The sequence below is a fragment of the Dysgonomonas sp. PF1-14 genome (genome assembly GCF_029892965.1).
In the GTDB taxonomy this organism is placed as follows: Bacteria; Bacteroidota; Bacteroidia; order Bacteroidales; family Dysgonomonadaceae; genus Dysgonomonas.
Genome location: NZ_JARXWN010000002.1, coordinates 1 through 115,343, shown reverse-complemented (window position 1 = coordinate 115,343; position 115,343 = coordinate 1). Strand labels below are relative to the sequence as shown.

General features: G+C 41.0%; 90 protein-coding genes and 1 pseudogene (1 of these 91 running past the window's edge). 50 read left to right on the top strand and 41 right to left on the bottom strand.

The annotated features are described in order from the left end of the window. Positions 1-715 carry the 5' portion of a histidine kinase gene (locus M2448_RS02770; RefSeq protein ID WP_280644754.1) on the bottom strand. 281 nt of this gene lie to the left of the window's left edge, so the window shows 715 of its 996 coding nt (coding positions 1-715); the start codon lies at positions 713-715; the stop codon falls past the left edge of the window. A gap of 10 nt (positions 716-725) precedes the next feature. Next, positions 726-1,484: a LytTR family DNA-binding domain-containing protein gene (locus tag M2448_RS02765; protein ID WP_280644753.1), complete on the bottom strand. Its 759-nt coding sequence runs from the start codon at positions 1,482-1,484 to the stop codon at positions 726-728. A 264-nt stretch (positions 1,485-1,748) separates the two neighbouring features. On the opposite strand from M2448_RS02765, the gene feoB reads away from it, so the two are divergent. The 7 genes from feoB (at position 1,749) to serB (ending at position 13,876) form a co-directional block, all read left to right on the top strand. Further along, on the top strand, positions 1,749-4,238 hold the full coding sequence (feoB, locus tag M2448_RS02760) for a ferrous iron transport protein B (RefSeq protein WP_280644752.1): 2,490 nt from the start codon (positions 1,749-1,751) through the stop codon (positions 4,236-4,238). A 449-nt stretch (positions 4,239-4,687) separates the two neighbouring features. Beyond that, entirely contained in the window at positions 4,688-7,915 is a 3,228-nt protein-coding gene (locus M2448_RS02755) for a SusC/RagA family TonB-linked outer membrane protein (RefSeq protein WP_280644751.1), read from the top strand. 16 nt (positions 7,916-7,931) lie between these two features. After that, a complete protein-coding gene (locus M2448_RS02750) occupies positions 7,932-9,494 on the top strand; it encodes a RagB/SusD family nutrient uptake outer membrane protein (protein ID WP_280644750.1) in 1,563 nt (520 codons plus the stop codon). A gap of 695 nt (positions 9,495-10,189) precedes the next feature. Next, positions 10,190-10,819 carry an orotate phosphoribosyltransferase gene (gene pyrE, locus M2448_RS02745; protein ID WP_280644749.1) on the top strand — a complete coding sequence of 210 codons (630 nt, stop codon included), beginning with the start codon at positions 10,190-10,192 and terminating at the stop codon, positions 10,817-10,819. A gap of 15 nt (positions 10,820-10,834) precedes the next feature. Then, positions 10,835-11,275: an SRPBCC family protein gene (locus M2448_RS02740; RefSeq protein WP_280644748.1), complete on the top strand. Its 441-nt coding sequence runs from the start codon at positions 10,835-10,837 to the stop codon at positions 11,273-11,275. A gap of 7 nt (positions 11,276-11,282) precedes the next feature. Further along, positions 11,283-12,623, top strand: a complete 1,341-nt coding sequence (gene argH / locus M2448_RS02735; protein ID WP_280644747.1) for an argininosuccinate lyase — start codon at positions 11,283-11,285, stop codon at positions 12,621-12,623. Between the two features lie 32 nt (positions 12,624-12,655). Beyond that, positions 12,656-13,876: a phosphoserine phosphatase SerB gene (serB, locus tag M2448_RS02730; protein WP_280644746.1), complete on the top strand. Its 1,221-nt coding sequence runs from the start codon at positions 12,656-12,658 to the stop codon at positions 13,874-13,876. A gap of 747 nt (positions 13,877-14,623) precedes the next feature. Here the strand turns inward: serB and M2448_RS02725 are convergent. Together M2448_RS02725 and M2448_RS02720 are read right to left on the bottom strand one after the other, a co-directional pair. Continuing rightward, a complete protein-coding gene (locus tag M2448_RS02725) occupies positions 14,624-16,237 on the bottom strand; it encodes an ATP-binding cassette domain-containing protein (protein ID WP_280644745.1) in 1,614 nt (537 codons plus the stop codon). 409 nt (positions 16,238-16,646) lie between these two features. Beyond that, positions 16,647-18,086 carry a DUF4136 domain-containing protein gene (locus M2448_RS02720; protein WP_280644744.1) on the bottom strand — a complete coding sequence of 480 codons (1,440 nt, stop codon included), beginning with the start codon at positions 18,084-18,086 and terminating at the stop codon, positions 16,647-16,649. A gap of 441 nt (positions 18,087-18,527) precedes the next feature. On the opposite strand from M2448_RS02720, the gene M2448_RS02715 reads away from it, so the two are divergent. The 13 genes from M2448_RS02715 to M2448_RS02655 all read left to right on the top strand — a co-directional run bounded on the left by M2448_RS02715 (position 18,528) and on the right by M2448_RS02655 (position 29,619). After that, the gene (locus M2448_RS02715) at positions 18,528-19,271 is read left to right on the top strand and encodes a phosphodiester glycosidase family protein (RefSeq protein WP_280644743.1); all 744 of its coding nucleotides are present in this window, start codon (positions 18,528-18,530) and stop codon (positions 19,269-19,271) included. Between the two features lie 17 nt (positions 19,272-19,288). After that, entirely contained in the window at positions 19,289-19,924 is a 636-nt protein-coding gene (locus M2448_RS02710) for a hypothetical protein (RefSeq protein ID WP_280644742.1), read from the top strand. A gap of 28 nt (positions 19,925-19,952) precedes the next feature. Then, positions 19,953-20,633 carry a hypothetical protein gene (locus M2448_RS02705; protein ID WP_280644741.1) on the top strand — a complete coding sequence of 227 codons (681 nt, stop codon included), beginning with the start codon at positions 19,953-19,955 and terminating at the stop codon, positions 20,631-20,633. A 251-nt stretch (positions 20,634-20,884) separates the two neighbouring features. Next, entirely contained in the window at positions 20,885-21,484 is a 600-nt protein-coding gene (locus M2448_RS02700; protein ID WP_280644740.1) for a riboflavin synthase, read from the top strand. 2 nt (positions 21,485-21,486) lie between these two features. After that, the gene (locus tag M2448_RS02695; RefSeq protein WP_280644739.1) at positions 21,487-22,041 is read left to right on the top strand and encodes a nitroreductase family protein; all 555 of its coding nucleotides are present in this window, start codon (positions 21,487-21,489) and stop codon (positions 22,039-22,041) included. 17 nt (positions 22,042-22,058) lie between these two features. Then, entirely contained in the window at positions 22,059-22,664 is a 606-nt protein-coding gene (locus M2448_RS02690; protein WP_280644738.1) for a DUF2238 domain-containing protein, read from the top strand. 61 nt (positions 22,665-22,725) lie between these two features. Next, positions 22,726-23,664, top strand: coding sequence for a DMT family transporter (locus M2448_RS02685; protein ID WP_280644737.1), 939 nt, complete (start codon positions 22,726-22,728; stop codon positions 23,662-23,664). A 102-nt stretch (positions 23,665-23,766) separates the two neighbouring features. Next, positions 23,767-24,276, top strand: coding sequence for a hypothetical protein (locus M2448_RS02680; RefSeq protein WP_280644736.1), 510 nt, complete (start codon positions 23,767-23,769; stop codon positions 24,274-24,276). Between the two features lie 10 nt (positions 24,277-24,286). Next, the gene (locus M2448_RS02675; protein ID WP_280644735.1) at positions 24,287-24,778 is read left to right on the top strand and encodes a hypothetical protein; all 492 of its coding nucleotides are present in this window, start codon (positions 24,287-24,289) and stop codon (positions 24,776-24,778) included. Between the two features lie 44 nt (positions 24,779-24,822). Further along, on the top strand, positions 24,823-25,896 hold the full coding sequence (gene mnmA, locus M2448_RS02670) for a tRNA 2-thiouridine(34) synthase MnmA (RefSeq protein ID WP_280644734.1): 1,074 nt from the start codon (positions 24,823-24,825) through the stop codon (positions 25,894-25,896). Positions 25,897-25,973: 77 nt separating this feature from the next. Then, the gene (locus tag M2448_RS02665) at positions 25,974-26,609 is read left to right on the top strand and encodes a trimeric intracellular cation channel family protein (protein ID WP_280644733.1); all 636 of its coding nucleotides are present in this window, start codon (positions 25,974-25,976) and stop codon (positions 26,607-26,609) included. Between the two features lie 127 nt (positions 26,610-26,736). Continuing rightward, positions 26,737-28,722, top strand: coding sequence for an OmpA family protein (locus M2448_RS02660; protein ID WP_280644732.1), 1,986 nt, complete (start codon positions 26,737-26,739; stop codon positions 28,720-28,722). Next, a complete protein-coding gene (locus tag M2448_RS02655; RefSeq protein ID WP_280644731.1) occupies positions 28,723-29,619 on the top strand; it encodes a DUF4835 family protein in 897 nt (298 codons plus the stop codon). It abuts the gene before it with no gap. 162 nt (positions 29,620-29,781) lie between these two features. On the opposite strand, the gene M2448_RS02650 is transcribed toward M2448_RS02655, so the two are convergent. The 3 genes from M2448_RS02650 to M2448_RS02640 form a co-directional block, all read right to left on the bottom strand. Beyond that, positions 29,782-30,603 carry a tetratricopeptide repeat protein gene (locus M2448_RS02650; RefSeq protein WP_280644730.1) on the bottom strand — a complete coding sequence of 274 codons (822 nt, stop codon included), beginning with the start codon at positions 30,601-30,603 and terminating at the stop codon, positions 29,782-29,784. Positions 30,604-30,795: 192 nt separating this feature from the next. Continuing rightward, positions 30,796-32,370 carry an outer membrane protein transport protein gene (locus M2448_RS02645; RefSeq protein WP_280644729.1) on the bottom strand — a complete coding sequence of 525 codons (1,575 nt, stop codon included), beginning with the start codon at positions 32,368-32,370 and terminating at the stop codon, positions 30,796-30,798. 96 nt (positions 32,371-32,466) lie between these two features. Beyond that, the gene (locus M2448_RS02640; RefSeq protein ID WP_280697048.1) at positions 32,467-33,963 is read right to left on the bottom strand and encodes a hypothetical protein; all 1,497 of its coding nucleotides are present in this window, start codon (positions 33,961-33,963) and stop codon (positions 32,467-32,469) included. A gap of 545 nt (positions 33,964-34,508) precedes the next feature. Between M2448_RS02640 and M2448_RS02635 the strand changes: the two genes are divergently transcribed. Next, positions 34,509-35,702, top strand: coding sequence for a DUF6348 family protein (locus M2448_RS02635; protein WP_280644727.1), 1,194 nt, complete (start codon positions 34,509-34,511; stop codon positions 35,700-35,702). Between the two features lie 223 nt (positions 35,703-35,925). Here M2448_RS02635 and M2448_RS02630 read toward each other — a convergent pair whose 3' ends face one another. Together M2448_RS02630 and M2448_RS02625 are read right to left on the bottom strand one after the other, a co-directional pair. Beyond that, entirely contained in the window at positions 35,926-38,274 is a 2,349-nt protein-coding gene (locus tag M2448_RS02630) for a UvrD-helicase domain-containing protein (RefSeq protein WP_280644726.1), read from the bottom strand. Between the two features lie 114 nt (positions 38,275-38,388). Beyond that, the gene (locus tag M2448_RS02625; protein WP_280644725.1) at positions 38,389-38,985 is read right to left on the bottom strand and encodes an acetate uptake transporter; all 597 of its coding nucleotides are present in this window, start codon (positions 38,983-38,985) and stop codon (positions 38,389-38,391) included. Between the two features lie 709 nt (positions 38,986-39,694). On the opposite strand from M2448_RS02625, the pseudogene M2448_RS02620 reads away from it, so the two are divergent. Further along, positions 39,695-40,648 (top strand): annotated as a pseudogene (locus M2448_RS02620) (aldo/keto reductase). Positions 40,649-40,753: 105 nt separating this feature from the next. On the opposite strand, the gene M2448_RS02615 reads toward M2448_RS02620, so the two are convergent. Further along, positions 40,754-41,344 carry a sigma-70 family RNA polymerase sigma factor gene (locus tag M2448_RS02615; protein WP_280644724.1) on the bottom strand — a complete coding sequence of 197 codons (591 nt, stop codon included), beginning with the start codon at positions 41,342-41,344 and terminating at the stop codon, positions 40,754-40,756. 278 nt (positions 41,345-41,622) lie between these two features. Then, positions 41,623-42,324, bottom strand: a complete 702-nt coding sequence (locus M2448_RS02610) for an MIP family channel protein (RefSeq protein ID WP_280644723.1) — start codon at positions 42,322-42,324, stop codon at positions 41,623-41,625. 596 nt (positions 42,325-42,920) lie between these two features. Here M2448_RS02610 and M2448_RS02605 point away from each other — a divergent pair. Together M2448_RS02605 and aspS are read left to right on the top strand one after the other, a co-directional pair. Next, positions 42,921-43,211 carry a putative quinol monooxygenase gene (locus M2448_RS02605; RefSeq protein WP_280644722.1) on the top strand — a complete coding sequence of 97 codons (291 nt, stop codon included), beginning with the start codon at positions 42,921-42,923 and terminating at the stop codon, positions 43,209-43,211. A gap of 104 nt (positions 43,212-43,315) precedes the next feature. After that, complete coding sequence (gene aspS, locus M2448_RS02600; protein ID WP_280644721.1) at positions 43,316-45,070, top strand: aspartate--tRNA ligase; 1,755 nt, start codon at positions 43,316-43,318, stop codon at positions 45,068-45,070. An 84-nt stretch (positions 45,071-45,154) separates the two neighbouring features. On the opposite strand, the gene M2448_RS02595 is transcribed toward aspS, so the two are convergent. The 5 genes from M2448_RS02595 to crcB all read right to left on the bottom strand — a co-directional run bounded on the left by M2448_RS02595 (position 45,155) and on the right by crcB (position 53,576). Continuing rightward, entirely contained in the window at positions 45,155-45,922 is a 768-nt protein-coding gene (locus M2448_RS02595; protein WP_280644720.1) for a M15 family metallopeptidase, read from the bottom strand. Between the two features lie 83 nt (positions 45,923-46,005). Next, positions 46,006-46,395, bottom strand: a complete 390-nt coding sequence (locus M2448_RS02590) for a DUF1573 domain-containing protein (protein WP_280644719.1) — start codon at positions 46,393-46,395, stop codon at positions 46,006-46,008. Positions 46,396-46,543: 148 nt separating this feature from the next. Beyond that, a complete protein-coding gene (locus M2448_RS02585) occupies positions 46,544-47,185 on the bottom strand; it encodes a murein L,D-transpeptidase catalytic domain-containing protein (RefSeq protein ID WP_280644718.1) in 642 nt (213 codons plus the stop codon). A gap of 7 nt (positions 47,186-47,192) precedes the next feature. Continuing rightward, positions 47,193-53,126 carry an alpha-2-macroglobulin family protein gene (locus M2448_RS02580; RefSeq protein ID WP_280644717.1) on the bottom strand — a complete coding sequence of 1,978 codons (5,934 nt, stop codon included), beginning with the start codon at positions 53,124-53,126 and terminating at the stop codon, positions 47,193-47,195. A gap of 93 nt (positions 53,127-53,219) precedes the next feature. Continuing rightward, positions 53,220-53,576 carry a fluoride efflux transporter CrcB gene (gene crcB, locus M2448_RS02575; protein ID WP_280644716.1) on the bottom strand — a complete coding sequence of 119 codons (357 nt, stop codon included), beginning with the start codon at positions 53,574-53,576 and terminating at the stop codon, positions 53,220-53,222. A 142-nt stretch (positions 53,577-53,718) separates the two neighbouring features. Here crcB and M2448_RS02570 point away from each other — a divergent pair, with 142 nt between their 5' ends. The 7 genes from M2448_RS02570 (at position 53,719) to M2448_RS02540 (ending at position 62,555) form a co-directional block, all read left to right on the top strand. After that, on the top strand, positions 53,719-54,549 hold the full coding sequence (locus tag M2448_RS02570; RefSeq protein ID WP_280644715.1) for a helix-turn-helix transcriptional regulator: 831 nt from the start codon (positions 53,719-53,721) through the stop codon (positions 54,547-54,549). Positions 54,550-54,634: 85 nt separating this feature from the next. Beyond that, the gene (locus M2448_RS02565; protein ID WP_280644714.1) at positions 54,635-55,846 is read left to right on the top strand and encodes a multidrug effflux MFS transporter; all 1,212 of its coding nucleotides are present in this window, start codon (positions 54,635-54,637) and stop codon (positions 55,844-55,846) included. A 154-nt stretch (positions 55,847-56,000) separates the two neighbouring features. Next, positions 56,001-56,897 carry a GLPGLI family protein gene (locus M2448_RS02560; RefSeq protein ID WP_280644713.1) on the top strand — a complete coding sequence of 299 codons (897 nt, stop codon included), beginning with the start codon at positions 56,001-56,003 and terminating at the stop codon, positions 56,895-56,897. A gap of 9 nt (positions 56,898-56,906) precedes the next feature. Then, positions 56,907-59,537, top strand: coding sequence for a carboxypeptidase-like regulatory domain-containing protein (locus M2448_RS02555; RefSeq protein ID WP_280644712.1), 2,631 nt, complete (start codon positions 56,907-56,909; stop codon positions 59,535-59,537). A 97-nt stretch (positions 59,538-59,634) separates the two neighbouring features. Next, entirely contained in the window at positions 59,635-61,116 is a 1,482-nt protein-coding gene (locus tag M2448_RS02550; RefSeq protein WP_280644711.1) for a DUF3943 domain-containing protein, read from the top strand. Positions 61,117-61,120: 4 nt separating this feature from the next. Beyond that, positions 61,121-61,537: a GNAT family N-acetyltransferase gene (locus M2448_RS02545; RefSeq protein ID WP_280644710.1), complete on the top strand. Its 417-nt coding sequence runs from the start codon at positions 61,121-61,123 to the stop codon at positions 61,535-61,537. Positions 61,538-61,610: 73 nt separating this feature from the next. Next, positions 61,611-62,555 carry an aldo/keto reductase gene (locus M2448_RS02540; RefSeq protein ID WP_280644709.1) on the top strand — a complete coding sequence of 315 codons (945 nt, stop codon included), beginning with the start codon at positions 61,611-61,613 and terminating at the stop codon, positions 62,553-62,555. A 77-nt stretch (positions 62,556-62,632) separates the two neighbouring features. Here M2448_RS02540 and M2448_RS02535 read toward each other — a convergent pair whose 3' ends face one another. Beyond that, on the bottom strand, positions 62,633-63,388 hold the full coding sequence (locus M2448_RS02535; RefSeq protein WP_280644708.1) for a Bax inhibitor-1/YccA family protein: 756 nt from the start codon (positions 63,386-63,388) through the stop codon (positions 62,633-62,635). Between the two features lie 282 nt (positions 63,389-63,670). Between M2448_RS02535 and M2448_RS02530 the strand changes: the two genes are divergently transcribed. Then, positions 63,671-65,113, top strand: a complete 1,443-nt coding sequence (locus tag M2448_RS02530) for an alpha-amylase (protein WP_280644707.1) — start codon at positions 63,671-63,673, stop codon at positions 65,111-65,113. 79 nt (positions 65,114-65,192) lie between these two features. Here M2448_RS02530 and M2448_RS02525 read toward each other — a convergent pair whose 3' ends face one another. Further along, positions 65,193-65,810 carry an FKBP-type peptidyl-prolyl cis-trans isomerase gene (locus tag M2448_RS02525; RefSeq protein WP_280644706.1) on the bottom strand — a complete coding sequence of 206 codons (618 nt, stop codon included), beginning with the start codon at positions 65,808-65,810 and terminating at the stop codon, positions 65,193-65,195. 99 nt (positions 65,811-65,909) lie between these two features. Further along, positions 65,910-67,097: a PatB family C-S lyase gene (locus M2448_RS02520; protein ID WP_280644705.1), complete on the bottom strand. Its 1,188-nt coding sequence runs from the start codon at positions 67,095-67,097 to the stop codon at positions 65,910-65,912. Positions 67,098-67,432: 335 nt separating this feature from the next. On the opposite strand from M2448_RS02520, the gene M2448_RS02515 reads away from it, so the two are divergent. Both M2448_RS02515 and M2448_RS02510 read left to right on the top strand, forming a co-directional pair. Continuing rightward, positions 67,433-68,068 (top strand): peroxiredoxin, encoded by a 636-nt coding sequence (locus tag M2448_RS02515; protein ID WP_280644704.1) that lies wholly within the window; start codon positions 67,433-67,435, stop codon positions 68,066-68,068. A 749-nt stretch (positions 68,069-68,817) separates the two neighbouring features. Further along, positions 68,818-70,002, top strand: coding sequence for a hypothetical protein (locus tag M2448_RS02510; protein WP_280644703.1), 1,185 nt, complete (start codon positions 68,818-68,820; stop codon positions 70,000-70,002). Between the two features lie 7 nt (positions 70,003-70,009). Here the strand turns inward: M2448_RS02510 and M2448_RS02505 are convergent, their stop codons facing one another. Further along, a complete protein-coding gene (locus M2448_RS02505; protein WP_280644702.1) occupies positions 70,010-70,762 on the bottom strand; it encodes an RNA methyltransferase in 753 nt (250 codons plus the stop codon). A gap of 6 nt (positions 70,763-70,768) precedes the next feature. Next, on the bottom strand, positions 70,769-71,161 hold the full coding sequence (locus M2448_RS02500) for a VOC family protein (protein ID WP_280644701.1): 393 nt from the start codon (positions 71,159-71,161) through the stop codon (positions 70,769-70,771). 192 nt (positions 71,162-71,353) lie between these two features. On the opposite strand from M2448_RS02500, the gene M2448_RS02495 reads away from it, so the two are divergent. Then, entirely contained in the window at positions 71,354-73,762 is a 2,409-nt protein-coding gene (locus M2448_RS02495; protein ID WP_280644700.1) for a BamA/TamA family outer membrane protein, read from the top strand. Between the two features lie 47 nt (positions 73,763-73,809). On the opposite strand, the gene M2448_RS02490 is transcribed toward M2448_RS02495, so the two are convergent. The 8 genes from M2448_RS02490 to M2448_RS02455 form a co-directional block, all read right to left on the bottom strand. Further along, on the bottom strand, positions 73,810-74,763 hold the full coding sequence (locus tag M2448_RS02490) for an N-acetylornithine carbamoyltransferase (RefSeq protein ID WP_280644699.1): 954 nt from the start codon (positions 74,761-74,763) through the stop codon (positions 73,810-73,812). Beyond that, positions 74,763-75,671 (bottom strand): acyltransferase, encoded by a 909-nt coding sequence (locus M2448_RS02485; RefSeq protein ID WP_280644698.1) that lies wholly within the window; start codon positions 75,669-75,671, stop codon positions 74,763-74,765. The genes M2448_RS02490 and M2448_RS02485 overlap by 1 nt, the downstream gene beginning before the upstream one ends. After that, positions 75,664-75,849 carry a hypothetical protein gene (locus M2448_RS02480; protein WP_280644697.1) on the bottom strand — a complete coding sequence of 62 codons (186 nt, stop codon included), beginning with the start codon at positions 75,847-75,849 and terminating at the stop codon, positions 75,664-75,666. Before M2448_RS02480 ends, M2448_RS02485 begins: the two co-directional genes overlap by 8 nt. A gap of 96 nt (positions 75,850-75,945) precedes the next feature. Continuing rightward, positions 75,946-77,199: a glutamate-5-semialdehyde dehydrogenase gene (locus M2448_RS02475; RefSeq protein WP_280644696.1), complete on the bottom strand. Its 1,254-nt coding sequence runs from the start codon at positions 77,197-77,199 to the stop codon at positions 75,946-75,948. A gap of 2 nt (positions 77,200-77,201) precedes the next feature. Further along, complete coding sequence (gene proB / locus M2448_RS02470; RefSeq protein ID WP_280644695.1) at positions 77,202-78,278, bottom strand: glutamate 5-kinase; 1,077 nt, start codon at positions 78,276-78,278, stop codon at positions 77,202-77,204. A 715-nt stretch (positions 78,279-78,993) separates the two neighbouring features. Continuing rightward, entirely contained in the window at positions 78,994-79,512 is a 519-nt protein-coding gene (gene rimM / locus M2448_RS02465) for a ribosome maturation factor RimM (protein ID WP_280644694.1), read from the bottom strand. Positions 79,513-79,527: 15 nt separating this feature from the next. After that, complete coding sequence (locus M2448_RS02460) at positions 79,528-80,142, bottom strand: DUF4290 domain-containing protein (protein ID WP_280644693.1); 615 nt, start codon at positions 80,140-80,142, stop codon at positions 79,528-79,530. Between the two features lie 257 nt (positions 80,143-80,399). Then, positions 80,400-82,142 carry a S41 family peptidase gene (locus M2448_RS02455; protein WP_280644692.1) on the bottom strand — a complete coding sequence of 581 codons (1,743 nt, stop codon included), beginning with the start codon at positions 82,140-82,142 and terminating at the stop codon, positions 80,400-80,402. A 252-nt stretch (positions 82,143-82,394) separates the two neighbouring features. Here M2448_RS02455 and rfbA point away from each other — a divergent pair, with 252 nt between their 5' ends. The 5 genes from rfbA (at position 82,395) to M2448_RS02430 (ending at position 88,212) form a co-directional block, all read left to right on the top strand. Next, a complete protein-coding gene (gene rfbA, locus M2448_RS02450) occupies positions 82,395-83,258 on the top strand; it encodes a glucose-1-phosphate thymidylyltransferase RfbA (RefSeq protein ID WP_280644691.1) in 864 nt (287 codons plus the stop codon). A gap of 3 nt (positions 83,259-83,261) precedes the next feature. Next, positions 83,262-83,810, top strand: coding sequence for a dTDP-4-dehydrorhamnose 3,5-epimerase (gene rfbC / locus M2448_RS02445; RefSeq protein WP_280644690.1), 549 nt, complete (start codon positions 83,262-83,264; stop codon positions 83,808-83,810). A 9-nt stretch (positions 83,811-83,819) separates the two neighbouring features. Then, the gene (locus M2448_RS02440) at positions 83,820-84,611 is read left to right on the top strand and encodes a GH25 family lysozyme (RefSeq protein WP_280644689.1); all 792 of its coding nucleotides are present in this window, start codon (positions 83,820-83,822) and stop codon (positions 84,609-84,611) included. Positions 84,612-84,743: 132 nt separating this feature from the next. Then, on the top strand, positions 84,744-85,745 hold the full coding sequence (locus M2448_RS02435; RefSeq protein ID WP_280644688.1) for a S41 family peptidase: 1,002 nt from the start codon (positions 84,744-84,746) through the stop codon (positions 85,743-85,745). Between the two features lie 184 nt (positions 85,746-85,929). Next, entirely contained in the window at positions 85,930-88,212 is a 2,283-nt protein-coding gene (locus M2448_RS02430; protein ID WP_280644687.1) for an NADP-dependent malic enzyme, read from the top strand. Positions 88,213-88,270: 58 nt separating this feature from the next. Here the strand turns inward: M2448_RS02430 and M2448_RS02425 are convergent, their stop codons facing one another. From M2448_RS02425 to M2448_RS02400, 6 genes are read right to left on the bottom strand one after another with little or no spacing between them, the layout of a single operon-like run. Further along, complete coding sequence (locus M2448_RS02425) at positions 88,271-89,638, bottom strand: DUF58 domain-containing protein (protein WP_280644686.1); 1,368 nt, start codon at positions 89,636-89,638, stop codon at positions 88,271-88,273. Beyond that, positions 89,602-90,576: a MoxR family ATPase gene (locus M2448_RS02420; protein ID WP_280644685.1), complete on the bottom strand. Its 975-nt coding sequence runs from the start codon at positions 90,574-90,576 to the stop codon at positions 89,602-89,604. The genes M2448_RS02425 and M2448_RS02420 overlap by 37 nt, the downstream gene beginning before the upstream one ends. Positions 90,577-90,588: 12 nt before the next feature. Beyond that, positions 90,589-91,980 (bottom strand): DUF4350 domain-containing protein, encoded by a 1,392-nt coding sequence (locus M2448_RS02415; protein WP_280644684.1) that lies wholly within the window; start codon positions 91,978-91,980, stop codon positions 90,589-90,591. Next, entirely contained in the window at positions 91,970-92,716 is a 747-nt protein-coding gene (locus M2448_RS02410) for a hypothetical protein (protein WP_280644683.1), read from the bottom strand. The genes M2448_RS02415 and M2448_RS02410 overlap by 11 nt, the downstream gene beginning before the upstream one ends. 9 nt (positions 92,717-92,725) lie before the next feature. Further along, a complete protein-coding gene (locus M2448_RS02405; RefSeq protein WP_280644682.1) occupies positions 92,726-93,601 on the bottom strand; it encodes a hypothetical protein in 876 nt (291 codons plus the stop codon). Beyond that, positions 93,579-94,550, bottom strand: coding sequence for a stage II sporulation protein M (locus M2448_RS02400; RefSeq protein WP_280644681.1), 972 nt, complete (start codon positions 94,548-94,550; stop codon positions 93,579-93,581). Before M2448_RS02400 ends, M2448_RS02405 begins: the two co-directional genes overlap by 23 nt. Before the next feature lie 125 nt (positions 94,551-94,675). Between M2448_RS02400 and M2448_RS02395 the strand changes: the two genes are divergently transcribed. Beyond that, positions 94,676-95,428, top strand: coding sequence for an RDD family protein (locus M2448_RS02395; protein ID WP_280644680.1), 753 nt, complete (start codon positions 94,676-94,678; stop codon positions 95,426-95,428). Positions 95,429-95,844: 416 nt separating this feature from the next. Here the strand turns inward: M2448_RS02395 and M2448_RS02390 are convergent, their stop codons facing one another. Continuing rightward, a complete protein-coding gene (locus M2448_RS02390) occupies positions 95,845-97,047 on the bottom strand; it encodes an FprA family A-type flavoprotein (protein WP_280644679.1) in 1,203 nt (400 codons plus the stop codon). Between the two features lie 18 nt (positions 97,048-97,065). Further along, the gene (gene lgt, locus M2448_RS02385; protein WP_280644678.1) at positions 97,066-98,112 is read right to left on the bottom strand and encodes a prolipoprotein diacylglyceryl transferase; all 1,047 of its coding nucleotides are present in this window, start codon (positions 98,110-98,112) and stop codon (positions 97,066-97,068) included. A gap of 1,200 nt (positions 98,113-99,312) precedes the next feature. Between lgt and M2448_RS02380 the strand changes: the two genes are divergently transcribed. From M2448_RS02380 to M2448_RS02370, 3 genes are all read left to right on the top strand, one after another. Further along, positions 99,313-101,280: a glycogen debranching enzyme N-terminal domain-containing protein gene (locus M2448_RS02380; RefSeq protein ID WP_280644677.1), complete on the top strand. Its 1,968-nt coding sequence runs from the start codon at positions 99,313-99,315 to the stop codon at positions 101,278-101,280. Positions 101,281-101,395: 115 nt separating this feature from the next. Continuing rightward, entirely contained in the window at positions 101,396-102,655 is a 1,260-nt protein-coding gene (locus M2448_RS02375; protein WP_280644676.1) for a glycosyltransferase, read from the top strand. Positions 102,656-102,668: 13 nt separating this feature from the next. Then, a complete protein-coding gene (locus tag M2448_RS02370; protein WP_280644675.1) occupies positions 102,669-104,186 on the top strand; it encodes a polysaccharide deacetylase family protein in 1,518 nt (505 codons plus the stop codon). A 74-nt stretch (positions 104,187-104,260) separates the two neighbouring features. Here M2448_RS02370 and M2448_RS02365 read toward each other — a convergent pair whose 3' ends face one another. Together M2448_RS02365 and M2448_RS02360 are read right to left on the bottom strand one after the other, a co-directional pair. Next, positions 104,261-104,710, bottom strand: a complete 450-nt coding sequence (locus tag M2448_RS02365; protein WP_280644674.1) for a hypothetical protein — start codon at positions 104,708-104,710, stop codon at positions 104,261-104,263. A gap of 10 nt (positions 104,711-104,720) precedes the next feature. Continuing rightward, entirely contained in the window at positions 104,721-106,352 is a 1,632-nt protein-coding gene (locus M2448_RS02360; RefSeq protein WP_280644673.1) for a sulfatase-like hydrolase/transferase, read from the bottom strand. 121 nt (positions 106,353-106,473) lie between these two features. Here M2448_RS02360 and M2448_RS02355 point away from each other — a divergent pair, with 121 nt between their 5' ends. Together M2448_RS02355 and M2448_RS02350 are read left to right on the top strand one after the other, a co-directional pair. Then, positions 106,474-107,559, top strand: coding sequence for a CorA family divalent cation transporter (locus M2448_RS02355; protein ID WP_280644672.1), 1,086 nt, complete (start codon positions 106,474-106,476; stop codon positions 107,557-107,559). An 89-nt stretch (positions 107,560-107,648) separates the two neighbouring features. Continuing rightward, positions 107,649-108,806 carry a tetratricopeptide repeat protein gene (locus tag M2448_RS02350; protein ID WP_280644671.1) on the top strand — a complete coding sequence of 386 codons (1,158 nt, stop codon included), beginning with the start codon at positions 107,649-107,651 and terminating at the stop codon, positions 108,804-108,806. Positions 108,807-108,939: 133 nt separating this feature from the next. Here M2448_RS02350 and M2448_RS02345 read toward each other — a convergent pair whose 3' ends face one another. After that, on the bottom strand, positions 108,940-110,355 hold the full coding sequence (locus tag M2448_RS02345; RefSeq protein ID WP_280644670.1) for a DHA2 family efflux MFS transporter permease subunit: 1,416 nt from the start codon (positions 110,353-110,355) through the stop codon (positions 108,940-108,942). A 149-nt stretch (positions 110,356-110,504) separates the two neighbouring features. Between M2448_RS02345 and M2448_RS02340 the strand changes: the two genes are divergently transcribed. The 4 genes from M2448_RS02340 to M2448_RS02325 all read left to right on the top strand — a co-directional run bounded on the left by M2448_RS02340 (position 110,505) and on the right by M2448_RS02325 (position 114,731). Beyond that, positions 110,505-110,921, top strand: a complete 417-nt coding sequence (locus M2448_RS02340; RefSeq protein WP_280644669.1) for a hypothetical protein — start codon at positions 110,505-110,507, stop codon at positions 110,919-110,921. A gap of 206 nt (positions 110,922-111,127) precedes the next feature. Beyond that, complete coding sequence (locus tag M2448_RS02335; RefSeq protein ID WP_280644668.1) at positions 111,128-111,691, top strand: transposase; 564 nt, start codon at positions 111,128-111,130, stop codon at positions 111,689-111,691. A 693-nt stretch (positions 111,692-112,384) separates the two neighbouring features. Continuing rightward, on the top strand, positions 112,385-113,368 hold the full coding sequence (locus tag M2448_RS02330) for a hypothetical protein (protein ID WP_280644667.1): 984 nt from the start codon (positions 112,385-112,387) through the stop codon (positions 113,366-113,368). A gap of 34 nt (positions 113,369-113,402) precedes the next feature. Next, entirely contained in the window at positions 113,403-114,731 is a 1,329-nt protein-coding gene (locus tag M2448_RS02325) for a deoxyguanosinetriphosphate triphosphohydrolase (protein ID WP_280644666.1), read from the top strand. A gap of 64 nt (positions 114,732-114,795) precedes the next feature. Here the strand turns inward: M2448_RS02325 and rpiB are convergent, their stop codons facing one another. Further along, positions 114,796-115,242 (bottom strand): ribose 5-phosphate isomerase B, encoded by a 447-nt coding sequence (gene rpiB, locus M2448_RS02320; RefSeq protein ID WP_280644665.1) that lies wholly within the window; start codon positions 115,240-115,242, stop codon positions 114,796-114,798. Positions 115,243-115,343: the final 101 nt, after the last annotated feature.

The following is a 115,343-nucleotide window of genomic DNA, read 5'->3' as shown; positions in this document are numbered from 1 at the left end:
TTGAGTTGTCATCTTTAATTATTTCGATATGAAGCGCATCTTCGAAACGTACCTGTTCCAGAAATATATATGATTCCAGAAACGAGAGTTCTTCTTTTAGGGTAACTATAGGTTTGTCATTGGTTAATAACAGATAGCGGTAAACACCGGACATCTTTTTAGCAAAGAGATTTGTTTTGTCGGGGCTTTCGTATGCCAGTGATGAAAGTACATTCAGACTGTTGAACAGGAAATGAGGATTAACCTGAGCCTTTAGTGTCTCGTATTGGTATTGTATTTTTTCTTTTTCGGCTATTGCCAGCCTTTTTTCGGTGTCGGCTTGCCTCTGGTTGTAGAAAAATATCTCGATGAGTAAGACCATGATAGTATTCCAAACTATCAGGGAGAGCGCAAGTCTGGTAATATAATCGAATATATTCAATGGCGAAAGAATATAGTTCCCGATAATAGCAAAGGCTATAACGAACAAAGATGTTATTACCAGATCGGTCAGAACGCGGATAGCATTGTCTTTCAACCTCAGTCTCTTATAGACGGTGTTAATGATAAGGAAATCTATCGCTCCTATAAAAATGGACGCAGGGAGGTTTATCAGATATTGAAACAAGAAATCTTGTTTAGTATAGTCCGCATTCAATAACATAAACGCAGCCTGACACATTAGTTGGATTAGTGCGGTTATCAGAATAAACAGGAGTATATGTTTTTTATTCATTGCAAAGTGTTTAGATAATGCCATCTACCCATTTCAGAAAATCGGAAACTCGTTCGCGGCTGATTAATATTTCGTGCGGGCACTCCGGCTGGAAGCTTAGCTTCAGACGACTATTAAAGTATTTGGAGATCTTTCTGATGGAACTAATATTAGCTATGCAATTGCGCGATACTCTGAAAAATGTTTTGTTATCCAGCTGGCCTTCTATTTGGGTTAATGTATAGTCTATAATATATCGTTTGTCAGCAAATGTGTGCAGGAATGTGACTTTATCTTCACTGTAAAAGAATGCGATTTCATTTATACCGATATGGTGGTATGTATCACCTATTTGAGTCAGGAAACGATTCCTTTTGTAATTACCTATCAGTGTTTCTTGCAGTCTCTTATAGTCGGTATCGGGTTGCTTGGCAGAGTGTAGTTGCTCGTATTTGTTCAGTGCCGCAAGTAAATCTGCCTCTTCGATAGGTTTCAGAAGATAATCGATGCTGTTGACCTTAAATGCTTGGATGGCATGTTCATCATAGGCTGTAGTGAATATTATAGGAGTTGAAACTTCGATTTGTTCAAATATTTCGAAGCAGCTGCCATCTGCCAGATGGATATCCAATATGATCAGATCGGGGGTATTGGTTTTCAGGAATTGGATGGTTTCGCGGACTGTTTCAGTTCGGGCTGTAAGTTGATAGCCGGGGCGTAAGCGCCCTGTCATTCGCTGTATTTCTTCATAGGCGAAACGTTCGTCTTCTACTATCAGATATTTTATCATTAGATATATGATTTGTATAGTGTACAAAAATACGGATAAACAAGATGGGAATACGAATATAATCAGATGAACTTTAAGATTGATGGGATGAAGTTTATGTTTGTGAGCTTACTTTATTGTTGTTGGATGATGAACTCTCCATTTTTCCTCTGGAAAACTAAAGCGTTCTTTTTTATATTCGTTCTAAATAATAGGGAGTGTTTGTTGTGTGTATGTGGCAAAAATTGCGCATCTTTGTACCCTGAATTAAAGAGAATCTTAGGTATGCTTTTATCCGATCTGAAAACGGGAGAAAGGGGTATTATAGTCCGCGTTAACGGTAGCGGGGCATTTCGCAAACGTATCCTTGAAATGGGGTTTATAAAAGGGAAAACGATAAAGGTAATCCTGAATGCACCATTAAAGGATCCCATCAAATATAAAATAATGGACTACGAGGTCTCACTTCGCCGTAGCGAAGCGAGGCTGATAGAAGTTGTATATCCCGACTTGTCGAAGAAGGCTGAAGTTGCCTCATTGCATCATAGTTTCGATTCTGAGGCGAACGAAATGTTAGTTGAAGATATCAGGAAGTCGCAACCGGTGAAATCTCAGGATGAGGGGAAGAAAGTTATTACAGTCGCATTAGTTGGTAATCCCAATGCAGGGAAGACGTCTCTGTTTAATATCGCCTCCGGCGCACACGAGCATGTCGGAAATTATGGAGGGGTGACAGTCGATTCTAAAGAAGGTAAGTTTAAGCATGGCGGCTACACTTTCAGGATTGTGGACTTACCCGGTACATACTCCCTTTCGGCATATACCCCCGAAGAATTGTTTGTGAGAAGCCACATTGTAGATGACAAACCCGACGTGGTGATCAATATAGTTGCAGCATCCAATCTCGAACGAAATCTGTATCTGACAACGGAACTGATCGATATGGAAGTACCTGTTGTTATCGCCCTTAATATGTATGACGAACTGCTCGGAAGCGGCAGTGAGTTCAACTATAAGAAGTTGTCGAAGATGATAGGGATACCGATGGTGCCCACTGTGGCAAAATCGGGAGTCGGTATAAATGAATTGTTTGATTCTGTTATACGTATTTATGAAGATAAGGAGCCTATTGTCCGTCGTGTACATATATATTATGGTAATACCATAGAGAACTCTATCAGCAAGTTGAATATACAACTGGAGAAAAGTAAAGCTGACAAGCTGGTTTTCCCGCGTCGTTATATTTCGGTTAAGTTATTAGAAAAGGATAGGGATATCGAGTCTTATGTTTCCTCCTTGTCTAACAGTAAAGGAATATTTGATGTAAGGGATACTGAGGTAAAATATGTAGAGGAAACTCTCAAAGAAGATACTGAGTCGGCTCTGACCAATGCCCGTTACGGGTTTATTGCCGGAGGATTGAAGGAGACTCTGAAGGAAAAGACGAACGAATCGGAGCGTACACGTATAATCGATTCCATCGTAACTAATAAGTATCTGGGTTTCCCTCTGTTTTTCTTCTTTATGTGGGTCATGTTCGAATGCACTTTCCGGTTGGGTGGCTATCCAATGGAATGGATAGAGAACGGAGTGGCTTTGCTCGGGAACTTTATCAGAGGTATAATGCCGGAAGGCATGCTCAAAGATCTGATTGTAGACGGTGTGATAGGCGGGGTAGGAGGTGTTATCGTATTTCTGCCTAATATATTGATATTGTATGCATTTATTTCCTTTATGGAAGATTCGGGCTATATGGCCCGAGCTGCATTTATAATGGATAAAGTAATGCACAAGATGGGACTGCATGGTAAATCTTTCATACCATTGGTAATGGGATTCGGGTGTAATGTGCCGGCTATTCTGGCAACAAGGACTATTGAGAGCCGCAATAGCCGTATGATAACAATGCTGATCAATCCGTTTATGTCGTGCAGTGCGCGATTGCCGGTTTATCTGTTATTTGTCGGTGTATTCTTTAAGTCATATGCCAGTTTTGTGCTGTTCGGGCTTTATTTTACAGGTATATTGATTGCTGTCGTTTCGGCACGAGTATTCAAGCGCTTCCTTTTCCCAAAAGAAGATACGCCGTTTGTTATGGAATTGCCGCCTTATCGTATGCCTACTGTACGTGCGGTTTTGATTCATATGTGGGATAAGTCGCGACAGTACCTTCGCAAGATGGGAGGGGTGATACTTATAGCTTCTATTATTATCTGGTTTCTGGGATATTTTCCGCGAAACGAGGTTAGAGAGGCCGCTTTCGATGATCAGATAGCAATGATAGAAGCCCATTTCGATACTAAGCAGATAGATGAAACAGCTAAACAAGAACAGATAGAAGGTGTTGAGGATCATCGAAATATAGCTCATCAGGAAGAGTCATATATCGGTCGCATCGGTAAAACCATAGAACCTGTAATGCGTCCGCTCGGATTTGACTGGAAGATCAGTGTCAGCCTGCTATCGGGTATGGCAGCTAAAGAGGTTGTGGTGAGTACATTGGGTGTTCTGTATACCGGAGATCCGGAAAATCAGGAGTCTCTTGAGGTTCGTTTACTTAGTGATACGAAGGTTGATGGTACTCCTGCCTTTACGCCTTTGGTTGTTGTCAGTTTGCTACTATTTGTGCTTATTTACTTTCCTTGTGTCGCAACTATCGCTGCAATAAAAGAGGAATCCGGTTCATGGAAATGGGGTATTTTTAGTATTATCTATACAACGTTGTTAGCTTGGATTGTATCATTCTTGGTCTATCAAATTGGAAGTTTGTTGTAGTTTGTTGCATTTTTGTGTTCATATGTAATTGATGTGTTGATCTTTGTTGTTTGATATTGTGAAAATATCAATAAATAGTGTCTTTTCTTTTGTTTGATGTATGTGAGAGAGAAAAGTGTTAAATCTTGACCCTTTTAAGACGAATTGTATGCTATGTGTTTTGACTTTTAATCCTAAAAAATGCCATAAGCCTTTCAATGTGATCTTTAATTAACACATTTGGGCTTTAATTAACATATATAATGATTGTAATACCCTTTCTGGCTTTCAAAATGTCAAAATTTATATAATTTAATCTAAGGTTTGTTTTTTCGTGAAAAATGTATAAATTTGCATATTGGAAAGCAAAGTGATGCTAAAAGTCACTATAAAACAACAAAGTGTAATCAGAGAATAATCATAATATTAATATATTGAAGTTGTTTTAATTTTAATAAAGTAGTGTTTGTATGAATAAAAGAGTGATGTTAATTCTCTCCTGCTTATTATTGAGCGTGGGATTTATCGTAGCGCAGACAACAAGGGTTAGTGGTACTGTTGTAGACAGTAACCAAGAGCCTGTTATTAGCGCTTCGGTTGTAGTGAAAGGAACTACTGTTGGTACCGTAACGGATCTTGATGGTAATTTTTCGATAAATGTGCCGGATGGGCGTAATACGTTGGTATTTACTCTGGTTGGTATGAAAACCGTAGAAGCCAGAGCTACACAGGGTATGAAAGTAATAATGGCCAATGATGACCAAATTTTGGATGAAGTGGTTGTTGTTGCTTATGGTGTATCGAAGAAGGAAGCATTGACCGGATCTGTATCAGCTATTTCTGCATCTGATATTGTGAAACGTCCGGTTTCGAATGTTGGATCGGCTCTCGAAGGTATGGGTACAGGTATACAGGTAAGCAGCTCTTTCGGAGAGCCGGGACAAGCTCCAACTATTCGTATACGTGGTTTCTCCTCGCTGGTTGGTGCTAATGATCCACTTATTATACTAGATGGATCTACCTACACAGGAAATATTGCTAATATCAATCCTGATGATATCGAAAATATCTCAGTGTTGAAAGATGCGGCTTCTACAGCATTATACGGTAGTCGTGGTGCTAATGGGGTTATTTTGATAACAACAAAAAGAGCGAAGGCCGGATCGAAGGGGTCAATGACGGTTTCTATTCGTCAGGGTATTACTAATAAAGCAATGCCAGAATATGATCGTATGGGAGCTGATCAATTTATGCAGGCATCTTGGACTAGCTACCGTAATGGTTTAATGACTAGCCGCCCGAATTTATCAATGGAGGAGGCAAATGCTTTAGCTAATACCGGTATTATCTCAAGTATTTTACGTTATAATATATATGATGTTCCAAATGATGAACTATTTGACGAAGATGGTATTTTTAATCCTAATGCAAAAATATTACCGGGTATTGCAGGTGACTTAGATTGGTTTAAGGATATGGAAAGAACAGGCTATCGTCAAGACTATAATTTAAGTGGTTCTGTGGCTACAGATAAATTAAGCTTGTTTTATTCTTTTGGTTACCTTAATGAAAAAGGATATGTGAAAACATCAGACTATGAGCGTCTTACTGGTCGAATTAATGCATCTTATTCTCCTCGTAAGTGGTTGAAAACGGGATTGACATTATCAGGGACCTATGAAAAACGTCACAGGACCGTTGGTGATGGAGGTAATTCTTATGTAAATGTATTCTATAACGCTCGGACTATGTCTCCTATATATCCTGTGCATTTGCATAATATGGAAACAGGGGATTATATATTGGATGTCGATGGCAATAAGCAATATGATACTGGAGAAGCAAACAGAAGACCTCAATATACGGCAAGACATGCTATCTGGGAAAACCAACTGAATAAGTATGAGGTAAAAACCAATAGAACAACGATTGAGCCATTTATGGAATTTTCGTTCCTTAATGATTTTAAATTCTTGGTAAAAGGAAATATGTCAATAAGGACATCGGCAGACACACGATATGGTAACTCTATAATTGGTGATGGTGCCGGAGTAGGAAGATCTTATCTGTATGATTATGATTTTAAGGAATATACCACTTCTCAGCAATTGAGTTGGGCAAGAACTTTCAAAGATGTACATAACCTTGATGCTGTATTGGTTCATGAATATAATAGCTGGTTTCGTGATTATAAATATCTATTTAAACAAGGAGAAAGTTTACCTAATCTTACCGATTTCGTAAATTTCTCAACTACTAATGCATTAGACTCATACAGAGCAAGGTATAATCTCGAAAGTTATTTGGGACGTATACGTTATAATTATGATGAAAAATATTTCGTAGAAGGGTCGTATCGTCGCGATGGTACTTCTATGTTCCATAAAGATACTCGTTGGGGTGGATTTTGGTCGGCCGGAGCCAGTTGGATTATTTCAAGAGAGGCATTTATGTCTGATTTGAGATGGGTTAATATGCTGAAAACCAGAATATCCTATGGTGAGGTAGGTAATACAGGTTTCGACCCTTCAATAAATGGAAACTATCAGATGTATCAAGATCAATATTCATTAGATTTTAATGGGGGTACAGGTGCTGTATTTAGATCTTTGATTTCAGAGCCAACGCTCACATGGGAGGCGATGAAGAGTTTTTCTGTAGGTTTGGATACTCGATTATTTAATCGTATAAACTTCTCGTTTGATTATTTTAGTAAGGTTAATGAAGATTTGTTGCTTGATGTTGTAAAACCGTTGTCTTCAGGATCTGTTACAAGCTCTACACCAGCATCACCTGTTGTAAGAATGAATGCCGGAACGATGAAAAACTATGGATTTGAATTGGCATTAGATGGAGATGTTATAAAAAATAGAGATTGGACATGGAATCTGGGAGCAGATGTGACATTCTTGAAAAATAAGATTACCAAACTTACTGACCAGATGTCTAAAAATGGACAAATCAACGGATGGAGTAGATGGAAAGAAGGCCTAAGCCGCTATGATCTTTATTTGTACCAATGGGCAGGAGTAGACCAAATGACAGGAGAATCTTTATATTATCTTGATCCTGCACAGGAAAAAGCAGCGATAAACGCAAAGCGTTATGTGGAAATACAAGGGAAGAAATACACTACGCAGGCTAGTTATGCATTACGTGAGAATTCTGGGTCAGCAATTCCTGATGCATATGGTAGTATAAAGACTTCATTAGCATATAAAGATTTCAGCTTATCTGTACTATGTACTTATGGTATAGGAGGGAAGGCTGTGGATGGAAATTACGCAGATTATATGTCAATGGGTGCGACTCCAAGTGCTGTACATAAGGATCTGGCAAAAGCGTGGACAGGAGTGCCTGTTGGACTGACAGAAACTTCATCAAATAGGATAGATAAAAATGGGGTTCCGGCTCTTAATAATACAAAGAATGCTTATAACCATTCCGCTATATCTACTCGTTTTCTGACTAATGCTTCATACTTTTATTTTAAAAATGTGAGTCTAAGTTATAACTTCCCTAAATTTATTACTAATAAGCTTGATTTGAACGGTTTGACTATTGGGGCGAATATCGAAAATCTTGCCTATTTTACGAAGCGTAAAGGGTTTGATCCACAGCGTTCGTTTAATGGGGAATCTGATTATCAGTTTGTGCCAGCTAGAACATTCTCCTTCTCATTAAATATTACCCTATAATAAAAATACTGAGAATATGAAAAAATATATATACATAATACTTGTTGTATGTGTTGGGTTATTATACCCTTCGTGTAATAATTCGTTAAATACAGACCCATATGATACAGTCGCTAAAGAAGTTGTATTCAGTACAACAGAATACGCATACTTTGCCGTAAATGGTTTGAATTTGCTGACAGCTAAGCAGTATCTTGGTAGTCAGGGGCTTAACGGTGAGGGTACTATAAAACTTTGGTATGGAGAATATCCTGGGAACAACTTTGTGAAAGATCTTCCAGGATGGGCTGCAATCATTAATCAACAGTACATGACCAATCTTACCAGTATTTATTTGTACTATCCATGGTATTATTATTATCGCCTGATCGGAGATGCAAATACAATATTGGATTATGTGGATGCTGCAGAAGGTTCGGAAGAGGATAAGAAAGAGATAAAAGCCAGAGCCTTAACGTATAGAGCATATAGTTATTTTATGCTTTCGCAACTATATTGTAAGCGTTGGAGTGATAGTAATGGAGGAACCTCTCAAGGAATGATTCTTCGCTTAGAGTCTGTTACAGAGAATGATATGCCGTTCTCTACACTAAAAGAAACGTATGATCGAGTGTACAAAGATTTGGATCAGGCGATAATCTATTTTGGTGAATCAAAAAAAGGAAGTAGTGAGTTTTATGACATGACTATTAATGCAGCTCGTGCGATTTACGCTCGTGCGGCTTTGACGCGCGAAGATTTTGCAACAGCAGCTACGATGGCTGCTGCGGCGAGAGCAGACTACCCTTTAATGAGTAATGGAGAGATGCTGGCTGGTTTCTCAGACCCTACAAGCGAATGGATATGGGGATCTTATGGCGGTTCAGAACAGAATCTCTACTATTATTCTTATCAGTCATATATAGCTTATAATTCATCTGGTTCCATAGTAAGGCTTTATCCAATGTGTATTCCTAAAGAATTATATGCCCAAATACCTGAGACTGACGTGAGACGCAACTGGTGGTATTATCCGGGGGATGCGACAACTCCTCCAAGTGAAATCAATGTGAAAACAGAAGCAGGGAAAGTTGTAGATGCAAAGATCAGATCTGCATATTCAAAACTTCCGTCAAATGCCATAACATATAATTATATGCATTTTAAGATTCAGGCGAATGACTTACCGGGTGTAGGTAATACCTGTCACTTCAGATCTTCTGAGATGTATCTGATAGAAGCCGAAGCACTCGTTCGTCAGAATCCATCTAAAGATGCAGATGCTCAAAAGCTGATGATCGCATTGAACAAAACAAGTGGTCGTGATCCAAATTATAATACGACTAACACCGGACAGGATTTGTTAGAAGAGATATGGAAATATCGTACTATTGAACTTTGGGGGGAAGGATTCGATTGGTTTGATTTGAAAAGGACGAATCGTCCTGTCTCCAGAGCCGATAGAGCGACTGGCGGTAGCTTTATTTCAGATTTGGCTGTTAAGATAGCAACAGATGCAAATAACGGATGGGTTTGGAGTACTCCACGACTTGAAACAGACTATAATACGTTATCAGTATTGCCGCAACCATCTAATTAATAGAGAATATATCTATATTAACCAAAAGCCTCCAAATCCTGAATTTGGAGGCTTTTTATTTCTTTTAACCCTTCATTAACGCCCTTTTTCGATATAATTGCATAACTTTGATCTCAGTAAAAAGAAAGGAAATAAAGATGTTTCAAGAAATAATAGTTGCATTAGTAGGACTATCGGTGGCGCTGATAGTTATTTATAAAATATACGGTTTTTTCTTCTCCAAAACTGAACAAAAAGGCAGTTGCGGATGTTCAAAATGCGGATGCAGCACAAAACAAAAGTCTATAAAATATTGATCCTATATTTGCATAGTTCGATAGTTTTGCGTAAATTTGATATAAAGAAATAAAAAGCTAGTTCTAAGTCGTGTTGGTCGATTGGGAAGCTCATCAATTAATAAAATATCCGAGACAAGCTTTTGATTCTAATGGCGGGCCACACCTCCGGGTTGCATAGCACAGTGGATTACAAAGGGATCGAAGCGCTCAAATCCTGTTTTACGGAGTTTCGGCTATATCCACCAATACGACTTTTCTATACAAAGGGATTTGTCTATCATAAGACAAATCCCTTTGCCTTATATACCTCCAGCAAAAAAACACATTTTCTTTCTGCTATAATTTCTTTTATTCTGCCTATTAATTGTATATTTGTAGGCAAATAATATTGATTGTTGTTATTTAGAATAGATAAATATGAGCACTTTAGAAAAACTGACTGCCGAAAAGCTTCTTAGTATCAGGGCCATCAAATTGCAGCCCTCTAACCCTTTTACATGGGCTTCGGGTTGGAAATCGCCTATTTATTGTGATAATAGAAAGTTGATATCTTATCCTAAGATACGCACTTTTATTAAGATAGAACTCTCCAGGCTTATTATAGAGCACTTCCCCGCAGTAGATGCTATCGCAGGGGTCGCTACAGGGGCTATAGCTCCCGGTGCATTGGTCGCAGATGCTTTAGGATTACCCTTCGTATATATACGTGCTACTCCGAAAGATCATGGTCTCGAAAACCTGATCGAAGGAGAATTGAAGCCGGGAAGCAAAGTAGTTGTTGTTGAAGACCTTGTTTCTACAGGCTCTAGTAGCCTGAAAGCAGTAGACGCTATTCGCCGCGACAGTTCGGAGGTCATAGGAATGGTGGCGAATTTCACCTATGGTTTTCCTATAGCTACCGAGAAGTTTAGCCAAGCCGGAGTAGAACTACTGACGTTAACAAACTACGATGCAGTATTAGAAGAGGCTTTACGTATAGATTATATAGCCGAGTCCGATCTTGAGACATTGCAAGAGTGGAGAAAAGCTCCTGCCGATTGGAAATAAGCGGATAAAGATATTATGACAGAATTTTTTAGTGAAGTAAAAACTATACCGTATACCGATACGGATGTATATGCAGTGCTTTCAGACCTGAATAATCTGGAACTGGCAAAAGAAAGAATCCCACAAGATAAAATCAAAGACTTTAGTTTCGATTCGGATTCCTGTACAGTGACAGTAGATCCTATCGGGAAAATAAGGTTTGTAGTTGTAGAAAGAGAGCCTAATAAGACAATCAAGTTTCAGGCAGAGCAGCTGCCTTTTGGAGTAAATATGTGGATTCAGCTTTTACCGGATAATAACGGAGAAACAAAGATGAAACTTACCGTACATGCCGATCTGAATCCTTTCTTGAAACCAATGGTGTCGAAGCCATTGCAGGCCGGGTTGGATAAAGTGGCGGACAGCCTTGCTGCGTTACCTTACAATAAGATATTAGATAAAGGAACAATCGGATAATAGCTAAATGAAACTTTGGGAAAAGAGTGTTCAGGTAAATAAAGATGTTGAATCTTATACAGTAGGACGCGACAGGGACATGGATGTATATCTTGCCCCTTATGACGTTTTGGGCTCTATGGCACACATAACAATGTTAGAGTCTATAGGCTTGCTCACTAAGGATGAATTGTCCATATTGTTGAAGGAGCTGAAAGCTATATATCAGATAGCAGTTGAAGGGAAATTCTTTATCGAAGAAGGTATAGAAGACGTTCACTCTCAGGTAGAGCTTATACTTACCCGCAAGCTGGGAGATGTGGGGAAAAAGATACATAGCGGCCGTTCGAGAAACGACCAAGTATTGGTCGATCTAAAGCTGTTTACCCGCGACCAGATACAGATGCTTACCGATAGCGTATCCAAACTAATAGATACATTGCTTCTCCAGAGTGAGAAATATAAAGATGTACTTATTCCCGGATATACACATTTGCAGATAGCTATGCCGTCATCCTTCGGTCTGTGGTTCGGCGCTTATGCCGAGAGTCTTGTAGATGACTTGCAACTGCTTTTAGCTGCGTATAAGATTTGCAATCGAAACCCCTTAGGTTCGGCAGCCGGATATGGCTCTTCTTTTCCATTGAACAGGCAAATGACAACCGATCTGCTCGGTTTCGACTCGATGGACTACAATGTAGTCTATGCCCAAATGGGGCGGGGAAAGACTGAGCGTATAGTTTCTTTTGCTATCGCTTCTATTGCCGGAACGTTATCTAAATTGTCTTATGATGCTTGTCTGTACAATAGCCAGAACTTTGGGTTTATAAAGCTTCCGGACGAATATACTACAGGTTCCAGCATCATGCCTCATAAGAAAAATCCGGATGTATTTGAGCTTACACGCGCTAAGTGTAATAAGTTACAGGCTTTGCCTAACGATATAACGCTGATTATCAACAATCTTCCTTCCGGTTATTTTCGTGACCTACAGGTAATAAAGGAACAATTTATCCCGTCATTCGAAGAGATGAACGATTGCCTGCAAATGGTAAATAGGATGATGAGCGAAGTGAAGATTAACGAAAATATACTCGATGATCCTAAGTACTTGCTTATATTCAGTGTAGAAGAAGTAAACCGCCTGGTATTGCAGGGAGTTCCTTTCAGGGATGCTTACAAGCAGGTCGGTCTGGAGATAGAGAAGGGGAACTTCGCCCATGATAAAAAAGTGCAGCATACGCACGAAGGAAGTATCGGCAACTTATGCAATGATCAGATAGATATCTTGAAGCAACAAATTATAAATCAGTTTGGATTCGATAGAGTGTCATCTGCAGAGAAGGCCTTGTTGGATTCCGTCAATTAAACTACCATATATTATAACTACATTGTCTTGTTATGGAAGATTCAGAAATAATATTAGCTAGTCTGTCCGGAGAGGACAAGCCGGGCGTTACGGCTGCCCTGACAGCAGTATTGGCTGCTCACGATGCTAATATATTAGATATAGGTCAGGCGAATATACATCACTCATTATCATTAGCCATAATGTTTGAGGCAGAGAATGCCGGAGAGGTTATAAAAGCCCTGCTGTTTAAGGCCACAGATCTAGGTGTGATCATACGCTTTTCCCCTATCAGTAAGGAAGAATATACCCGTTGGGTATGTATGCAGGGAACCAAAAACCGCTATATAGTCACCATGCTGGGACGTAAACTGACCCCTACGCAGATATCAGCAGTGGCTCGTATTAGTCAGAAATATAAGCTCAACATAGAAAAAATAACCCGTCTTACAGGACGTGTCCCATTAGAATCGGAAAACCGTCCGAGCCGTTCATGTATCGAAATGGCTATCAGAGGTATGGTTGATGATGTGCAGTTATTGAAGCACGACTTCATGCAACTTGCCGATGAGCATGGTATAGATATTGCCTTTCAGGTAGAGAGCATGTATCGCCGTATGCGCCGTCTTGTATGTTTCGATATGGATTCTACCCTGATACAAACCGAAGTGATCGACGAACTGGCCGAGCGCGCAGGGGTAGGGGACGAAGTGAAAGCAATCACAGAATCAGCAATGCGTGGGGAAATTGACTTTTCAGAGAGTTTCAAAAAGCGTGTAAGCCTGCTGAAAGGATTGGACGAGTCGGTGATGAAAGAAATTGCCGAGAGCCTTCCTATAACCGAAGGTATGACCCGCCTTATCCGTATATTGAAGAAGGGGGGCTATAAGCTCGCCATATTGTCCGGAGGATTTACCTATTTTGGTAATTATCTCAAAGATAAATACGGATTCGATTACGTATATGCCAATGAGCTTGAAATAGAGAACGGTAAGCTGACCGGAAATTATCTGGGCGACATTGTTGATGGCAAACGCAAAGCCGAATTGCTGCGTCTGTTGGCTCAGGTAGAGAAAGTAGATATGCGCCAGACGGTGGCAGTAGGAGATGGAGCCAACGATTTGCCGATGCTTGGTATTGCCGGTCTTGGTATTGCATTCCATGCTAAACCGAAAGTGAAAGAGAATGCAAAACAATCCCTGTCGACTGTGGGGCTCGATGGTATTCTGTACTTTTTAGGATACAGAGACTCGATGCTTGTGGGAGAAGAATAAGCTGATCGGTATTTACTATTTTTAGAATGACTGGGTATAATATCTCGGAGGAGCTATGTCCAAAAACCAGATGAATCAAGATTAACTTTCACAAGCAAATTTATGAATTTGTAAGATTAGTAAAAAGTCTGAACCTTACTTGGTGATTGGAGGTTTTTAATGCCCAGAACACCTTTGAATAACTCCTCCTTGATATATTCTTTGCTGAAAAAGTAATATATATTTTTTGAAATGTTTTTTTATTTGTTTGAGTCTGCTCGTATTGTGTAAATATAACACATTTTTCGTTTCGTGTTGCAAATATATATATAGATAATGTAATAATTAAAAATTATTATGTTAAAATTAATCCTGTAGCGGGATTTTTGTGTATTCTACTAATAAGTACTGAGATAATCAATTTTATGATAATATGGCGGAAGTATCTGTAATCTGATTTGCTTGATCTCGTCGATAGATATACTTATTGTTTATTTTAACTTTTACTTCGCAGGTTTAGCGTGCTAAACCAAGAGTGGAAAGTAGAAAATAGAGAAGAAAGAATAAAAATAAGAGCCAAAGAATAATAAGAAATAGTTATATGAGATTTTTTCGCTCAAATTTAAACAGTTACTAAATATATCCTTGCCAGATCTGATCTGATGCAAACTATAGATAAACCAGTCTTGAAATAATGCAGATATGCCTATAAAAAGAATAAGGACTTTACCAGTCCTCATTCTTTTATGTATATAAATTTAGTCGTTATCAGCTGTACATCTTCTCTCTCAGTGCTTTTATATCATCTGATGTAATATAATCATCATAATCCATGATCTTATCAATTGTCCCTTTTGGTGTCAGTTCTATTACACGATTACATACTGTTTGAATAAATTCGTGGTCGTGCGACGACATCAGCACATTCCCTTTGAGTTGTATCAATGTATTATTGAATGCCTGTATCGATTCCAGATCGAGATGGTTGGTAGGTGAATCCAGTACCAGGCAGTTGGCGCTCTTCATCATCATGCGGGCTATCATACAGCGCATTTTTTCGCCCCCTGAGAGCACTTTTGTATTTTTGAGTACCTCTTCCCCGGAAAATAACATTCTACCCAAGAATCCTTTTATATAGATCTCACTGGTGTCGTCAGAGAACTGTGACAACCAGTCGATCAGGTTAAGATCATCTTTAAAATAATCACTGTTATCCAAAGGCAGGTAGGCCGGTGTTATTGTTTGTCCCCAGCTATATGTTCCGTTATCCGGTTTTTGATATTCGTTTATTATTTCAAAGAACGCAGTCATGGCACGCGGGTCGCGTGACAGGAAAACTACTTTATCATCTTTTTCTATATTAAAGCTTACATTGTCGAACAATACTTTACCTTCAACCGATTTGCTGAGGTTGTTCACTTCCAGTATTTTATTGCCCGGTTCGCGGTCGGGAGTGAAGATAATGCCCGGATATTTACGTGATGATGGTTTGATCTCTTCAATATTAAGTTTCTCCAACATTTTTTTGCGGCTTGTAGTCTGTTTCGATTTAGCTACATTGGCGCTAAAGCGGCGGATAAACTCTTCCAACTCCTTCTTCTTCTCTTCGGCCTTTTTGTTCTGTTGTTGTTGCTGGCGCAGGGCTAATTGGCTCGATTCGTACCAGAAACTGTAGTTCCCGGCAAACATGGCTACCCGCCCGAAGTCGATATCTACAGTGTGTGTACATACCGAATCCAGAAAGTGGCGGTCGTGCGATACGATCAGTATTGTATTTTCTGCATTGGCAAGATAATTTTCGAGCCACATTACAGTTTCTATATCGAGGTCGTTGGTAGGCTCATCGAGCAAGAGGTTATCCGGATTTCCGAACAATGCCCGAGCCAATAATATACGCACCTTTTGTTTACCGCTTATATCACCCATCATCTGGTAATGCATGTCTTCGGCAATACCTAGCCCGCTTAGCAGCATGGCAGCATCGCTTTCGGCATTCCAGCCTTCCAACTCGGCAAACTTTTCTTCCAGTTCAGATGCCCTGATACCATCGGCATCAGTAAAATCTTCTTTTGCATACAGGGTATCTTTTTCCTGCATGATATCCCAGAGGACAGAGTGTCCCTGCAATACTGTATTCATTACCGTCTGGCTATCGAATGCAAAGTGATCCTGCGAAAGTACAGAGAGGCGTTCGCCCGGCCCCAGTGAAAAAGTTCCGCTTGTAGCATCTTTTTCGCCGCTGAGTATTTTTAGAAAAGTTGATTTTCCGGCGCCATTTGCACCGATTATACCATAGCAATTACCACTTGTAAACTTCAGATTCACATCTTGAAACAATACGCGTTTGCCAAACTGAATACCTAAATTTGAAACTGTTATCATTATTATTGTTTTATATACTAAGTTGATCGCAAAGGGAATAAAAGATAACCGTTCCCGCAATGCGAAATATGAAATCGGGCGCAAAGGTACGAATTTTTTGCCTGATTCTGTAATAGATACCGGAATAAACTGACAGATATTTGAAAGTCCCACAGAGAGCAGGGTTGTTAAGTTCTTGTTTCTCTTCAATCAATTGCCCCCACTTTCGAGTGGAGGAACAAGTCTGATAATCGTGAAATGGCTTTAGCCGAATTAGCTCCGCTGAACGTTGTTTCAAAGAATCTAAAGAGTCAAACAGTTTTGACTAAAGTCTTCTTAGCGGTTACTTCAAACCCACGCCTTAAAAGGCGTGGCAACTCATAAAGCTTAACAGCCCTGCTCTCTGTGGGACAGAGAAACTATGTCAGGTTTATAAGGCTTTTACTGCGATTGATTTACGTATCTGTGGGGTAATGGTGAAGCGGCGAAGCTGCATACCGGTCCATGCTTCAATTTCTATTTTGTTGTCATTTTTGCTATTTATATACTTTTCGAAGTCGTACAGATATGAAAAGTGAGTCTGATAATCTGACTTGTTGAATGCCTTGTTTATGTCGCTATAGTATGCAGTATTCCAGAACATGCAATCTGCATATCCGTCGGCATTAGTAAACAGGGTAGCCTGATCGCGGTACACCATTGTTTCCGATATAAAACGCTTATAAGCATCGGACAGGCTTTCCTTCGTATGTTCGAACTTTTTGTTATTCAGTTTTTTTATTACATATCCCGGACGTATTCCGGCACGAAAGGCTGGAGAGTCCATATCCACGTCTTTTACGGTAGTCAGGTCGTCAGCATCAAAATGCATCCCTGTATAATTGTACTTATTGAGGTCGACTCTGTAGGTCGCCTCACTTTTGGCTATGGCGAACGGAAACTGTTTCAGCATAAGCGGGGTATGCAGCCTTATATATTCGTCCAATGTATATTGAGAAGACATGTAGTCTTTTATATTACAATCCCATATCTGGGTCAGCTTGTTGGTGTCGATGTATTTGCGATCATAAAAACTGAATCCGAATTCCACGATAAACTGTCCGGCCTTTTCTTTATTCCGTTCCTTCGGGTCGAAAATAGGCAGCAGTACGAGTTGTTGTTTCTGGCTGTCGTAGCGCCATGTGCCCGGAGCATAGTTTGGGTTGTCCAATCCTGTGAATTTAGGATTAGGTCCGTAGCTGTAATATACCTGTACTACAATGTCGGGATCGGAGGTGTCGCGCACCAATCCTTTCGCTATCAGGTCTTGTTCCAGTAGGGCAGTTATTTCCGTATCTATTGCCGGAACGGGATTCCCATCGGTATAGAAATCGAAAGAATGATAATCTGTATAGTCTACATCCTTGTTAGGTTCTACTTCCAAAGGCAGTGAGAATGTACGGCGATTCGTGTTTTCGAGGCTGTAGAATGAAAATATTTCCGATAGTTGCCTTTCATTCACCGAGTTAGTTGCAATACATTCACGCGTCAGCGTATATTCCTTAAAATAAGTATTCATGTTTCTGATAGTGAAGTTTACCGTAGGAACATACATATTATCGAATAGCCAGTGTGCAATTGTCTGGTTGTCTCTCAGGTATGTGGCTTTACTGTCTATTTCCATAATGATGTCGCCGACTTTTATACCTGTCTTTTCGGCAGGAGAGTATGGCTCTATTTCGGTTATTACCAGTTCACCGTATCCCCAGTTGGGATTTTTGCTAACTTCAAACGTAAATCCGAAATAGCAGTTTTTGTCATACACCTGCGATTGTATATAGTTGATGGAGGAAAAGCAAAGAATGAGACACGTACACAGTATTTTCTTCATTTTACAGTTTTGTTAGGAAATCAGGTGGCAAAGATATGATTTTTTTTGAATTTCTCCCCTTACAATAAGAGTATTAGCCATCTGTTTGCAACTGATTTTATGAGCCATTAATATCAAAAAGGTAACAAAGGTAACCCTTTTGCATTATTCTTCTGTTACTTTTCTTAATTGCCACGACTTTTAAGTCGTGGGGTGTAAACTATGTAAAAAAGACTTTAGTCAAACCTTTTTTGGCTAAAGCCATGTAACAAATTAGCCTTTATACCTCCAGCTAAAGCAGGAGGCAATAGGAAAAGGTAACAAAAGTAACTCACATTGGTTCTAATTTTTTGATTGTAACTTTTTTGCTTCACTTTTTATTTATATGAATAGTTTCGTTACCTTTATTTTCTTTATAGATAAACAAAGCTGAATCTGATAATAGAATATTTGTGATATAAAATGAATCTTAACAATAAGCTCTCTCTTTCTTTAATAATACTCATTTTATCGATAGTCGGTTTTGTAAGTTGCTCTGCAAATAGGAATCCGGCAGACGACCGTATCATAAGCTATGTAGCCGATCCTTGTTCGCAGGACTTGGCATTCTATTGGCGCGATGATAGCGGAAAGATAATCCGTAGCATACAGAATCTGAAGACCTATGCAGAGACAAAGGATAAGAAACTTATTTTTGCGATGAACGGAGGAATGTTTGATTCGCTCTATACACCGCAGGGGCTTTATATAGAAGATTGTCTACAGTTGATCCCATTAGATACAGCTTCGGGAAGTGGAAACTTTTATATGAAACCCAATGGTGTATTCTATATTACAACTGAGAATAAAGCTGCTGTGTGCAAAACGGAAAACTTTGAGAACGGCGGACAAGTGAAATATGCCACACAGTCGGGGCCTATGTTGCTCACCGGCGGGCAGATTCATCCGCAGTTCAAAGAAGGTTCGTCCAATGTGCATATCCGCAATGGGGTAGGAGTATTACCCGATGGTAAAGTTCTATTTGCCATATCCGTTACAAAGGTTAATCTTTATGACTTTGCCGCTTATTTCAGGTCTCAGGGGTGTACAGATGCGCTGTATCTCGATGGCTTTGTTTCCCGTATGTATCTGCCCGAAAAGAACAGGATGCAGATAGATGGCAAATTCGGAGTGATAATAGCAGTAACAGAAGATATTAAGAAGTAATATTTATATATTAGTTTATGAAACGATTTTTCACAATAAGCCTGTTGCTTTTATTTGTATATCAGGCATACTCGCAGATTGATTTTCGTAACGATCCTGCATCAGTCAATGATAAGCATACAAATTATCAGGATATGAACCGCAGGGCAGATCAAAAACTAGGGCTAACGAATGATTTCGATTTTGAGCTTCGCTTGTGGACGAATGAAGGCCTTGCCAATTTTTATTCTTTATTCATACTGAGGTTAAAAAATGATGTGTGGAGTGCCAGATATATAGAATATGACGGTATAAGTAAGACATGGGAAGCATCGGGAGTCGACCAGCAAGGACTCGATAGATTATGGTATGCCCTCGAACGGCAGAAGGTATTGACACTACCTACTCAGGATTCTATTCGCGATAAGATGAAAATATATGCAGCTGATACCACCGCCGTCTTTTATTCGCAGGCCGATGTGTATAAGACAGCTACTATTACCGACGGTATCGGTTATCGGTATGAACTGAAAAATAAGACGAAACAGCGTGTGTATAATTACCATTCTCCAAAAGGATATCTGGAGCCATTCCCCAATGTAGAAGAATTTTACAGGGCTTATGCTATCGTTGCTTTGATAAGGCGTCAGCTCGGGCAGCGTATAGATGAGTGAAAGAATAATGATTTTTAATATAAGGTCTATGAAAAAGATACTGATTCTGATTATAGGAATTTTGTTTACTGATCTTTCTTATTCGCAGATAGATTTTAAAGATGAACCGAAAAGTTTCAAGGAGAAAAACAAAAAATGGTATAATTTCGGGAGAAGAAACAAAGAAATAAATACAGAATTTAAACTTAAAAACGACTATGACTTCGAACTCCGTTTATGGACGGATCCTGCTCCTGTGTTAGGACCGTCGGTATTCGTTATGCAACAGAAAGATAATAAATGGACAGCACAATATTATGCCCAAGCTATTCGTAAAGAGGGTGATAAATATATCCCTTATTGGAAAAAGAAAGATTTGGACAGTGAAAAACTGAACGAGTTATGGGCGAAACTGGTAGAAAATCAAGTACTTACTTTACCTACGCAGGATTCTATAAGAGACAGGATGAGGATTTATTCAACCGATACTCTTGCTGTATTCTATCCGCCTAATCAGTTAGCTGGGTGGCCATATTATGCTCCTGCAATACTCGATGGTATGATATACAGAGTGGAGCTAAGAACGAAAAAAAAGAAAAGAACTTATACTTATCACTGTCCCAAAGGGTATCTCGAAAATTGTCCTAATGTAGAAGAACTATATAGAGCATATGCTATTATTGTACTTATAAGGAAATATGCAGGATTAAACCTTTCTGCTATCTGCTGAAAATTATTAATAGAGTATGAAATTCTCTTGATTTTTTGTCTTTTATTCTTTTTGTCATATTGAGGAGCGAACTGAAAATCGACAGAACGTGGTGTCGTCAGGCATCTCTTTTTCAGAAAGAAGATTTTCTTCATTACGTTCATGATAACAAAGAGCGAAACACTTTGATGGCATATTTTACTTTTGATATGCTCTCTTTTAATTTAATAAATGCGTACCTTTGTACTGCAAAAAAATAAAATATAAATAATATGTTTTCAGGCATAGTAGAAGAAGCAGCTACAGTAGTTTCGTTGCGCAAAGAAGCAGAAAATCTGCATCTGACAATGAAGTGTTCATTCACTCATGAGTTGAAAATAGATCAAAGCGTATCTCATAACGGAGTATGCCTTACAGTAGTAAATCTTGATGGCGATACATACACCGTAACCGCTATAAAAGAAACGCTCGAACGTTCCAATCTGGGGCTGTTGCAGGTAGGAGACAAAGTAAACCTCGAACGCAGTATGCTGATGAACGGCCGCCTCGACGGACACATCGTACAAGGACATGTAGACCAGACAGCCCGCTGTGTAGAGATCCGCGAAGCTGATGGTAGCTGGTATTTCAAATTTGAATACGATTTCGACCGAGAAATGGCTAAAAAAGGTTATCTGACTGTAGATAAAGGTTCGGTAACGGTAAACGGAGTAAGTCTGACAGTCGTAGCCCCTACTAACAATACATTTGAAGTAGCTATCATTCCATATACATACGAATATACGAATTTCCACCAGTTTAAGGTTGGCAGTGTAGTAAATATTGAATTCGATATTATCGGTAAATATATAAGCCGCATCACACAGCTTTAATTATGGAGGCTACAGACTTCTACGAACTGGTAAAACACCGTCAAAGTACACGTGCATTCGATACTTCGCGTACAGTAGATCGTGAGACGATTGGACGCATACTCGAAGCAGGGCGTTTGTCACCTTCTGCCTGCAATGCGCAGCCATGGCATTTCATTGTAGTAGACGAGCCCGAATTGAAGAACAAGGTTGCTGATGCAGCGTCTGCCCGTTTATTGGGTATGAATCACTTTACAAAGCAAGCCCCTGTTCATATCATCGTTGTCGAAGAAAAAGTCAATCTCAGTTCGGGTATAGGAGGTATGGTAAAAGATAAGCACTTTGCCTTTCTCGATATAGGTATTGCCACAGCGCATATTTGTCTGGCAGCCGAAGCCGAAGGACTAGGCAGTTGCATTCTCGGATGGTTTGCCGAAGCTAAAATGAAGAAGCTACTAAACATTCCCGAAAATAGACGTGTAGTGCTCGATATTGTAATCGGCTATCCGGCTCAACCCTTACGTGAGAAAAAACGGAAGTCGACAGAAGAGATAATCTCCTATAACACATATAAATAGAACAAACTTACAGAGCGATGGAAAAGAAATATATTGTATTTCTGGCTATCTTTTTTGCAGTAGCCATTTGGTCGGGTATCGGAGCTTACGAAACAGGTCTTTGGTTTCTCGAGGCCGGTATGTGTCTGGTCGGAGTGGCTATTCTGGCACTGACTTTCAAGCGGTTTAAGTTTACAGATATGACCTATTTCTTTATCCTTGTTCATTTGATTATTCTTTTCATAGGAGCACACTATTCTTATGCCAGAGTACCATTGTTTGATTGGATAAAGGAAGTATTTGACCAGAGCCGTAATAATTACGATAAAGTAGGGCACTTTGCACAGGGATTTATTCCTGCCATGATAGCTCGCGAACTGATAATCCGCCTCGATGTGGTAAAGAAAAAAAGCTGGATTCCATTCTTTGTAGTTTGCATCTGTATGGCGATAAGTGCATTCTACGAGCTTATAGAATGGTGGGTTGCCGTATTGTCCGGTGACGGAGCCGACGATTTTCTCGGCATGCAGGGCTACGAATGGGACACCCAGTCGGATATGCTCTGTGCTACGATAGGTGCGATCTGTATGCTTATTCTCTTCTCCAAATTGCAGGATAAGCAAATAAAAAAAATGACAGAATAAATATGCCAATTCTGTGGATTCATAATTTATAATTCATCATTCATCATTCATAATTACTTTTATGGCTCTTTCTCAAAAACAGCAGGGAAATCTTATAATGCTGGTCGTTATACTGATTTTCGGGTTGAATATCCCTATCAATAAATATCTGTTTGCAGAAGGTCTGCTTACACCGATGGCAATGACAGCCCTGCGTATGTCATTTGCTGCCATCGCATTTTGGTTGGTATCGCTTTTCCTGCCTCGCGAAAAGATAGAGAAAAAAGATATGTTGCTGCTGCTTGCCGGCGGACTTTGCGGAATGGTATTCAATCAGGGACTGTTTGCCTATGGGCTGGGACAGACCTCACCTGTAGATGCATCCATCATTACTACCAGTAGCCCGTTGTTTGCCATGATTATAGCTGCTATTGTTCTCAAAGAACCCATCACATGGATGAAAGCCGGAGGGGTGCTTGTCGGTGCGGCAGGAGCTATTTTTCTTGTTTACTCGAGCCATAGCGGAGATACAGGGCAGGATGCAAGTATGGCAGGCAATATGGCAATAGCAGGAGCACAGTTTTTCTATGCATTCTATCTGGTTATAACCCGTCCGTTGTCCGAGAAATATTCTTCGGTAACTATGATGAAATGGATGTTCCTCTTTGCCTGTATCACAGCTTTGCCATTCAGTTACGGAGAGGTATTGAAAGCACCGCTTTTTCATCAGTCGGATGCTACACCATTCCTGTTGCTTTCATTTACACTGATAGGTGCTACATTCCTTACCTATCTACTGATTCCTTTTGCTCAACGCCGCATACGCCCTACAACTATATCTATGTACAATAACATGCAGCCGCTCATAGCTTCGGGTGTCGCCATTTATATGGGGATGGATCATTTCACAGTAGAGAAACTGATAGCCGCTGTCTTTATTTTCGGAGGGGTATATCTGGTAACGAAGAGTAAGTCGCGTGCCGATGTGGAAAAAGAAGAAGTGGTTGCCGAAGCCAAATGATAGGAGTTTAAACACTTGTTTGTAGTGATTATATAAGATAATCAGGCTTATAAATTGAGAAATAAAGTGTAATTTTGCAACTCAAATGAGAAATAGCAGCACATGAAAACTATAAAGATAATTGCTTTACTTCTGTTATTGCCTCTGGCCTGTTCCGCACAGCTGATAGGAATAGGAGCGCAGTATGCAGATGCAAAAGGGAAAGGAAATGCTATACAATTTGCGGCAAATGCTTCATTTCCTGTATGGCACAAGAAGAATCCGTTGAACTCATATATATCAAGTGGGATAGACTATACAGGAGGAAGCTCTCCAGTAGCAGGGCTTAACATCAAACCTATACAGTTTACGTCATTTATCAGCGAATCATTGTTTAACGATCATCCATTTACTATACTGGTGGGTTGCGATGCCGGATATCTGTTCAATTTCCGTCATGGGAAAGATGGTGTAGTCATTACGCCCAATGCCTATTTTGATTATAAAGGAGTTTTCGTAAAGACCGGATATGATTTTAATGTAACAGGAGGAAAACAACAGTTTTTTGTACGTCTCGGATTTAATTTCGGAATAGGTACGTTTAAGAATTTTGTGAAGACTAAAATCTGGTAAAGCACATCTTATGAAAAAGTGTATTCTTCTATTCATTTCATTATTTCCGATATTAGCATTCGGACAATATATTGGAGTCGGATATCAATATGCTGATTTCAAGAAACACCAGTTTGTTGCCACAGTAGCATATCCATGGCTGATTCCTGAAAAGAACGGTTCTGTATTCCTAACCAGCGGGTTAGAATATTCAACCAAAGCAGGTGATATATCCGGATTGAATCTCAAAGCAGCGTCTTTTTCTGTGCCTTACGTGCTGGATGAAAGTAAATTACCTTTTATTGTGCAACCGGGACTCGACGCTGGCTATCTCTTTGGGTTGAACCATGCAAAAGATGGAGTAGTATTGACCCCAAATCTGCATTTTGAATATGGCTTAGGCTTACATTTGCGTGTCGGATACGACTATAATGTAAGAGCTAAAGATGGACAATTCTTTGTGCGTATTGCTGTTGGTATTGGAGCAGGAGTAGCAATGGTGATGAAAGGCTGGACAAAGTAGAGAAAATATAACAAATTTAGTTCTCTAAGGAGGAGAATTGAAAAATGAAAATAGCAGCATTGGTATCAGGAGGAGTAGACAGTTCGGTAGTTGTACATCAACTGAAAGAACAGGGCTACGATCCTACGATATTTTATATACGGATAGGTATGGAAGATGAGCAGGGCTATATCGATTGTCCTGCCGAAGAAGATATTGAGATAACAACCTATATAGCAAAAAAATATGGTTGTAAGATGGAAATTGTTTCATTACACGAAGAATATTGGGAAAATGTAGTAAGCTATACAATAGAAGCCGTAAAGCGCGGGCTTACCCCTAACCCCGATATGATGTGTAATAAGATGATCAAATTCGGGTGCTTCGAACAGAAATGGGGTCACGAATTCGATAAGATCGCTACAGGACATTATGCCACAACTACAGAACTGGACGGTAAGACGTGGCTATCTACAGCAAAAGACCATGTGAAAGATCAGACATACTTTCTCGGGCAGATAGACTATATGCAAGTCTCAAAACTGATGTTCCCGATTGGAGATTTACTGAAAAGTGAAGTGCGTGCTATTGCCGCACAGCAGGCTTTGCCTTCTGCTCAACGTAAGGACAGTCAGGGGATCTGTTTTCTGGGAAAGATCAATTACAATGATTTCATCCGCCGTTATCTGGGAGAGCGTACAGGAAAGATTGTAGAACTCGAGACAGGGAAAGTACTAGGTAAACACGATGGTTACTGGTTTCATACTATCGGACAGCGTAAAGGTCTGGGACTGAGTGGTGGCCCTTGGTTTGTGATCAAAAAAGACACTAAGCGTAATATTATTTATGTTTCCAATGGTTACGACCCTGCTACCCAATATGGCGATGTTGTAAATCTGGCCGGATTCTCGTTTATAACAGAAGATATCTGGGGCGACTTTGAAGGCACAAAAGATATTACCTTTAAAATACGTCATACACCTGAGTTTACACATGGGCGTATAGAGAAGATAGGTGATCTTTACCGTATCAGCTCCAATGATAAGATACAGGGTATAGCTGCCGGACAATTTGGAGTGGTATATGATGCAGACTCTAAGCTATGTATCGGTAGTGGTATGATCGCCAACGAGGAATAGAGATAATTAGTAAATTAGCAAATGCTTCTGCCTGATTAACTCATAATTTATAACTCATAATTTATAATTTAGATTAAATGTTTCTCTTCAATGATCTCGCCCAGATAGAGCTTGTCGATATAATCGAATTTCTGGGAACTATCGCATTTGCCATCAGTGGTATTCGTCTGGCATCGGCTAAGCGGTTCGATTGGTTCGGGGCTGTTGTTATCGGTTTCGTAACAGCGGTAGGCGGTGGTACGCTTCGCGACCTTTTGCTTGATGTTCCTGTTTTTTGGATGCAGGCAAGCCGTTATATCTGGTGTACATTATTTGCCTTTGTGGTGGTGCTTTGTTTCCGTAAATATCTGGTTCATCTTAATAACACTATATTCTGGTTCGACTGTATCGGCTTGGGATTGTTCGTTGTTGTAGGTTACGAAAAAGCAATGGCACTCGATTATCCGATCTGGGTATGTGTATCTATGGCAACCATTACAGGTATAGTGGGAGGGATAATCCGCGATATACTGATCAATGAAATACCTATTATATTCACACAGGAGCTATATGCGGTAGCTTGTATATTAGGGGGTATTTTGTTTAGTATATTGAGCTATCTGAATGTAGACCTTATCATAATAGAGGTTTCGACAGCATTTTTTGTCGTTCTTATACGGGTACTGGCTACAAAATACCATCTTAAACTACCGGTATTGAAAGGCGAAGAATGATGTTGTATGCGAGGTTTCTAGCTCCTTATTGCAATATTCTGCGTCGAAATGAGTTATATTTGTGTATTAATTATCTATTTACACTTGACAAAGTAAAAAAGGTCTGATACTTTAACAAAGCCACATATTGAAAAAATATACTTACTACATATCTGCTATAATTATATTATTGACAGCTTTCGTTTCATGTAAATCGGTGAAACTTGAAGATGCCGATAAGAAGTTTGCACAGGGTGAATACTTTGTTGCAGCCGATATGTACCGTAAAATCTATCGTAAAACATCGGCGAAGAAAAGAGAGCTCAGAGGAGAAGTTGCCCTGCGCATGGCTGAGAGTTATCGCCTGATAAACTATCCTGCACGCGCGAACGGAGCTTATGCCAATGCTATCCGGTATAAAGCCAGTGACAGTACTGTTACCCTGCAATATGCACGTTCTTTGCATAAAACAGGAGAGTATAAACAGGCTGCCAAATACTATGACGAATTTCTGAAACTCTTCCCTGATAATAAGTTTGCCCTGAATGGGTTGGAAGGTACGAAAGTTGCTCCTCAATGGAGGGCTAAACCTACAAAATATGTTGTGAAGCGGATGGAACTGTTTAATTCCAACAGAGGGGAATTCGGCCCTGCATTACTACCTCCCGACTATGACCAGATATATTTTGCATCGAACAGGAAGGAAGCTACAGGCGATACTATCAGCGGCATAACGGGAGCAAAGCTGAACGATATATTCATGGCTCGGAAAGACGAAGCAGGCAACTGGATGAAGCCCGAAGTGGTGGAGTCTGTCATCAATACCCCATCGGACGAAGGTGGTATATCTTTTAGTGTTGCCGGAACATCTATGTACTATACTCATACGCGGGTAGCCGATTCGATGGAAGTTTCATTTCCGGCTATCTATGTATCACAGCGCGGAGGTGGATCGTGGGGTGAAAGTACGAAGATCGAGGTAAATAAGAGAGATACATTGAGCGTATACGCACATCCGGCTATCAACTCTACAGGAGATTATATGTACTTCGTTTCCGATATGAAAGGCGGCTACGGAGGCAAGGATATATGGCGGGCTTCTATGGTCGGCGATCTGGTCGAATACATCGAAAATCTGGGGCCGGATATAAATACGGCAGGCGATGAAATGTTTCCTGTGTTGAGGAACGATTCTACGCTGTATTTCTCTTCCGATGGGCATATCGGAATGGGCGGACTGGATATCTATAAAGCTTCGTATGACTTCAAGACAAAACGCTGGGTTGTTGAAAATATGAAATATCCGATCAACTCTCAGGCCGATGATTTTGGTATCACCTTTGCCGGAGAAAAGGAATCGGGGTTCTTTAGTTCCAACAGGGGAGATGGAAAAGGATTCGACCATATTTACAGTTTCGACTATCCTGTGATAAAGACAATGGCAGAAGGCTACATTGTGGATACCGATGATGAGTTTGTTACCGATGCTACCATACGTGTAGTCGGGCGCGATGGAACGAATAAGAAGTTTCCCGGAAAAATTGATGGTACATATACGCTCGATCTTAATCAGGGTGTGAGTTATGTGTTTCTGGCCAGTGGCGAAAATTTTCTGAATACAAGGATGTCGCTGAGTACGGTAGAGATGGAGAAAGATTCCATTTATCCGCTCGACTTTGTACTGACTCCGATAAACAGGCCGGTTGTGCTTGAGAATATTTTCTATGATTTCGACAAAGCGACTCTCCGCCCCGAATCGAAAGAGGAACTAGACGGATTGATAGACCTATTGAATGTGAATCCGAATGTTACGATAGAATTATCGGCACATACCGACCGCAAAGGTTCGGCAGAGTACAACATCGGCTTGTCGCAACGCAGGGCGGAATCGGTAGTTACGTATCTGATAGCAGCCGGAATTGCTCCCGATCGTCTTACTGCAGTAGGAAAGGGGAAAACCGAGCCGAAAACAGTGACTAAGGCGGTGAAAAAGAAATACGATTTTCTTGAAGAGGGGCAGGTGCTGACCGAAGAGTTTATACAGGAACTACCTCCTGAACAACAGGATATGGCCGATCAGGTAAATCGCCGTACAGAATTTAAAGTATTGAGTGTAACTTATAATCTGGAATAAATGATGAGATTCGTTGCATGTTTGTTTATCTTTTTTTCCTTGTGCTGTGCAGTACAGGCTCAGGAGTTGAATGCCCGCCTGACGATAAACACACAGAAATTATCTACGCCTAATAAGGAGCTTTTCTCGTCATTGGAGACAAATATAAACCAACTGCTGAATGAGCAGAAGTGGACAGACCTTACATATGGTAAGAACGAGCGTATAGACTGTTCGGTTGCCATTATTGTGAATGAAATGACCGATCAGAATAGCTTTTCGGCAGAGATACAGGTAGCTTCGCGGCGTCCTGTTTATAATTCTTCATATATTACATCCTTACTGAATTTCAGAGATACTCAGTTTGCTTTCAGTTATATACAGGGACAATCGCTATACTATAACAGTATGAATATAGATAACAATATTGTAGCTGTTATAGCATTTTATGCTTATGTGATAATAGGACTCGATGCCGATTCGTTTTCTCCCAACGGAGGACGCCCTTATTTTGCTAAGGCTATGGAAATAGCGAATATGGCACAGTCGTTGAATACAAAAGGGTGGGAGCCTTTCTCGGGTAAGAACAATAACCGCTACGATCTGGCAATGGGGCTTACCGAAGAGAGTTCAGCAAGTTTTCATTCTTTTTGGTACAACTATCATCGCATGGGATTGGACGAAATGGCAGCAAATCCGTCAAGAGGCAGAATTCGTATAATAGAATCGCTTAGTGATTTGCAGAAACTACACGAAGCTCGTCCATCCTCTATTGTAACAGCAGTTGTAGGTGAAAGTAAAGTAGATGAATTGATGAAAATCTGCGTTCAGGCAACTGATGAGGAAAAAAATGGAGTGAAGAAGCTATTATCACAGGTATTCCCTACCAAGAACTATATCATCAATCAATTAAAATAGCGTTGTGTTAAGCATATAACAATGGCTTCGGGGCTTGCAGTAGGGGCGGATTATCATCCGCCCGCTTTTAGAAACATTATTCTCGCATTCGGGCGGATGATAATCCGCCCCTACAAGTAATCGATATTTCACTCTTAACATAACAATAGATTGAAGGCTGTTCTATTTACATAATAACAAAAAATCCTCGATAGCAGCTTCGTCAGTACCGAGTTCCTTTGCTTTCAGGAAATCTTCTCTGGCTGATCGTTTCTCGTATTGTGCCAGTTTCAGTTGTCCCCTCAATACATAGATAGGTGCTCCATCGTAGCCCAGCTCTATTGCTTTGTTAATATCTTCCTGTGCGCGCCCCAGCCTGTTTAGGCGGAGATAGCATTCAGCTCTGTTGAAGTACAGGTCTGCATTTGTTTTGTTCTCATAGATGAGGTCGCTATACTGCTGTTCGGCCTCTTTCCATTCGCTGCGACGCTTGGCTATCTGTACAATTCCCATTTTTGCATTCAGGTTTTTAGGCTCTATTTCCAGTATCTTCTCGAAATTCTCTTCGGCACGAAACAGGTCTTTTTCACTTAAATATATAAGCCCTCTGCGATACAGGGCCTCCGTATCTTTTTCGTCTGTAAGCAGTATGGTATTGTAGTCCTTCAGTGCATCGTCGAACCTGTTCATTTCACAGAAAAGAGCCGCCCTGTTGTGGCGGATAAAGGTTGTATTCGGATATTTTTCGAGTGCTACATTATATGATATCAGCGCCTCTTCCAATTCCCCGAGATTCCGTTGTATAGTACCCAGATTTACCATAAGCATGGCATTGTTCGGATTACCGGGTTCTTTGCGTAATGCCGCTTTCAGTGCTTGTTCTGCTGCTGCATAGTCATTCATTTCCACATAATCCATCGAGCGGCTTATCATATCCTCATAAGTCTGAGAAAATGAGGAAATTGTAAAAAACAGGAATATGAGTATAACTGGTATTTTTTTCATTGTCTGTAAAATAATAAATAAGATAGATTATATACCTCTCTCTCAATACAAGGCAAATGTACATGTAATTAACTTATTCCTTTAAATCATATTGCCTAAAAAGATTTAAAAAAGGCTATAATAATGTTAGTTATAAATGAAAAAAGCGTATCCCGCAAAGAGATACGCTTTCCTTCTATAATAATGTATTTATTACAATGTTCTGAATTTGAAACCTAATGTAAGCAGTCCTTGAAATGTATTGTCTTTCCATGTTGCTTTTTCAGAATGGTCGAATGAGTACAGGTCTGCTTTCTGATTCCTCATTACGAATGCTACGTCTGCATATACGTATGGTGAAAATCTGTAACCCAATCCGTATGTATAATAATGAGTGTCACCGTCGAGCGTGAAGTGAGGCACAGAGCCTACTGTCATCACTTCTCTTTCGTTATTCTTAAATTCTTTGTTCAGCGGACTTTGTTTCCACGAATAACCCGCACGCATAGAGAATTGATTTGTAAAACGAACTTCGGCACCTACACGTACGGTAGAAGCACCTTTAAAGTCTTCTTTAATATCCACGTTCGGATCATGGTTCATCCTGTCTCCGTTATCTTCAAACAATTTCATATTGTTTTTGTAATTGGTATATTCGTAATCTGCACTCAGGCTTACTTTAGGAAACAATCCTTCACCTTTGTCGAGAAGAATTGCAGCTAAACTAAGAGTATATCTGTCCGGTGTGCGCAGTCTGTAGTCGTAGCGGAATACACCTGTCTCTATCGTTGCATTATTGCCTTCAAGATTAGGAATAAGACCTCTCAGGTCATATCTTAATCCGGCGCTGGCATAATCGGTCATATCATACCATGTAGGTGAATGATAAGCTAAACCAATGCGTAAGGCATCTATCGGCTTGAATATAAGACCGAGACTAAACTGATATCCTGTACCATCGGTTTCCAGATCGTTCATCAATGTCATGTTGGCATTCGATATACCGTTATAATCTTCGTCGTAGTCAGACGACAGGCGATAACTGATATCAGTAATAGACAATGTAAGGCCGGCACTTACTACATCTGCAAAGGTTGTTCCTACATTGAAGTCATAGGTGCTTATAGATCCTTTTTCTCTTACTGATAAGTAATTGTTGGTTGCATTATCTCTGATACTACCTAAATAGCCATACTTTCCGGGTTCATCCAACTCGTCTATCATCCAGCTATTGTAACCCAATACTGCCAACCAGTCGTAATTTTGTAATGGTTTAATATCCGAATCGTCTTCAAACAGGAGTCCTCTCGGGTCTATTCCATTGGCGCGATATGCCATATATTCTGAGATGGGCTTATTCAGATTGCTCCCCTTCATCGAATATTTACGGTCAAAATTCTTTAACCTGTTATACGAGAAACCAAAATTGATAGATGGGGCTACATCGCTGTTAGTTGGAAATACGGTAACGAAAGCCAGATTGTCGAACGTTACTTTAAATTTGCTCTGATCCAGTTTTCCGGCATTCAGTTCCGTTTTGGTATTTGTATTCTGAAAGTTGAGTGTGGTTACCACCTCATAACTTTTAAATACACCGATTCCCGCAGGATTGATAGATACGGCAGATATGTCGCCTCCCAGAGCGCCCATAGCTCCACCCATTCCTACCGAACGTGCGGTACCGCTCAGATCACTTTGTGACAACTTGTAGGCATCCATTTCACCTTGTGCATAAATTCCCCCGATGGAGATAACGAATGCTGCTAATAATAAAACTTTACGTTTCATAATATTTCAGTTTTTGTATTTTAAAAAAGCTGCTTCAATAGCATCTATGAAACAGCTTTATTTATTATGTAATTATTTTCTATTCAACTTGGATGTTTATCTGCTGCGGCCACCGCCACTTCTACCGCCACCCCCTGAAGAGCGACTGCTTGAAGATGAACTGCCTGAGCTATACGATCCTCTGGATGAAGAACTACTGCTTGGCGAACTGTAACTGCTCGAGCGTGATGATGAACTGCTCGAACCACTATAGCTCGGTCTTGAAGACGAACTGGATCCGCTATAACTTGGTCTTGATGAACTGCTTGATCCTCTGTAGCTCGGTCTTGAAGATGAGCTTGACCCGCTATAGCTCGGTCTTGATGACGAACTGCTCGATGACGAACCACTATAACTCGGTCTCGATGAACTGGTTGAACCACCATTGTAGCTCGGCCTTGTTGATGGACGACTGCTGCTCGAACCATTATAGCTAGGTCTTGTACTGGTCGATGATCCTCCGTTATAGCTCGGTCTGGTTGTAGAGCTACCCGATCCGTTATAACTAGGTCTGGTGCTAGTGGTTGAACCACCATTGTAGCTCGGTCTTGTTGATGGACGAGTACTGCTCGAACCGTTGTAGCTCGGTCTTGACGAACTGCTTGTTGATCCGTTATAGCTTGGCCTTGTTGATGGGCGAGTGCTGCTCGAACCATTATAGCTCGGTCTGGACGATCCGCTCGAACTGTAACCCGGTCTTGTTGACGGACGGCTGCTTGCGCTGCCATAACTAGGGCGTGAGCTATTGTTGCGTCTGTCGTATCTGTCGTAATTATTTCTGCTGCTCGATCCGTATCTCGATCCGTAATATGTACCTCTCGAGCGCGATGCTCCGCTATAATATACAGGTCTTGAATAGTAGTTGTGGTGATGATGATGTCCGTACCAGCCACCGCCGTACCAGCCACCGCCGTACCAGCCTCCGGCATACCAACCGCTGCCCCAGCCCCAGTTCCAACCCCAAGAGTTGTAGTACCAAGGTCTGTTCCAACCCCAGCCCCAAGAATAGGAAGGGTAATACCAAGAATCGTAATACCAAGGGTCGTACCAAGGATAATAGCTGTTCCATCCTCCCCAGCCCCAACCAAGATTTACGTTGAAATTCCAGCCACGATTACGATAGTAATTGCTGTACGAATCGTTAGCAACGAATACGTTTATTTCATTGTTACTGGATATCTTAACGCTGTTTTCAGGGTCGTGGAATTTTACGATACGATCGGTATATTCATAATCCTGATACTCGTCTGCATATACAACAGAGTCCTGATATTGATACACATCTACATTTCCTCCCCTGCGGTTGTATGCATCTACATCAATGTTTACATTACCTGTTGTTTCCAATGTAACGTCACCATTGTCGCGTACTACAAGTACCTGAGTCGGATTTACCTGTCTTTGCTGTTTCTGCGAAACTGTATTTTTTACCTCTTTCTTCTTGTTGTCTTTAGATTTAGAAGAAGCATAGATATCATCCCAGTCTTCCTGTGCAAAAGCTAAGAAAGGCAATACTGACATCAGAAACATGATTAATAAGTTTTTTGCTTTCATAAACTGCTCTCCTATCTTTAAAATTTATAATTCTTTTAAGTTTTGTGTTCAAATACTTTTTCTATATAACTGTTAGACTAGCCTTGCTCTGAAAGGTTTAATCTAAATTGTAAAAATAAACCAAGATATTAAACAAATGTACGATATTTTATTTTTACTCACTAGTTTTATATAATAAAGATGCAATTAAGAGCCTGATTGCTGCGTTTAAAGATGTTAAAAAAGGTGATTTTATCTCTGATTATTTATCAGTAAGCGAATATGAAAATTAAAGAATAGATTTAGTAACTGTTTAAATTTGACTGAAAATATTTCATATAACTGTTTCCGATTATTCTTTGGCTCTTATTTTTATTTTTTCTTCTCTATTTTCTACTTTTCACTCTTGGTTTAGCCCGCTAAACCTGCGAATAAAAAGAAAAATATATATTTGAAATAATACAAAATAAGAGTGCCAATCAAATTTAAACAGTTACTTAATCGGATTTTTTAGAAAAGATATTTATATTTGAGTATCATAAATCGCATACGAAAAATTACACACTATGGATGCACTTCGACTCATTCAGCGAGAAAAAGAGTTAAAAGAATTTTTGCTGGAAGCTTTTCGTAGACACAATGTTGAATGTGAGATAACGGATGATTTGCTGATTTTTCCCCGACAACGTATGACAGCTTGTGCCAAAGTATTTAACAGGTCTTCGTCATCGACACTGGTATTGCAGCTCGATGTCGTTCTCGAAGTCGGATTAGGCAAGGAAATTATAGAGTCGTGCGTAGGGCTTGGGATGGATGAGGATGCAGCGATAAAAGATGCCTGGAAAAACTTTCTCAGCAATTCTTTCCATGTGCTGCTTTCCGCTTTTTTTACCCGGGAATTCGATGATCAGATAAATCGCTACCAATGGCTTATAGGAGGACAAAGATGTGATGTGATAATGAGTCAGATAGGAATGCGCGGACAGGCTCCCGACCCGCTGCCGTTAGCTTGGCTCAATCAGTTTGAAGATATGGTGAAAAAGCAGGTATTACCTCCCGGAATTCACTGGATGCGGTTGTATTATGCACAATCGCAGCGGGAAGTTATATCGGCTGAAATCTTACTGGATAATAATACGTGGCAATCGGTAGAGAATACGGTTCGTTCTTTTGATTATCCCAAAACAAATGATTTTCTGTCAGTGCGTGTTTTTCTGGTCGTTACAGCCGGTTGTGATGTCAGTCGTGTTGCCGCAGCTATGGCGTGGATGGGAGATAAGGATAATGAGGAAATTCAAAGAGAACTGGTAAGGGAGGGGATGCTGGAGACAGATGTCGAAAAGGCAATAGTCTTTATGCCTCTTGCTTTTGGGCGTATCTTTCTGAAAGGTATTACTACTGCCGAATTTCCTGATGAGGCTATCGTTATAGATGATACTGAAAAAGAAACAACAATAAACTTGAGCGATGAGCCTATTTATATGGAAGCATACCGGCTTGCCGAAAAAATAGCAACTGAAAGCTGTGTAAATATGGATCACTTTAAACAAATATTTCTTCAGAGCGCAGAACTCAATGCATTTAACAATGCTCTGAATGAAGGGGCTAAGCTCGAAGACCTGAACGTAGCTAGATTCGGTTCGCCTATCATGTATTTTTCCCACTTTATTCCTGCCGAAAGGGTAGAGGAGATTATCCCCGAACCGGAAGTGTCTGAATCGAAAAAGGGAGGAAAGCCTTTCTGGAAGTTCTGGAAGTGAATAAAAAAGAGCGAAATTATCTTCCGCTCCTTTTTTCAATCTAATAACCTAAAATAGCCTAAAACATCATCGTGAGATCGATTAAATGCAATAGTACTATAACCATTTGCCACAATGATTATAGCTGCAAATATATTATTTCGGGTTGAGATGTGATTATACTGTATTTAATAAAGATAGAATATCCCCCTATTTGAGACAAATAGACACCCCTTATCCGGTGCTACCCAATAATTTCGAATCGTGCGAACTTCAACAATAGCTGTTTTGTTCCTGAGTTTTCGAACTCAACAGTTGCTTTACGGCTGTCAGGATCGCCTGTTACTGCCGTTACTTTACCGATGCCGAAACGTTCGTGTTTGATGGTTGCTCCGATCTGCACTTCACCTGCATTTGCTCCGGCAGATGCTTTGGGCGTAGCTTTCTTTGCATTTACAAAGTTAGTACGCGATGGGGCTGAATACGATTCTGCTTTTTGCGGATTTGCCTGTCTTTGAACAGGTCGTTCCTGAAACGAGGTGCGCGGTGTACCAGTGTAATCGAACAGGTCTTGTGTATAGGTGTCGGGACGATTGAGTACGCCAAAGCCGCCTCCACCCAGTACTCCGGCATTCACATTCAGATAGGATGTGTCTATATCTCTCAGAAACCGGCTTGGGTTGCAGGCATTTATCTGTCCGTTGCGAAAACGGCTTTTGGCATAAGTGATCATACAAAACTCTTTAGCGCGCGTAATGGCTACATAGAAGAGACGGCGTTCTTCTTCGAGTCCTCTGAATTCATTCTTTGCCATAGCCGAAGGAAAGAGGTCTTCCTCGAGTCCGACGATAAATACATTGTTATATTCCAGTCCTTTAGCTGCATGTATGGTCATCATCGTTACTTTTTCCTTGTCGGCTTCCTTGTCCGTATCCTGATCGCTCAGCAAAGATACTTCCGACAGGAAATCCATAAGTCCGATACCTCCGAGTCCTTCTTCCTGACGCGATTCGCAAAACTCATGTATGCCGCCGAGCAGTTCCTGTAAATTTTCCTGACGGCTCATACCCTCCGGTGTCTGATCCTGATAGGCTTCTGTAGCAATACCGCTTTGCTTTACGATACGGGTCGCCTGTTCATAGGCATTGTATTCTGTTAGTCCTGTTATAAAACTTTCTATAAGTGTTCTGAAATCGGTCAGTTTTTTTGCCGTACCTGCATTTACATTCAGGTTATATTCCAGCGGGTCGCCGATCACTTCCCACAGGCTTACGTTGTACAGGCGTGCAGCATCGGCAATTTTACCCAGTGTGGTGTTTCCTATTCCGCGTGCCGGAAAATTGATAATCCGTCTGAATGCTTCTTCATCATTAGGGTTGACGACCATACGGAAGTAGGCGATAACGTCCTTTATTTCTTTCCGTTGGTAGAACGATAATCCTCCGTAGATACGGTAAGGGATGTTCTTTTTTCGCAATGCTTCCTCAAATATGCGCGACTGGGCATTGGTACGGTAAAGAATAACAAACTCGCTGTACGCAGCTTTCTTCTCACGCCGTAGATCCCATATTTTATTAGATACGATCACTCCTTCTTCGAAGTCAGAATATGCACTGGCTATTTCGATGCGTTCGCCTTCATCGTTTTCCGAGTATATGGTTTTCTTTATCTGGTCTTTGTTTTGCATTATCAGGCTATTTGCCGCATTCACAATGTTTTGCGTAGATCGATAGTTCTGTTCCAGCTTGAAAAGCTTCGATTCGGGATATACTTCTTTAAATTTCAGAATATTCTCGATATTTGCCCCCCGAAACGAATAAATACTTTGCGCATCGTCACCCACCACACATACGCGGTGATGCGCATCGGCAAGTTGTTTCACTACCAGATATTGAGCAAAGTTGGTATCCTGATACTCATCTACCAGAATAAACTGATAACGTTCCTGATACGATTGCAGTACTTCGGGATAGTCTCTGAACAGGCAATTGGTATAAAACAGCAGATCGTCGAAATCCATTGTATTAGATGCTTTCAGCCTGTTGTTATATTCCCTGTATATATCTTTTATCACAGGCATCTTCGCCCGCTGATCGTATTCTATCAACTCTTTATTCTGTGCATACATTTGCGGCGATATCAGCGCATTCTTCGCATTCGATATTGTGGCCTGTATGCGTGCAGGCTTATATACCTTATCATCGAGCTGATATTGCTTGATAATTGTCTTTATCATATTGCGCGAATCTGCCGAGTCGAAGATGGTGAAGTTAGCTGTGAATCCTATCTTTTCGGCTTCGGTTCTCAGTATGCGTGAGAATACAGAGTGGAATGTTCCCATCCACAGGTAACGTGCATACTGCCAGCCGATAAGCTGCGCTATACGCTCCTTCATTTCGCGGGCTGCCTTGTTGGTAAAGGTCAGAGCCAGTATGTTTTGAGGTAATAGCCCCTGCCGAAGCAGATAGGCTATTTTATATGTAAGTACACGCGTTTTTCCCGAGCCTGCCCCTGCTATAATAAGGGATGGCCCGTTGATATATTCTACAGCGTCTCGCTGCTGTTTATTTAGTTGGCTTAGTAAATTATCCATAGAAATCTGTGATCGGATAACAAAGATAAGTTTTAGTTGCGAGTTATAAAAAATAAAAGAGGGCAGGTTTAAATCGAGTTAAAGCCAGCCCTCTGTATATTTATTATTGCGACCTTATTTCAGGAAAGGAGATCCTACGGGAACGATTGTTTTCCCGAAAAAACTATTTAGGTATTTTGCAGCCAGTACGTAGAATGTAACCAGTGAAATAGCCAGTTCGGAATAAGCTGCTACGCTATGCCAGATATGTCCGAAACCAAATGAATCCATTGCCAGACCTAAAAATAAGAGGACAATGAGAAACAAAAGGATGAACATTGCTTTTGACATTTTCAGTCCCGAGATAGTTAATACTATAGTAAGGAACATATAACCGAGAAATACAAATCCGAGTTGTTTTGGATCAACTGCTGTAGCTAACGTCTCTCCCAGACAGCCGAGCTTTATAAGCCAGCTCATTGCCATACCTACCCAGAATAAGCCATAAGCAGAAAATGCTGTTGCTCCGAACAAATTGTTGTGTTTGAAATCGAATATAGAGGCTATTATCTGTGCGGCTCCTCCTAAGAACAGTGCCCAAGGCAGGACAAAGGCAAGACCGTCTGTTAATCCTAATTTTTGGGATGAGGCGACAAGGGTTACTATAGCCAGTCCGAATAATCCGAGAGTGGTAGGATCTGCCACCTCTACTTTCACATGTTGTGTTTCCATAATTGTTTATTATAAGTTGCGGGCGCAAAAGTAGTAATATAAATAGATTAAACAATCACTATTTGAAAATGTGTATAATAAATGTTGGATTTATTACTGCGCGCAATTGAAAATTGCTTGCCATACTTTACCCAAAGCAGTAAAGTAAGCAAAACGCTTTAGCGCCCCGCTTCATAGGACGACCCGTTAAAGGGCTCAAAGGCTAAACAAAAAAACTCGCTCACGACTTTTGCATAATACGAATCGACAGTTCAGCTCAAACACGTTTTTGTTTTACGCCTTTCTCACCCTACGGGTACCCCGTCCATAAAGCTAACGGCGCAGGGCTGACGCACCATCTGGAGACGATAACCCTGCCTTGTCAGCGCTTTGCGGCCCTGTGCATTAGCTCCGCAAGCGGGCACCTGTCCGGTGCAGGCGGCGTGGAAAGGGATGGGGCGATAGCCCGTTTGTCCCTTTCAGCCGGCAAGCCGATGACAGGTCGCTGAGGAGCGAAGCACTAGACTTTTGTTTACTTTTGGGCGATGCAAAAGTAAAAACAAGCACGGGGGTGCGCGTTAGTAATGAACCAAACTTTGAAAATCAGAATTAGATAGTAGTTATGCTTAAGATATTCGAACATATAATTGATATAAAATATAAAAAACCTCCTGTTATGAAATGGAAAAAAGCTAACTTTAGATCGGTAAAATATCAAAGAACATTAATTATGAAATACAATTTTTGCGGCAACAGCGGCCTACAATTACCGGAAATATCACTCGGTTTGTGGCATAATTTCGGAGATGTGGACGATTTTGGAACGGCTACGTCCATGATTTTATACGCCTTTGAGAATGGAATTACCCATTTCGATCTGGCAAACAATTACGGACCTCCTCCCGGAAGTGCGGAAACTAATTTCGGGAAAGTGCTGGCTAAGGAACTAAAAGGGCATCGTGACGAACTGATCATCTCCTCTAAAGCAGGGCATCTGATGTGGGATGGCCCGTATGGTGACGGTGGTTCGCGCAAGTATATAATGGCAAGTATAGACCAGAGCCTGAAACGTACAGGACTCGAGTATTTTGATATTTTCTATTCGCATCGTTACGATCCGCAAACACCGATAGAAGAGACGATGCAGGCATTGATAGATATTGTGCGTCAGGGTTAAGCGTTGTATGTGGGGATATCCAAGTACCCGCCGAAAGAACTTGTCAAGGCTTACGATATTCTAAAATCACAGCATGTACCATGCCTTATCTATCAGGATAAGTACAGTATGCTTGTACGCGATCCGGAGAAGGATCACATGGCTATAAATGAAAAATACGGAGTCGGTTTTATTGCTTTCTCTCCACTGGCTCAAGGCGTACTCACCAATAAATATTTGCATGGCATACCGGAGACATCACGTGCTCATAAAAGTCACGGCTTTTTGCAGGAAAGTGAAATTACTCCCGATGTGATACAGAAAGTTGCTGCACTCAACGATCTGGCACAGCAGCGCGGGCAAACGCTTGCCGAGATGGCTTTGGCTTGGTTGTTGCATAACAGGCAGGTAACATCCGTCATTGTGGGTACAAGTTCGCTCAATCAATTGAAAGATAATCTGAAAGCGAAAGAAAATGCTGAGTTCTCGGCAGAGGAGATGAATCTGATAGAAAAGATATTGGGATAATATCAGAATATATAATTACAGAAGAAGGGGAATACATTACTGCATTCCCCTTTCTGCTACTTTATAAAACTTAACTATCTTAAGATAAAACTACATGCTTATTTGTTACATTGTCAGTACAATGTTGTTTTCTTCTGCCATACGGCGGATATTGAGTATCGCATAACGCATACGCCCCAGTGCGGTGTTGATACTTACGCCTGTAAGGTCTGCTATTTCTTTAAAACTTAGATCTTGATAATAACGCATTTCCAGTACTTCGCGTTGGCTGTCGGGCAAATATGAGATTAATTTGCGTATATCGGATGTGATTTGCATTCTCACCAACTCATCTTCAATGGTTCCGTCACAAAGAGACGGATTGTTTAACAAGTCTATAGGTGCATCATCATTTGAGATTGTATTTTCGTTTCTTTCCTGACGGAAATGGTCGATAATGAGGTTGTGTGCAATACGAGATATCCATGCGCGGAATTTTCCCGTTTCGGTATAACGTCCCTGTTTGATGGTAACGATGGCTTTAATAAAGGTTTCCTGAAATATATCTTCTGCCAGTTCCCTGTTGCGAACAGTGAAATAGATGTATCCGAACACACTTTGTCTGTGTCGCGAAAGCAGGATGTCAAAAGCTAGATTGTTGCCATTAGAATAATCTGTAACCAACTGCTCGTCGGTCATCATTATTAATGTATCCATTATCTCTTATATTTAAAGTTTTTTAAAAGAGTAATGTTTATTCTATAGGCTAATGGGTTTGAAGTTTATAATATTGTTGCGTTAATGATGCAAATAAAGTATAAATTTATGAAAGATGCAAACACCGTAGGATAATTTAACAGTAGTACGGTGTTTTATTTAAGAACCTGTTTAAATTTATAGATTACTTTTGGGGAATAGCTTTCGGTTGATTTATGCTAAAACAAGAAAGCCCCTGCACTGGCAGAGGCTTTCGGTATATTGTATTTGTACAAGGCTTAAGCTTCGTCGGTATCAACCACTTTCCATACCAGAGCCGCCAAGGCAGCACCTACAAACGGACCAACAATAAATATCCAAAGCTGAGAAAGAGCAGCAGCTCCGTCAAAGATAGCAGGGCCGATACTACGAGCCGGGTTTACAGATGTTCCTGTAAGAGGTATACATACGATGTGAACCAATACAAGGCTAAGACCAATAGCCAGACCTGCAAAGTTTCCGGCACCATTTTTAGATGTAGTACCTAAAACAACCAGAACGAAAACAAATGTAAATATGATTTCAGCTAATAAACCGCCTGTCAGGCTCACTCCCGGTTGTAATCCGTTAGCACCCGTCTTTGTAGCAAAAGCTCCTTGCTGAGCAATGTAAGAGGCTGAACCTGTATCGATGGATGACACAATAGCAAACAGGATAGCCGAGCCTATTAGAGCTCCTATTACCTGGAATAACATATACATTCCGGCATCTTTGCCAGACATTCTTTTTGATAAGAAAACGCCCAGTGTTATCGCCGGATTGATATGACATCCCGATACTTTACCTACGGTGTACGCCATAGCTACGACAGACAAACCAAAGCCGAAGGCAACAGTCAATACCTGTGTAGTAGAACCTACTCCCCAATTAAAAATAGCGCTACCGCACCCCATAAGAACCAGAACCATGGTTCCGATCATTTCCGCTAAATACTTTTTCATTGAATCATTTATTTAATTAAACATTTTGTCTAGTCTGTACAAACTTGCGTTATATATGTTAAGCAATGGCGAAGTTATATATAAATTTGGATAAAGTTAAAAAAAAAGCATTTTTTTTACAGATGGCTTGTATTCTGCATCTGCTGCTCTTTGTTAGAGTGATGAGTTTGAAGGTAAATTATCTATAGGATATCAATGTGCTAATTAGCAAATATGCCAATGAGAGCGATCTTTGAATTAGTGATAGGTAACAAAAAAGTAATAAAAACAAAAACAGTGTAAATTGACTCCGCTTGGCTCTGTCGAACGTTGTTTCGTTACATTCGTTACATTTTAGTTAAAAGTGAATGCTGTAGGGGCGAATTGCATTCGCCCCTACAAGGAAAAGTAACAAAGAATAAAAACTATGCAAAACCGTTACTTTGGCTCCGCTTCGCTCTGCCGATCGTTGATTCGTTACATTTTAGTTAAAATCTTTCCTGTGCCTGATATTATTCACTGTTCACCGAAGAAAGCTTTTTCGCTAGTTATATGTATGAAACAGAAATAAAATCCATATTTTTGTATCCTTAAAAAAGAGATAAAAGAACATAGCTATGATGGAATTGAAGATTGTCGCTGCAATTGTAGTAAAAGCTGCATATCAGGGCGAATTGGAAAATGTTTTTCGTACAGTGGTAGATGCAACCCGTAAAGAGGCGGGTAATGTTTCATACGATTTGCATCAGGATTGCCAGAATCCATTGAAATATACTATTCTGGAAGTATGGAAATCGCAGGCCGCTATCGATGAGCACAATGCCAGTGCACACTTTAAGGCTTTCGTGGAAGCGGTAGAGGGAAAGGTGGACAGTCTGACAGTAGATGTAATTAAACAAATATATTAAAATAATGAACTGATGACTTAATATGCCGATGTGCCAATGAGATATTCTTATTTAATAATTGGCATATTAATGAATTAGCATATTAGCACATTAAATTTAGAATTATGTACAGAACTCATACATGCGGGGAACTTAATATAGCAGACGCAGGCAAAGAAGTAACGCTTGCCGGTTGGGTGCAGGCTGTCCGCAAACTCGGTGGCGGTGTCACTTTTGTAGACCTTCGCGACCGCTACGGAATCACTCAACTATCTTTCAGTAAGGATATCGACAACGAACTGTACGAACAGTCGAACAGACTGGGGCGCGAATATGTGTTGCAGGTGACCGGAAAGGTAGAGGAAAGATCGAATAAGAATATGAACCGCTCGACTGGTGAGATCGAAATTATAGTAAACAAACTGGTAATACTGAATACATCGGAAGTGCCACCGTTTACTATCGAAGATAATACCGATGGTGGAGACGATGTGCGGATGAAATACCGCTATCTGGACTTACGTCGCGATACAGTCCGTCACAATCTGGAGCTTCGCCACCGTATAGCATTCGAGACGCGCCGTTATCTGGATGAGCGTCAGTTCCTCGAAGTAGAAACGCCCGTACTTATTGGTTCTACACCGGAAGGTGCGCGCGACTTTGTTGTGCCTTCGCGTATGAATCCGGGTGAGTTTTATGCTCTGCCGCAATCGCCGCAGCTATTCAAACAGTTGCTAATGGTATCGGGCTTCGACCGTTATTTCCAGATCGTGAAATGCTTCCGCGATGAGGATTTACGTGCCGACCGTCAGCCTGAATTTACACAGATAGACTGTGAAATGTCATACGTGAATCAGGAAGACGTACTGAATATGTTTGAAGGAATGACGAAACACCTTTTCAAGAAAGTGAAAGGAATAGATATTCCCGATTTCCCGCGTATGACCTATGCTCACGCTATTAAATATTATGGTTCGGATAAACCGGATACACGTTTCGGAATGGAATTTGTAGAGATAAAAGACCTGACCGAGGGTAAGGACTTTGTCGTATTCGATTCGTCTGAATATGTTGGTGCTATCTGTGCTAAAGGTGCAGCATCATATACCCGTAAGCAATTGGATGCTCTCATCGATTTTGTGAAACGTCCGCAGATAGGGGCGAAAGGGCTTGTATATGTTCGATACGAAGCTGACGGGTCATTGAAATCATCAGTAGATAAATTCTATGCTCCTGAGGATTTGAAGAAATGGGCGGAACGCTGTCAGGCACAGCCAGGCGACCTTATCCTTATTATATGCGGAGAAACAGAAAAAGCCCAGAAACAACTGGGCGAACTTCGTCTCGAGGTGGGTTCTCAGCTTGGCTTGCGCAATAAGGATGTATTCAACTGCCTGTGGGTAGTAGATTTCCCATTGCTAGAGAAAGATGAAGAGTTGGGACGCTTTTTTGCGAAACACCATCCGTTTACCAGTCCTAAGGAAGAGGATATTCCGTTGCTGGATACCGATCCGGGTGCTGTACGTGCCAATGCCTACGATATGGTAATCAACGGTGTTGAAGTAGGAGGGGGCTCGGTGCGTATCTACAACAGCCAGTTGCAGAACAAGATGTTTCAGGTACTTGGTTTCACCGAAGAAAAAGCACAAGCACAGTTTGGCTTCCTTATGAATGCTTTCAAATATGGAGCGCCGCCGCACGCAGGTCTGGCTTTTGGTCTCGACCGACTCGTGTCGTTGTTTGCAGGTCTCGATAGTATCCGCGACTGTATTGCTTTCCCTAAGAACAATTCGGGACGCGATGTGATGATAGATGCTCCTGCGGTACTCGATCAGTCTCAACTGGACGAACTGAATCTGAAAGTAGAGATAAAGGAATAAAGGACAGATCAGATATTAGATACGATCGGCGCCCTGATTTCTTATGTCAGGGCGCTTGTTTTAGTTATATATAGAAAGATGAGCTTAATCAACCAGTAATTCGGGGCGGTATTCGAAGTGCATCGTATCGTAGTGGTACCACTTGCCACCCCATATAAAGCCATGTTTCTCGAATATGTCGACTATTAGCTGAGGGATGCGATTCTTGTATTTCAGTGCGGTATCTTCATTGGTGCAACGGCAATCCCACTGCCAGTAGTTGGAGTATTTCACGTTGAGGTCTATCGCTGTACCGAAGCTGTGAGCGCTGAGGCGGTCGGCTCCTCTGACCTTGCGCCAGTTGAATGTTCCGGCACTGTGGAGGTATTCTTTCAGTTCGGGGTGTTTATCCAGTTCGTCCGATATTTTTTGTAGCTGCTTGTCTACTCCGTTGATGCTGGTAACCTTGAGTTTTTGGTTTATCAGGGTAGGGCACCATGTAATGGTTACAAGATGCTTTTGTACTTCGGCTGAAGTTGTACCGTACATGCTCTTCAGTAGGGTTTCGCAGCGTATGCGTCCCGGATCGTAGTTTTTGGGGATATCCTTTACTTCTCCTTTTAGATAAGGATAAGCGAATATATCTTCGATGGCATCGCTGTTTATCAGTTCCTTATGGGATTTGTCTGTTGGTGTATTATAGTGAATGATCTTATTCCCGTTTACAATGATACTCGTTTTATCGTATGCCTTTATTGTAGTAGGGTAGGCTTTTAGCAACTTGCTTATTCCGGCAGGATATTCCTGTTGCTGAGCATTCATTCCACTGATAACAAGGGTGAAAATAAGTAGAAGTAAAAGTCTGTATCTCATATCAGTAAAGTAGATGTATAATGCTATAAAAAAAGGATATACCACAAAGATATATCCTTTCTTCTATATTAACGTCTGTTCTATTAGCGGATAACTTCTCCTTTTATATGTACTTTATAAATGGAATCGGGTACATTGGTGAAGACAGTAACTTCCTTGTTAAAAGTTCCCGGACGACCAGTTGCCGAATAGGTTACTTTAATGTTACCTTCTTTACCCGGAAGTATCGGTTCTTTTGTATAATCAGGAGTTGTGCATCCGCAAGTCGTACGTACCTTCTGTATGATAAGAGGTGCACTACCTGTATTCTTTACTTTAAATTCGCAGCTAACAGTTCCGACTCTTTCTTCTACTTTACCAAAGTCATGTACAGATTTGGCAAATGTAAGTTCTGGTGCTTTATCCCCTTTCTGTGCAAAGGTTAAGCCTGTCGATAAAATTAATGCAAACAGAATAAATCCAATCTTTTTCATATCCTAAATCTCTAATTATATACTAAATAATAAATGTTGTACCAAGTCTTATTTTGTAAGATAATACTCCACAAAGTTAGTAATAAAAATGATACTTGTTAAAATTTATACAATATTTTATATTTGAGGCGTCTCGTGTATATAATCGTTAAATATATACCCAAAGTAAAACAGGCTTCTTCAAATTCTTCATTAGTTGGTCTACTTTACGCATCATATTGTCACTAACCACAGGGCAACCCTGACTCCATCCGAGTGGCAGATGTTCAGGGTATATCTCCCCTTCGGAGACCGGAGTATGTGAGTGCAATACGACCCAACGTTTAAAAGCATTGCTGTTCGACTTGTCCAGTCCATGAAGCTTGTAGTGAACATTTATTCCCCATTGGCTGTAAGATCGTGCACCTACTTTGTATCGTCCGAGCGAGGAGCAATAGCTTCCTTCTATATTGCTGAATACAGGCTTTTTGTGTGTGCTTTTCTGGCCATATCCATGACAACAAAGACTAGAGTATTTAATTGTGTCTTTGGCAAAATCCCATACGAAAAAGCGATTCTTGCCGGAGTGAATACTAAAGTCGACTAGAAAGCAATACTGTGTACTAAAGTTTTTAGCCTTACAATAGGCTTTGGCAGAGTCTGCTTTTGCCTTCAATCGGGCAAAAGCAGCTTGCTGTTCTATTTGTTCTTTGTTTCTTTCCTCATTCTGTCCATTGGCATTGCCGCACATGATAAAAGATGTAGAAGCCAAAAAGCATAGTATATATATAAGCCATACTGATATCCTCATACTGTTTCTATTTTACAGTTACTCTTATGCCTTGTGTATGCGACACATACTGCGGTGCATAGAGACACTGAATAGTGGTAATGCCATTTGAATACTCACCTGTACGGTTTACAAACACCGGATATTCGAGTACGTAAGTACCTTTTGGCAGACGGTCGAAATAGAAGTTTGTAGAAGCATCTTTCGGCATCTGATAATATATCAATCCGTTAGTCCATTTAGTGCCCGATGTGGTTTGTTCAGGTTCGAAGCATGGAGCACGCATATCTTTGAGTTGTACAAATTCCATATCCTTATTTACCCGTACAGTCAGGCGTACAATGACTTTGTCACCTACTGTCAGAGGACTGCTTTCTGTGATCTGGGTAAGGTTCTTTCCTGTAGAAGCCGTATTTTCTTTAAATAGCTGTTTTTCTACATTGAGGTCTCCCTTCTGAGAGGTTATCTTATCCAGATTTTCATAATATTGCCAGTAAAGCGCACCATAAGCAGGGTCGGAACTCTGTGTAGTAACCTCTACTTTACCCATTCCCTTGTTTATCTCGGATTTATTCCATGTTGTTTTAAAATAGCCTGTTCCCATTTCCTTGTTTTCCGGCTCTACTTTTTGGTTGCCTATGGTAATGGCGGTAGCTGTAGTCTCCCCTGAGAACCAGTCGGAACCTGTACTCAACAATGCGCTGATAGCATCTATCGACGCATGGCTCGATTCCCATACCTGAGTTTGTTTCTGCATCAGCAGCCAGCGTTTCATTGCATTCATTTCCTGCTCTGTGGCACCATTTTCCTGTAGGGATTCCATAAGGAATGTATGCACGCTGATAGCCGACATAGACATAAACACATTGCTGCGGTTGTTTGGCCAGTACATACCCAGTTTCTTATCGTTAACAGCATGTTCTTTAAGCGATTTCACTATTTTGTCCGCAGTCAGTTTATCTCCATTGCGTTTCAGTACAACGGCCAGTATAGAACGCTCGTACAGATTCAGCTTTGTCCAGTTTTTAGTCGCTACATCTGTATAGAATCGTTCCGCAGCGCGTGCTTCCTGATCTATAGGTATGTCGCGGTAAGACGAACGTACATAGGCAAACTCCAACTGATTGGTATATATAGAGGTTGTTTTTTGCCAGTCCTTATTATATTTCTTCAGATTTTTGAAGTCTTCGGATATTTGTTTGTCGATGTATTTCAGCGCACTCATCTGCATTCTTTTTATCTGTTCCGGATATTCTACCTGTCCTACCTTTTGCAGATTGGCATATCCGTAAAGGATATATTGGGTAATGCTGCGGCTAGGGTACAATCCCTTATACCAAGTCCAGCCACCTTCGTTAGTCATCAGCTCCGATAGCTTTCTGGTAGCGGCATCGGTTTGTTGTTTGGTATTGTTCAGATCGAACAACAGAGACAGGCGTTGCATCTGTTCGCTTTCATTCTTGGCATCGAGTACCCAAGGCGTTTCTTCGAGCAGAACGTTTTTCAGTTCCTCGTTCTTTTGCAGGTTGGATACCAATGTTTGTTTATCCCCGCCCTGTTTTTGCCAAGCCTGAATCATAGCGGCTACTTTCGGGTATTGGCGGACGATGGACGAACCTAATGTATTTACATAATAGCTTGCAAACCAGTTTACAGCATTGTCGTTCGTTGGATTGCTCATAGTTGGCAATGCCTGTACTGCGTACCATGCCGGATTGGAAGCATATTCAAGTGTCAGCCTGTAATTGCCGATGGTGGACGAATTGTTGTTATACAACTTGTCGAAAGTAAAGGTGCTTGTGCCTTTTGCAATCACATCTATCGGCATGCTTTCAGTTACCAGCATACGGTTCGGCAATACGGCAAGTACATGCTGCTCTCCGTCACTGAATGAAGCATTCTGCGCAACAATGCGGCAACCTAACAGTTCTATATCGGTAGGGATGTCGAAAGTCCATGCAGCCAATGTAGAAGCGTCTTTATCGAGAGAGAATATCTGCTGCTGATTGGCTACAGCCAGATCGATAACTTTGTCGGATAACGGATCGAAGAACTCGATGCGTACATCGCCCGATACAGCATTCTCAGACAAATTGGATATTTTAGTCGAAATACTGGTCTTATCTCCCTGACGGACAAAGCGTGGCATATTAGGTGTCACCATCAGCTCTTTGCGGGTAACTACCATTTGTTCCAATACGCCTACTCTTGCATCTTTATCGTGAGCAAATACTCTGAATCGCCATGTCGTATTGCTTTCTGGTACGGTAAAGGAGATCAGTGTTTCGCCTTTTTCGTTTGTTCTCAGTTGAGGGAAGAAGAATGCTGTTTCATTGAAGTTCTGACGGATTTGTGGTGTAGCTCCGCCTTCTACAGCAAGTGCGCCTCCGCTAGTGCCGGTGATTGGCATTGCTTCCGGCATGACCATAGCCTGATCCATTGCAACTTCTGATTTCTCTGCTCTCATCTGGAATTGTGAAACTGAATCATCCAAGTATCCAATGGAACTGTTTTTCAACATTACTGTTTCTCCAGATGATAATCGATAGCTCCTCTTATTTCGATTTCGCTGAGTTATCATAAATCCTAATGGGGTATTATTTTCGATATATCCGAACCAGTTTATCTGATCAAAAGTTCTTTCCGGTATTTTATTAGTCTTGGATTTGTAGTTCAGATTAAACCAGCGCGGACTGTCATTATACCAAGGGGAATTATAATAGACCGGATATAGATAGCGCTCACCTTTGTATGGACGATCAAGCGACCATGCCATATATGGGCGTAATTTATCGAGCGAAGTATCGTACATCGAAGCCAGCAACTCGGCAAGTACCGGCGTATCGGTGGTGTCTTTTACACTTACTGTCCATGTTTCAGCTTGTCCCGGACGCAGCTTGTCGCGGAATACTTCCAGTTTTACTTTCAGGTTGGTATCTTGTTTCTCAACTTCTTTTGTCAGATAGAAACTCTGATTGTATAGCTCACCGTCTTTAACGGAGGTAAGAGACATATTTATCTTATCGCCATATTCGGCTTTGTATGGTATGGTAAATAGCTCGTTCCTGTCACTCAGTCTGATAATTTTACGTTCAAATATTTTGTCATTATCCGACAGTTGGTAAAGTACATACATTTCCTTGTCGGTAGTACCGAATATTACTTCTACAGGCTTGTTATCTTTACCGAAAATAAGGTTTTTCTGTACCAGCCATTGGCTTGTCTTTATCGGTGGCTTCTTGTCAGCATAAGAGAATATGATGAAGTTTTTCTTTTCGCTTACTTCGTTCTTCTTATCGTCCAGTGCTTTTACCTGTATCTGGTATTTGCCCGATGCCAGCGATTTCAGTTTGCTTTTCAGTTCTGCCTGTTCGCCTGTTTTGAAAGTGCCTTCCTGTACCTTGTTTTGTACGGAATCTGATTCATTGAGGGCGTAGATGGCATATACTCCTGTCGATTCTATATTCTGGGCTTGTAGGTTGCGTGCTTCTATACTCAGTTTATAGTCCTGACTCTTTTCTATCTGTTCGGGCAGATCTATGTTTATCACCATAGATACATTACCTACTACGAGGTCGAAGGTATTCGACTGTGTTTCGCCGTTTATATCGGTAACTGTTGCTGAAACGCTGAATGTATATATCTGACGGTCGTTTGCCATACGAAGAAGCCTTCTGTTGCCATCTCCTGCCTGTGGCGTAAAGGTGATTTCGAACGAGCCATCATCATTTGTCTTCACAGTACCATCTGCGAATTGTGATCTCTCACCCGATCGCCACCAGAAATTGAACTGTTCGCGCATGATGCTGTATTTCACATCGGCATCCTGCAAACTTATTCCGGAGAAGTTTTTGGCATAACCTTTCAACTTTACTTCTTCGCCGAAGGTATATGTTTTATCTACTTTATCGAATGTGATCTCGAATGTAGGACGTTTATATTCCTCCACATTGAAATAGCAAGCTCCTTTATCTACAGCTATACGATATGATCCGAGTAATCCGGACTGAGGTATGATAAATTCGCCCGATATAGAGCCGAACTCGTTGGTTATGATCTCTTTTTTAGCAACAACTTCATTGTTTGCATCATAGAGTTGCGCTGTATAGGCTTTATTAGCCAATGGTTTGGAATCTGAGCCAATGGCAATCGCTTTGAAATATACAGTTTGTCCCGGTCTGTAAATGCTTCTGTCGTTGAATACGGAGATTGCCGGCTGAGGATCGCTTTGAGTTTGTACGCCTCTCCATCTGTGGTTTGATCCGTTCAGATTCTCTGCATTCAGGCACGAATCGTTACCTAATGCAACTTTGTACGATGCCACATAATAACTATTGTAATCATCGGCATGTAATTTATCTTTATAAACAGCCAGTCCCAGTTCGTTAGTTTTGAGTGTTTCTATAAGTCCGGTCTTTTTTACTTTATTATCACCTTGTTGTGGGTAAATGCTGATACTCACATCCTTCATAGGTTTACCCGAAATGCGGTCTACCACAAATATCTCATATTCGTGTAATCCGCTATTGCGTGAGAAAGATACAAGGCGCGATACAACAAAGTCGTAACGATTGTTTCTGGTCGAAGAATTCTTAGGAGGATTATCTAAAACTGCTTTCGATAATGTGCTAAAACAGTATTTCCCTATCGGCAGATTTCCGAGATCGACAGATAAGGTATCTTCATTATATGTTGTTGCCGATACAAGGGTTTGAGGATATTCTTTTATAATATTGTATCTGCCTTTCTCTACTTTATACAGGGTGAGCTTTGGCTTTTCGCTTAATGCCTGAATGTTTTTATGAATAATATCCAGTTTTGCCAGACTGTCGGGATATTGCAGGTTGTTTCCCATTATATTCAGTATGGGGTTTTCCATCTGATTTTTTTTCTCTCTCAACAGGCTGGCTCCGTAAGAGGCAGGGTATTTGTCGATGCCTTTGTTCAGCCAGTCATATATAGATTTATTTACTTCCTTTCCACTAAGGTTGGGTAGTCCGTAATTATATGCGTCAGTGATTTTATCAATTATTTCGGTAGATACTTCGCTGTTTTCATACATCTTATACAGGTTGGTATAAACCTCTAATCTTTTTTCTCCGGAGAAAGAACGGGAATATCTGCCTAGATATTCTATCCGGTCTATATCGGTCAATGCTGCTGTCGATTTCAGGTCACGGGAAAGCAATTCTTTCAGAAACTGCTGATAATACAACAGCACAGGCTGACTCTTTGCCACATCAGTACTTATATTCAGCTTGATATATTCATCGGCAGGAACGGTCAGTTGCTCTATACTAAAGCCTGTAGGGGAAAGGTCGAATTCTTGATTTTCGATACTTTGTATGCTTTCGGCTATATAGGTAGTTCGCTGCATCAGGAAGTCGTAGAGGGTAGGGTAGTATTTTTGCCCGTCAGTTCCCAATAGAATGATATCGTTGTAATCTTTTGTTGTCTTTCCTTTCAGTGCGGCAGCATCTTTTATGGAGAGGTCGATATTCTCTATAATCTTATTTTTGAAGATATTACTGCTCCATTCCTTCATATCTTCTGGTACGAAATCAGCCAAATTGGTACGCTGACGGATTGTCCACTGGTCGTTCTGATAATAGTTTACATACAACTCTGCCAACATAGAGTGCAGCAACGACTTTTCAGCAATGTCGCTTGTCTGTTTTGCTAGCGAATCCAGATCATGGAACAGACCTTCGTTATCGCTGCTATCTATATTCTTCTTGTACTTACTCTTATAGATTAGTGCTTTGATTATTTGTGTATTATTCTTATCCGAGATAGCCTTTTGCAGTATGAGGTCTACCTGCTTTGTAGCAGACTGAGGAAGACTCTGTTTTTCATACTGGGTTACCAGTTTCCAGTCACTGTCGTATTTGTTGTTTGATACTTGTGCAGACATGGTGATGCTAAATAATAATATTAAACTAATTAAAATTTGCTTTTTCATATGCTTGTGTTCTTTTTATTGTGCGATACTGTATAGATGCTTTTTGATGACGATTTGCATTCCGAAGAACGTTAAATTTACTAAAAAGGTAAATTATCTGGTGACATACATTCCCAACCATACGGCGGCAACACCTATGACACAGCTTAATACGACATAAGTGATGGCAATAGGTGTCTGGTTATTATTTACCAGCGTAATGGTTTCGCTGGCAAAGGTGGAAAATGTGGTAAAACCTCCGCAAAAACCTGTGATGAGCAGGAAACGCAGATTGTTGGACGGTATCAGGTTGGCGAAAAGTCCGATGCAGAAGCATCCCAATATGTTTACGATAAATGTAGCTACAGGGAACGGAAAAGGCTCGGACCGGGTAACGAAAACCGAAGTGAGAAACCGTAAAATACTGCCCACTGCGCCTCCTGTACCAACTAATAGTATCTGTTTTAACATGTTTCAAATTTACATGATTATTTCCATACAAACTGATGTTTGCTCTATATTATTTATTTAAACCATAGTTTTCAGCCTATTGTTCAGCAGGTAGCCATATCTTTATTATTTTTGTATCCGGTACAAATAAGCATTAAAGAAGTTGATCGACAACAAAGATATATTCCTGAACAAGCTCGGTGATAATAAGTTCATCGAGATATTCCGTCTGGAAGAGATGGGAGAAGATACTGTTTTCGATAATTATCAGCGTTACGATTTCTATCAGCTCCTTTGGTTTACCAAAACAGATGGAAATAAGACATACTTTCTCGATTTTGAAGAATACGTTCTGGAAGAAAATCAGGTGGTACTGATATTTCCCGGACAAATAGACCGGTTGGACGTAGATGGCAAGGAGGGCTTCCTGTATGCCATACATAACGATGTACTTTTTAATATCAATCAGCATCTGAAATCCGATTATCTGAACGGTTACACAGCAAGCACTTTTCTCAAACTGGATAATAATACTGTTGATATGCTCAAACGGTTGAATGAGCTTGTTTTAGAGGAATACAATGGTAATAACAGGCTTGTGCTTATGGAATCTTATATGGAGGCATTCCTTTTTCACATATCAGCCCTTTTTGTGAATACAGATGCTGTCGATAATAAAAGCGATTCGCTGGTCGCCGAATTGATGAAACAGATAGACCGCAATTTTATCACCGAGCGAGAAACCGATTTTTATGCTGATCATTTCGGGATGACTAACCGGACTATTAACGAAGCTTGCAAGAGAGGGACTGGTAAAACTGTAAAGCAGCATATTCAGGAAAAGCTGATACTGGAAATAAAGAAGGAAATCAGGCTCAGAAAGAAAAGCCTGAAAGAAATAGCTTTCGATCTGGGGTTCAGCGAACCTGCCTACTTTACCCGGTTTTTTAAACTGCATACAGGACTGACCCCGACCGAATTCAGGGATAATTAGCCCATTTGTGCAAGTAAACAGCCCATAATTATAAGAAACCTGCCTTGTATCTTTTATACTTTTGTCCACCAAAATAAGAAAAAGTATGAAAGGTTTTAGTTTTATCCAATGGATTGTTATTATTATTCTGGCTTTGCTTACGGCACTCGAGCCATTGAGTATAGACCTGTATCTGCCCGGATTTATCATGATATCCGAAGCATTTTCCACATCGGTCGCTTCTGTGCAAATCTCGTTGTCGACATTTTTAGCCGGATTTGCTGTCGGTCAGCTGATATGGGGGCCTTTAGCCGATAAATTCGGACGAAAGAAACCGATATTGGTATCTCTGGTTATATTCACACTGGCTTCCGTTGCTTGTATCTATGTGAGGACGGTAGAACAACTGTGGGTCGTACGCTTCCTACAAGCGATTGGCGGTTGTGCCGGAGTTGTTATTTCCCGTGCTATAGTGACTGACTATTTCGACAAGTCGAAAACATTGAAGATATATGCTTTACTTGCTCTTATCATGGGTATTGCTCCTATATTGGCGCCGAGTATCGGCAATGGTATTTTGCAGCTGTTTAACTGGAAAGCTCTGTTCGGAGCAATGGCCGGTCTGGGAATATTTCTGTTTCTGCTTACTCTGTCTGCCCTGCCCGAAACGCATAAGCAAAGTGCAGATCAGGAGAAAACAAATGTAGTAAAGGATTATTGGAGCATTCTTAAAAACAGAAAGTTCGTTGTCTATTCCCTTATTGCCGGTATAGTAAACGGTGCTCTGATGATATATGTGGCTAATGGGCCTTTCCTTATCATGGAAAAAGGAGGATTTTCGAGCGGTGCGTTCAGCATTATATTTTCTATCAATGCTTTTGGGCTGATGCTGAGTTCGTTTCTCACCAGTGTATTTCAAAAGTATGTCGCTACAAATAAGCTAGTAAAATATGCTTTGTTGTTTATGACAGTAGCCGGTCTGATATTATTGACAGCCATGTATATAGGAATAAGTATGACAGGGATACTTATTGTTCTGTTCTTCTATGTATTCCCTATAGGTGTGCTATTCCCTACAACTACAGAACTGGCTATAACACCTTTTGCCGATACTAACAGTAGCGGTACAGCGTCGGCGTTATTCGGGTCTATACAGTTGGCAGTAGCTTTTATCTGTACCATTGTATCCAGCTTTATAAGTGATGGTACTATAGTCGCTGTCGGTCTGGCTTTCTTCCTGTGCAGTATGCTGGCTTTTATTATTGTATTCAGCAGGATAAATGTGCGAGAAGAATATAGCAAGGATTTGATTCGATAAAGCAGTTTGTTCTACATCAGATAATACAAGGAAATAGGTCTTACTTATTTCCTTTTTTTATTTTTTCACACTTGTGTCTATTTTTTTAGACGGAATGATTTGTTGTCTAAAAAAATAGACTAACTTTGCCTTGTAACTATAAAAATGAATCTATATGAAACAGCTAATTCTTTTGTCAACATTTTTGTTATCAACAGTTTTTGTATGCTCTCAGAGTGTGGTGACCAATAATAATGTGCAGATACGTTCAATGAAAAAGGAAGTAGTACAGGACAGTCTGGATAATGCAACTATCCGCTGTTATTATAAACTTGTACAACCTGTAACTATTGATAAAGAAGTGTTTCAACAAACAGATACTATGACTCTGGATATCGGTAAGCAGATTTCTGTTTATTATGATGCCAATCGTATGAGGCGTGATTCCCTTTTTGGCGATTTTATGAAAAATGGATTGAGTGCCGGAGCTATACGAAATATCTCCGTAGTGAAAGACGGGGATATGTCTGCAATAGGTAATCAAGGAACGACAGTGGAGTCCGGAGTGAAAGGAGAAACAGCCCGTTTGTATAAAAAACGCTCATTGGGTGAGATAATAATTATTGATAAAGCGGAAAATAGTATCTCAAAATATAAATATACAGGAAACGAAAGTCAACAGTGGAATATTACAACCGATACATTGACTGTGTTGGGTTATCTGTGCCAAAAGGCTACAACTAGTTTTCATGGTAGAAATTATGAAGTCTGGTTTAGTCCGGATATTCCTGTCAGTGACGGTCCATGGAAGTTTTATGGTTTACCCGGTCTGATACTGAAAGCCGAAGATTCCGAGAAACTATTTTCTTTCGAAATAGTCGGTCTGGAACAATTAAATACGCCTAAAAAGATATTTATGGAGAGGGACGATTATATAAAAGCCAGCAGAAAAGATTTAGCAAAACTGAAAAGGCAACAGTCGGGAGGCATGGCTGTAAATATAAATGCGGGCAATGTGGTAATGGTGCAAAAGAAGAATAAGAATGAGTATCTGCAATTGGAAACGGAGTAAATCTGAACTATGAAAAAGTATCTTTTCCTTTTGCTTATTCTTCTTCCTTACGCCGGACAGGCTCAGACTATTATTAGTGGGGTTGTAAAGGATGAGACGAACAAGCCTGTATCTGAAGTTAATATTACTATCCATGAAAAAGGGAATAAGCTCATGTCGGGTTATGTAATGACAGACAATGCGGGAAAGTACAGGCTTGAGTATAAAGGAAAAAGTGATAGTATAATTGTCGCTGTATCAGGATTCAATGTAAAAAAGCAATCGCGTGTAATCGCAAATTGCAGTCAGGATATCAATTTTGTAATAGAAATGGAATCCATTGTATTGAATGAAGTTAAGATTAAACCGCCTAAAATACGACAGGCAGGAGATACATTAAACTATTTGGTAGAGAGCTTTTCGGATATAAATGACCGGACTATCGGTGATGTACTGAAAAAAATGCCGGGTATAGAAGTCAAAGATGATGGAGCAATACTCTATCAGGACAAACCCATCAATAAATTTTATATAGAAAATGCTGACTTGTTGCAGGGGCGTTATGGCATTGCTACAAATAATATTGAGGCAAAAGATGTCGCTACAGTACAGGTTTTGGAAAACCATCAACCAATAAAAGCACTTAAAGACAGGGGCTTTTCGGAAGAAGCCGCCATAAATCTGAAACTAAAGGATTCGGCAAAAGGTACTATTATCGCTAACGCACAAGTAGGGGCAGGGGCATCACCTTTACTATGGAATAATGAGCTTACCGCTATGTATATCACAAAGAAGCTTCAGAATATTACCACCTATAAAGGTAATAACTCGGGAGATGATACCGGACGCGAACAATCGTCTTTTTATTCGAATGATATGTCACAGAAAAGTAATAAAGCCTTATTAAATATTCAAAGTCCTTCTACACCCGCGATCAGCGAAAAACGTTACTTAGACAATCAGGTAAATACAGTATCTCTGAATAATCTGTGGAGCCTGAAGAAAGATTATCAGCTAACAGCAAATTTAAATTATCTGAACGATCTGCAACGCAGGGATAGTTATGCCCTCACTGAATATTATTTAGCTGAAGAAAATAATCTCAGGATAGAAGAACAGTTAAACTCAAGACTGAGAAAAGAAAAGCTGAATGCCGATATCCAGTTAAATGCGAACAAGACAAAGTATTATTTCAATAATTCATTAAAATTGGCGGGTACTTGGGATAGGGAAAGGGGAGATGCCTTTTCCGGAGATAATGTTTTCCAGTCTCTCAAAAAGCCTGATTATAGTATAAATAATACATTCGATATGGTAAAGACCAAGAATAAACATACATGGACTATTTATTCTTTCAACGGCTACAACACTATTTCGCAGACACTGAGCGTGCAACCCTTGTTGCACACTCAGTTGTTTGATTCCGCACAGGGATCAGAAACTATGATACAGGATGTTGAATCGGAAAGTTTTTCATCATATAACAAGGTTTCGTTAGGACTTGGAGAAAAATCGCTCAGACAGGATTACGAACTCAGTTTCCGGGCAGATATACAACGCCTGAAATCAAAACTGCATACAGGTGTTTTGTTCGATACTGCCGATTCGCTGAGAAATAATTTGAGGCAGAATAAATTCGAATGGATTTTTAAGCCCGTATATTCCTATGCAAAAGGGACAAAATTGAATGTGTCACTGTCTTTGCCTTTAAGTTATATTATTCTCAGTAAGAATAATAAAATAGCTAAAGATGCTGATGATAACACGTACTTTTATATTAATCCATCTTTTTTTGCCAATTATAAAATTTCACCTTTTTGGGAAACCTCTCTCAATTACAGGTACAATAATTCGATGGGCTCCATCAATGATGCTTATACAGGTTATATTATGTCATCATATCGTAATTTGCTGCGAAATGATGGTAAATTATTCAAGCAACAGGCTCAGAATGCTGGTCTTAGATTAAGCTACCGAAACCCGCTTACAACTCTTTTCGGGACGGTCTATGTCGATTACTTTCATAATCGTGCTAATCTGCTTTATGATTATTATTATCAGGACATCCTCAAAGTTCAGTCTACAATAGACATGCCGAATACCACCAAGGGGCTCAATGTATATCTGAGTATCAGCAAAGATATAGAGTCTTTAAGGTCTAAGGTGTTTCTAAATGGGAGCTATAAAAACAGTCAGTCCTCACAGATAAATCAAGGAAAAGTCATTGATTATTCAAATCAGGGATTTTCTCTTTCTCCACGCATTATTACAAATCTTGGTTCTGTAGCGAGTGTCCAATATCAGTTCCGCTATTCCCAGAATGAAAGTAAAATAAAAACCGGTGGTGAAAAATTTAAGCCTATCCGTTCTACATCGCAGGATGTACAATTGAATATTTTTCCAACAAAATCACTGATAATAAATCTGCGGTATGAGCATTTTTATAACAATGCTATCGTATCGGGTAGCCGGTCGATATCTTTTGGCGATATCAGGGTAAAATATAAATGGAAAAAGGTGGAATTAATGTTGGACTATACCAATGTGTTTAATGTAAAACAATTCGTATCAGCATTTTATAATGATGTGAGCCGTTATTATTCCTCCTACGACTTACGCCCGGCAGAGGTCATGCTTAAAGCCCGTTTCAAATTGAAATAGATAAAAGAAAATTAGAAGAGATTATAATCTATAGTCGTTGCTGAAAAAGATTATCTTTGCATCCTGAAAGAAATTGAAACAAATCGGGATATAATAAATGCAGAATAGGCTTCACTTAACAATAATATTCCTGTTCGTAATAATCTTGTCGGCGCAGGCTCAGTTTGCAATCCGGTATCAGGTACTTCCTCCCAAGCCGGCTGATTCTGTGGATATAGCATACTATTCTCAGAAAAAAGGTCTGGCGGCGGCTACACAGAATTTCTCTATCAATATGGGGCTGTGGGCTTTCAACCGTTATGTGGCTAAGCAGCAATATGCCTATATAAATATAAAAACGATACGGAAGAACCTCAAACATAAGTGGGTTTGGGACAACGACGATATGGGAAACAATATGTTCCTGCATCCGTATCATGGCAATCTTTATTTCAATTCAGCCCGTTCCAGAGGTTATAATTACTGGGAATCGGGACTGTTCACACTGGGTGGAAGTGCCATGTGGGAGTTGTTTATGGAAAATGAATACCCTTCGGTCAACGATATTATGGCTACGCCTATCGGCGGATTGGCACTTGGTGAGGTTTTTTACCGTACATCCGATCTGGTACTCGACGACCGTAAGGTAGGCATGAACCGTTTCGGACGCGAACTTGCCGGATTTATTATTGCTCCTACGCGCGGACTGACACGCGTGCTGAATGGCGATGCGTGGCGTACGCGTTCTACTTCGGGTAAGCAATTCGGAGTGCCCGATGTCAGCGTGGAAATATCTGCCGGAGTGAGAGCATTAGAGCTGAAAGGCGAGATTCTCGACAAAGGGGTAGGGGCTGCGATGGATATAAACATCGAATACGGTGACCGTTTTTCTACAGAGAACAAAAAGCCGTACGACTATTTTACATTCCGCAGCAATCTCAATGGTCATGGTTCCCAACCTATATTGAGCCAGTTAAATATATTAGGGCGGTTGTATGTAACAGATTTGATAGACAGCCAGAAGGATTTTCTCAGTTTGGGATTCTATCAGCATTTCGACTATTATGATTCCGATACTATTTCCGATACTTCAAATAAGATTCCCTATAAGTTCTGTACTCCCGCTTCGGCAGGGGTAGGACTGATATATCAGAGCAAGCGTGTACGTAATGTCAGTTTCGATGCTTTCCTGCACGCCAATCTGGTGTTTTTGGGTGGGGCGCTTAGCGATCATTATGTCGTAGATATGCGTAATTACAATCTTGCCAGTGGATTCAGTACAAAAACAGGTTTCAATCTGGCGTATAAAGATAAGATAAGTGTTTCCGGTAATTATGAAATCTATCGTATGTTCACATGGAAAGGCTATCCACAGGACGTAGACTGGGAAAATATTAATGTCCATGAATTCGACTATCAGGGCGACCGTTCGCAGGCAATACTGCATGCTATCAGTCTGCGTGCCGATCTCAAATTACATAATCATCTGTTCCTTACCGGAATAGGGTATAACTATACGCGTGATACCAACTACAGGTACTTCGACGATGTATTTTCCAGTACATACGAAGGCCGCCTGATGTTAACTTATAAATTTTAACCGTATGATAATTTCAGAAGCTCCTTATGAAGAAGTATTGGCGATTCGCCAGCAAGTGATGTATCCCGATAGAGATACAGAGTATGTAAAACTGCCGGACGACAAAATGGGGCTGCACATAGGCGTATATGAAAACGATGTGCTGGTTTCTGTTATGTCCGTTTTTCTGCATGGACGCGAGGTGCAGTTTCGCAAGCTGGCTACTCTTCAGCAAGAGCAGGGCAAAGGGTACGCTTCGGCTTTGATGCAATGGTTGATAGATTATGCCAACGATATGAAGTTTGACCGCCTGTGGTGTAATGCGCGTGCCAATGCTACCGACTTTTATAAGAAATTCGGTTATGCGGAGACTGACGAACGTTTTTCGCGCGACGGGTACGATTATGTGATTATGGAAAGGCTGTTTACACATAAGGACTGATTGATTTTCCCTCCTGTTGAAAACTTTTACGATTACCGGTTTGTTCATCTATAATACATAATATAATAGATATATGGAAAAAAGAAGAATAGGTAAATCGGATCTTGAAGTATATCCTTTCTCTTTGGGTGGGAACGTTTTTGGCTGGACTGCCGATGAAAAAGCCTCATTTGAAATACTGGATACATACGTTGACGCAGGTTTCAACTTTATAGATACAGCTAACATCTACTCTGCATGGGTACCCGGAAACAAGGGTGGCGAGTCGGAAACCATTATTGGCAATTGGCTAAAAAAATCCGGTAAAAGAGACAACCTGATTATTGCTACGAAAGTTGGTGCTGAAATATCTCCCGATAACAAAGGACTCAAGAAAAGTTATATACTGAAACAGGTGGAAGATTCGCTTCGCCGTTTACAGACCGATCATATAGATCTCTATTTTACTCATTATGATGACATGACGCTTCCCGTAGAGGAACCGCTTGAAGCATATGCTCAACTAGTAAAAGAGGGTAAGGTACGTTATATCGGCGCTTCCAATATGAGCGCATTCAGAATAGAAGAATCCATAGATAAAAGCCGCGAGAATGGCTGGCCTGAGTATGTTTGCATTCAACCCGAATACAATCTGTACGACCGCATGAAATATGAAGTGGAATACGAACCTATGGCAGAAGAATACGGACTTGGAGTAGTAACATATTATTCGCTTGCCAGCGGTTTCCTTACAGGTAAATACCGTTTTAACGAGCCGGTGGGTGGTAATCGTTCCGATGCGGTAAAAGGCTATATCAACAGCAGGGGACGGCACATAATAGAAACGCTGATCGAAGTAGCCGACTTGCTGGACGCAACGCCTGCACAAGTAGCATTGGCATGGCTGATAGCCCGTCCTTCTGTTACGGCACCTATTGCCAGTGTATCTAAAGCTTCACAATTGGATATTCTGAAAGCAGTAGATATAAAACTGGATAGTGAAATTGTATCACGCCTTAATAATGCTGCTAAATATTAGATCAGATTTTTTAAATATATAACAAAAGGGATGCAAGCTGCATCCCTTTTGTTATTATGACATATTTTGTTGATTGCTTATCTGCTGCTGGCAGCTATCTTAGCCAGTAAGCGCAGGATCTCGATATACAACCATACTAATGTTACCATCAGTCCGAAAGCACCATACCATTCCATATACTTAGGTGCCTGATATGCCGCACCTTGCTCTATAAAGTCGAAATCGATGATAAGGTTTAGCGCTGCTATTATTACTACAAATACGCTGATGCCTATTCCCAGAGGGGTAGACGCGTATGCAGGGGATGAAATGCCAAAGAATGACAGGATAAAGCTACCCAGATAGAAAACAGCAATGGCTGCCGTTGCTATAAAAATAATGCTCTTGAATCTCTCAGTTGCCCTTATAACACCAAAACGGTACAGTAACAACATAACTGTAGCCACCACAAATGTGAGGCTGATAGCCTGTAGTGCGATACCCGGATAATATGAATTCAGGATGGCGGATATACCACCCAATGCCAAGCCTTCCAGTACGGCATATACCGGTGATAGATACGGGGCCAGCGTTTTCTTTATACAGATGGCAATACACATAATGAGCGCGCCAACAAATCCTACCCAGAATAAAGGTATTACTAAAGCCGAATATGTAATACTAGTGTACATATTCCATGTAATAACAGCTCCGAATGCTACAAGTAAGAGAAGAATCCCTGTTTTCCCGATTGCGCCGTTTACTGTCATTGCCTGACTGCTGTCTATAGCCTGTCCTGCCTTTTCGTATGTACTATCTCCAAAAGATGGATTTCCTGATTTAAAAAGTGCCATTTTGTAGTCGTATTTTAATTGATTTGCTTCGGCAAATATACAGATAACTTTTTTATTTGAAACTTTAGTAACTAAATTTGCCCTAAATAATTTTGTCTATTATTTTTGTAGAGTCTAAATTTAGATAAACCATATTGCGGTATAATATAAAGAAAAAGTTACTACGGCTACAAAAGAACTTCTCCTTGTTGAGTTAAACAATAATAAGCCGGAAGACGTTCATTACTATGATTATATAGAAAATAGGATAGGACGCAAACTAACACTAAACGATCAGCAGTTATGAAAAATGGCGTAATGATGCAGTATTTCGAATGGAATCTGCCTAACGACGGTAATCTGTGGAAGCAACTCAAAGCAGATGCCCGGCATTTGCATGAAATAGGCATTACAGCCGTATGGATTCCCCCTGCTTACAAAGCAGACGAACAGCAGGACGAAGGATATGCGACATACGATCTCTACGACTTGGGCGAATTTGACCAAAACAATACAATCAGGACTAAGTACGGTACGAAGCAGGAACTGAAAGAGGCTATAAACGAGCTACATAAGTACCAGATATCGGTATATCTCGACGCCGTTATGAACCATAAGGCAGAGGGCGACTATACCGAACGTTTCATGGTGAAAGAGGTAGATCCGAACGACCGCACAAAAGATATCAGCGACGAATTTGAAATACAAGCATGGACTGGCTACCTCTTCAAAGGGAGGGGCAATAAGTACTCCGATTTTAAGTGGCACTGGCAGCATTTTTCGGGAGTAGGATTCGACGATGCCAAAAAGCGGAGCGGTATTTTTCGCGTAGTGGGCGAGAATAAGAACTGGAGCAGTGGTGTCGATTCCGAGAATGGAAATTACGACTTCTTGCTGTGTAACGATCTTGATCTTGATCATCCCGAAGTTGTAGCAGAACTGAACCGCTGGGGTATCTGGGTATCGGAAGAATTGAATCTCGATGGTATGCGTCTCGATGCCATCAAGCACATGAAGGATACTTTTATCAAACAGTTTCTGGATGCTGTGAGAGCAAAGCGGGGAAAGAAATTTTATGCCGTAGGTGAATACTGGAACGGTGACCTGCTGACATTGAACAACTATTTGGAAGCAGTAGACAATAGTGTAGACCTGTTCGACGTACCTCTTCACTTCAACCTGTATGAAGCTTCTGTGAAAGGTAAAGACTATGATATGCAGAACATACTGAATAATTCACTGTCGATAGTTCACCCTGAGCTTGGAGTTACCTTTGTCGACAATCACGATTCGCAAGAAGGCAGTTCACTGCAATCGCAGATACAGGATTGGTTCAAACCATCGGCATACGCACTGATAATGCTGATGAAAGACGGTTACCCTTGCGTTTTCTATGGAGACTATTACGGAATAACAGGCAAAAAATCACCTCATACTGAAATTATAGATTCACTATTGGACATCCGCCGTAAATATGCTTACGGCGAACAGATAAATTATTTCGATCATCCGGCTACTGTCGGTCTTGTACGGATGGGTGATAAAGATCATTCAGGTTCGGGGCTTGCACTTCTCATCTCTAACGGGGAAGACGGGCACAAGGTGATGAATGTAGGGAAGAACAGGGCAGGAGAAGTATGGTATGAATGCACAGGGGATATTAAAGAAACTGTGACCATCGATGCCGATGGTAATGGTAATTTCCTTGTCGATGGAAAAAATCTGGCTGTTTGGATAAAAAAATAGCAAAACGCTATACGATATAACTAAAAAAGACAGGATACCGTATCCTGTCTTTTTTACTATATAATAAAGCTTATACTTATTAGTGTCCGCCGCATCCGCAACCTGAGCCACATCCGCCTGCCATTTCTTTTTCGTCGTGACTGCCGCATCCGCAAGAATCTCCTTCTTCGTCGCCGCAACCGCAGCCCGAACCACAACCGCATCCACCTTTAGGTGCAAACAATGCAGCTATTTCCTCAGGAGTAGATTCTCTTACAGAAAGAACTTTACCACTGAAGTTCAATGTTTCGCCGGCTAATGGATGGTTGAAATCCATTTTTATAATATCGTCTTTCACTTCTACGACAGAACCATTCAGACGGTTACCGTTAGTATCCATCATCGGAACGATATTACCTTCGAAGATAACTTCTTCGTTGAGTACACCGTCTTGCTCAAATATATTGCGAGGCAGGTCTACTACAGCTTCATCGTCATATTCGCCGTATGCCTGTTCCGGAGTAAGTACAAAGTTGAAAGAATCACCTTCCGCCAATCCGTCAAGGTTTTTCTCAAAAGCCTCAAGCATCGAGTTTGTACCATAAATAAATTCGAGCGGAGTTTCGGCAGTTGCTCTTTCCATCAGCTCGCGTTCCTCACCTTCGCCCACATTCAGGTCGTAAGATAGAGCAACGAACTTATTTGTTGAAATTTTCATTTTAAAGTATTTGTTTGTTTAAATTAATAACCCGAGTCTATTGAGACTCTTTTTTCATTCTATTGACAATAATCGTGCCTAATTTCGCTTAGAACAAACTCAGGAACGTATTTGTTTTGTTTCCAACGCCTTTTTAAGATTATCCAACGCTTTTTGTATATTCACCAACGGTGTACCTACATTCATCCGCATATAGCCCTCACCGCCTTGTCCGAACATTGTGCCGTCGTTGAGTGCCAATTTGGCATCATCTACAAAAAATGAAACCAGTTCTTTTTGCGACATATTCAATTCCCTGCAATCGAGCCAGATCAAGAATGAGGCTTCAGGTATCATTGCTTTTATCTGAGGAATGTTCACTTTCAGATATTCGTCTACAAAAGTAATATTTTTCCGTATATAATCCTTTGCTTCGGCCAGCCATTCGCCTCCATGATCATACGCCGCCTGTGCTGCCAGATAGGCGAATATATGCCCTTCTTCGAGTTCGCTGCTCGACAGGTAAGCATGGAATTTTTCCCTTAATTCCTTATTTGGAATAACGGAGAAAGAACTGACAATACCGGCTATATTAAACGTTTTGCTCGGTGCCATAAAGGTAATGCTGTTTTGAGCTGCCTTGTCGGATACACTGGCAAAAGGGATATGCTTGTGAGGTGCAAAAGCAAGATCGGAGTGTATTTCGTCTGATATGACCAGTATGTTGTTATCGTAACAAATTTCTGCTATATCTGCGAGTTCCTGACGCGTCCATACCCGTCCTCCCGGATTGTGCGGATTGCAGAGTATAAGTATGCGGCATGCAGGGTCTATCAGGTTTTTCAAACCTTCTATATCCATTCTGTATTGTCCTGCTTCGAGAATAAGCGGATTGTCTACCACTGTGCGATGATGCAGGTTAGGGATTATACGGAACGGATGATAAACCGGAGGTTGTATAATTACTTTATGATCTACGGATGAAAAGCAATCTACAACGAATGCAATTCCTTTTACTATACCCGGAATGAAAGTAATCCATTCCTGCTGTATTTTCCAGTCGTGATGACGGCTCATCCAGTTGATAATAGCGTCGTAGTATGCCTGTGATGCACAGGTGTATCCGAAAATACCATGCTTGGCACGTTCTATGATTGCTTCTGTTATGGCGGGAGGCGATTTGAAATCCATATCGGCTACCCATAGTGGGATCAGATCGGGGTTTCCGTAACGTGGCTCGAGGGCATCGGTTTTCAGGGCATTTGTACCCTTGCGGTTTACGATTTCGTCAAAATTATATTTAGGCATGTTATCAGAGCTTTTGTTATACGGATGCAAAGATAGTTCATTCATTGCAAGTAGGAGGGTATATGTGGAATTTTTACTGTTAAATGTTATTGGAGTAATATTTATAGTTGTATTTGTATTGTAGGGGCGAATGATAATTGGCTACCGTCGAACGTTGTTTCGTGACTTACAGCAGCATTGGGAAATATATTACTATCTTCTATCATTATGTATAAGGGTATGATATCATCATAACTTATAAAAAATATAGATATTAACATAATTAATATCTATTTGACTTATCTCCTGTCTGGTGCTATCTTTGTATAAATAATAACTTAAAAAAAAGATTAACTATGTCAGTATTAGTGGGGAAAAAAGCTCCGGCATTCCAAGCCAATGCCGTTATCAACGGAAATGAAATAGTAGAAGGTTTCTCTTTGAAGCAATTTGAAGGAAAGAAATATGTAGTATTTTTCTTCTATCCTGCCGACTTTACGTTTGTTTGCCCGACAGAGATCATTGCTTTCCAAGAGCGTATGGCTGATTTTGATGCACGCAACGTTGCTGTTGTAGGTGCATCAACAGATTCGGCTAACTCGCACTGGAAATGGCTGCAAACAGAACAGAAAGAAGGTGGTATTAAAGGTGTAAAATATCCATTGGTTTCCGATCAGTCGCTTATGATTTCTACTGCATACGATGTATTGGCAGGAGGATTTGACTACAACGATCAGGGTGAGGATGTATTCAATGGTACACCACAGGCTTATCGAGGTCTTTTCCTCATCGATAAAGACGGTGTTGTCCGTCATCAGGTAGTAAACGATATGCCTCTGGGACGTAGTGTAGACGAAGTTATCCGCGTGATAGACGCATTACAGTTTACCGAAGAATATGGTGAAGTATGTCCTGCAAACTGGAAAAAAGGCGATAAAGCATTGAAAGCAACTCAAGAAGGCATTTCTGATTATCTGTCACATAAACATTGAAATTTATCTCATAATTGGGTGCAAATATTATGGATTAATTTAGTTCATGGAAAACCGCAGTCTTTTCGATTGCGGTTTTTTATTTTTTTATGTAATCTTTATCTATATGGTAAAGATAAAGAGTTATCAATCAGATATAAGTAATGAAAAGTAATGAAAAAGAAAAAAGGATGAAAATCGTTACATTCGTTACATTTTAGTTAAAATTGTCTCACGCGAAGGCGCTAAGACGCAAAGGGAGAAGATGCTAGCCTGTAGGGGCGAACCTATATGTTCGCCCGAAAGACGGATAAACGGACAGACACACCGGTCTGCCCCTACAAGAGGAAAAGTAACAAGAATTGAAAACAGGGCTATTCCATTACATTGGCTCCGCTTCGCTCTGCCGATCGTTGATTCGTTACTTTTTAGTTAAAATTTTAGTTACCTCCTGCTTTAGCTGGAGGATAAAATCAGGATAATAAATGAAAGGCTTTAGCCGAATACTTTGACTAAAGTCCTTTTCCTTACGACTCCTACCCACGCCTTAAAAGGCGTGGCAACTAATACAACCAGACATCCTGTACTACAGGGTAAAAGTAAGAGTAGAAACAACGCGGAAGCATTACTTTTACATACGCTTCACTCTTGTGATCGTTGGTTGTTACATTTTAGTTAAAAATTATTCGGTTTTCAGATGTCAATCTTTTGATCATTGTTGACTGTTAATTGATAAAAGTATTACCTTCACATCGTTAAAAGAAAAATGAATGATTCTCTACTTTAATCCCGGTCATGAGACCGCCGTACATAACGCATCGCCTTATTACACTGCTCCGGCCAATGTGGTAGCTATGCAACACGAATTGGCTTATCTGCCGGCTTGGTATGGTAAATCAGACGATGTCGTTTTTGTTAGCCAACAAGAGAATGATGCTTTTTTTTCTTTTCTGAAAGCAAATTTGCCGACTATCCCTTTACCAGTATCGAAAGAAAGTCTATATAAATATAGGAGTGAATATATAGGACTTTGGGGAATATCGCCGCAAGCGGTACACTATTTTACCGAATTGAATGAAGAATTAGAACTTGATCTGAGAATTCCTTTGTGGAGAGACGAATATACTTATCTGCATAGCAGACAGGCAGCCCACGATTGTCTGATAAGCCTGACGGAACAGTTGCCGCTTATTCAGCATGATATCATACCTCAGTTTTATACCGATTTAGATGAAATAGAAGTGGCGGTAAATAATTCAGAGAGCCAGTTACTGGCAAAAGCCCCTTATTCTTCATCGGGCAGAGGGTTGTTGTGGTTACCTGTTACCGGACTTACCCGCACCGAGCGGCAGATATTGCATGGAATATTGAAGAAGCAGGGTAGTGTATCGGTAGAATCCGTACTGGATAAGCAAACTGATTTTGCTATGGAATTTCTTTCCGATGGACAAGGCGGCTTAGAGTTTACAGGATACTCACTGTTTTATACCAATGCTAAAGGAGGTTATGAATCTAATTATCTGGGGACACAAGACAGTATAGAGAAACAGCTGTCTGAACAGATAGACCTATCGCTGCTGAATGATGTAAAAGCAGGTCTTATAGCTATATTACGAGATAAATATGCAGGATTGTACAATGGCTGCATCGGGGTGGATATGATGATCTATAAAGACGGAGACAGTTATAGGCTTCATCCCTGTCTCGAAATCAATATGCGCTACAATATGGGATATTTGTCACTTCGTCTTTACGAGAATTATCTGATGCAAGGAGTAGAAGGTCGCTTCTATCTCGATTTCAGTGCACGAGAGGGAGAAATATTCGGTAAGCACAGGCAAATGCAGAAACAATATCCTGCACAGTTTGCCAATGGGAGGTTAATGTCCGGTTATCTTGCATTGTGTCCGGTAAATACGGAGAGCCGCTACAGGGCGTATATACTGGTCAGGTAGGCAATTATTACAGGCTTCTCCTTCTGAATTCGGCACATACTATGGCTGTTGCTATGGCTACGTTCAGCGATTCGGAAGTCGGATTCCCGACAGGATAATTGGGTATATAGAGCTTTCTGGTTATCAGGCGTTCCACTTGTGGGCGTATACCGTTACCCTCATTGCCCATTACAATTATTCCGTTGGGGGTTATCTCTTGTTCGTACATATTTTTGCCATCAAGCAATGTGCCGTATATCGGGAGATGTTTCTTCCCAGAGAGGAAGTCCGGCAGATCGACATAATGAACACTAATACGAGCCAAAGCTCCCATTGTGGCCTGTACCACCTTGGGATTGTATATATCGGCAGTGTCGTGCGAGCAGAAGATATGGCGGATGCCGTACCAGTCGGCAAGACGGACGATAGTACCCAGATTACCGGGATCTTGTATGCCATCCAGAGCGAGCGATAACAAGTTATCTATATCGACACTGTTTTCGGGCTTGGACTGATAGAATACGGCTAATACCTGCTGAGGATTCTGAAGGAAACTGGCCTGTCCCAGATGGCTCGGGCTTACCTCTATAACTTCGTCTATATCGGATATATCCGTTTCGGACAAGAAGTCAGCAGTGGCAATGAGTAACTGGCACTTGAGGTATGGTAGCAGATCGGTTACCATCTTATTGCCTTCGGCTACGAAAGTGCCATACTCGGTACGGAACTTTTTGTCCTTTAGCGACCGTATATATTTCAGTTTGTTTTTGCTCAGGCTCATCCGGTTCTATTTAGATATAACTTCGAGCCTGTTGCCCTCGGGATCAAGCGTTTCAAACTCGTAATAGCCGTCGCCTGTTGTACGTGGGCCTCTGAGGATAGGGTATCCGGCATCTTGCAGCTCTTTCAGTTTGGCGTCTACCTCTTCGGGGGTATCTGCCAAAAAGGCGAGGTGTATGTAGCCTTTATATTGGGTGATATTATCATTCAGATTGTCAGCTATATCGTGTCTGTGCATGATCTCTAACTGGCTTCCCGAAGAGAAAGTAAGGAAGTAACTGGAGAATCCGGTAATGGGGTTTACATATATTTCGTTCGATGTTGCACCGAAGTGTTTTATATAATACTCCTTAACCTTTTCCAGATCGGTTACCCATAGGGCTGTATGATGAAGTCTCATTTTCTAGTGGTTTAAGATTCTTTTTGTAACAAAACTACAAAAAGAAACAATTAAAACCCTAAATTTGTCGTTCATTTCATATCCGAAGGGTTTATTATTGTAAAAGAGGATATGAAAATGGAGTATCTGTTAATTGTTGTTGCATATTTTGCACATATTAGTTTATAGTTAATATACGTTTAGGTTGGTTCAATGAAGTTTAGATTATTTGCGTCTTTTTGTTTTGTATCCTGCTTGATATTGCTGATCTCATCCTGTAGTACAACTAAATTTGTACCCGATGGCGAATACTTGCTTTCAAGTGCGACAGTAAAGAGCGACAAGAATGTTATCCCTTCTTACGAAATGGAAACTTACATTAAACAGAAGCCTAATTTTAAGACATTTACTCTTTTTAAGCTACCTCTCTTTATTTACAACTTATCAGGTGAAGACACCACTAAATGGATAAACCGTACTTTGCGTAATGCAGGAGACGCTCCTATACTGTACGATAGCACCATGTTGCAACAATCGATAACCACCCTTGAACGCATGATGAAGAATAAGGGCTACCAGAACGCGAAAGTCACACCGGAAGTGCAGCTCGAAAATAAGAAAGCTAAAGTTACTTACAATATAAAAGCAGGAGAACCATACCGGATAAGAAACTATACAATAGATGTAAATGACAGTATTATATCTAACCCCGAGCTTTTTATGAGGCTATCGCGTTCTTCCAATAAAAACCTCAGGAGAATACCCCTCAATATAGATACTTTGTTAGGGTGGAATACGTTAGTGAAAACCGGATCCACACTCGATCTGGATATGCTGGAGGAAGAGCGGAAAAGAATATCATCCATCTTCAGACGTACAGGGTACTATGCTTTCAATACCGAATATATAGAGTTTGAGGGAGATTCTACATTAGGTAAGAATCAGGTTGATCTAGATCTGGTCATATTGCCTTTTACACAGCGGGGACAAGGAGGTCAAACGATAGAAACACCTCACCGCCGTTATTTAGTAGATGAGGTTGAATTGTATGTAGATTACAACCCATTGGAAGATGGAGATATAAGTAACTACAAGGAATCATCGGTATATACAAAAGACGGCTATAAGATTATATACGGACCGCGTGGGGAATATATAAAGCCCCATATCCTCCTCAACAACTGTTATATAATACCCGGAACATATTATAATGAGAACATGACCTCTGTAACCTATAGCGCTTTGTCGCAGTTGCAGATATTGAAGAATGTGAATATCAGCTATACAGAGTTCTGGGAGAATGATTCTACAAAGCTGCGCTGTACGATAACATGCGTTCCCGATAAGAAACAAGGTGTATCTGCCGGAGTAGAAGGTACTAACTCGGGTGGCTATTTCGGAGTAGGAGGCGAACTAGGTTATCTGCATCGTAATACATTCAGAGGGGCAGAGTTGTTTAATGTGAAGCTGAGAGCGGCTTATGAGGCAATTACTCCAAGCTTTACAAGCTTTTCCAAGAACTACTTTGAGATAGGAGGGGAAACCTCACTTACATTCCCTCGTTTTATGTTCCCATTTCTGGCAAAGGATTTCAGAAGACGCATACATGCTTCTACCCAGTTCAGTACAAGTTATACCTACCAACGGAGACCTGAGTTCTTTACCCGAACGGTTTTATCTGCCGGAGTGAAGTATATATGGCAAGACAGGAATCTGTCTCTGAACAGGCATATCTTCGATCTGATCGACATCAGTTATGTACATTTGCCTCCTAACAGTCTCAATCAGAATTTTTACAATAACCTCTCGATACCTGCCCGCCGATATAGCTTTACCGACCACTTTATTATGAGTATGGGCTATACATTCTCGCGGACAAACCTGGCCAGTCCTACCAGACGCAACAGACCGATATATTCGTTAAGAGCATCAGTCGAAACTGCCGGAAACGTTTTGGCCCTGGGGGCAGCTATTGCAAATACCAAGCCTGATGAGGAAGGTTCCAAGCAGGTGTTTGGTACTAACTATGCCCAGTATGTACGCGGAACGGTCGATTATAGCAAGACTTATCAGGTAGATGATAAGAACTCTATAGCATGGCATGCCGGAGCAGGTATTGCCTATCCGTATGGAAACAACCAGCAGATACCTATCCAGAAGCGTTTCTTCTCGGGTGGTGCGAATAGTGTCAGAGGCTGGGCTATTCGTGAGCTGGGACCCGGATCATACTACTTCAGAGGTAGCGGAGAGGGGAATGATAAGGATAACTTCTATTACCATTCAGGAGATATAAGGCTCGATGCCAGTATCGAATTCCGCAGTAAGCTGTTTTGGGTGATTGAAATGGGTGCTTTTGTCGATGCCGGCAATATATGGACTATGAAAGAATATGAAGGACAAGAAGGCGGTAGCTTCAAGTTCAACGAGTTCTACAAAGAGATAGCTCTGGCTTGGGGCTTAGGGCTTCGTCTCGACTTCAAATATGTGTTGATCCGTCTCGATTGCGGTTGGAAGGCATACGATCCGTCCAAAGATCCGAATACGAAAAGATGGCCTATCACTGAGCCATACAAGATAAAGAAGAATACGGCATGGCACATTGCTGTGGGGTATCCGTTCTAATGGGATAAGGGGAATATTCATTGCAAGAAGTATCCCCTCACTATATCTTACAGGCTTTCCAACATCCTTTTTATAACAGTCTGAGCCGATATTTCGCGATTGGCTGCTTCAGGTATTACAATAGACTGAGGGCTTTCGATAACATCGTCACTTACAATCATATTGCGGCGTACAGGCAAGCAGTGCATAAAGAAAGCATTGTTAGTCAGCGCCATCTTCTTGCTAGTCACAGTCCACGACATATCCTTGCTCAATATCTTGCCGTAATTAGGATCTGCGTATGCAGCCCAGTTCTTGGCATATACAAAGTCGGCGCCGGCAAGGGCTTTATCCTGATCGTATTCTACCTTCGCACCGCGTACAAACTTCGGATCGAGGTTATAGCCTTCAGGGTGTGTGATAACGAAGTCTACATCAGCCTCATTCATGAAGTCAGCAAATGAGTTCGGTACAGCCTGTGGCAAAGCTTTTGGATGCGGTGCCCATGTAAGTACTACTTTTGGGCGTGCAGTCTTTTTATATTCTTCTATTGTTATCAGGTCGGCAAATGCCTGTAGCGGATGGCCTGTTGCAGCTTCCATACTGAATACCGGCTTTCCGGAATATTGAATGAACTGATTCAGTATCTTCTCCTGATAGTCGTCTTCCTTATTTTCGAACTGAGCAAATGCCCGTACTCCGATGATGTCGCAGTAACTGCCCATCACAGGTATGGCTTCGAGTATATGCTCCGATTTGTCTCCGTCCATAATAACGCCGCGCTCGGTTTCCAGCTTCCATGCTCCCTGATTTATATCCAGTACCATCGTGTTCATACCGAGATTCATACCCGCCTTTTGTGTGCTCAGACGTGTGCGCAGGCTCGAATTGAAAAATACCATCAACAGGGTTTTATTCTCACCCAGAGACTTGTAGGCAAAACGGTTTTTCTTGACCTCAAGGGCTTCTTTTACGGCAGCATTCAGGTCGCCGAGATCTTTGACATTAGTATATGTTCTCATTACAAAAATATTTTTATGCGTTTGTTCAAAAAGATAATAAAGATAGCTAATAGTATCGAAATGCCGGCAATAACAGGATACTTATAGATGTTGTCCGTTTCCGATAAGGGGATGATCATTGTTATCACCATTATGTGGATATAATAAATCCCTGATGCAAGTTTATCGATATATTCGTTGCTATCTCCCAGCTTCGCCCCCTTTATAATGTATATAAACAGGGCAGGACACAGTATAATAAGAGCCGTAGACATGTTTCTGTACATTTCAATACCATAATCGAGATACGACTGGGTAAAGAGTGCTACAGATCCGGCAATCAGCAGCAGATATATATATACAGGTTTTATATTTTCGGCAACTCTGTTTTTATTGATATAGTAACCTATAGCAACGAACGGATAGCCAAAAAAGATTCCGTTGCAAAACAATCTGTTCTGGAATCCGTACGATTCCAGTATATACCCTGCAATGTATAGGATGAGAGTGCTTAATAGTATGATGTTGTCATTCTTTATGAAAGAGTGTGCGGCTTTCAACATCAGTACACCTAGTATGAGTGCCGGAAGAAACCATAAATGGTAATAGCCGAGTATAGAAAACGTGATCAATGAGCGTGGTGCCACTGTGCCTATATAAGTGGGCAGATAGATTGCAGTCCATACAATATATACGATTAATAACCGGGACAGGTATTGGGCTAACTCCCTCCTGTTATCCAATCGTCCGGCTATAAAGTAGCCACTGATAATAAAGAAACAGGGTACGGCTATACGGGCTATTCCATTGGATATAAACCATCCGGTAAGTGAATCTTCACTAAACAGCGGTTGCGAATGCAATGTAATGACTAATAAACTGAGTATAATCCTGAAATAGTCGAGTCTTATAATACGTTCGTTACTCATCGGGAATACTCCTTTTCTCTTTTTTACGGTCGTAAACTTTTTTACTCTTATGTATGGAGGTAGTCCTCCTCCATCCGGCAGATTGGGACAACTCGTTCTCTCTGTCGGCTTTCTTTACAGCTTTTATAAAATCCTCTATTGTAATTTTCCCTGTGGGTTTCTTCTTCTTCTTTTTCATACGATAATTTGTTTTAATGGATATATGAAGACTGGGATAATAGTTACAGGTTATTCTCAGATTTATAACTCATAACTTATAATTCATAATTTATAATTATGATCTGGTTTGCCCGTTTCCTTCTATAATCCATTTATAAGTGCACAATTCTTCCAGAGCCATCGGGCCTCGTGCGTGCATCTTCTGGGTACTTATTCCGATTTCTGCCCCCATACCGAACTGTGCCCCGTCGGTGAAGGCTGTCGATGCATTGGCATAAACACAGGCTGCATCTACCATTTTTTCGAAAATAGAGATTGCTTCTCTGTCTTCGCTGATTATGGCTTCGCTGTGTTTAGAACTGTATTGAGATATATGGCTGATGGCTTCTTCAATGTTCCCTACGGTCTTGATCGACATCTTATAGTCCAGAAATTCGGTGCCGAAACTCGTTTCGTCTGCTTTCTTCAGCAAGTCGTATGAATAGTATGGGAACAGGGCTTCATAAGCCTGTTTGTCTGCATATATTACTACATCTTTCTTTTCCAGTTCTTCGCAAAGAAAATGCAGGTCATCCAGTCTGTCTTTGTCTATAACGAGGCAATCCAGTGAGTTACATACACTCACTTTTCGGGTTTTAGCGTTTGTAATTATCCTTCGTCCCTTATCGAGCTCTCCGTCTTTATGGAAGTATGTATGGCATACGCCTGCACCTGTTTCTATGACCGGTATGCGGGAATTTTCGCGTACATAGTTTATCAGTTCCTGCCCTCCGCGTGGAATGATCAAGTCTACATAGTCGCGTGCATTCAATAGTTCCTCAGTTGCTGCGCGGTCGTTAGCCAATAGCGTACATACATTCGGATTCACGCCGTTTTCGTCCAGTACATTCCGTATCAGGTCTATAATGGCTTCGTTCGAAAAACGGGCATCCGAACCTCCTTTCAGTATGCAGGCATTACCCGATTTGAGGCATAATGAAAATACATCGAAGCTCACATTCGGGCGGGCTTCGTAAATAATACCGATAACTCCGAACGGAACAGTGACTTTAGAAAGTTGCAATCCGTTATCCAGTGTTTTCTGTATCAGTGTTTTTCCTGTAGGAGAGGGTAGGGTGGCCACCTTGCGGATATCTTTTACGATGTCCATAATGCGCTCTTCGTCGAGCAGCAGGCGGTCGTATTTTGGGTTACTTGTATCCATCCGTTGCAGGTCTTTCTGATTCTCGGCAAGGATGTAATACATCTTAGACTCGGTTTCTTTAGCAATAGCTTCCAGTATTGCATCGATTTCTGTTTTTTCCAGCAAGTTCAGGCTTCTGCCTGCTTCTCTAACCTGCCGGAACGTACTCTGGTGATAGTCGTCCATATTTATTTCTCAATATATAAATAGTCGTAATGAATAATTGCTTTCTTATTGTTCTTTCCGATTATCTCTTTTGCTTTCTCACTGCTGTATGCCGTTTTTCCTATACCGATCTGTTTCCCTGCTTCGTCGATAATACGTACAATATCATCAGCCTCGAAATTACCGGTGATACTGGTAACCCCTACAGGTAGCAGGCTTACGGCTTTGTCGCTCAATAGCACTTCACGCGCACATTGGTTTACATGTATCTCCCCTTTGGTAAAACCTTCGGAGTGTGCTATCCATTTTTTTACACTGGTAGTGCCTTTAGTGGAGGGTATGAAACGGGTTGAGGCCTCTTCTTTTCCTTTTACGAGGTCTATCAGTATATTTTCCCTGCGTCCGTTGGCTATAATCACTTCTATGCCCTCTTCGGCCGCTTTGCGGGCAACATTGTATTTCGTTGTCATACCTCCGCGTCCTGTAGCCGATTTCGATGACTGTATAGAGTTTTCTATATTGTCTTTATGTATGTCTATCGTCCTGAACAGTTTTGCATCAGGCTTTTTAGGGTCGTCACTGAATATACCGTCTATATTGCTCAGTATGATCAGCTTTTTTCCGCCCATCATAGCAGCTACCAACCCCGACAATTCGTCATTGTCCGTAAACATCAGTTCATTTACGGAAATAGCATCGTTTTCGTTTACTATAGGAATTACTTTGTTGTCGAGCATCACGCCCATACAGTTCCTCTGATTGAGATAGTGGCGGCGCGTGGCAAAGTCCTCCTTTGTCACCAGTATTTGTCCGCAAACAATTCCATGTTGATGAAACAGGTCTGAATAGCGGTTTATAAGCTTTACCTGCCCTACGGATGAATAAAGTTGGCGCGAAGAAACCGTATCCAGCTTTGCTTTGGCCTTGATTTCCGTTTTGCCCGATGCTACAGCCCCCGAAGAGACAAGTATCACTTCTATATTTCCCTTATGTAGTTCCGCAATCTGATCTACCAGTGCCGACATGCGGGTTACATCCAGCGTGCCGTCTCTGCGGGTAAGTATCTGACTTCCTATTTTTACTATTATCCGATCTTTCATTTATTATATAAAACAAATTTAGCTATTAAAATTTTAACTAAAAAGTAACGAATGTAATGAAATAGCACTGTTTTTCAACTCTTGTTACTTTTCCTCTTGTAGGGGCAGGCCGTTGGGTCTATCCGTTTTCTTCGTCTTTCGGGTGAATACATAGGTTCGCCCCTACAGGCTAGTATTCTCTCTCTTTGCGTCTTAGCGCCTTCGTCTGAGATTGTTTTAACTAAAAAGTAACTATTCAGTCAGCAGTGAGTGACAAATGCAACGTTATTTTTTTAATTGCCATGCCTTTTTTAGGCATGGAATACTAATTTGTCAAACTATGACTTTAGTCAAAGTATTTCGGCTAAAGCCTTTCATTTTTTATCTTTCAACCCTCCAGCTAAAGCAGGAGGCAATTAAGATTTTAACTAAAAAGTAACGGTTTCGCATTATTTTTCTTTTTTATTACTTTTCTATCCATAACCTCCTTTAGCAAAGGAGCGGATAAGTTTTAGCAACCCTGCTATATTGATAAAAATATCAATAAAAAATAATAATAGTTTCAACCATAAATTACATTACTAACTTAAAAAGCAAAGTTATAATTTTATTTTTGGTAATATAAGGTATAAATATAGAAAATTGCAATTAATAGACTCTATATTCTGTCAATATGCAATTTTTTAAATTCTGTAAATGCAAGAGTATGCTGTAGATTGTGGATGGATTGGGATTGTTATATCAGTCCTTCGGGCAGGTTCAGATATAATACTTTCTTTTTGGGGTCTACCTTTTCGATGAAATCTTCTGTGGCAGGGATAATCAGTTCTTCATCCTCGTTCTTTATGAGGAAGAGAGTATTCAGTGTCTTATCATCTATGGCTTCTATTATGCCCAGTTCTCCGGCAAGCTTGTCCGTTACCGAAAATCCGATGAAGAAGTTCCACGAATATTCTATATTCTCATCGCTGTCTTCTTCATAATATTTGCGGGGAAAATAGACATCGAGACCCGCCATTCGCAGGGCTTTGCGGTCGCTGTCTATATCCTCAAAGGTGATAAGCGCAGTCTCACTGCCTTTGAAACGGTATTCTTTGATAAAGAAGGGTACAAGTATATTGTCGATGCGGCAAATCAGGTACGGACAATCTACACGATCGAATACATCGTTTTCGAAGGCAAAGCTTATTTCACCTTTTATACCATGTGGTTTGACAAGTTTCCCTATTTTAAAAACTTCACTCTCCTTTATCATTCCCGTCGTTAAACCTTATTTCTTCTTTTGCTGCTGGTTTTTCTTGCCGTTATTATTGTTGCTGCTGTTATTGTTGCGTTGTCCCAGATCCTTCATTTCCGGTAACTTAATGTTCGAATTGCGGATATCCACCTTTCGATTCGATAAGTCGTACAGGTCTACAAATATTTTCTGATCGTCAACTTCCTTATTCCATTGTATATACGATTTTTTCATATGTGTAGCAACCAACAATGTGAATTGCTCACGCTCTTTCGGGTCTTCTATGGATTCTATCATCTTAGCCATTTTCTCCAATGTTTTACCATAATGACGGTATTCCATATCGGGACGGCTGTATTCTATTTTGGATGGTTTAGAATAAAGGTCTTCCTTTTTTACTATCTCGTACGGATAGTCTATATCCAGTTTGAAGTCGGACATGATAGCCAGATGATCCCACAATATATGTTTGAAATCGTTTACGTCACGCAGATGAGGAAACATATTTCCCATAATGTTGATGATTGTATTTGCACATCGTTTGCGTTCTTCCCGCTCAGGTATAGTCAGACAGTAGTCAACCATATTCTGTATATTTCTTCCATACTCGGGAAGAGCCAGTTTCTTTAATTGGGTATTATATTCCATTTTTTAAGTTGGGTTATGCTTTTGTATATTTATGATACGGGCCAAAAATCTATTTGCTGTTACTTGTAGTTTATTGGTAATTTCATATTTAGCCCTCAACAGGACGACAAAGATAATAATTTTTAGTGGAAGACCTTAGTTGTCGGACGTAAAATATTGAACAAGTTATTGTTTTGGCTGTCAGGTTTTATTCAGTCAGTGATTATATCAATGATAAAAACAGGAGATATCCGGTTGGGATACCTCCTGTTTGTTTATTAGTTTAATGCTATATTCTGACTCTCAACTTCTGCCTTTTCGGGTGCAGACAACGTTTTTTTGTACAACTCGGTATCGTTCAGCGTTTCTATGGCCTTAGCCAGTTCCTTATCATTTTTCAGCGTATAGATATATTCGCCTTTCTGGTAATAGTAACGCCTGATGATTTCGGTATTTACTTGTTTCTTTATATCGTCTTTGAAGGTTTCAAGGTCTCTGTCGAGGTTAGGAACCAGTTTTGCTTCCAATGCTTTAAATTCATCTCCGGCATATTTCATATATCCCTCAAATTCCATCACCTCTTTGAGCGATGCCATTGATTTTTCGCTCATACGGTCGTACTGGAAATCTTTCGATTTAACGTATGTTTTAAAATCTTCGTAGTCGCTATCCGATATAGAGAATGTTTCGGGCGAGCTTATAGACTTATGTTTGGTAGCCCAGTCGGTAACCCAGTCGAAAACGATGTATTGATTTGCCAGGTAATAGGTGATAGTTGGTACTTTTTCTTCTTCGAATATGATATCCGGCGATACACCTCCGCCGTCTCTTACCAGGCGTCCTGCTTCTGTATGGAATACGGTGGTCAGGCTGTCGGGTATGCGTCCTACGCTGCCATCGGCATTACGGTGCGAATAGTCTATGGCCTGTATGCATCTGCCGCTTGGTATATAATATTTTGATGTGGTAACTTTGATTCCACCTCCGTATGGAAGTTCGCGAGGCGACTGTACCAGCCCTTTGCCGAATGTGCGTTCACCTATCAGCACTGCCCTGTCCATATCCTGCAACGATCCTGCAACAATCTCAGCAGCAGAAGCCGATCCCCTGTCTACCAGTACCACGATGGGGATATCCGTATCGGTAGGTTCCAGAGTGGTGCGGTATGTTCTGTCCAGTTGTTTCAGTTTCCCTTTAGTAGATAGTACGACTTTTCCTTTCGGAACAAACATGTTTACGATCTGTACAGCCTCTTCGAGAATACCTCCGCCGTTCTGGCGCAGGTCTAAAACCAGAGATGTAATGCCTTGTTTTTTGAGATCGAGGAAGGCATTTTTTACATCCATTGCGCTCTTATCAGTGAAACTATTGAAGTTTATATATCCGGTCTTCGCATCTGCCAGTCCGTAATATGGTATTGGGTCGATATTGATTTTTTCACGTACTACTTTTACTAACATTGGCTTTTTCTCACCCGGACGTTCTACTTTCAACTGTATGGTAGTACCGGGTTGCCCTTTCAGATTGGAACTGACAAAACTACTGAGTGTACGCCCGAAAGCTTCGCCTTCTACCTTCTCGCAGGTAGTCATATCTTTTCCGTCTATTTCGAGAATATAATCACCAGCCTTTAGCCCCGCCTTATCTGCCGGTTTTCCTTCAAAGGGTTCTGTAATGGCTACTTTATTGTCTTTGAAGGCGATCCCAGCCCCGATGCCGGCATACTCACCGGTAATCTGTGTGCTGAAATCCTTCATGTCGTCCTTGTTGAAATAGGTAGTGTAAGGATCGAGCGTGTTCAGCATATTGTCTATTCCGCTCCGTACACTTTTATTGATATCTATACTGTCTACATAGAACAAGTCCATCTCGCGTACGACAGAGTTGAATATCTCTATATTCTTATTTATATCGAAGTAGCGTTGCTGTTGTTTCGCTTTTTCAGGGTTGTCCTGAGCATGGATAGAGAAACTTCCGCATAGCAGAAGAAGTGCAAGAAATGCAAAATATTTATTATTCATCGGATTGGTAATCTAATAATATATTATATCGTAATAAATCAACACAAAGGAATACTTTTTTTTAGAAATAGCGAAATTTGGCATGGTTATATATATCTTATTTTTAACAAAAAACGTGAAATATTGTATCATGTCACAGATCAGATAAAAGAAACCCTCAGTTAAAATGCAAAAATCATGATTGCAGGGTTGTGTATTTATCACTATTAAGGTTATATTTGCACAATATTAATTAAAAATCCATTACAGAAGATGAAAGGTATTATCCTTGCAGGAGGAAGTGCAACACGACTTTACCCCCTATCCAAAGCTATATCGAAGCAGATTATGCCGGTATATGACAAACCTATGATTTATTATCCCTTGTCTACGCTGATGTTGGCCGGAATACGCGAAGTATTGATTATCTCTACCCCGCGTGATTTGCCTATGTTCAGAGACCTGTTCGGCTCGGGCGAAGAATTAGGTATGAAGTTTGAATATATAGTGCAGGAAGTACCTAACGGTCTGGCACAGGCATTCGTTCTGGGTGAGAAATTCCTCAATGGTGAACCCGGCTGCCTCATTTTGGGTGATAATATGTTTTACGGGCAAGGATTTTCCAAAATGTTGAAGGAAGCCGCCTCATTGAATAATGGAGCCTGTATATTCGGCTACTATGTGAAAGACCCGCGTGCATACGGAGTCGTTGAATTCGATGCGAATGGTAAAGTATTATCATTGGAAGAAAAACCATCTGTTCCGAAATCGAATTACGCTGTTCCCGGTCTTTACTTCTACGATAGCAGTGTAACAGCAAAAGCTAAAGCCTTAAAACCATCGGCTCGTGGCGAGTATGAAATAACAGACCTCAACAAATGTTACCTCGAAGAAGGTACATTGCAGGTACAGTTGTTCGGACGCGGATTTGCTTGGCTCGATACAGGTAACTGTGACAGCCTGCTCGAAGCCGGAAACTATGTGGAGACTATCCAAAATCGTCAGGGTTTCTATATCTCTTGTATTGAAGAGATAGCATGGAGAAACAAATGGATCGATGATAAACAACTGCGTGTATTAGGAGAGCGTCTCGACAAAACTGCGTACGGACAATATATTCTAAGCTTATTGGACTGATATATGAAATTTACGGAGCAAAGCATAAAGGGAGTATGGGTAATAGAGCCCAGAGTATTCACCGATGAACGTGGATACTTTATGGAATCATTCAAAAAAGAAGATTTCGAGAAACATATAGGGAAAGTAGATTTCGTTCAGGACAATGAATCCAAATCGACACGCGGTGTTTTACGCGGGTTGCATTATCAGACAGGAGAATATGCTCAGGCAAAACTGGTAAGAGCACTCAAAGGAAGTGTGCTCGATGTTATTGTAGACCTGCGCAGATCTTCTCCCACATTCGGGCAAAGCCTCTCTATAGAACTGACCGAAGATAATAAAAAACAGTTTTTTGTTCCCCGCGGATTTGCACATGGATTCTTGGTTTTAAGTCCGGAAGCAATATTTTCGTATAAGGTAGACAATGTGTATGCCCCTCAGCACGAAGCATCTCTGCTATGGAGCGACCCGACTATAAATATAGATTGGGGTATAAGTGAGGATGAACTTATATTGTCGGCAAAAGATAAGGCAGGAAAGATTTTTTCGGAGACTGCAATATTTGAATAACCGATTTGGATGGCTAAAAAGACTGTTCGCAAGCCGCGAAAAAAGGTAACCCGCAAGAAAAAAACAGATAAGCAGAATGGAAAAAAGTATATTCTGCTTTTTGTTGTTGTGGTATGTTTAGGTCTTTTTGCCTTTTTTATCATAAAAGACTACTTCGGGGAATCGGAAACTTTTGATTCCAATAAGTACTTTGTAAAAGGTATAGACGTTTCGCATCATAACCCGATACTAAACTGGGAAAGTGTACTTGACCAGAATATTACATTTGCCTACCTGAAAGCCACAGAGGGCACGACACACGAAGACCGGAATTATCCTTATAATTACGATCTGGCTCGCAAATCCAATATCAAAACAGGCTCATACCACTTCTATACTTTCGGTCTGTCGGGTAAAGAACAGGCACAACATTTCCTGAAAAAAGCGAAATTCCAACAAGGAGATATGATTCCTGCCATAGATGTAGAGCACTCGCCTGCAAACCCCTACAGCAAAGATGCCAAATATGTAGAAGGGGTAATAACTGAATTGAAAGCCCTCGAAAACGAACTATACGAACGTTTCGGCGTACATCCTGTAATATATACAAATAAGGACTGCTATAAACTGTATATAAAAGGAAATTTTGCAGATAACATTATCTGGATGTGCGACCTGCATAATGAACCCTCGAAAGATTTAAAGAACTGGAGAATCTGGCAGTTTTCGCATAAAGGGGAACTACCCGGAGTTGATGGTCATGTAGACCTCAATTACTACCGCTATTCATACGAAGAGTTTAAGGAACTGTTATTACCCTGATGTTTTTTTCGTATTGGATAAATTACTTGCTGTTTCCAATCGTGGAAAAATCTCGTATATTTGTCGAACGGCTAATGCTGATAGTATTAACCGAATCATTATATGAGATGAGTACCCGCAAAAACCAGCTAGATGAAAAGTAAAATCGTTATATATCTTTTATTTACCTTACTGTTTTCTTCATGTTTCGAAGAAGATGCCCAACAAACCAATACTAAGAGAGGAAACTTTGAAGTTCTGTGGAAAATAATGGATGAACATTACTGCTTTTTCGAATACAAAAATGTAGATTGGAACGAAGTCCACAAGCGTTACTCGGAGCGCATAAGTGAAAATATGAGTAACGATGCCTTTTTCGGCGTAATGGGCGAAATGCTGGCTGAGGTGAAAGACGGTCACGTCAATCTTGTGGCTAGCCACAATGTAGCCCGTTACTGGAAATGGTTTGAAGACTATCCCGATAATTTTGATGCAAAAATACAGAAAAACTATCTCGGTACCGATTACGGCATTGCCGGAGGATTGAGATATAAGATACTTGACGATAATATAGGGTACGTTTATTACGGTAGCTTTTCGAGTGGAATAGGAGAGGGCAACCTCAATCAGGTACTCGACCGGCTTGCTATCTGCGATGGTATTATTCTCGATCTCAGGGATAATGGCGGAGGATATATGTCGAACAGCGAAAAACTGGCGTCTCACTTCATGAATAAAAAAACGCTGGTGAGCCATGTCATGCACAAGACCGGCAAAGGACATAACGATTTTTCTAAGCCATACGAAATATATGTGGAGCCATCCAGTGGTGTCAGATATCAGAAGAAAGTAGCCGTACTTACCAACCGCAGTTGTTTTAGTGCCGCCAACGATTTTGTAAATGCCATGCGCTATGCACCCAATGCAATCCTTATAGGTGACAGGACAGGAGGGGGGAGCGGCCTGCCTTTCACTTCCGAAATTCCAAATAGCTGGTCTGTACGTTTTTCAGCTTCTCCGTTTCTCGATGCCGAAAAGAACCAGATCGAATTTGGCATAGACCCTGATATAAAAGTGGATATGACAGACGAAGATATGGCTAAGGGGCTGGATACAATCATAGAGAAAGCTCGTGAGGTATTGAAGAATAAATGATTTTTTTGTCATTTTGAAATTAAAAATACTTAAAATGGGTGTCTGTTAGTCTTTTTATTCTCGATTATATGCTTTTAAACATGTTATTTAATCATAATGATTATTGTTAAATAAGTCTTCCGTACAGTTCCTTTTTCATACCTTTGCTGATATTAGTTTATAATTTCTTAAAAGCTGTAGCACTATGCCTAAAGTTACTAAAGAAGCTGCCTTGAAGTATCATAGTTCAGGCAAGCCCGGTAAAATTGAAGTTGTTCCTACCAAACCGCACAGTACTCAAAACGACTTATCGCTGGCATACTCTCCGGGAGTAGCCGAACCTTGTCTCGAAATAGAAAAAGATCCTCAACTGGCGTACGACTACACAGCTAAAGGAAATCTGGTAGCTGTTATCTCGAATGGCACAGCTGTTCTCGGGCTGGGCGATATCGGAGCATTGGCAGGTAAACCGGTGATGGAGGGAAAAGGTCTGCTGTTTAAGATATATGCAGGGATAGACGTATTCGACATAGAAGTGGATGAGAAAGACCCTGAAAAATTTATACAGACGGTAAAAGCGATTTCACCTACATTCGGGGGTATCAATCTGGAAGACATAAAAGCACCCGGATGCTTCGAAATAGAAAAAAGGTTGAAAGAAGAACTCGATATACCTGTGATGCACGACGACCAGCATGGGACAGCCATTATATCTGCCGCAGCCTTACTGAACGCTCTGGATATAGCGGGGAAAGACATTACTAAGGTCAGACTTGTGGTCAATGGTGCCGGAGCTTCGGCTGTAGCCTGTACCAAGTTGTATATGAAGTTCGGGCTGAAAAAAGAAAACATTATTATGTGCGACAGCAAGGGAGTGCTTTCTACCAAACGACAAGACCTGAACGAGACAAAGAAATATTTTGCAGCAGATACAGACCTTGTTACACTCGACGATGCCATAGAAGGTGCAGATGTATTTGTCGGACTTTCTTCTGCCGATGTGCTGACCAAAGAGATGATACGCAAAATGAATAATGATCCGATTGTCTTTGCATTGGCTAATCCGAATCCTGAGATTTCGTATGACGAAGCGATGGCATCACGCGACGACATTATTTTTGCCACAGGACGTTCCGATTATCCTAATCAGGTGAACAACGTACTCGGTTTCCCTTATATTTTCAGAGGGGCACTCGATGTGAGGGCAACCTCTATAAATGAAGAAATGAAGCTGGCTGCATCGCGTGCTATTGCCGATCTGGCAAAAGATATTGTTCCCGATGTAATAAACACAGCCTATGAAATTAAAAAACTGAGTTTCGGGCGCGATTATATTATACCCAAGCCTCTCGATCCGCGTTTGCTGACGGTAGTATCTATAGCTGTGGCAAAAGCAGCAATAGCAAGCGGTGTAGCCCGCAAAGAGATAACAGACTGGGAAGCATACGAAAACAGGCTGGATGAAATGCTGGGATATAGCAATAAGCTTACCCATAGTCTGAATACTCTGGCTAAAAGTGAACCGAAGCGTGTGGTGTATTGTGAAGGTAATCATATCAATATGATAAAGGCGGCCGTTATATCACACAAAGAAGGCCTGTGTCATCCTATTTTGCTGGGTAGTGAAGACCGCATAAGAAATATTGCCCGCGAAAATGGTATCGACCTGAAAGGAGTTGAGATAATAGACCACCGTAATATTTCGGAAGACATACGCCGTTCCCGCTATGCTACTATACTGAGTGATAAAAAATCGAGGGAAGGTATCCGCTATCAGGAAGCATTCGAGAAAATGAGCGATCGCAACTATTTTGGTATGATGATGGTGGAGACAGGTGATGCCGATGCCGTTATTACGGGAGTGTACAGCCACTATCGCGAATTTGCAAGCACAGCGCTTGAAGTTATCGGTTTGAAGCCTCAGTATAAGCATTTTGCGGCTATGCACATTGTACAGACTAAAAAAGGCCCTTATTTCCTTGCCGATACGCTGATCAATCGCTGGCCGGATGAAGATGTACTGATCGAGATCGTAAAACTGTCGCACGATACAGTACGCTATTTTGCTACCGAGCCGGTGATGGCTATGCTGTCGTTTTCTAACTATGGTGCAGATGTAGATGGTGGCCCGAAAAGTATATCCAATGCTATCAAATATTTCCACGAGAATTATCCGGACTTTGTTATCGATGGAGAAATGCAGTTGAATTTTGCCATGAATAAGGATCTGAGAGACCATGCATTCCCGTTCAATACACTGAAAGGTAAAGATGTGAATACATTGATATTCCCTAACCTGAGTTCAGCCAATATATCCAGTAAACTGTTGATGGAACTCGGTATTGCAGGCGAAAGCATCGGCCCTATACAGATGGGGTTACGCAAGCCCGTACACTTTACCGACATAGAAAGCTCGGTCAGAGATATAATAAACCTTACGGCTGTAGCGGTAGTAGATGCCATAGCCAGTAAAGATGCTAATAAATAGTTTTAGAATGTAATGGGAAGAACGGCCGGAGAAGAGAAATTACTTACCGGTCGTTTTTTTATATCAATCCTCTGGCTTTAAATTCGAGATATTTGTTGATAGAATTAATTGTCAGATTTTCCGGCTTGGATAGTATGGTATGAATACCGTGCCTGTTCAGCTCCTTTACGATGAGGAACTTGTCGTTTGATAGCTTTTCTGCCATTCCCTTACGGAATGTTTCCTCTATATTTGCCGGTTGTGAATCGAGTACCTCGTTAAATTCCGAGTTGAGGAAAAATGCGACCAGTACTAAATGATCCTTAGCCATACGCCCCAAGTATCTTAACTGGCGGCGCATACCGTTTACAGTCTCAAAGTTGGTGTACAGAATAATAAGGCTGCGTTGTGTCAGTTTTCTTCTCACCGTAACGTACAGGCGTTCATAGTCCGACTCTTTAAAGTCGGTTCGCTGTGCATACAGCGTTTCCAGTATTTTATTTCGCTGGCGGCGTTGTTTGTCCGCAGGCAGTAGCTCGTCTATATCTTTAGAGAAAGTAATCAGTCCGGCCTTATCACCTTTATTCAGCGCTGTACTGCATACCATCAAAGTAGAATTGATAGCATAATCGAGCAATGTCATTTCGTTGAACGGCATCTTCATTGTCCGCCCTTTGTCTATGAGGCAATATACAGGCTGCGACTTCTCCTCCTGATATGTATTTACCATCAGCTGATTCATGCGTGCTGTAGCCTTGTAGTTGATGGTGCGCGGGTCATCGCCAAATGTATAATGCTTTATCTGATCAAATTCGGTAGCATGCCCGATGCGTCTGATCTTCTTTATACCATAGTCCGTCAGGCGGTGCGATGCGGCGAGCAGCTCATATTTGTGCATTTCTATGAATGACGGGTAAACGGCCACATCTTTATGACTGTCGAATATATAGCGTTTACTTACAAAGCCGAATATCCCTGCTGCATAGATATTCAGTGCGCCGAACAGGTAAAGACCTCTCTGGGTAGGACGCAGGTCATAATAGAATGTTTCGGTCGCATCGTTGTCCAGCGAGGCATTGAATGTAAGATCCCTTTTCTGGAACTGGAATGGTACTTCCTCAATGATCTTTATATTCACCTTGTATGGGTATCGGTTAGATACTTCTATCGAAATAGTATTCACATCTCCGTTCGAGAGCCGCTCAGGGCAGTTTCGCGATGCAGTGATGCCTTTCTTCTGCCGGTATGCCGATACGATGTCGAGCAGGAGGAATACGCAGAATACCCCAAAGAGAATCTGCATTATGTAATAATACTCATCGAAGATAAAGCACGCAAAGAAGCCCATCACACATAGAGCCAGTGTGACGAAGAAACGGTTTGTAAGATACAGACTCTTAAAGAACCGGATTATCGGGGAACTTCCGCTTTGTCTATTAGTTGGCATATAATTGTGTCGGTAGATGTACCGTCCATTTCTTTTTCGGGTGTTAATATAACTCTGTGGCGTAGTACAGGTACAGCCATTTCTTTGATATCGTCAGGCGTGATAAAGTCGCGCCCTCTGATGGCAGCCAGTGCCTTTGCCGAATTGAGTATAGCCAGTGATGCACGCGGCGAAGCACCCAATGTTATCCAAGGGCTTTGGCGTGTGGCAGCTACTATCTGGGCTATATATTCCAGTAAGTGATGCTCTACCAGCACTTTGTCTACAGCGTTTCTCAGTTCTTGCAACTTGCTTGCCGTCAGTACCGGATTGATACCGATATCGGCAGAAAGCTCACCTTTGTTTTGTCTGTCCAGAATGGTTATTTCATCCACAATATTCGGGTAATCTACCAGAATCTTGAACAGAAAACGGTCGAGCTGTGCTTCGGGCAGGCGGTATGTGCCTTCCTGTTCTATCGGGTTTTGGGTAGCTACTACAAGGAACGGATAATCCATTTTGTAGGTCGTACCGTCATTCGTCACCTGACGCTCTTCCATCACCTCAAACAAGGCTGCTTGCGTTTTAGCAGGGGAACGGTTTATCTCGTCTATCAGTACAATATTGGAAAATACGGGCCCTTTTTTAAATTCAAATTTGCCCGATCCCGGTATAAATACACTTGTACCCAATACATCGGAAGGCATGAGGTCGGGGGTAAACTGTATGCGGCTGAAACCTACCTCTATAGTTTTGGCAAGCAATTTTGCCGAAAGGGTTTTGGCCACACCGGGTACGCCCTCTACTAGTATATGGCCGTTTGCCAGAATAGCCACAATCATTTGTTCTATCAGCTGGTGCTGACCTACGATGACGCGGCCTATTTCACTCTTTATGTTCTGAACGCTTTGGCTCAATTCGGAGAAATCTATTCTCGACTGGAATTCTAGGTCTGACATATATGATTCTGTTTATTTGTTTTTCACGTTTCTATAAAATTCTTCCAACAAGTGGTTGTATTTCAAAAATGTTTCGTTGGGTATATATGCTAGGCTCATCATATCTTTGTACAGAAAGAAGAGCTCATTCAGTTTTTCTTTATCTACACCCGATTTGGCACTGAGTACGTTTGTAAAATCATTGTCGATATTTTCGGTCGACATATAATAGTTTTTCCTGATAAAATCGAGGAAATAAGCATGGCGTTTCTCCACGATGGTATGTAAGTCCTTCTTTTTGTAATAGAGGTTGCTTATTGTTCCCAGAAACTCGAGTGATGAATTTACCGGCGGCTGTATTACAGGAATGACACGCTGCGTACGTTTTGCCCTGAAAATCATAAACAGAAGGAATCCTCCCAGAATGATATACAGAGCAGTGCGCAGAGGCGGATTTTCCAGCATTACCTTGAATGTGCTGCCTTCAGCTATAGATCCCTGTTTCTGGTATTCGTCCCATATGATCTTATTGTCTTTGGGTAGGTACGACAAGCATCTGAAACCGAAGTCGTACTTATCGGTTTGCAACATGTTCACATTGGCAAAGGCGGTAGGGATGGTATGCAGATAGATATGTCCCTTTCCGTACGAAATATCGATGAATACAGTATCTTTTACATTATTAAAAGCTAATGTTCTTACGGGATGCTTGCAACTGTCGGTATTCAGCTTTGTGCTGCCCTGTAGGCTTTGAAACCTATATTTTTTTGTGGGATAGTCTGTCAACGAAAATATGGTATCATTGTAATTATACGGTTTGTTGCTTCTGATTCCTAATGTGTCTTCCAGCTTATGATCGAAAAACTCGGCAGAAATAAATACATTATTTCCCAGTCCGGCAAAATCGAGCAGATATTCCAGGTCTAGCTTGTCAAGGTTGAATTCCCGATTGATGAACAGGTAGGACGAGGTATCCGACAGGTTGTCCAAATAATGATACCATGCTGTAGGATCGCTGTTTTCTTCAACGTATTCCAGGCTGTCGGTATTGTCATATTCTTCGACGGGAATATCGCTCATGGTATAGGTTTCCTCTATGTTATCCGTATTGCTGTTATCTTCCTGCTGTCCGTAATCGTATGATTCGTAACTGTCTAAATCGTAAGCCTCGTCTTTTCCGAAATATTCGTCCAACCCATTTTTCAGGTTATTGTATATCGGCACGCGGGTAGTGCGTATATTCTTGGTATAAAATATACTGTCGAGCAGCTTGTATGTAATATATGTACCGTAGGGGCTTGTCCTGGTATTGATAAACGTAGGACGCCAGTCCACAGCTTTTGGACTTTTGCTTTTTGCGTATGCCAACCCGAATACTAAGATGACAATCACAGCTATCAGTGCTATTATCTTCTTATCTTTCATTGGCTATCGTTTTATTAAAGCTGTCCATCCTGCTATACACATCGGAGAATTGCTGTTCGTCAAGAGAGAACTCACCATACCATACATAGTCGAAAATCAGCGTAGCTTCCAGAAATTTAGAACGCAGTGCCGAATTCTCTATTTCGTACTGGTAACTATAGTTGGTCTTATTGGCTTTCCATTCTATAATCTCTTTATCTGACAACGATTTCAGACTTTTCAGGTAGAGAAATCGTATGACCAGCCTGTAGTCCCTGTTCTTTAGGGCATTGGCTATCAGTGTGTCGAAATCCATATCATGGACATTCTCCGAATAGATATCTATTTCGGATGTATCTACTTTTTTCTTGCTCAGAATAGATTTGTAATCCACGCCCAGCAACTTTAGTGTGATCAGGCTCAAAGCGAGTATTATGACCAGAATAACCACCATGCTGGGTATCCCGCTACCAATGGTTTCCCCAAACAGGCGGGCAAAGAAGTAGATGATTTTACCGAGAAGCCTGTCCCACCACGAAGCTTGCTTCTCTACACGTTCGTAATTGAAACGGCTGTCTTTCTGGAACTCTTCTATTTTAGTTTTATCAGGAACTCTGAATTCTACTGGTTCGGCTGCTTGCTCAACTTGTGGAATGGGAATAGAGTCAGCTTGTGCTGCCGATGAGAGGTACAAACAGGCGAAGAGCATTATGAGAATGCCCCTGACCAGAGTGATATGTAGTTTACTGCCTGTCACTCTTAGTTTTTAATACGGAGGGTTTTGTCCGTTGTTGTAGCTGCCTATATTGTCTATCTCTGTGTTTAAGTCCAGATTTTCCAGTTTGTTTCTGTGGCTGTAGTACATTACGCCCATTGCCATATAGAATGCGGGGTAAAGGAATGTATATCCTATTATGGCAATGAAAACGAATATAATAAACACGATATCGTTTGCGAAGAATTCTACCTGTAACATGCTCGCTATCATACCTACATAAAACGGAGCGGTAAATACCATCGCTACCATACCTATAAGGAAAGAAAATACAATGCTAAAACCGAGTGTAATCCAGAAATTATTCTGTACCAGTTCGTAGCTGCGCTTGAAACTGTCGATGATACCCAAATCCTCGTTGATATACACGTAGATATAGAATCCTAAATAAACGGCAACCATAATTCCCGGAATATAGCAAAGTACCGATCCTATAAGGACTAGAATGCCGAACAGGATGGATGCGCCTAGTATAGGCAATATAGCCCCTGTCACTTTTTTCCATACATCAGAACTGTTTACTACTCCGTCTTCCGATTTTACATATAATGCCATGTAAGAAATTGTGTATAACGCTATAGCCAGCATGGCTCCACCAAATAATATATAGCCGACAAATACACCTAGAGGAGAAAAGTCTTCAAACACGAGGTTTGCCGCATTGGGGTTGTTCACATTGCCTCCAAGATGATAATAAAGTTTAAATATATTAGGTATGAAATATGAGCCTATGAGGAAGAGAGGGATCAGGTAGGCGATTCCCTTAGCTATAGGAAAAAAGTTCTGTTTGATAAATTTTAGCGACATATCGAAGTTTCCGGCAAAGTCTCTGCTTCCGAATAACTTAATTTTCTCTTGTTCTTTCATGTTTTCTTTTATTGACAAGGTAAGGATAATAGATGAAATACCATATAATGAATAAGGCTGAGAGGCCTATAATCGTCAGGTTGAAATACACAGGCATTTCGGTGAGCCGTGTAAGATAACTCTCGATGAAGGCGGCTGTAATGAATACAGGGATAAGCCCGACCACAATTTTCAGCGCATCTTTGGCAGACTTCATCAACAGATAAGACCGCTTATAACTGCCCGGAAACAACAGGCTGTTGCCTAAGATAAGCCCCGCCCCGCCTGCAATGATGATAGCCGATATTTCGAGCGTACCATGCAGCCAGATAGTGATGGCAGATGTAAACAGCAACCCTTTGGTATAAAATAGATATTGGAACACCCCGAGCATAACCCCGTTAGAAAACATAATCCATACAGTGCCAGCCGAAAAGAAAATGCCGAAAATGAAGGCAAGAAAGGCTACACGTATATTATTTGTCCCTATGCCGTAAAACATGGAAAGCTTGGCATCGTCTTTATAGACAGCCATAGGATCGCCTTTCTCTATGTTTTCGATTGTCATATTCACATAGCTGGGACCGAGTATAAGATTCGCAAATTGCGATTCCTGCTGCAAAGAGAATACACCAAGTAATACACCGGCAAACATGAACAGGAAAGAATAGAGCATATGCTTCCTGTACTTATACATGATAAGCGGTAATTCTTCTTTCCAGAAGCGGAAGAAGCGCCCCTTATCCCTTTTGCGATACTGGTATATATTTATAAAGTAGCGGCCTGTAAGCTGATTCAGATATCTGACGGTCTGAGATTTGGGATAGAAAGTACGTGCATACGACAAGTCGTCGGTAAGTTCTATAAAGTTGTTAGCCAAAGTCTCCGCAGGAATAGCTGTTCCTTTTGTTTCGTTATCTATCTTTTGCCACTTATCTCTATTCTCTTTAATAAATGCGGCTTCTCTCATTCAAATAGGTGAATAAAGTATTCGTATATTATTACAAATATAGTTCTTTGGGCGAAAATAATAATAAAAATATATAAATAATCATTTGAAAAAACTAAATTTGCCAATTACTTGTATTAAAAAAGATGATAATAGAAGTTCAAACCACGCAAAACGTAACAATAGACTATGAAGTAGCTAATATAGGCAAACGAATATTAGCTTATATTATAGACTATATTCTTATTATTGTCTGGTTCTTCGGTTGGCTGTGGATATTCTCATTCATATATTCAAATCCGTTAGGTGCTCAGGCGGTGTTAGATGGGGAACTGGCTGCTATTCTTATCTGGATTGTGTTCTTTTTTCCTATAGTATTTTATGATCTTCTGTTCGAAACATTAAATAACGGACAGAGTCCCGGTAAGATGATAATGAAGATCAGGGTGGTAAATGTCGATGGCACAGCACCGTCCACAGGTTCTTTCCTGATAAGGTGGCTGTTCAGGCTCGTCGATTTTTCGATGACATACGGATTTCTCGGTGTTATTATGGTCGCCGTTACCAAAAAGTCGCAACGTTTAGGCGATCTGCTGGCAGGTACTACGGTTATCGATCTGAGGCTGAATGCCAGTAACAGGGAATTGTCTATTACCGATCTCGATTTTCATGAAGACTACAAGGTTACTTATGCCGATGTGTTGGATAAATTGTCGGACAGGGATATTCAGACTATTATTTCTATCACCGAAGATAAGCGTATGCGCGACAATGACTACTTCAGCCAAAGGCTTGCCGATAAGATAAAGACCATAACAGGTTATAGCTACGACGGTCCAGATAAGGTTTTTCTGCGTAAGGTAGTGAGTGACTATAATTATCTGGCAGTACAGGAGTAATCCATCAGACCATAATAAAATGAGATATACTATTATCCCATACCTTAAGTAACTTTTATTCTTTCTTCTCTATTTTCTACTTTCCACTTTTGGTTTAGCCCGCTAAACCTGCGAATAAAAAGAAAAAATATATTTGAAATAAGTAATGGATAATAAATATTGTCTTATTTTCTTAGGTAGTAGGGGCGAAATATCTTTCGCCCGATATAGTTGCGGGCGAAAGATATTTCGCCCCTACAGAATTGAAAACGACAACAAATATTATGTATTACTTAATACAAAATAAGAGTGCCAATCAAATTTAAACAGTTACTAAATGGCGTGGCAAATAATCATAAAGAATCTGGTTGCTGACATATAAATAGGGCTGTCTTTGATTGACAGCCCTATTTATATATAATTTATGTCTCAACAGTTTATCTGTCTTGTTTCAATCTATCTGCCATAGCTTTACCCAACGAGATACACGCATCGTAGGTGTCGAGGCGCATAGCCTGTCTCATTTCTACCGGCTCGCCCACTACTTCAAACTTGGTATCGATAGCAAATTGTGCCAGGCGTTTCACTGCCGCACCTGCCCATGTGAATGAACCGAAGTAGCCGAAATAACGGTTTTTCATATCACGTCCTTCTATCTTAGACAACAGATACTCTACCTCAGGAAATAACTTGTTATTATATGTAGGAGAACCTACTATGAGACCTTTATATTTGAATATATCGCGGATGATGTAAGAATGCGAGCGTTTCGAAACATTGTGCAGTATCACCTCTCGTATCCCTTGCTGTGCAAGCTCATAAGCAATCGTCTCTGCCATTTGCTCTGTGTGCCCGTACATACTGCCGTAAGCTATAACTACACCCTCATCGCCTTCGTAGCGGCTGAGTTTATCATATATGCCTATTACTTTCTTTATCTGGTCGTCCAATGTCCATACCGGGCCATGTGTAGAACAGATATATTTAATATCGAGCGTAGCCAGTTTTTCCAATGCCTTTTGCACAGGCGAACCGAATTTACCTACCACGTTGGAGTAATAGCGGATCATTTCGTCATAATATCGTTCGGGGTGCAACTGGGCATCAGTGATACCACCATCCAATGTGCCGAATGTACCGAAAGCATCGCCCGAAAATACTATCTTATAAGTAGTATCGTAGGTCATCATAGTCTCCGGCCAGTGTACCATAGGCGTCAGATGGAAAACAAGATTGTGCTTACCCAGCGATAATTCGTCCAGATCGTCTATTACCATTACACCATCGGTTATTCCGAAAAAGCCCTGCACCATATCGGCAGTACGCTTGTTGCCTACTACCTGTACATTCGGGAAACGGCTCCTCAGCAATCCCAGAGAGCCCGAATGATCGGGTTCCATGTGATTAATGATTACATAGTCGAGCAGCCTGCCATCAAGTGCTATTTCGAGTTTGTGAAAGAACTGATCCGAATAACATACATCTACGGTATCGAACAGAGCAGTCTTTTCATCGACAATTAGATATGAATTATATGAAACACCTTTGGGTAAAGGCCATAAATTTTCGAAAAGATGTTTTGTGCGGTCGTTTACACCTATATAAAACAAATCATCTTTTATAGGAATAGGTTTTAACATACTAGTTTAGATTTTCTTCTATTTCTTTTTATTTAGATTTTCTGTAGTTTCCGGCTCTCGTTTCAATGCACTCCATACCAGCCAGACACCCCAGATGACAAACGGCAGGCTAAGCAATTGTCCCATATTGATGCCTATCGTATCTATCATCTGTATCTCGAATGGCTCTTGTATGTTCTTAATAAATTCTATCAGAAAACGGGAAAAGAAAATACCGATAAGCGATATTCCCAAGATAAGCCCCGTCCTGTTTTTAGCTGTCGTCTTATAGAAGAGATATAAGCCTAAACCGAACAAAAACAAGTAAACCAAAGCTTCGTATATTTGTGTAGGATGGCATGGCAATTCGCCAGAGCCACCCTGAGCCAGTGGCCAGTGCCATTTTACGTCTCTTACGAAATTAAAACCCCAAGGTAATTCGGTAGCACCACCGTATATTTCTGAATTCATCAGGTTGCCCAGACGGATGGATGTAGCACCGATAGCCACGCCTATAACCAGTCTGTCCAGTGTTTTTATCGACATTTCACGCGTTGTATATACCAAAGACACACACACGCCTATAAAGAATCCCATAAATGTAAACTGATATAGTAACAGGTCGAGCGAAGATTCTGCTCCCGTTATCAGCTTATAGATATAGTAGCATGCAGCACCGAGTACAAGGCCTATAACGGAGGAGATACCCAGATGCTTCCAATTAATCTTTTTACCGGTAATCTTCAGCGAATAGAGGCATACCCCGATAGTCATCCCGATAGCACCGCCATGGCTGGCTAGTCCACCTTCCCATACTTTCAGCAAGTCGAGCGGATGCGACAGATAGGCCACAGGATCGTAAAACAGGCAATGCCCCAGACGTGCGCCTATGATCAACCCTGTCAGGACATATATAAATAAGGAATCGAACCATTTGTCCGGTAATTTCTCATATTTATACATTTTTTGTACCACCATCGTAGTACAAAGGACTCCGGCCGCCCACAGAATACCATACCAGCGTATTTCGCGCCCAAACAAAGACAAGGCCTCCGGATTTACATCCCACGTTATAAATGAAAGCATATATTTAACTTATTTCGATTTAGTATTATATAACTTTATTTCAGGACTACAAAGATATAAAAATACTAAACATTAGCGCGCCGCCGGTTAATAAGTTATAGTTTGCTATACAGCCAAATGCTCAATAAAACCATAAATTACAATTATTTAACGGAATGATAAAAGATACTTCATTAACTAAAATAGTTCTAAATAAGGTTTGTGTGTAGTTAGTTTCATGTTTAATATAATCGTCCGATTTCTTATTGCGCGCAATTAAAAATTGCTTACCTTACTTTGCCCAAAGCCGCAAAGTAAGCAAAACGCTTTAGCGCCACGCTTCATCGGACGACCCGTAAAAGGGCTTAAAGGCTAAACGAAAAAACTAGCTCTAAGACTTGTATAGTTAGAATCAGTAGCCAAGCTCAAACACGTTTTCGTTTTTACGCCTTTCTCACCCTACGGGTGCCCCGTCCATAAAGCTAACGGCGCAGGCTGACGCACGATCGGGAGACGACAAAAAGATTCTGTCTTGTCGCCGCATTGCGGTTCTGTGCATTAGTTCCGCAGTGGGGGCACCCATCCGGTGAAGTCAGCGTAAAAAGGGATGAGGCAACAGCATGTTTGTCCCTTTTAGCCGGCAAGCCGTTGGTGGGTCGGCGAGAAACGGAGCACTAGCTTTTTGTTTCGTTTTGGGCAATGCCAACCAACGGTCACAGGAGCAAAGCGTATGTAAAATGAAAAACAAGCACGGGAGTGCGCGTTAGATATGTGCTAAATTTATAAGAATTAAACTGAGATAGGAGTTACACGCAGGAAGAAATCGAACATATAATCAAAATCCTAATCCTAATCTGCATTTAGAGTCTGTTTAAATTTTACCAAAATATTTTATTACAGATTCTTTTTCATTCATTTTTAGGCTCTTTTGGTTTAATTTATCCCTTTTATCGGTTTAAATAGCCCGCTATTATCACCTCAAAAAAGAATAAATTATTTCCAAAATGGCTCTAAAAATCTGAATGAATAAAATTTAAACAGACTCTAAATAATAAAAACTATCGTTATAGTCTTCTGAAATTTGTTGCTATGTTCATAAACATTTCTAAAAAAGGAGCAAATCTTTAACATTTTTACTATCTTTAAAAACGGATATATCGAGCAAATATATCCTTTTGTTTATTATTGTACTTTATATAAACCGAATAACTTATCCGTAACATGGGTCATAATAAGGCTAATACATATCTGAAATTCGACAAAAGCCGTATGGTCAACCTCGAATATTCCCTCAAAAGAGAGATATTGAGAACCAACCGGCGCGGTGCCTATCATTGTACAACACTTGTAGAATGTAATACACGCAAACAGCACGGACTGCTTGTCATGCCTGTTCCCAAACTCGACAACTCTAACCATGTACTGCTTTCGTCTTTCGATGAAACTGTTATACAGCATGGAGCCGAGTTCAATCTGGGAATACACAAGTATGATGGGAACAATTACAGTCCGATGGGGCATAAATATATACGCGAATTCGATTGCGACTCGCTGCCGCGTACCATCTACCGTGTAGGAGGTGTTATCTTATCAAAAGAAAAGATGTTTTCGCTCGAAGACAATTCCATTTTCATCCGTTACACATTGCTCGATGCACATTCGCCTACCACCATACGCTTCAAGCCGTTTCTTGCATTCCGGGAGATAAATCAACTTACGCAGGAAAACTCAGTTGCCGAACATGGCTACAAAGAGGTAGAGAACGGTATCAGCATGCAGATGTACAGCGGTTATCCCGAACTGTTTATGCAATTCAACAAAGAGGTTGATTTTATATTCGAACCCAGCTGGTACAAAGGGATCGAGTACGAAAGAGATAAGGAAGAAGGACTGGAATATAAGGAAGACCTCTATGTGCCGGGTTACTTCGAACTACCTATCACCAAAGGCGAATCCATTATTTTTTCGGCTAGTGATGTGCAGGCAAATACACAGCGGCTTATCACTTTTTTCGAAGAGGGTATAAAAGACAGGACTCCCCGTTCCTCTTTTTTCAACTGCCTGAAAAACTCAGCCCATCAGTTCTATTTCCGTCCGTCAAAAGACGAGTTATACCTGCTCAACGGATACCCTTGGGGAAGAGTAGCCGCGCGCGAACAGTTCATGGCTCTGCCCGGACTGACGCTGAGCACAGGAAAGCCCGAGGCTTTTGAACAAGTTGTAGATACAGCTGTTCCAATAATAGAAGACTTTATGAAAGGAAAGCCCGTTTATGGCTTTCTGAGTGATATAGGTAATGCCGACGTGTTGTTATGGCTGATTCGCTCACTGAAGAAATTCTTCATCGAAGATCCGGCACGCTTTCATCTCAAATATGCCGATCTGGTAAACCGGATGGTTACATTCATACAGGAGGGAAAACATCCGAACCTGAGACCATTGACAAACGGATTGCTCAGTGTAGACAATCGTTCCAACTTCCCTAGCTGGATGCACAGTACGGTGGCAGACGAAAGCATCAGATCGGGGCGTACAGGATGTCTGGTAGAAGTAAATGCCTTTTGGTACAACGCCCTGATGTTCAATCAGGAAATAGCCAGGCATAACGAAAACGAAAAACTGGATAAAAAAATGGGGCTACTGGCCGAGTTGGTAAAAACTTCGTTCCTCGAAGTCTTTCTCAACGATGGCGGTTACCTCTACGACTATGTGGTGGGTAACTATGTAGACTGGAGTGTAAGGCCTAATATGCTTCTGGCTATAGCCTGCGACTATCCGTTGTTGGATAAGCGTCAGAGCAAGTCTATACTGGATATAATCACCAAAGAGCTATTGACACCGAAAGGCATACGTTCGCTCAGCCCTAAAAGCATCGGGTTCAGGCCTCGTAGCGAAGGTTCGTTAAACGACAGGATGTATAGTGCCTACAACGGAGCTGCATGGCCTTGGCTGCTGGGACCATATATCGAAGCCTATCTGAAAATATTCCAGCGAAGCGGAATATCCTTCCTCGAGCGGCTTCTGATCGGTACCGAAGAAGAAATGTCGAACGACTGTATTGGTTCCCTGTCTGCCATATACGACGGCAGCATACCTTATTTCGGTCATGGCCCGATATCGTACGCCACCAATGTAGCAGGAGTATTGCGGGCTTTAGAGATACAAAAATCTTTTGCAGATGAATATTAAATAAATTAGTTACACGTTACTGTGCCTTTCAGGCAGTTACACGTTACAAGTTTTATCGATCAGGCTCGTTCCCCGTAACTTGTAACTCGTAATTCGTAACTTATAAAAAAGATAGATGAAAGCATTAATGTTTGGATGGGAGTTTCCTCCCCACATACTGGGGGGACTCGGCACTGCCAGCTATGGGCTGACCAGAGGCATGGCAATGCAGCCCGATATGGATATTACATTTGTGATTCCCAAGCCATGGGGCGATGAGGATCAAAGTTTCCTGAAAATAATAGGAGCATGCAATACTCCTGTTGTATGGAATGACGTCCATTGGGATTATGTTAGCGAAAGGCTTTCCCGATATATGGATCCGCAGGAATATTACAATCTGAGGGATCATATCTATGCCGATTTCAGATATCTGCATACAAATGATCTGGGATGTATCGAATTTTCGGGAAAATACCCCGACAACCTGCTCGAGGAGATCAACAACTACTCCATTGTAGCCGGAGTCATAGCTCGTACAGAGGGTTACGACATCATACACTCGCACGACTGGCTTACCTATCCGGCCGGAATACACGCCAAAAATATATTAGGTAAACCGTTGGTCATACATGTACACGCCACCGATTTCGACCGTAGTCGCGGCAATGTAAATCCGCAGGTATATCAGATGGAGAAAAACGGAATGGACTATGCCGATCATATAATCTGTGTGAGCGAGCTCACCCGTAAAACTGTCATTGAGAAATACTTTCAGGATCCGGCAAAGGTAACTACCGTACACAATGCCGTAGAGCCGTTAAGCGCCGAAATACTAGCCATCAATCCCGAAAAAGGGACGAAAGACAAAGTGGTCACATTCTTAGGACGTATCACTATGCAGAAAGGTCCCGAATACTTCGTGGAAGCAGCCGCACGCGTACTCGAAAAAGCCAAGCATATCCGCTTCGTTATGGCCGGCAGTGGCGATATGATGGAACGTATGATATATCTCGCTGCCGAAAAAGGAATTTCCGACCGCTTTCATTTCACAGGTTTCCTAAAGGGGAAACAAGTGTACGAAATGCTGAAAAGAAGTGATGTATATGTTATGCCATCTGTTTCCGAACCTTTCGGTATCTCTCCGCTTGAGGCCATGCAATGCAGCATACCTACCATTATATCCAAACAGTCGGGTTGCGCCGAGATTCTCGACAAAGCTGTTAAGGTAGACTACTGGGATGTAGACGGAATGGCAGATGCTATCTACTCTATATGTACCTACGATGCCATGTCTGATTTCCTAAGCAAAGAAGGGAAGATAGAAGTGGACAATATCAAGTGGGAATATGCAGGGCAAAAAGTAAGAGATATTTATAATAATTTATGTAAATAAAAGAATTTAAGATATGAAAAATATTTGCTTCTACTTCCAGATACACCAGCCGCACCGCCTCAAACGTTACAGGTTCTTCAATATTGGCGGCGACCACTATTACTATGACGACTTTGCCAACGAAGATTTCATACAGCAGGTAGCTGAGGTTTCTTTTGTTCCGGCCAACAGAGTCATACTGGACATGATAAAGGAATACAAGGGAAAGTTTAAAGCTGCATTCTCTATATCGGGTGTAGCGCTCGATCAGTTAGAGATATATGCCCCTGAAGTGATAGACGGATTCAGAGAACTGGCCGATACGGGCTGTGTAGAATTTCTGGCCGAAACACAAGGGCATTCGCTGGCCTCCCTTATCGACCCCGAAGGCTTCAAGAAGCAGGTCAAAGACCATAGCGATAAGATAGAAAGCCTTTTCGGACAGAAGCCAAAGGTATTCAGAAATACAGAACTTATATTCTCCGATGAAATCGCGGAACTTGTTCACGAAATGGGATTCATCGGTATGCTGACACCGGGTGCCAAAAGAACGCTGGGATGGAAAAGCCCCAACTATGTATATCAGTCGGCAGCACAGCCTAAACTGAAACTACTGATGCGCAACCCTAAGTTCAGCGATGATATAGCAACGCGTTTCTCCAATTATAACTGGAGCGAATATCCGCTTACAGCCGACAAATTTATCAACTGGATAGCGGCAACACCAAAAGAAGAACAGGCAATCAATCTCTTCATGAACTATGAGGCATTGGGTAACTTCCAGAAGAGGAGTTCGGGAATCTTCGATTTCCTGAAAGCCTTGCCACGCTTTGCTGCCGAAAAGAATATCGGATTTGCCACCCCTAGCGAAGTATTGAATACATTGAAGCCTGTGGGTAGTATCTCATCTATGCACCCCATATCGTGGGTAGGCGAGGAGAGAGATGTATCGCCATGGCTGGGAAATACATTGCAGCAGGAGGCATTCCATAAATTGTACGAAATAGCTGAACGGGTAAATCTCAGCCAGTCGAGACGATTGATACAGGACTGGATTTACCTGCAATCGAGCGACCATTTCTATTATATGGGTACAAAGAACGATCTGCCATTCAGTCCCTTCCCGTCACCTTACGAAGCATTCAACACTTATATGAATGTGCTGAGTGACTTTAAAGAAAGGGTCGAAGCTGAGTTCCCTAGTTCGATAGAAACGGAAGAGTTGAATGCTTTGCTGACCACAATTCACAATCAGGCCGATGAAATCGACCGTTTGGAAGAAACAATAAAGAAACTGGAAACCAAAGGTAATCCTGTGCCGGCTGCTAAAGAAAGTAAAGCTGCCCCAAAACCGAAAGCTGCCGCCAGCAAACCAAAGGCAAAACTGGTTGCTGAGAAAAAAGTGGAAGTAAAACCAAAAGCTACAGAGGTAAAGCCAAAAGCAGAGGAGAAACCAAAAACTACTGCGACTACAAAAGCAAAGCCTGCTGCCAAGCCAAAAACAGAGGCTAAACCTAAGGGAGAAGCAAAGCCGAAAGCTACAAAGAAATAATATATGTGTAAGTGTAATAATGAGTTATAAGCTGAGGCTTATAACTCATTATTTTATTTTCTGAGATCACATCGTTATATTTTCTTCTTGTCTAAAAAATCTTGTATATAAGAATATGTAATACCGTAGTCGATAAGGAAATCATTGAGGGATTCCATACTTTCTATATCCCAGTCGTTAATATAATATTGGACGTAATATTCAAGATAGCTGTCTAAATCGGTTATGATTAGTAACAACCTTAGTATTCCGAGATAATTTATATTTATGTTATGCTCTTTAATGAGTTTAATAAAATTATCGGGAATAATATTATCTAAATTTCCTATATAGTTTAACCCTGCATTGTTTAATTCGAAAATGATCTCATCTTCATTGGTAATGGTATCACCATAGCCTTCATACAAGTATTTAGGTGCTAAGTCTGAAAATTTTACAGGAAGATATTCATTCAGTGTTTTTATACTGATTTTTTCCAATAGCAGATCATCCTCTATTTTTCTTCTTTTAGAAAACCATTTCATACAGATTCTTTTATTCTTCAAACTTCCTTCTTATCTCCTCATATTTCTTACTGCCTACAAGACGTTCCCTTTCTACAAAGTTTTTAGAAAACAGGCTGCGGCTATCATCATAATCTTTATATTTCAGCCCCGCAATATCCGATATGGAATAGATAAAATCAGCCGTTGAATACGGACGATTTATGTCGAATACCAGATCTTTGCGTTGCTGCCTGTATGAGGGAGACATCCATATCATAAAAGGAATCTCGCACATGGCCGGAGATACCTTTTCGTAGGCATGGCCTGCAAACCTACGATAGTCGTACAGTTCTTCGGCATGATCCGAAAAATATATCATAGCCGTATTCTCTACATGATGATTCTCTAGTGAGCGGATAATACTGTGTATGAGATAGTCGTTGTATAATACGGAATTGTCGTATTTATCGACAGTTTTTACATCATTAATCTCCATGTAAGGCTTTTGTGTAATAAGGCTGTCTTTTTTGTTGTTGAACACAATAAACTCTTTCGGGTAGCGGAATTCGTACGCCATATGGTTGCCTATCAGGTGTATAAGTATCAGTTTGTTTTTATTGCTTCCACTATTCAGTACCGAATCCAGTACGGGCAGCACTATATCGTCGTGTTGCCTGTACGGAGCCAGATTGTATTTCTTCTTGGCCAGCGTGAGCAGGATATCGTAGCTCGAACGGCATTCTTCGCTGAATTCCTGATTGCTGATAAGGTATGTATTATATCCTGCGCGGTTGAATAGTTCGTATAACGAAGGCTTTTTTGTAAAATAATCCGCATGTTTCGGCTCTATCATAGAAAGAACCGATCGCATGACCGAAATAGTATGCACCTGCGGCGAAACCACATCGTTGTACACAATAAGGCTGTCGCCGTACGCCGATAGTAGCGGGTTGGTTTCGCGCCCGTAGCCGTATAGCGACATATGGTGCTTATTCAGCGATTCGCCGATGACTACGACTATTGTCTGAGGAATAGTATCGTGGTTGATGGAGGTAACCTCATAAGTTTCTGTTTGCCGTTCCCGTATCGTTTTTATCTCGTTTGTCGTACGGATTTTGTAAGTGATGAATGTCTTGTATATATTGATGAAATATACCGAGCGCGACAACTGATTGATGCTGATAACAGCCAGAATAACAACAATGCTAGATATGAAAAGCAATGTGTGTTTTCTTTTGCTCAGCCGTTCGAAAGGCTTCATCAGGCAGATCATAATAATGGGTATCGCTGCATAGACTAGTACTCCTGTTATTACCCACAGGCTGAGGTAGTGTGCAACAAACTCGCGGCTCTCCTCGGGATTGGTTTCGAACAGGCTGGTAACACTGTTCTGCTCGAGCAGTACGCCTGCAAAAAGCAGGTATGCCAGATAGATGGAACCCGGAATAATGGATATTGCCAGCAAGATGGCATATATAGTCTTCTCGGCTTTAGAGTCAATGAAAAGTGATAACACCGATATAGCGGCAAACAACAGACCGCATACAGCGAAAATGGCGATTTTATCAAAGAAATTCAGATTTTGGGCAAGGGGGCACAAAATAGGAACCAGTAGTAAAATATAGAACAGAAAAAAGAATTGAAGTTTCTTTTGTTTCAGTATATTCAGAACTTCCTTCATCAACGATCAGCGTTCATTTGTAATTACCGTACCGGGTTGCATTTACATAAATAAGCCGGCTAAGTGTGCAAATATAGTATTTTATTCTTACTTTTGATACAGTATATTATCTTTAGGTAGTATGAGCGGAAAAACAGTGAAAGGAACGAAGAATAACAAACGCAGGTTGGCCCGGAATAATTATCTTTTGTCAAAGCCCGCTTATTTCGGAGATAAGAATATTCCGATGACTATCGAGTTGATTCAATATGATGCCCGGCAGTTGAATGTGAAAAATATTCCCTTGCAGTCGGCCTTTAAAGACTATATTGATAAAACCAAAGTGAACTGGTTTAAAGTAACCGGTATATCCGATGCTGCCGTTGTAAACCGTATTTGCCGCGAAGCGGGATTGCATGGCTTTGATGTAAAAGACCTGTTGGCCGACCAGCAGGTAGTAAAAGCTGTAGTTTACGATAAAGTGACTTATATGCTAATGTCGTCTTTCCATCAGGTGGGCGATACGGCTAACATTGACGATATGCAGATTGCTTTTATCTTGGGAGCCGACTATATTATCAGTTTTCAGGAAGAACTAGTCCCTGTATTCGACGATGTAAAGAAGGAAATTGAGGAAGATAATATACTGATAAGACAAAAGGCTGGCGATTTTTTACTCTACATCTTACTGAATGCTGTAAATCTCTCCAATATCAATACTGTGATGATAATGGAAGATCATCTGGCCAATATGGAAGAATCTCTGATAACCGATAATAAATCGGCAGATACACTGCGGCTTTTACATACATGCAGGGTAAATTATATGCACATAAAACGTTCGGTGGTTTCGATGCGTGAAGAGTTCAGCAATTTGCTGCATAACTCAAATGAACTGATCCTCAAAGAGAACCTTGTTTATTTTGAAGACTTTGACGATCGTATGCGCACCACTCTCGGCGACCTGGCTTCTTTCTATGAAACGCTGACGTCGGTGTCCGATCTTTATTACAACAATAATAATATGCGGATGAACGAGATCATCAAGCGACTGACGATTGTCTCCACTATATTTATTCCGCTTACATTTATGGTAGGCGTATGGGGTATGAATTTTAAGTTTATGCCCGAGCTCGACTGGGAGTACGGATATATTGGCTCATGGGCTGTCCTTGTATTGGTAGCTATCCTTTCTTATCTGTGGATAAGGAAACAAAAGTGGTTCTGAATAATTCATTCACTAAATAAAACAAAGTATTCATTGTATCGGGTATCTACTAACGACAATGATACGTTGGATCTAAAAAATTAAATATCATGAAAAAGATCATACTTTTTTTGCTGGTTCTTCACTGTGCAGGTGTTTCTTATGTCTCCGGCAATACATTTTTGCCGGGCGATATGCAAGTGGTACAGCCTTCGGATGATATAAGAATAATGTTCGAAAATGAGCAATACAATGAGATCATCAATCGCTTTTCCGGTAAGCCACGTACACTTTCGGCCAATGAACTTACGTATGTCGCCATGTCTTATTTCCATATCGAAGATCTCGAAAATGCTACTATATTTGCTGAAATGGCAAAGAAAAAAGACTCGAAACACGCTCCGGCTTATTATGTGGAAAGTATGATCAATAGTGTGATAGGCGATTACTCGCAGGCACTGAAGAACATGCAGGCAGCAATAAGCCTGTCGCCCGACGAAGCCGGATACCGTGTAGCTGTCGGTGATATTTATTATACTCAGGAAAAATTCGATCAGGCATTAGAAAACTACCAAAATGCGGTAAGCATGGCAGTTCCTGCCGAAAAAGGCTATTACATGATCGGCGCATCCTATGCCAGCATGGATAAGATAAAAGAAGCACTTGAAGCCTTTTATACGGCAAAGTCGAAGATTGTAAAAGATAAAGAACTATATGTTACCGTACTTTATAATATCGGTAACCTTGAGTATAATGATGGTAATTACAGCAAGGCACAGGATGCATATAAAGAACTCACCGAATATTTTCCTGACGACTATTATTCATACGAGAAGCTTGTGCAATGCAGTAACGCATTAGGTGATAATGCCAATGCCAAAGTATATAAAGAACGTATGTACGATGCACATAGCAGCGGTTTGCTGGCGACTACCAGTCTGTCGGATATGTTCTGTATCGATAATTTTATGGTAGGAGCAAAATCCGTTTCCGCATACGAACGCTATGAAGAGCCGACAGGGAATCCGCTGGTAAAGAACATATTTTATGTGTCGGATAGTGCGGGAAACATCGAATCCACCGTATTCTTGGAATATATCCCTTCCGATACGGATAAGGCTAAAGGAAAATATCATACAGTAGTTACAAAAGATTCGGTACGGTATTCAGGCGGTATTTCGGCAGACTCGTACATCGGTTATGAAATACTGAAACCGTATATTATAGAAATAGTAAAAGGAGATACAAGGCTTACGCCAATAGACTAATTTTGGAAATTGCCACGCCTTTTAAGGCGTGGAATAGGATTTCTCTAATAATGACTTTAGTCAAAAAGAACTTTTGTAAAAGATTTTATTGGCATACTATCCCTTCTTCACTTAAAATCGTAGGCAACTAAAATTACCCGTTCCTGTCCCTTTTGGTTACCCGTACAGCATCACCCGCATCGGGAGCGAGCTTGGTAAATCCATATAGGGAGACAACACCCAGTATGGCCACAAATATAAATGCCAGTCTGAAATCGGCAACCGAGTAATGCTGCTCTGCTCCTCCGTTTATCATATTAGAGAAACGCAGGAAAACAGCCCCCATAGCAATACCCATACCGGTCGACATCTGTTGCACAGTACTGTATAATGTGTTAGCTGCCGTCATACGCTGTTGAGGTATTTCGGCAAAAGCCAGTGTCGTAATTGCGCTGAACTGCATAGAGCGAAACATTCCCGACAGGAACATAACGGCAACGATAAGTATCACCGGAGTAGTCGGCAGCAACAGCGAAGTGAAGAACGTAAACAGAGCTACCATAAATCCGTTTGCAACCAGTACCGTACGGAAATTGTAGTGACGCATTATCCAGATAGTAGCCGGTTTCATCGTCAGATTTCCTGCCATTGTTGCCAGAAACAGCATTCCCGACTGAAACGGATTCAGTCCGAAACCTTCCTGAAACATCAGCGGAACCAGATAAGGTGCTACCCCGATAACCATACGCGACAACGAGCCTGTGAATATCGTGATCTTATAAGTCGGTATTTTTATAATCGAATAGTCTATCAGCGGATTCGATATATGCCGCGAATAAAGTACATTGAAAGTCAGTAGTCCCAGACTAACCAGAATCACTATCAGTGACACATAATAAGGAACTTCTGCGCGGCTGAGTAGTTCTACCCCGTACATAAATCCGGCAAGGGCAAGTCCGCTCAGTACAAAGCCCACCGCATCGAAGCGCCGTTTGGGTTGCCCATCGTCTTTCTCTTCACGTATAAAATGCCATGCAAGGCTCACACATATTATACTGATAGGTATATTGAGGTAAAATATCCAGCGCCATGTCCAGTATGTAGTCAGGTATCCGCCCACCAACGGGCCTAAGATAGGAGCTACCAGTGCAGGCCATGTAATGTAAGCCATAGCTGTTACCAGATTCTCTTTCGGGGTAGCTTTCAGTACGGCAAGCCGTCCCACAGGTGTCATCATAGCTCCAGCCATTCCCTGAAATATGCGGAACAGTACAAACTGTGTCAGTGTTTGTGCAGTACCGCACAGCGCCGATGCCAGCACAAACAGGATGATAGCTGTACAGAATACCTTACGTGTGCCGTAACGGTCGGCAATCCAGCCGCTGACAGGAATAAAGATAGCCAGAGCTATCAGGTATGAGGTTATTCCCGCACTGAGGTGTACTACATCGGTTCCGAACGAACGCGCCATCGCGGGCACAGCCGTATTTACAGCAGTGGTATCGAGTCCCTGCATAAAGAATGCAATAGCGACAATAAGGGAAACTGTGTAAGACCTGTCTATTTTCATTTGTGAAATCAATAACCAACGCGGGTGCAAAGGTAATTAAATTAGCAGTAAGTCGAACGTTATATTTTGTGAACGGAGAGATGGATTTTGATATATGATTTTATAGAAAATTGTGGTTATATTTGAGAAATGAAAACCCGTTTAGCCAAATGATTAGATACTTATACATATTGCTGTTTTTCTGCTTCTTATTTGCCTGTGCAGGAAGCACAAATACAGCCAAACCGATTGAGCCGTCTGTAGATGGAGAATATATTCAACTATCGAAAGCTGAATTTCTGGATATGGCAAAATATCCTGAAAAAATAGCACAGGTAGAAATTGTCGATTTATATGATGATTCGGGTATAATAATGGAGAATGATACATCGTTTATTTATAGATACTTACATGGGGAAGGATTCGATTTGCTCTATACAAGTCAGGGAAACTGGGAGCATGGGGCGAGAATATTCAGTTTATATGTCCGGAAAGATACTATCAGATATCAAATAGATAAATTGTATTATTCCACAGAAAATGGGCAGTATAAGATAACCGAACGAATAAAGCGGATTGGGGAATAGGGTTATCCCTTGTTGGTGCGGTTTGCCTAACCCACGCCTTAAAAGGTGTGGCAATCTAGACCTCTCACTTCGGATGTAATATTTTACGCACCTACAAAACTCCATGTTCACTCTGTGTTACTACTCTGTGGTTTCCTAAACTTTTCATCCTTTTCAAACAACTTTATCAATACCGAAAAAGTATTCACTAAAGAATTTTGAAAACCATGAAATACAGCGATAGACTTGTTGAGAAAATAGTAAAACTGATAGAACAAGACAACTACACCATCACCGAAATTTGCAGAACCCTGAAACTAACGACCAAAACCTTCTACGAATGGAAGAAAACCCGCAGCGACTTCCGCCGAGCCATAGAAGAAGCCGAAGACCGCCGCGACGAATCTCTCGCCACCCTTGTGCGCCACTCCCTGCGCGACCAGCTCGAAGGTTATATAGAAGTCACCGAACGCATCACCTACGAAGACGATGGCTGGGGCGGCGAGAAAATAAAGAACCGCGTAGTAACTAAGCGTAAGCGCGCACCAAAAGCGCATGTAATGAAGCTCGTGCTCGACCGTCAGGACAAGAAGCGTGAAAAGCAAAAAGAAACCGAACAGACCAGCAGGCCTTTTGTCCTAAAATTCCCGAAAGATGCCGATGTGGAAGCCTCCACACAGATGGTGAGTAAATTTCTGGATAAGGTGACAAGCCCACAGCCCCACGAAATCCGTCAGCAGGACAATGGAGAGACAGATGATGACGACAGGTACACAACGGTAATATTATAAATGAAAAGCAGCCCTTCCAAACCTTCCCATAAGACAGGGTTGTTAAGTTCTGCGAGTTGCCACGTCTTTTAAGGCGTGGGTAAGAAGTATTCTTTAAGAAGACTTTAGTCAAATCTGATTTGGCTAAAGCCATATCACAATTATCAACCTTATTCCTCCACTTAAAAGTGGAGGCAATTAATTGAATAGAAATCAGAACTTAACAGCCCTGCTCTAAAGAGAGGCTACAAAAGAGAATAGTAAGAGCCTGTTTAAATTTTACCAAAACATTTTGTTATCGTTCTTCTTTCGTTCATTTTCAGTCTCTTTTTGTCCCATTTTCTCCTTTCTTCAGCTTGAATAGCCCGCTATTCGCGCTTCAGATAAGAAAAAATCATTCCAAAAATAGTTCTGAAAACCTAAACGAATAAAATTTAAACAGGCTCTAAAAGAAAGGTAACAAAAAAACAAAAACAATGCAAAAACGTTACATTCGTTACATTTTAGTTAAAATCCTCCTCACCCTAGCCCTTTCCAAAGGGAGAGGGAGCTACAAAGCCCCGAAGAGGAGAATGATTACAAAAGAGACTTTTCCCTATGGTCGGCGTGACAAGAGGAAGAGATAAAATACTAACTCTTCACTCTTCACAGCTCTGCTCTGTTTTGCCGAAAAAGAAGTATATTTGAAGTTTGGAAATAATATATAATGAATATATGAAACAGACAAAACTGATATTATTGTTGTCAATTCTGCTTCTTGTTGTATCCCAGGGATGTAGTAATAAACCGCCAAAGGTTGATAACGATGTGATAAGGATAGAATCAACGGAGATTGCATTCGATGATTCTATAAGAAGGCCTTATGAGGAATATATTTATGACGATAAGGGGTATTTGGAGCGGTCTGTTACGAGGCACTATGGAAAAGACAGTCTTGGCAGATGGAAAGAGAAAACCCTGATAACATGTGATTATATACGTTCGGGTAAAACGATTAAGATTGAAGGTGTAAAAGAAGATAAGGACGTAAACACCGGAATATCACAAAAGCAGGATATAAAAGTAAAGCTGGAATGTGATGCATCGGGAAGAATTGTAAAACGTACAGAGCAGCCCGAAGGTTATACAATGCCTTTGGTAGATGAATTCGAATGGGAGGGTGATTTTATAAAGAGGAAGAAACGTTACTATGATGGTGATTTAACGAGTGATAACTATCAGGATATTGTAGAATATACATATAAAGACGGGAATATGGTTTTTGCAGATCTGAAGTTTATCATGATTCTCAATAATACCAGAATCCAGATAAACGGAACAATAAAGGCTGATTATGACACGCTGCATTTGAGTTATCAGACACGTCCGGACGAAAGTGCTTTGATATTGAATTCTAATTTAGAATTGTATGCAGCTAAGCATTCCCGTAATGAAAGCCCATCGTTTGTATGGAGTAATTCATTGTTTGAGTTGGATACAAAGAATAAGAAACAGACTCAGGGCAAAGACTCTGCTCTTTCGGGAGCTCTCGATGTTTTGAAGTGGGATGAGAACGGCTATCCGATAATCAGCAGTTATTTGATGAGGTTTGAAAGTAAATCAATTTCTTATATAGATCCGGTTCCGAATAGTGAGACACAGAATGAAGAACAATATTCTGTAGTTTATACTAAATACAAAGATATGCGTAAAAAGTAAAAAGTATATTTTTACGTCAAAAATGATATAAAATATGAATTGGCAACAACTTCTTTCGGCAAAACGCTTCGGTATGGAAGAATATCAGGATGGTAAACATCACGACCGTACCGATTTTCAGCGCGATTTTGACAGGCTTATATTTTCGTCACCGTTCAGGCGGCTGCAAAACAAGACACAGGTGTTTCCCCTTCCGGGTAGTGTGTTTGTTCACAACAGGCTGACTCACAGCATGGAAGTGTCTTGTGTAGGGCGATCGCTCGGAATGATCATCGGGAAAGAGCTGCGGAAGAAATATCCGGCATCGGAAGCCGACTTCGAAGAGATAAGCTCTATCGTTGCAGCCGGATGCCTTGCCCACGATCTGGGTAATCCGCCCTTCGGTCATTCGGGCGAAAGGGCGATTACGAGCTACTTTTCGGAAGGTAAGGGAAAACAGCTCGAGGCTGAGATCAGAGAACAGGGCGGACGATGGGAAGATTTTACCACATTCGAGGGAAATGCCAATTCTATCCGTATGCTTATTCATCAGTTCAACGGACGCAGGCGCGGAGGTTTCGTTCTGACCTATTCCATGTTGGCATCTATAGCCAAATATCCTTATTCGTCTGTTGCAGGACAGGGCAAAGGAAAATTCGGATTCTTTCAGGCCGAAGAAGAAGATTTCAGAAAAATTGCCGATACACTCGGTATGCGCCGTATTCAGGAGTCACCATTGACGTATTGCCGTCACCCGTTGGTCTATCTGGTAGAAGCTGCCGACGATATCTGTTACAAGATAATGGATATAGAAGATGCACACAAGCTGGGCTTATTGTCTACCGAGCAGACAGTCAGTCTGTTTATGAATTTCTTTCCTGAACAGCGACAGGAGAAAATGCGCCGTACGATGCGAGTGGTACACGATACGAACGAACAGATAGCTTACTTGCGTTCGAGCGTTATCGGATTGCTTGTAGATGAGTGTGTAAGGGTGTTTATGGATAATGAAGAACTGATACTGGAAGGCAAATTTGAAGGTGCGCTAATCAAACACATCAGCGAATTACCCAATACAGCTAATAAGAATGCGACAGCAGTCAGTGTAGCTAAGATATACAAGACAAAAGACGTAGTAGATATAGAGCTTGCCGGGCATCGCATTATAGGGTTCCTGTTGGATACGTTCATTTCAGCTATGCAAAGTCCTCAGACCGAGTATTCCAAACTTATTCTGAGCCGCATACCGGAACAATTCTACGCCGCTTCAGATTCTACTTATGACAAAGTGATGTCCGTCCTCGATTTCGTATCGGGAATGACAGATGTGTATGCACTCGACCTCTATCGTAAGATAACGGGTATGAGTTTACCGACCGTATAAAATAGGAAATAAAATAGCCGGTCTCTGATGAAACCGGCTATCTTCTATATAAGAGTTCTTTGCTTTAAATACAAGGTATCTTGTCGATTCTGTTCTGATGCCTTCCCCCTTCGAAAGCTGTATCGAAGAAGATCTTTACCATATCGTAAGCTTCCTTCTGAGATACAAATCGTCCGGGTAGCGTCAGTACATTAGCATCGTTATGCAATCTGACGAGGCGTGCAACTTCTGTATTCCAACACAAGGCGCTACGTACCTTATGGTGCTTGTTCAGCGCCATATTGATGCCATTACCCGTACCGCAGACTGATACGCCGTAGTCACATTCACCGTTGTCGATGGCAGCACCCAGCTTGTGGGCAAAGTCGGGATAGTCTACACTATCGGTACTGTATGTGCCAAAGTCAGTGTACTTGATCCCTTCTGCATCGAACAGGCTGATGAGGTACTTCTTTATCTCATAGCCGGCATGGTCACTGGCAAGGCCGATGGGTTTATCTGTTGGTATCATGGCAGTTTATTTTAGATACTCTTTTACCTGTTTGTAAACGTTATCAGCAGTGAATCCCAGTTTCTCGTCCAGCACCTTGTACGGCGCCGAGAAGCCGAAAG

Excerpts from the sequence above, each read along its gene's own strand:
- M2448_RS02765 (WP_280644753.1), bottom strand. The coding sequence starts at position 1,484 with ATGATAAAATATCTGATAGTAGAAGACGAACGTTTCGCCTATGAAGAA.
- feoB (WP_280644752.1), top strand. The coding sequence starts at position 1,749 with ATGCTTTTATCCGATCTGAAAACGGGAGAAAGGGGTATTATAGTCCGC.
- M2448_RS02755 (WP_280644751.1), top strand. The coding sequence starts at position 4,688 with ATGAATAAAAGAGTGATGTTAATTCTCTCCTGCTTATTATTGAGCGTG.
- M2448_RS02750 (WP_280644750.1), top strand. The coding sequence starts at position 7,932 with ATGAAAAAATATATATACATAATACTTGTTGTATGTGTTGGGTTATTA.
- pyrE (WP_280644749.1), top strand. The coding sequence starts at position 10,190 with ATGAGCACTTTAGAAAAACTGACTGCCGAAAAGCTTCTTAGTATCAGG.
- M2448_RS02740 (WP_280644748.1), top strand. The coding sequence starts at position 10,835 with ATGACAGAATTTTTTAGTGAAGTAAAAACTATACCGTATACCGATACG.
- argH (WP_280644747.1), top strand. The coding sequence starts at position 11,283 with ATGAAACTTTGGGAAAAGAGTGTTCAGGTAAATAAAGATGTTGAATCT.
- serB (WP_280644746.1), top strand. The coding sequence starts at position 12,656 with ATGGAAGATTCAGAAATAATATTAGCTAGTCTGTCCGGAGAGGACAAG.
- M2448_RS02725 (WP_280644745.1), bottom strand. The coding sequence starts at position 16,237 with ATGATAACAGTTTCAAATTTAGGTATTCAGTTTGGCAAACGCGTATTG.
- M2448_RS02720 (WP_280644744.1), bottom strand. The coding sequence starts at position 18,086 with ATGAAGAAAATACTGTGTACGTGTCTCATTCTTTGCTTTTCCTCCATC.
- M2448_RS02715 (WP_280644743.1), top strand. The coding sequence starts at position 18,528 with ATGAATCTTAACAATAAGCTCTCTCTTTCTTTAATAATACTCATTTTA.
- M2448_RS02710 (WP_280644742.1), top strand. The coding sequence starts at position 19,289 with ATGAAACGATTTTTCACAATAAGCCTGTTGCTTTTATTTGTATATCAG.
- M2448_RS02705 (WP_280644741.1), top strand. The coding sequence starts at position 19,953 with ATGAAAAAGATACTGATTCTGATTATAGGAATTTTGTTTACTGATCTT.
- M2448_RS02700 (WP_280644740.1), top strand. The coding sequence starts at position 20,885 with ATGTTTTCAGGCATAGTAGAAGAAGCAGCTACAGTAGTTTCGTTGCGC.
- M2448_RS02695 (WP_280644739.1), top strand. The coding sequence starts at position 21,487 with ATGGAGGCTACAGACTTCTACGAACTGGTAAAACACCGTCAAAGTACA.
- M2448_RS02690 (WP_280644738.1), top strand. The coding sequence starts at position 22,059 with ATGGAAAAGAAATATATTGTATTTCTGGCTATCTTTTTTGCAGTAGCC.
- M2448_RS02685 (WP_280644737.1), top strand. The coding sequence starts at position 22,726 with ATGGCTCTTTCTCAAAAACAGCAGGGAAATCTTATAATGCTGGTCGTT.
- M2448_RS02680 (WP_280644736.1), top strand. The coding sequence starts at position 23,767 with ATGAAAACTATAAAGATAATTGCTTTACTTCTGTTATTGCCTCTGGCC.
- M2448_RS02675 (WP_280644735.1), top strand. The coding sequence starts at position 24,287 with ATGAAAAAGTGTATTCTTCTATTCATTTCATTATTTCCGATATTAGCA.
- mnmA (WP_280644734.1), top strand. The coding sequence starts at position 24,823 with ATGAAAATAGCAGCATTGGTATCAGGAGGAGTAGACAGTTCGGTAGTT.
- M2448_RS02665 (WP_280644733.1), top strand. The coding sequence starts at position 25,974 with ATGTTTCTCTTCAATGATCTCGCCCAGATAGAGCTTGTCGATATAATC.
- M2448_RS02655 (WP_280644731.1), top strand. The coding sequence starts at position 28,723 with ATGATGAGATTCGTTGCATGTTTGTTTATCTTTTTTTCCTTGTGCTGT.
- M2448_RS02650 (WP_280644730.1), bottom strand. The coding sequence starts at position 30,603 with ATGAAAAAAATACCAGTTATACTCATATTCCTGTTTTTTACAATTTCC.
- M2448_RS02645 (WP_280644729.1), bottom strand. The coding sequence starts at position 32,370 with ATGAAACGTAAAGTTTTATTATTAGCAGCATTCGTTATCTCCATCGGG.
- M2448_RS02640 (WP_280697048.1), bottom strand. The coding sequence starts at position 33,963 with ATGAAAGCAAAAAACTTATTAATCATGTTTCTGATGTCAGTATTGCCT.
- M2448_RS02635 (WP_280644727.1), top strand. The coding sequence starts at position 34,509 with ATGGATGCACTTCGACTCATTCAGCGAGAAAAAGAGTTAAAAGAATTT.
- M2448_RS02630 (WP_280644726.1), bottom strand. The coding sequence starts at position 38,274 with ATGGATAATTTACTAAGCCAACTAAATAAACAGCAGCGAGACGCTGTA.
- M2448_RS02625 (WP_280644725.1), bottom strand. The coding sequence starts at position 38,985 with ATGGAAACACAACATGTGAAAGTAGAGGTGGCAGATCCTACCACTCTC.
- M2448_RS02615 (WP_280644724.1), bottom strand. The coding sequence starts at position 41,344 with ATGGATACATTAATAATGATGACCGACGAGCAGTTGGTTACAGATTAT.
- M2448_RS02610 (WP_280644723.1), bottom strand. The coding sequence starts at position 42,324 with ATGAAAAAGTATTTAGCGGAAATGATCGGAACCATGGTTCTGGTTCTT.
- M2448_RS02605 (WP_280644722.1), top strand. The coding sequence starts at position 42,921 with ATGATGGAATTGAAGATTGTCGCTGCAATTGTAGTAAAAGCTGCATAT.
- aspS (WP_280644721.1), top strand. The coding sequence starts at position 43,316 with ATGTACAGAACTCATACATGCGGGGAACTTAATATAGCAGACGCAGGC.
- M2448_RS02595 (WP_280644720.1), bottom strand. The coding sequence starts at position 45,922 with ATGAGATACAGACTTTTACTTCTACTTATTTTCACCCTTGTTATCAGT.
- M2448_RS02590 (WP_280644719.1), bottom strand. The coding sequence starts at position 46,395 with ATGAAAAAGATTGGATTTATTCTGTTTGCATTAATTTTATCGACAGGC.
- M2448_RS02585 (WP_280644718.1), bottom strand. The coding sequence starts at position 47,185 with ATGAGGATATCAGTATGGCTTATATATATACTATGCTTTTTGGCTTCT.
- M2448_RS02580 (WP_280644717.1), bottom strand. The coding sequence starts at position 53,126 with ATGAAAAAGCAAATTTTAATTAGTTTAATATTATTATTTAGCATCACC.
- crcB (WP_280644716.1), bottom strand. The coding sequence starts at position 53,576 with ATGTTAAAACAGATACTATTAGTTGGTACAGGAGGCGCAGTGGGCAGT.
- M2448_RS02565 (WP_280644714.1), top strand. The coding sequence starts at position 54,635 with ATGAAAGGTTTTAGTTTTATCCAATGGATTGTTATTATTATTCTGGCT.
- M2448_RS02560 (WP_280644713.1), top strand. The coding sequence starts at position 56,001 with ATGAAACAGCTAATTCTTTTGTCAACATTTTTGTTATCAACAGTTTTT.
- M2448_RS02555 (WP_280644712.1), top strand. The coding sequence starts at position 56,907 with ATGAAAAAGTATCTTTTCCTTTTGCTTATTCTTCTTCCTTACGCCGGA.
- M2448_RS02550 (WP_280644711.1), top strand. The coding sequence starts at position 59,635 with ATGCAGAATAGGCTTCACTTAACAATAATATTCCTGTTCGTAATAATC.
- M2448_RS02545 (WP_280644710.1), top strand. The coding sequence starts at position 61,121 with ATGATAATTTCAGAAGCTCCTTATGAAGAAGTATTGGCGATTCGCCAG.
- M2448_RS02540 (WP_280644709.1), top strand. The coding sequence starts at position 61,611 with ATGGAAAAAAGAAGAATAGGTAAATCGGATCTTGAAGTATATCCTTTC.
- M2448_RS02535 (WP_280644708.1), bottom strand. The coding sequence starts at position 63,388 with ATGGCACTTTTTAAATCAGGAAATCCATCTTTTGGAGATAGTACATAC.
- M2448_RS02530 (WP_280644707.1), top strand. The coding sequence starts at position 63,671 with ATGAAAAATGGCGTAATGATGCAGTATTTCGAATGGAATCTGCCTAAC.
- M2448_RS02525 (WP_280644706.1), bottom strand. The coding sequence starts at position 65,810 with ATGAAAATTTCAACAAATAAGTTCGTTGCTCTATCTTACGACCTGAAT.
- M2448_RS02520 (WP_280644705.1), bottom strand. The coding sequence starts at position 67,097 with ATGCCTAAATATAATTTTGACGAAATCGTAAACCGCAAGGGTACAAAT.
- M2448_RS02515 (WP_280644704.1), top strand. The coding sequence starts at position 67,433 with ATGTCAGTATTAGTGGGGAAAAAAGCTCCGGCATTCCAAGCCAATGCC.
- M2448_RS02510 (WP_280644703.1), top strand. The coding sequence starts at position 68,818 with ATGATTCTCTACTTTAATCCCGGTCATGAGACCGCCGTACATAACGCA.
- M2448_RS02505 (WP_280644702.1), bottom strand. The coding sequence starts at position 70,762 with ATGAGCCTGAGCAAAAACAAACTGAAATATATACGGTCGCTAAAGGAC.
- M2448_RS02500 (WP_280644701.1), bottom strand. The coding sequence starts at position 71,161 with ATGAGACTTCATCATACAGCCCTATGGGTAACCGATCTGGAAAAGGTT.
- M2448_RS02495 (WP_280644700.1), top strand. The coding sequence starts at position 71,354 with ATGAAGTTTAGATTATTTGCGTCTTTTTGTTTTGTATCCTGCTTGATA.
- M2448_RS02490 (WP_280644699.1), bottom strand. The coding sequence starts at position 74,763 with ATGAGAACATATACTAATGTCAAAGATCTCGGCGACCTGAATGCTGCC.
- M2448_RS02485 (WP_280644698.1), bottom strand. The coding sequence starts at position 75,671 with ATGAGTAACGAACGTATTATAAGACTCGACTATTTCAGGATTATACTC.
- M2448_RS02480 (WP_280644697.1), bottom strand. The coding sequence starts at position 75,849 with ATGAAAAAGAAGAAGAAGAAACCCACAGGGAAAATTACAATAGAGGAT.
- M2448_RS02475 (WP_280644696.1), bottom strand. The coding sequence starts at position 77,199 with ATGGACGACTATCACCAGAGTACGTTCCGGCAGGTTAGAGAAGCAGGC.
- proB (WP_280644695.1), bottom strand. The coding sequence starts at position 78,278 with ATGAAAGATCGGATAATAGTAAAAATAGGAAGTCAGATACTTACCCGC.
- rimM (WP_280644694.1), bottom strand. The coding sequence starts at position 79,512 with ATGATAAAGGAGAGTGAAGTTTTTAAAATAGGGAAACTTGTCAAACCA.
- M2448_RS02460 (WP_280644693.1), bottom strand. The coding sequence starts at position 80,142 with ATGGAATATAATACCCAATTAAAGAAACTGGCTCTTCCCGAGTATGGA.
- M2448_RS02455 (WP_280644692.1), bottom strand. The coding sequence starts at position 82,142 with ATGAATAATAAATATTTTGCATTTCTTGCACTTCTTCTGCTATGCGGA.
- rfbA (WP_280644691.1), top strand. The coding sequence starts at position 82,395 with ATGAAAGGTATTATCCTTGCAGGAGGAAGTGCAACACGACTTTACCCC.
- rfbC (WP_280644690.1), top strand. The coding sequence starts at position 83,262 with ATGAAATTTACGGAGCAAAGCATAAAGGGAGTATGGGTAATAGAGCCC.
- M2448_RS02440 (WP_280644689.1), top strand. The coding sequence starts at position 83,820 with ATGGCTAAAAAGACTGTTCGCAAGCCGCGAAAAAAGGTAACCCGCAAG.
- M2448_RS02435 (WP_280644688.1), top strand. The coding sequence starts at position 84,744 with ATGAAAAGTAAAATCGTTATATATCTTTTATTTACCTTACTGTTTTCT.
- M2448_RS02430 (WP_280644687.1), top strand. The coding sequence starts at position 85,930 with ATGCCTAAAGTTACTAAAGAAGCTGCCTTGAAGTATCATAGTTCAGGC.
- M2448_RS02425 (WP_280644686.1), bottom strand. The coding sequence starts at position 89,638 with ATGCCAACTAATAGACAAAGCGGAAGTTCCCCGATAATCCGGTTCTTT.
- M2448_RS02420 (WP_280644685.1), bottom strand. The coding sequence starts at position 90,576 with ATGTCAGACCTAGAATTCCAGTCGAGAATAGATTTCTCCGAATTGAGC.
- M2448_RS02415 (WP_280644684.1), bottom strand. The coding sequence starts at position 91,980 with ATGAAAGATAAGAAGATAATAGCACTGATAGCTGTGATTGTCATCTTA.
- M2448_RS02405 (WP_280644682.1), bottom strand. The coding sequence starts at position 93,601 with ATGAAAGAACAAGAGAAAATTAAGTTATTCGGAAGCAGAGACTTTGCC.
- M2448_RS02400 (WP_280644681.1), bottom strand. The coding sequence starts at position 94,550 with ATGAGAGAAGCCGCATTTATTAAAGAGAATAGAGATAAGTGGCAAAAG.
- M2448_RS02395 (WP_280644680.1), top strand. The coding sequence starts at position 94,676 with ATGATAATAGAAGTTCAAACCACGCAAAACGTAACAATAGACTATGAA.
- M2448_RS02390 (WP_280644679.1), bottom strand. The coding sequence starts at position 97,047 with ATGTTAAAACCTATTCCTATAAAAGATGATTTGTTTTATATAGGTGTA.
- lgt (WP_280644678.1), bottom strand. The coding sequence starts at position 98,112 with ATGCTTTCATTTATAACGTGGGATGTAAATCCGGAGGCCTTGTCTTTG.
- M2448_RS02380 (WP_280644677.1), top strand. The coding sequence starts at position 99,313 with ATGGGTCATAATAAGGCTAATACATATCTGAAATTCGACAAAAGCCGT.
- M2448_RS02375 (WP_280644676.1), top strand. The coding sequence starts at position 101,396 with ATGAAAGCATTAATGTTTGGATGGGAGTTTCCTCCCCACATACTGGGG.
- M2448_RS02370 (WP_280644675.1), top strand. The coding sequence starts at position 102,669 with ATGAAAAATATTTGCTTCTACTTCCAGATACACCAGCCGCACCGCCTC.
- M2448_RS02365 (WP_280644674.1), bottom strand. The coding sequence starts at position 104,710 with ATGAAATGGTTTTCTAAAAGAAGAAAAATAGAGGATGATCTGCTATTG.
- M2448_RS02360 (WP_280644673.1), bottom strand. The coding sequence starts at position 106,352 with ATGAAGGAAGTTCTGAATATACTGAAACAAAAGAAACTTCAATTCTTT.
- M2448_RS02355 (WP_280644672.1), top strand. The coding sequence starts at position 106,474 with ATGAGCGGAAAAACAGTGAAAGGAACGAAGAATAACAAACGCAGGTTG.
- M2448_RS02350 (WP_280644671.1), top strand. The coding sequence starts at position 107,649 with ATGAAAAAGATCATACTTTTTTTGCTGGTTCTTCACTGTGCAGGTGTT.
- M2448_RS02345 (WP_280644670.1), bottom strand. The coding sequence starts at position 110,355 with ATGAAAATAGACAGGTCTTACACAGTTTCCCTTATTGTCGCTATTGCA.
- M2448_RS02340 (WP_280644669.1), top strand. The coding sequence starts at position 110,505 with ATGATTAGATACTTATACATATTGCTGTTTTTCTGCTTCTTATTTGCC.
- M2448_RS02335 (WP_280644668.1), top strand. The coding sequence starts at position 111,128 with ATGAAATACAGCGATAGACTTGTTGAGAAAATAGTAAAACTGATAGAA.
- M2448_RS02330 (WP_280644667.1), top strand. The coding sequence starts at position 112,385 with ATGAAACAGACAAAACTGATATTATTGTTGTCAATTCTGCTTCTTGTT.
- M2448_RS02325 (WP_280644666.1), top strand. The coding sequence starts at position 113,403 with ATGAATTGGCAACAACTTCTTTCGGCAAAACGCTTCGGTATGGAAGAA.
- rpiB (WP_280644665.1), bottom strand. The coding sequence starts at position 115,242 with ATGATACCAACAGATAAACCCATCGGCCTTGCCAGTGACCATGCCGGC.